Source organism: Allobosea sp. P2_B12, assembly GCF_056404835.1.
Genome location: NZ_JBFUDG010000014.1, coordinates 1 through 115,076, shown reverse-complemented (window position 1 = coordinate 115,076; position 115,076 = coordinate 1). Strand labels below are relative to the sequence as shown.

At 65.8% G+C, this 115,076-nt stretch carries 97 protein-coding genes, 2 tRNA genes and 1 pseudogene (1 of these 100 running past the window's edge); 39 read left to right on the top strand and 61 right to left on the bottom strand.

Annotated features, from left to right (window positions below):
- Positions 1-871, bottom strand: the 5' portion of a protein-coding gene (locus AC1DYU_RS23815) for an ArnT family glycosyltransferase (protein WP_476793794.1). The gene continues 818 nt to the left of window position 1, outside the view; 871 of the gene's 1,689 nt are visible here — the first part of the coding sequence; it begins with the start codon at positions 869-871; its stop codon lies off the left edge, out of view.
- Positions 872-1,119: 248 nt separating this feature from the next.
- On the opposite strand from AC1DYU_RS23815, the gene AC1DYU_RS23810 reads away from it, so the two are divergent.
- Positions 1,120-1,407, top strand: coding sequence for a hypothetical protein (locus tag AC1DYU_RS23810; protein WP_158487265.1), 288 nt, complete (start codon positions 1,120-1,122; stop codon positions 1,405-1,407).
- A 67-nt stretch (positions 1,408-1,474) separates the two neighbouring features.
- Here the strand turns inward: AC1DYU_RS23810 and AC1DYU_RS23805 are convergent.
- From AC1DYU_RS23805 to AC1DYU_RS23760, 10 genes are all read right to left on the bottom strand, one after another.
- Positions 1,475-1,551 (bottom strand) — tRNA-Arg (locus AC1DYU_RS23805).
- A gap of 74 nt (positions 1,552-1,625) precedes the next feature.
- Positions 1,626-1,931, bottom strand: coding sequence for an ETC complex I subunit (locus AC1DYU_RS23800; RefSeq protein ID WP_476793793.1), 306 nt, complete (start codon positions 1,929-1,931; stop codon positions 1,626-1,628).
- Positions 1,932-2,012: 81 nt separating this feature from the next.
- Positions 2,013-2,089: transfer RNA gene (locus AC1DYU_RS23795), tRNA-Pro, on the bottom strand.
- 182 nt (positions 2,090-2,271) lie between these two features.
- A complete protein-coding gene (locus AC1DYU_RS23790; RefSeq protein WP_476793792.1) occupies positions 2,272-2,967 on the bottom strand; it encodes a molybdate ABC transporter substrate-binding protein in 696 nt (231 codons plus the stop codon).
- Between the two features lie 4 nt (positions 2,968-2,971).
- Positions 2,972-5,125, bottom strand: a complete 2,154-nt coding sequence (locus tag AC1DYU_RS23785; RefSeq protein WP_476793791.1) for a xanthine dehydrogenase family protein molybdopterin-binding subunit — start codon at positions 5,123-5,125, stop codon at positions 2,972-2,974.
- On the bottom strand, positions 5,122-5,601 hold the full coding sequence (locus AC1DYU_RS23780) for a (2Fe-2S)-binding protein (protein ID WP_476793790.1): 480 nt from the start codon (positions 5,599-5,601) through the stop codon (positions 5,122-5,124). Before AC1DYU_RS23780 ends, AC1DYU_RS23785 begins: the two co-directional genes overlap by 4 nt.
- Positions 5,602-5,605: 4 nt before the next feature.
- The gene (locus AC1DYU_RS23775; RefSeq protein ID WP_158486830.1) at positions 5,606-6,574 is read right to left on the bottom strand and encodes a tripartite tricarboxylate transporter substrate binding protein; all 969 of its coding nucleotides are present in this window, start codon (positions 6,572-6,574) and stop codon (positions 5,606-5,608) included.
- Between the two features lie 52 nt (positions 6,575-6,626).
- On the bottom strand, positions 6,627-7,517 hold the full coding sequence (locus tag AC1DYU_RS23770) for a fumarylacetoacetate hydrolase family protein (RefSeq protein ID WP_476793789.1): 891 nt from the start codon (positions 7,515-7,517) through the stop codon (positions 6,627-6,629).
- A 137-nt stretch (positions 7,518-7,654) separates the two neighbouring features.
- On the bottom strand, positions 7,655-8,329 hold the full coding sequence (locus tag AC1DYU_RS23765) for an FCD domain-containing protein (RefSeq protein WP_158486828.1): 675 nt from the start codon (positions 8,327-8,329) through the stop codon (positions 7,655-7,657).
- Positions 8,330-8,469: 140 nt separating this feature from the next.
- Entirely contained in the window at positions 8,470-8,985 is a 516-nt protein-coding gene (locus AC1DYU_RS23760) for a DUF192 domain-containing protein (RefSeq protein ID WP_158486858.1), read from the bottom strand.
- 179 nt (positions 8,986-9,164) lie between these two features.
- Here AC1DYU_RS23760 and AC1DYU_RS23755 point away from each other — a divergent pair, with 179 nt between their 5' ends.
- Both AC1DYU_RS23755 and AC1DYU_RS23750 read left to right on the top strand, forming a co-directional pair.
- On the top strand, positions 9,165-10,988 hold the full coding sequence (locus AC1DYU_RS23755; protein WP_476793788.1) for a hypothetical protein: 1,824 nt from the start codon (positions 9,165-9,167) through the stop codon (positions 10,986-10,988).
- Between the two features lie 104 nt (positions 10,989-11,092).
- Positions 11,093-11,704 (top strand): CatB-related O-acetyltransferase, encoded by a 612-nt coding sequence (locus AC1DYU_RS23750; protein ID WP_476793801.1) that lies wholly within the window; start codon positions 11,093-11,095, stop codon positions 11,702-11,704.
- Here the strand turns inward: AC1DYU_RS23750 and AC1DYU_RS23745 are convergent.
- From AC1DYU_RS23745 to aspS, 5 genes are read right to left on the bottom strand one after another with little or no spacing between them, the layout of a single operon-like run.
- A complete protein-coding gene (locus tag AC1DYU_RS23745) occupies positions 11,676-12,731 on the bottom strand; it encodes an acyltransferase family protein (RefSeq protein ID WP_476793787.1) in 1,056 nt (351 codons plus the stop codon). The two genes, AC1DYU_RS23750 and AC1DYU_RS23745, sit on opposite strands and share 29 nt — an antisense overlap.
- The gene (locus AC1DYU_RS23740; RefSeq protein WP_476793786.1) at positions 12,728-13,612 is read right to left on the bottom strand and encodes a glycosyltransferase family 2 protein; all 885 of its coding nucleotides are present in this window, start codon (positions 13,610-13,612) and stop codon (positions 12,728-12,730) included. The genes AC1DYU_RS23745 and AC1DYU_RS23740 overlap by 4 nt, the downstream gene beginning before the upstream one ends.
- A gap of 43 nt (positions 13,613-13,655) precedes the next feature.
- Positions 13,656-13,955 (bottom strand): hypothetical protein, encoded by a 300-nt coding sequence (locus tag AC1DYU_RS23735; protein ID WP_476793785.1) that lies wholly within the window; start codon positions 13,953-13,955, stop codon positions 13,656-13,658.
- Positions 13,956-13,977: 22 nt separating this feature from the next.
- The gene (locus tag AC1DYU_RS23730; RefSeq protein WP_476793784.1) at positions 13,978-14,349 is read right to left on the bottom strand and encodes a hypothetical protein; all 372 of its coding nucleotides are present in this window, start codon (positions 14,347-14,349) and stop codon (positions 13,978-13,980) included.
- Between the two features lie 7 nt (positions 14,350-14,356).
- On the bottom strand, positions 14,357-16,135 hold the full coding sequence (aspS, locus tag AC1DYU_RS23725) for an aspartate--tRNA ligase (RefSeq protein WP_476793800.1): 1,779 nt from the start codon (positions 16,133-16,135) through the stop codon (positions 14,357-14,359).
- A gap of 179 nt (positions 16,136-16,314) precedes the next feature.
- Here aspS and rnd point away from each other — a divergent pair, with 179 nt between their 5' ends.
- Entirely contained in the window at positions 16,315-17,454 is a 1,140-nt protein-coding gene (gene rnd / locus AC1DYU_RS23720) for a ribonuclease D (RefSeq protein WP_476793783.1), read from the top strand.
- 24 nt (positions 17,455-17,478) lie between these two features.
- On the opposite strand, the gene AC1DYU_RS23715 is transcribed toward rnd, so the two are convergent.
- The gene (locus AC1DYU_RS23715; RefSeq protein ID WP_476793782.1) at positions 17,479-18,594 is read right to left on the bottom strand and encodes a CaiB/BaiF CoA transferase family protein; all 1,116 of its coding nucleotides are present in this window, start codon (positions 18,592-18,594) and stop codon (positions 17,479-17,481) included.
- 32 nt (positions 18,595-18,626) lie between these two features.
- Positions 18,627-19,598 carry an AEC family transporter gene (locus AC1DYU_RS23710; protein ID WP_476793781.1) on the bottom strand — a complete coding sequence of 324 codons (972 nt, stop codon included), beginning with the start codon at positions 19,596-19,598 and terminating at the stop codon, positions 18,627-18,629.
- Positions 19,599-19,882: 284 nt separating this feature from the next.
- Here AC1DYU_RS23710 and AC1DYU_RS23705 point away from each other — a divergent pair, with 284 nt between their 5' ends.
- Together AC1DYU_RS23705 and hspQ are read left to right on the top strand one after the other, a co-directional pair.
- Positions 19,883-20,932 carry an HpcH/HpaI aldolase/citrate lyase family protein gene (locus AC1DYU_RS23705; protein ID WP_476793780.1) on the top strand — a complete coding sequence of 350 codons (1,050 nt, stop codon included), beginning with the start codon at positions 19,883-19,885 and terminating at the stop codon, positions 20,930-20,932.
- 119 nt (positions 20,933-21,051) lie between these two features.
- Positions 21,052-21,381 (top strand): heat shock protein HspQ, encoded by a 330-nt coding sequence (gene hspQ / locus AC1DYU_RS23700; RefSeq protein WP_054210639.1) that lies wholly within the window; start codon positions 21,052-21,054, stop codon positions 21,379-21,381.
- Between the two features lies 1 nt (position 21,382).
- Here the strand turns inward: hspQ and AC1DYU_RS23695 are convergent, their stop codons facing one another.
- The 3 genes from AC1DYU_RS23695 to AC1DYU_RS23685 form a co-directional block, all read right to left on the bottom strand.
- On the bottom strand, positions 21,383-22,180 hold the full coding sequence (locus AC1DYU_RS23695) for a hypothetical protein (protein ID WP_476793779.1): 798 nt from the start codon (positions 22,178-22,180) through the stop codon (positions 21,383-21,385).
- Between the two features lie 229 nt (positions 22,181-22,409).
- A complete protein-coding gene (locus AC1DYU_RS23690) occupies positions 22,410-23,207 on the bottom strand; it encodes an invasion associated locus B family protein (protein WP_158486817.1) in 798 nt (265 codons plus the stop codon).
- Between the two features lie 14 nt (positions 23,208-23,221).
- Positions 23,222-23,509: a hypothetical protein gene (locus AC1DYU_RS23685; protein WP_476793778.1), complete on the bottom strand. Its 288-nt coding sequence runs from the start codon at positions 23,507-23,509 to the stop codon at positions 23,222-23,224.
- On the opposite strand from AC1DYU_RS23685, the gene AC1DYU_RS23680 reads away from it, so the two are divergent.
- The gene (locus AC1DYU_RS23680; protein ID WP_476793777.1) at positions 23,508-25,313 is read left to right on the top strand and encodes an extracellular solute-binding protein; all 1,806 of its coding nucleotides are present in this window, start codon (positions 23,508-23,510) and stop codon (positions 25,311-25,313) included. The two genes, AC1DYU_RS23685 and AC1DYU_RS23680, sit on opposite strands and share 2 nt — an antisense overlap.
- A 12-nt stretch (positions 25,314-25,325) precedes the next feature.
- Positions 25,326-26,342 (top strand): AMP-binding protein, encoded by a 1,017-nt coding sequence (locus AC1DYU_RS23675; protein WP_476793776.1) that lies wholly within the window; start codon positions 25,326-25,328, stop codon positions 26,340-26,342.
- A gap of 63 nt (positions 26,343-26,405) precedes the next feature.
- Here the strand turns inward: AC1DYU_RS23675 and mfd are convergent, their stop codons facing one another.
- Positions 26,406-29,954, bottom strand: a complete 3,549-nt coding sequence (mfd, locus tag AC1DYU_RS23670; protein WP_476793775.1) for a transcription-repair coupling factor — start codon at positions 29,952-29,954, stop codon at positions 26,406-26,408.
- Positions 29,955-30,131: 177 nt separating this feature from the next.
- Complete coding sequence (locus AC1DYU_RS23665; RefSeq protein ID WP_158486814.1) at positions 30,132-30,428, bottom strand: FAD assembly factor SdhE; 297 nt, start codon at positions 30,426-30,428, stop codon at positions 30,132-30,134.
- 174 nt (positions 30,429-30,602) lie between these two features.
- Between AC1DYU_RS23665 and recG the strand changes: the two genes are divergently transcribed.
- Positions 30,603-32,705 carry an ATP-dependent DNA helicase RecG gene (gene recG, locus AC1DYU_RS23660; protein WP_476793774.1) on the top strand — a complete coding sequence of 701 codons (2,103 nt, stop codon included), beginning with the start codon at positions 30,603-30,605 and terminating at the stop codon, positions 32,703-32,705.
- 100 nt (positions 32,706-32,805) lie between these two features.
- Positions 32,806-33,639 carry an AraC family transcriptional regulator gene (locus AC1DYU_RS23655; protein ID WP_476793773.1) on the top strand — a complete coding sequence of 278 codons (834 nt, stop codon included), beginning with the start codon at positions 32,806-32,808 and terminating at the stop codon, positions 33,637-33,639.
- Here AC1DYU_RS23655 and AC1DYU_RS23650 read toward each other — a convergent pair whose 3' ends face one another.
- Positions 33,640-34,350, bottom strand: a complete 711-nt coding sequence (locus AC1DYU_RS23650) for a DUF502 domain-containing protein (protein WP_158486811.1) — start codon at positions 34,348-34,350, stop codon at positions 33,640-33,642. It abuts the gene before it with no gap.
- A gap of 186 nt (positions 34,351-34,536) precedes the next feature.
- On the opposite strand from AC1DYU_RS23650, the gene AC1DYU_RS23645 reads away from it, so the two are divergent.
- Entirely contained in the window at positions 34,537-34,914 is a 378-nt protein-coding gene (locus AC1DYU_RS23645; protein WP_476793772.1) for a YbaN family protein, read from the top strand.
- Between the two features lie 47 nt (positions 34,915-34,961).
- Here the strand turns inward: AC1DYU_RS23645 and glmS are convergent, their stop codons facing one another.
- Together glmS and glmU are read right to left on the bottom strand one after the other, a co-directional pair.
- The gene (glmS, locus tag AC1DYU_RS23640; protein ID WP_476793771.1) at positions 34,962-36,788 is read right to left on the bottom strand and encodes a glutamine--fructose-6-phosphate transaminase (isomerizing); all 1,827 of its coding nucleotides are present in this window, start codon (positions 36,786-36,788) and stop codon (positions 34,962-34,964) included.
- 114 nt (positions 36,789-36,902) lie between these two features.
- A complete protein-coding gene (gene glmU, locus AC1DYU_RS23635; protein ID WP_476793799.1) occupies positions 36,903-38,267 on the bottom strand; it encodes a bifunctional UDP-N-acetylglucosamine diphosphorylase/glucosamine-1-phosphate N-acetyltransferase GlmU in 1,365 nt (454 codons plus the stop codon).
- Between the two features lie 308 nt (positions 38,268-38,575).
- On the opposite strand from glmU, the gene AC1DYU_RS23630 reads away from it, so the two are divergent.
- Both AC1DYU_RS23630 and mdoH read left to right on the top strand, forming a co-directional pair.
- Positions 38,576-40,138, top strand: coding sequence for an OpgD/OpgG family glucan biosynthesis protein (locus tag AC1DYU_RS23630; RefSeq protein WP_476793770.1), 1,563 nt, complete (start codon positions 38,576-38,578; stop codon positions 40,136-40,138).
- Positions 40,126-42,306 carry a glucans biosynthesis glucosyltransferase MdoH gene (mdoH, locus tag AC1DYU_RS23625; RefSeq protein ID WP_158486807.1) on the top strand — a complete coding sequence of 727 codons (2,181 nt, stop codon included), beginning with the start codon at positions 40,126-40,128 and terminating at the stop codon, positions 42,304-42,306. Before AC1DYU_RS23630 ends, mdoH begins: the two co-directional genes overlap by 13 nt.
- Before the next feature lie 19 nt (positions 42,307-42,325).
- Here mdoH and AC1DYU_RS23620 read toward each other — a convergent pair whose 3' ends face one another.
- Complete coding sequence (locus tag AC1DYU_RS23620) at positions 42,326-42,730, bottom strand: DUF350 domain-containing protein (RefSeq protein WP_158486806.1); 405 nt, start codon at positions 42,728-42,730, stop codon at positions 42,326-42,328.
- A gap of 43 nt (positions 42,731-42,773) precedes the next feature.
- Complete coding sequence (locus AC1DYU_RS23615) at positions 42,774-43,673, bottom strand: VOC family protein (protein WP_476793769.1); 900 nt, start codon at positions 43,671-43,673, stop codon at positions 42,774-42,776.
- A 164-nt stretch (positions 43,674-43,837) separates the two neighbouring features.
- On the opposite strand from AC1DYU_RS23615, the gene treZ reads away from it, so the two are divergent.
- Together treZ and AC1DYU_RS23605 are read left to right on the top strand one after the other, a co-directional pair.
- Positions 43,838-45,643: a malto-oligosyltrehalose trehalohydrolase gene (treZ, locus tag AC1DYU_RS23610; RefSeq protein WP_476793768.1), complete on the top strand. Its 1,806-nt coding sequence runs from the start codon at positions 43,838-43,840 to the stop codon at positions 45,641-45,643.
- A complete protein-coding gene (locus tag AC1DYU_RS23605) occupies positions 45,640-45,771 on the top strand; it encodes a hypothetical protein (protein WP_476793767.1) in 132 nt (43 codons plus the stop codon). Before treZ ends, AC1DYU_RS23605 begins: the two co-directional genes overlap by 4 nt.
- 53 nt (positions 45,772-45,824) lie before the next feature.
- Here the strand turns inward: AC1DYU_RS23605 and glgB are convergent, their stop codons facing one another.
- From glgB to AC1DYU_RS23585, 4 genes and pseudogenes are all read right to left on the bottom strand, one after another.
- Positions 45,825-48,020 (bottom strand): 1,4-alpha-glucan branching protein GlgB, encoded by a 2,196-nt coding sequence (glgB, locus tag AC1DYU_RS23600; RefSeq protein WP_476793766.1) that lies wholly within the window; start codon positions 48,018-48,020, stop codon positions 45,825-45,827.
- Positions 48,013-51,297 (bottom strand): maltose alpha-D-glucosyltransferase, encoded by a 3,285-nt coding sequence (treS, locus tag AC1DYU_RS23595; protein ID WP_476793765.1) that lies wholly within the window; start codon positions 51,295-51,297, stop codon positions 48,013-48,015. Before treS ends, glgB begins: the two co-directional genes overlap by 8 nt.
- The gene (locus AC1DYU_RS23590; protein WP_476793764.1) at positions 51,294-54,536 is read right to left on the bottom strand and encodes an alpha-1,4-glucan--maltose-1-phosphate maltosyltransferase; all 3,243 of its coding nucleotides are present in this window, start codon (positions 54,534-54,536) and stop codon (positions 51,294-51,296) included. Before AC1DYU_RS23590 ends, treS begins: the two co-directional genes overlap by 4 nt.
- Positions 54,537-54,873: 337 nt before the next feature.
- A pseudogene (locus AC1DYU_RS23585) lies at positions 54,874-55,026 on the bottom strand (SDR family oxidoreductase); the annotation flags it as partial.
- Here AC1DYU_RS23585 and AC1DYU_RS23580 point away from each other — a divergent pair.
- Positions 55,004-55,375 carry a hypothetical protein gene (locus AC1DYU_RS23580; RefSeq protein WP_476793804.1) on the top strand — a complete coding sequence of 124 codons (372 nt, stop codon included), beginning with the start codon at positions 55,004-55,006 and terminating at the stop codon, positions 55,373-55,375. The pseudogene AC1DYU_RS23585 and the gene AC1DYU_RS23580 overlap by 23 nt on opposite strands.
- Before the next feature lie 251 nt (positions 55,376-55,626).
- Positions 55,627-55,959, top strand: a complete 333-nt coding sequence (locus AC1DYU_RS23575) for a DUF6894 family protein (protein WP_158486801.1) — start codon at positions 55,627-55,629, stop codon at positions 55,957-55,959.
- 60 nt (positions 55,960-56,019) lie between these two features.
- On the opposite strand, the gene AC1DYU_RS23570 is transcribed toward AC1DYU_RS23575, so the two are convergent.
- Together AC1DYU_RS23570 and AC1DYU_RS23565 are read right to left on the bottom strand one after the other, a co-directional pair.
- Positions 56,020-56,625, bottom strand: coding sequence for a cysteine hydrolase family protein (locus tag AC1DYU_RS23570; RefSeq protein WP_476793763.1), 606 nt, complete (start codon positions 56,623-56,625; stop codon positions 56,020-56,022).
- Between the two features lie 317 nt (positions 56,626-56,942).
- Positions 56,943-57,836, bottom strand: a complete 894-nt coding sequence (locus AC1DYU_RS23565) for a LysR family transcriptional regulator (RefSeq protein WP_476793762.1) — start codon at positions 57,834-57,836, stop codon at positions 56,943-56,945.
- Between the two features lie 297 nt (positions 57,837-58,133).
- On the opposite strand from AC1DYU_RS23565, the gene AC1DYU_RS23560 reads away from it, so the two are divergent.
- From AC1DYU_RS23560 to AC1DYU_RS23550, 3 genes are all read left to right on the top strand, one after another.
- Entirely contained in the window at positions 58,134-58,604 is a 471-nt protein-coding gene (locus AC1DYU_RS23560; protein ID WP_158486798.1) for a (2Fe-2S)-binding protein, read from the top strand.
- An 11-nt stretch (positions 58,605-58,615) separates the two neighbouring features.
- Positions 58,616-60,853, top strand: coding sequence for a xanthine dehydrogenase family protein molybdopterin-binding subunit (locus AC1DYU_RS23555; RefSeq protein WP_476793761.1), 2,238 nt, complete (start codon positions 58,616-58,618; stop codon positions 60,851-60,853).
- Between the two features lie 149 nt (positions 60,854-61,002).
- Entirely contained in the window at positions 61,003-61,587 is a 585-nt protein-coding gene (locus tag AC1DYU_RS23550) for a hypothetical protein (RefSeq protein WP_476793760.1), read from the top strand.
- Positions 61,588-61,598: 11 nt separating this feature from the next.
- Here the strand turns inward: AC1DYU_RS23550 and AC1DYU_RS23545 are convergent, their stop codons facing one another.
- On the bottom strand, positions 61,599-62,513 hold the full coding sequence (locus AC1DYU_RS23545; protein WP_476793759.1) for a LysR substrate-binding domain-containing protein: 915 nt from the start codon (positions 62,511-62,513) through the stop codon (positions 61,599-61,601).
- 291 nt (positions 62,514-62,804) lie between these two features.
- Between AC1DYU_RS23545 and AC1DYU_RS23540 the strand changes: the two genes are divergently transcribed.
- The 6 genes from AC1DYU_RS23540 to AC1DYU_RS23515 all read left to right on the top strand — a co-directional run bounded on the left by AC1DYU_RS23540 (position 62,805) and on the right by AC1DYU_RS23515 (position 68,766).
- On the top strand, positions 62,805-64,163 hold the full coding sequence (locus tag AC1DYU_RS23540) for an NAD(P)H-dependent oxidoreductase (protein WP_476793758.1): 1,359 nt from the start codon (positions 62,805-62,807) through the stop codon (positions 64,161-64,163).
- 86 nt (positions 64,164-64,249) lie between these two features.
- Complete coding sequence (locus AC1DYU_RS23535) at positions 64,250-65,245, top strand: TRAP transporter substrate-binding protein (RefSeq protein WP_476793757.1); 996 nt, start codon at positions 64,250-64,252, stop codon at positions 65,243-65,245.
- Positions 65,246-65,358: 113 nt separating this feature from the next.
- On the top strand, positions 65,359-65,859 hold the full coding sequence (locus AC1DYU_RS23530) for a TRAP transporter small permease (protein ID WP_476793756.1): 501 nt from the start codon (positions 65,359-65,361) through the stop codon (positions 65,857-65,859).
- 2 nt (positions 65,860-65,861) lie between these two features.
- Positions 65,862-67,154, top strand: a complete 1,293-nt coding sequence (locus AC1DYU_RS23525) for a TRAP transporter large permease (RefSeq protein ID WP_476793755.1) — start codon at positions 65,862-65,864, stop codon at positions 67,152-67,154.
- A 225-nt stretch (positions 67,155-67,379) separates the two neighbouring features.
- The gene (locus AC1DYU_RS23520) at positions 67,380-67,793 is read left to right on the top strand and encodes a cyclophilin-like fold protein (protein WP_476793754.1); all 414 of its coding nucleotides are present in this window, start codon (positions 67,380-67,382) and stop codon (positions 67,791-67,793) included.
- Positions 67,794-67,863: 70 nt separating this feature from the next.
- A complete protein-coding gene (locus AC1DYU_RS23515) occupies positions 67,864-68,766 on the top strand; it encodes a LysR family transcriptional regulator (protein ID WP_476793753.1) in 903 nt (300 codons plus the stop codon).
- Positions 68,767-68,879: 113 nt separating this feature from the next.
- On the opposite strand, the gene AC1DYU_RS23510 is transcribed toward AC1DYU_RS23515, so the two are convergent.
- The 21 genes from AC1DYU_RS23510 to AC1DYU_RS23410 form a co-directional block, all read right to left on the bottom strand.
- The gene (locus AC1DYU_RS23510) at positions 68,880-69,158 is read right to left on the bottom strand and encodes an ATP-binding cassette domain-containing protein (RefSeq protein ID WP_476793752.1); all 279 of its coding nucleotides are present in this window, start codon (positions 69,156-69,158) and stop codon (positions 68,880-68,882) included.
- 200 nt (positions 69,159-69,358) lie between these two features.
- Positions 69,359-70,981, bottom strand: coding sequence for an isochorismatase family protein (locus AC1DYU_RS23505; RefSeq protein WP_476793751.1), 1,623 nt, complete (start codon positions 70,979-70,981; stop codon positions 69,359-69,361).
- A 13-nt stretch (positions 70,982-70,994) separates the two neighbouring features.
- Positions 70,995-71,843 carry an N-acyl homoserine lactonase family protein gene (locus tag AC1DYU_RS23500; protein WP_158486787.1) on the bottom strand — a complete coding sequence of 283 codons (849 nt, stop codon included), beginning with the start codon at positions 71,841-71,843 and terminating at the stop codon, positions 70,995-70,997.
- Positions 71,844-71,856: 13 nt separating this feature from the next.
- Entirely contained in the window at positions 71,857-72,741 is an 885-nt protein-coding gene (locus AC1DYU_RS23495; protein ID WP_476793750.1) for an amidohydrolase family protein, read from the bottom strand.
- Positions 72,738-73,847 (bottom strand): vWA domain-containing protein, encoded by a 1,110-nt coding sequence (locus AC1DYU_RS23490; protein ID WP_476793749.1) that lies wholly within the window; start codon positions 73,845-73,847, stop codon positions 72,738-72,740. The genes AC1DYU_RS23495 and AC1DYU_RS23490 overlap by 4 nt, the downstream gene beginning before the upstream one ends.
- Entirely contained in the window at positions 73,847-74,731 is an 885-nt protein-coding gene (locus AC1DYU_RS23485) for an AAA family ATPase (protein WP_476793748.1), read from the bottom strand. Before AC1DYU_RS23485 ends, AC1DYU_RS23490 begins: the two co-directional genes overlap by 1 nt.
- Positions 74,732-74,735: 4 nt before the next feature.
- Complete coding sequence (locus AC1DYU_RS23480; protein ID WP_158486783.1) at positions 74,736-75,779, bottom strand: molybdopterin cofactor-binding domain-containing protein; 1,044 nt, start codon at positions 75,777-75,779, stop codon at positions 74,736-74,738.
- A gap of 1 nt (position 75,780) precedes the next feature.
- The gene (locus tag AC1DYU_RS23475; protein WP_476793747.1) at positions 75,781-77,535 is read right to left on the bottom strand and encodes a xanthine dehydrogenase family protein molybdopterin-binding subunit; all 1,755 of its coding nucleotides are present in this window, start codon (positions 77,533-77,535) and stop codon (positions 75,781-75,783) included.
- A 10-nt stretch (positions 77,536-77,545) separates the two neighbouring features.
- The gene (locus AC1DYU_RS23470) at positions 77,546-78,028 is read right to left on the bottom strand and encodes a (2Fe-2S)-binding protein (RefSeq protein WP_476793746.1); all 483 of its coding nucleotides are present in this window, start codon (positions 78,026-78,028) and stop codon (positions 77,546-77,548) included.
- 12 nt (positions 78,029-78,040) lie between these two features.
- Complete coding sequence (locus AC1DYU_RS23465; RefSeq protein ID WP_158487605.1) at positions 78,041-78,862, bottom strand: FAD binding domain-containing protein; 822 nt, start codon at positions 78,860-78,862, stop codon at positions 78,041-78,043.
- Between the two features lies 1 nt (position 78,863).
- Positions 78,864-79,310, bottom strand: a complete 447-nt coding sequence (locus AC1DYU_RS23460) for an SRPBCC family protein (RefSeq protein WP_158487606.1) — start codon at positions 79,308-79,310, stop codon at positions 78,864-78,866.
- A gap of 5 nt (positions 79,311-79,315) precedes the next feature.
- Entirely contained in the window at positions 79,316-79,753 is a 438-nt protein-coding gene (locus AC1DYU_RS23455; RefSeq protein WP_158487607.1) for an SRPBCC family protein, read from the bottom strand.
- A gap of 11 nt (positions 79,754-79,764) precedes the next feature.
- Positions 79,765-82,677 (bottom strand): flotillin family protein, encoded by a 2,913-nt coding sequence (locus AC1DYU_RS23450; RefSeq protein WP_476793745.1) that lies wholly within the window; start codon positions 82,675-82,677, stop codon positions 79,765-79,767.
- A 28-nt stretch (positions 82,678-82,705) separates the two neighbouring features.
- Positions 82,706-83,593, bottom strand: coding sequence for a phosphoenolpyruvate hydrolase family protein (locus AC1DYU_RS23445; RefSeq protein ID WP_158486422.1), 888 nt, complete (start codon positions 83,591-83,593; stop codon positions 82,706-82,708).
- Positions 83,594-83,601: 8 nt separating this feature from the next.
- A complete protein-coding gene (locus tag AC1DYU_RS23440) occupies positions 83,602-85,845 on the bottom strand; it encodes a Tm-1-like ATP-binding domain-containing protein (RefSeq protein ID WP_476793744.1) in 2,244 nt (747 codons plus the stop codon).
- The gene (locus tag AC1DYU_RS23435) at positions 85,838-86,626 is read right to left on the bottom strand and encodes an ABC transporter ATP-binding protein (protein ID WP_476793743.1); all 789 of its coding nucleotides are present in this window, start codon (positions 86,624-86,626) and stop codon (positions 85,838-85,840) included. Before AC1DYU_RS23435 ends, AC1DYU_RS23440 begins: the two co-directional genes overlap by 8 nt.
- A complete protein-coding gene (locus AC1DYU_RS23430; protein WP_158486425.1) occupies positions 86,623-87,711 on the bottom strand; it encodes a branched-chain amino acid ABC transporter permease in 1,089 nt (362 codons plus the stop codon). The genes AC1DYU_RS23435 and AC1DYU_RS23430 overlap by 4 nt, the downstream gene beginning before the upstream one ends.
- A gap of 3 nt (positions 87,712-87,714) precedes the next feature.
- A complete protein-coding gene (locus tag AC1DYU_RS23425) occupies positions 87,715-88,725 on the bottom strand; it encodes a branched-chain amino acid ABC transporter permease (protein WP_476793742.1) in 1,011 nt (336 codons plus the stop codon).
- Complete coding sequence (locus tag AC1DYU_RS23420) at positions 88,718-89,572, bottom strand: AraC family transcriptional regulator (protein WP_158486427.1); 855 nt, start codon at positions 89,570-89,572, stop codon at positions 88,718-88,720. Before AC1DYU_RS23420 ends, AC1DYU_RS23425 begins: the two co-directional genes overlap by 8 nt.
- Positions 89,573-89,739: 167 nt before the next feature.
- Complete coding sequence (locus tag AC1DYU_RS23415; protein WP_476793741.1) at positions 89,740-90,990, bottom strand: ABC transporter substrate-binding protein; 1,251 nt, start codon at positions 90,988-90,990, stop codon at positions 89,740-89,742.
- Between the two features lie 330 nt (positions 90,991-91,320).
- Entirely contained in the window at positions 91,321-92,031 is a 711-nt protein-coding gene (locus AC1DYU_RS23410; RefSeq protein ID WP_476793740.1) for a GntR family transcriptional regulator, read from the bottom strand.
- A 324-nt stretch (positions 92,032-92,355) separates the two neighbouring features.
- Here AC1DYU_RS23410 and AC1DYU_RS23405 point away from each other — a divergent pair, with 324 nt between their 5' ends.
- From AC1DYU_RS23405 to AC1DYU_RS23380, 6 genes are read left to right on the top strand one after another with little or no spacing between them, the layout of a single operon-like run.
- Positions 92,356-93,465 (top strand): ABC transporter ATP-binding protein, encoded by a 1,110-nt coding sequence (locus AC1DYU_RS23405; protein ID WP_476793739.1) that lies wholly within the window; start codon positions 92,356-92,358, stop codon positions 93,463-93,465.
- 23 nt (positions 93,466-93,488) lie between these two features.
- Positions 93,489-94,529 carry an extracellular solute-binding protein gene (locus tag AC1DYU_RS23400; RefSeq protein ID WP_476793738.1) on the top strand — a complete coding sequence of 347 codons (1,041 nt, stop codon included), beginning with the start codon at positions 93,489-93,491 and terminating at the stop codon, positions 94,527-94,529.
- Between the two features lie 31 nt (positions 94,530-94,560).
- Positions 94,561-95,391, top strand: a complete 831-nt coding sequence (locus tag AC1DYU_RS23395) for an ABC transporter permease (protein WP_476793737.1) — start codon at positions 94,561-94,563, stop codon at positions 95,389-95,391.
- Positions 95,384-96,199, top strand: coding sequence for an ABC transporter permease (locus AC1DYU_RS23390; RefSeq protein WP_476793736.1), 816 nt, complete (start codon positions 95,384-95,386; stop codon positions 96,197-96,199). Before AC1DYU_RS23395 ends, AC1DYU_RS23390 begins: the two co-directional genes overlap by 8 nt.
- A 52-nt stretch (positions 96,200-96,251) precedes the next feature.
- The gene (locus AC1DYU_RS23385) at positions 96,252-97,664 is read left to right on the top strand and encodes a M24 family metallopeptidase (RefSeq protein WP_476793735.1); all 1,413 of its coding nucleotides are present in this window, start codon (positions 96,252-96,254) and stop codon (positions 97,662-97,664) included.
- 53 nt (positions 97,665-97,717) lie between these two features.
- Positions 97,718-97,867 carry a hypothetical protein gene (locus tag AC1DYU_RS23380; protein ID WP_476793734.1) on the top strand — a complete coding sequence of 50 codons (150 nt, stop codon included), beginning with the start codon at positions 97,718-97,720 and terminating at the stop codon, positions 97,865-97,867.
- A gap of 631 nt (positions 97,868-98,498) precedes the next feature.
- Here the strand turns inward: AC1DYU_RS23380 and AC1DYU_RS23375 are convergent.
- On the bottom strand, positions 98,499-98,915 hold the full coding sequence (locus AC1DYU_RS23375; protein WP_476793733.1) for a hypothetical protein: 417 nt from the start codon (positions 98,913-98,915) through the stop codon (positions 98,499-98,501).
- Between the two features lie 218 nt (positions 98,916-99,133).
- On the opposite strand from AC1DYU_RS23375, the gene AC1DYU_RS23370 reads away from it, so the two are divergent.
- On the top strand, positions 99,134-100,180 hold the full coding sequence (locus tag AC1DYU_RS23370; RefSeq protein WP_476793732.1) for a hypothetical protein: 1,047 nt from the start codon (positions 99,134-99,136) through the stop codon (positions 100,178-100,180).
- Between the two features lie 25 nt (positions 100,181-100,205).
- Here AC1DYU_RS23370 and AC1DYU_RS23365 read toward each other — a convergent pair whose 3' ends face one another.
- On the bottom strand, positions 100,206-101,411 hold the full coding sequence (locus AC1DYU_RS23365; protein WP_476793731.1) for an XRE family transcriptional regulator: 1,206 nt from the start codon (positions 101,409-101,411) through the stop codon (positions 100,206-100,208).
- Positions 101,412-101,465: 54 nt separating this feature from the next.
- Positions 101,466-102,191 carry a hypothetical protein gene (locus tag AC1DYU_RS23360; RefSeq protein WP_476793730.1) on the bottom strand — a complete coding sequence of 242 codons (726 nt, stop codon included), beginning with the start codon at positions 102,189-102,191 and terminating at the stop codon, positions 101,466-101,468.
- Positions 102,192-102,489: 298 nt separating this feature from the next.
- Between AC1DYU_RS23360 and AC1DYU_RS23355 the strand changes: the two genes are divergently transcribed.
- The 4 genes from AC1DYU_RS23355 to AC1DYU_RS23340 all read left to right on the top strand — a co-directional run bounded on the left by AC1DYU_RS23355 (position 102,490) and on the right by AC1DYU_RS23340 (position 112,168).
- Positions 102,490-105,738: an SNF2-related protein gene (locus AC1DYU_RS23355; protein WP_476793729.1), complete on the top strand. Its 3,249-nt coding sequence runs from the start codon at positions 102,490-102,492 to the stop codon at positions 105,736-105,738.
- Positions 105,735-109,778: an Eco57I restriction-modification methylase domain-containing protein gene (locus AC1DYU_RS23350; protein ID WP_476793728.1), complete on the top strand. Its 4,044-nt coding sequence runs from the start codon at positions 105,735-105,737 to the stop codon at positions 109,776-109,778. The genes AC1DYU_RS23355 and AC1DYU_RS23350 overlap by 4 nt, the downstream gene beginning before the upstream one ends.
- Positions 109,775-111,283 carry an ATP-binding protein gene (locus tag AC1DYU_RS23345; RefSeq protein WP_476793727.1) on the top strand — a complete coding sequence of 503 codons (1,509 nt, stop codon included), beginning with the start codon at positions 109,775-109,777 and terminating at the stop codon, positions 111,281-111,283. Before AC1DYU_RS23350 ends, AC1DYU_RS23345 begins: the two co-directional genes overlap by 4 nt.
- Positions 111,284-111,397: 114 nt before the next feature.
- Positions 111,398-112,168, top strand: coding sequence for a hypothetical protein (locus AC1DYU_RS23340; protein WP_476793726.1), 771 nt, complete (start codon positions 111,398-111,400; stop codon positions 112,166-112,168).
- Positions 112,169-112,185: 17 nt separating this feature from the next.
- On the opposite strand, the gene AC1DYU_RS23335 is transcribed toward AC1DYU_RS23340, so the two are convergent.
- Together AC1DYU_RS23335 and AC1DYU_RS23330 are read right to left on the bottom strand one after the other, a co-directional pair.
- Positions 112,186-112,521 carry a hypothetical protein gene (locus AC1DYU_RS23335; protein ID WP_476793725.1) on the bottom strand — a complete coding sequence of 112 codons (336 nt, stop codon included), beginning with the start codon at positions 112,519-112,521 and terminating at the stop codon, positions 112,186-112,188.
- A gap of 68 nt (positions 112,522-112,589) precedes the next feature.
- Positions 112,590-112,922: a hypothetical protein gene (locus AC1DYU_RS23330; protein WP_476793724.1), complete on the bottom strand. Its 333-nt coding sequence runs from the start codon at positions 112,920-112,922 to the stop codon at positions 112,590-112,592.
- 199 nt (positions 112,923-113,121) lie between these two features.
- Here AC1DYU_RS23330 and AC1DYU_RS23325 point away from each other — a divergent pair, with 199 nt between their 5' ends.
- Both AC1DYU_RS23325 and AC1DYU_RS23320 read left to right on the top strand, forming a co-directional pair.
- Entirely contained in the window at positions 113,122-114,831 is a 1,710-nt protein-coding gene (locus AC1DYU_RS23325) for a MobA/MobL family protein (RefSeq protein ID WP_476793723.1), read from the top strand.
- A gap of 77 nt (positions 114,832-114,908) precedes the next feature.
- Positions 114,909-115,076 (top strand): transposase (locus AC1DYU_RS23320; RefSeq protein ID WP_476793798.1); only part of this gene is annotated, 168 nt, incomplete at its 3' end.

Here is a 115,076-nt window from a genome sequence, read left to right as displayed (position 1 = left end):
GCATATAAAGCCCCGGCGGCCCCCAATGCTTCTCCTGGCCCTCGGCGACCTTGCCGAGCATGTCCTGGCCGACGCTTTCGGCAAAGAAGCTGCCGCCGGTCTTCAGCGCGATGGCGACGAACCAGGGCAGCACGACCATGAGGCAGAGCAGCAGACCCCAGCCGAAGCGCAACGGCTTGAGCCAGCGAAAGCTGCGCTCGCGGATGCTCAGGACCAGGATGGCGAGGCCCCAGACCATCGGCACGATCGGGCCCTTCAGCAGCAGGCCGAGCGCCGTCGCGGCCCAGAAGACGAGCCAGTTGCGCGAACTCGGCACGAAGGCGAGCGAGCGCGTCCAATCGAGCCAGGTCCGCGCCAACGCCCCCATGGTGGCAACCGCGCAGGCAGCCAGCATCGCATCGGTCTTGGCGATGCGCGCCTCGACGCCGAGCAGCACGGTGCCAGCCATCAGCGCGGCGCCGAGCAGGGCCAGACGCGGGCCGACAAAGGCCAGCAGCGCCCAGTAGCTCAGAAGCACGGTCGCGACGGCGCCGATCAGCGAGGGGATGCGGTAAAGCCAGATCTGTGTGCGCGCGGCCGGCACTCCGAGCGCCTCGCCCGCGGACACCGTCGCGCTCTGGAGCCAGTAGATCCCGACCGGCTTCTTGTGCCGCGCCTCGTCCTGGAAGCGGATGTCGACGAAATCGCGCGTCTCGAGCATCTGCTTGCTCGCCTGCGCGAAGCGCGGCTCGTCGCGGTCGAGCGGCTGCAGCGTGTGGAAGCCGGGCAGGAAGGCGGCGAGCGACAACAGCAGAAGCAGCGCGCAGGCGCGGGCATGGCTGGCGGAGGCCATGGCCGCAAGACGGTCGAGCGCGGGACTGAGCGACAGCATGGTGCATCCTCGCGACCAGTCAGGTCGCGCCTGTCCAAAAAGGCCGGGAGTGGCGGGACCGGCTATCCCCGAAAGCCTGCGCCGCGATGACGGGCTTTTCGGGCACGATCAAGGCGAAGCCGCTCAAACAAGCGGCCGGCGCGGTTTACGCCGCATGCTGCGTCGCGGCAAGCCGGGCGGGAACGCCGCCGGCGACATGACAGCGGCCCTCCGCGGCGCTAGCCTCGCGGCGGGTTCGGGGAGTGGATATGGGCAGGCTGTTTGTCGAGGCACTGCGCATGGGGCTCTGGGGCCTGCTTCTGGGTCCGCTCCTGGCCGTGCTGGCGGTTTTCGCCGCCATGATCTTCGACCCAAAATGCGGCGTCGGCGATTCCGGCGGCTGCGCCATGGGCGTCGTCACCGCCCCGATCGCGGTCGCGCTGCCGAGCTTCGGGCTGTTCTTCGCGATCGGCCTGCTGCGGGGCCTGTGGCGACGGCGGCCGTCCGATCCCGCCGCCGCGATCAGGAAGCTGCGCAATTGGGGGCGGGAGGAGTGAGCGCCTACCTGATGCTGGCGCCATTGGCGGCTTCCGACATCGCATCGCAGCAGGTAGCGAGGGAATTTGGCGAGCCCGGCTGGATTCGAACCAGCGACCAGCAGCTTAGAAGGCTGCTGCTCTATCCATCTGAGCTACGGGCCCGGAAGCAAGGGCGAAGGCGCCCTCGCCTGTCTCAAAACATCGATACGTCCTAAAAATCAGTGCGTCCCAAGGATTCAGTGCGTCCACTGCCCCAGGCGCGAAAACTTGAAATTGTCGGAATAGGCGATCGCGCGGCGCGAGGGCTCGTTGGGCTGCTCGACGCGGTAGGGAATGCCGTTGCGCGTGGCATAGGCGACGGCTTCCGCTTCGCTGTCGAACCAGAGCTTGAGCTGGCTCTTCATGTCGCCCGACGAGGTCCAGCCCATCAGAGGCTCGATCTGGCGCGGTTGCTCCGGCTCGTATTCAAGAAGCCAGCGCTCGGTCTTGGCGGTGCCGGACTGCATGGCCGTGCGGGCGGGGCGGTAGATGCGTGCGGTCATGGCTCTCGCTCGGCCCTCACCTGATATCCTGGCCAGCGCCAGTGGTCGGCCCGCTCGCGCGGACCGCGTGAAACCCCGGAATGGTCGGGGCACCAGGATTCGAACCTGGGACCCTCTGCTCCCAAAGCAGATGCGCTACCGGGCTGCGCTATACCCCGACGGATCACAAGTGCATCAGATCACTTACGAAACCACCGCAGCAAGCCTTCCGGACCCTGCTGCGACGGCGAACCGAATATCACCGTGCGGTGATTTTGGGAACCGAAACTTCCCGTGATGCTCAAGCGACGTCTGCGGCCGAAGCGGCCCTGAAAACCGACGGCCGGATTCGGTGTTCTCTTCAGAGAAAACCACAGCGCCGCCGCTCGGCTTGGGTCGCTTCGGCCGTCAACAGGGCCAGCAGTTCGCGCGCGGCGGCTTCATGGGCAGAGCCGGCGACGATTCCAGCTGTATAGCGCGTCGCCAGATCGAACCCTTGCGGCAGGGCGCGGACGAGTTCGACTCCCGCTGTCGCCTTGATCTCGGTGACCTGGGTGCAGCCGATCGGCCGGGCTTCGGGAGCTTTGGCCAAGGCCGCCATGGCGGTGGCGCCGTTCGGGAAGGTCTTCAGCCGCGATTCGACCGTTGCAGCGATGCCGAGTTTTTCGAGCACGCCGGCGAAATGGATTCCCGCCGTGGCGAGCCGGGGGTCGGGAAAATAGATCGCGTCGGCGGCCAGCAGCGCGGTGCGAAGCTCGTCTGCGTTGCCGACCGCGGGGACAGGATCGCCGGTACGGATCGCAACGGCGGTCTCGACGAGGCCGAGGTCAGCCACCGTGCTGGCGATGACGGTGCCGCTCGCCGCCAGTTCGGCGAGAATCGCGGCGGTCAGGATGACGAGGTCGGTGGGATGTCCGGCGTCGAGCTTGGCGCGCATCGCGCCGACCGCGCCGAAAGTGCCGTCGATGGCGTAGCCTGACGATGCGGAGAAGCTGGGTTCGAGCGCCTTGACCAGGCCCTGGGCGGCGCCGCCGCTAAGAATGCTGATGCTCGTCATAGGTTCACAACTCCATCGCCGCGATGATGCGGTCTCGCGTGATCGGCATCTGCCGGACCCTGACGCCCAGCGCGGCATGAACGGCATTGGCCAGCGCCGCGGCGGTCGGCCCCTGTGCGGCTTCGCCGGCGCCAAGCGGCGGCAGTTCCGGCCGCGAGATGATCTCGACACTGACCGCAGGCACTTCGCTGAAGCGCAGGATCGGATAGCCCTCCCAGGACCCGCTGGTGACCTCAGTGCGGGTGAAGGTGACCTCTTCCTTCAGCGTCCAGCTCACCGCCTGGATCGCGCCGCCCTCGATCTGGTTGATGACGCCGTCGGGATTGATCGCCTCGCCGACATCGACGGCGATCCAGAGCTGCGTCGCGCGTGGCTCGGCCGACAGATCGATCTCGGCCACGATCGCGCAATAGGCGCTGCTGTTCTTGTAGCGCGCGAAGGCGATGCCGCGTCCCCGCTCCTCGGCGACCGAGGCGCGGCCCCAATCCGCCATCGCGGCGGCGCGCTCCAGCACGGCCCGGGCGCGCTCGTCCGAGAGATGGCGCAGACGGAAGGCGAGCGGATCCTCGCCGAGTTCCGCGGCGATCTCGTCCATCATCGATTCGATCGCGAAGACATTGCCGAAGGCGCCGAGCGCGCGCATCGAGGAGGTCCGCAGCGGCATCGTCAGCAAACGGTTCTTGGTGATGCGCCAGGACGGAAAATCATAGAGCGGCACGGCGTTGCGCTGCGCACCGCCGCCGGTCGCTAGCCCCGGATCCTGGGATATGTAGAGCGGGAACGGCTTTTCGAGATCGAAGCTCGCGAGCAAGGCCGGGCTGGCCGCCCTGCCCGGCCTTGCGACATAGCCATTGCTCCAGATCTCGTGGCTCCAGCCGGTGATGGCGCCGTCCTGCGAAAGATCGGCCGCGATCTCGATCGCCATCGCCGCACCGAAGGGCGAGCGCACCAGCTCGTCAGCCCGCGACCAGCGCAGGCGGACCGGATGGCCGGCGACCGCCCGCGCCAGCAACGCCGCATCGAGCACGGCGTCGTCGGCGCCGTTATGTCCGTAGCAGCCGGCGCCTTCGGCATGCGTCACCGTGATCGCGCTCTCAGGCAGGCCGAAAACCAGCGCCAGATCGGCCCGCAGGTTGAACACGCCCTGGCTGTGGCTCAGGACGCGCAGTGTCTTCCCTTGCTGGTCCTCCTGCCAAGTCGCGATGGCGCAGGAGGGCCCGATCGAGGCATGGGCGAGATAGGGCTTGAGATAATGCCGGATCAGCCGCCGCGGCGCCGAGGGGCCGGGTCCCTCGCCGCGCAGATCGACCACCGAGGCCTCGACCGGCTGGCTCTTCAGCCAGGATGGCATGTCCTGCGCATCGGGCAGGTCGAAGCCGCCGGTCCAGCTCGCAGCGGCGGCAAGCCGGCCGAGCGCGGCGTCGGCCTGGGCTTCGGTCCCGCAGACGACACCGAGAAAGCTGCCGTCCCGCACGAGCGTGACGAGCCCCGCGATCTCGGCAAGCTGCGTCTCGTCGAGGGCTGACAACGTCGCGCCGGGGCGCGGCGGGCGCAGCACGCGGCCATGCAGCATGCCCGGCAGGACGATGTCATGGATGAAGGGGCGCGTGCCGAAGACCTTGCCGGGGATATCGATGCGCGGGGCGGAACGGCCCGCAAGTGCGCGCTGGCCCGGCCGCTTCGGGCGCACCGCCGCGTCGGCCTCGCAGGCCAGCGAGACCCGGCCGGCGAGCTCCCAATAGCTCGTGGAGAGGTTGCCGGGCCCGGATATGACGCCGTCCTCGATCGACAGCGCCTCGGTCGCGACGGAAAACTGCCGTGCCGCCTCGGCGAGAAACAAGCCCCTCGCTTGTGCCGCGACCTGCCGGACGGACAGGCCGCAATCGGACACCGAAAGGCTGCCGGATGTGACACCCTCATTGGGGCTGCTCGCCGTCGCCGCAGGCACGAGCCTGACCCGTTCGAGCGCGATGTCCAGTTCGTCGGCGCAGATCTGGGCGAGCGCGGTCAGGATGCCCTGCCCGATCTCGACCTTGCCGGGCGAGAGCGTGACATGGCCCTCGGCGGAGATGGCGAGCCAGCGGTCGAGCCGCGGCGTCGCCCGCAAGCCTGCCGGCAGGGCCGGAGCGGCGGCGGGATTGGTGGCGGCCGGGTTCATGCTGCGCTGGCCCGCATCTCGGCGGCGGCGCGCTGGACGGCGCGGATGACGCGGTTATGCGCACCGCACCGGCAGAGATTGGGGTCGAGCGCCTCGCGGATGGCGGTGTCGCTGGGCTCTGTCGTCTCGGCCAGCAGGGCGGCGGCGCTGATCATGATGCCGGAGATGCAGTAGCCGCATTGCATGGCCTGCTCGGCGATCAGCGCCGCCTGGATCGGATGAGGAGCGTCCGGCGTGCCGAGCCCTTCCACGGTCGTAATCGCCTTGCCGGAGACCGACCAGAGCGGGGTGTCGCAGGAGGCGACCGGCCGGCCATCGACCAGCACGCGGCAGGCGCCGCAGAGCCCCTCGCCGCAGCCGAAGCGCGCGGCCTTGAGCCCGAGTTCGTTGCGGAGCACGTCGAGCAGTATCGCCTGCGGCACCGACGCGATGCTGTGGGATCGACCGTTGACGGTCAGGCTCGTGCCGCCGCTCATCGCGTCAGTTGACCTTGATATTGGCCGTTTCGATGATCCTGGCCCATTTCGCCACGTCGGCCTTGATGAAGTCGCCGAACTGCGCCGGGCTCATATCCATGCCCACCACGCCCTGCTTGGCCGATTCCGCCTTGACCTCGGGACGGGCCTGCATCTTGCGCATCTCGGCATTGAGCAGGTCGATGACTGGCTGCGGCGTGCCGGCAGGGGCCATGAAGCCGAGCCAGATCGTCGCCTCGTAGTCCTTCAACCCGGTCTCGGCGACCGTCGGGACATCGGGCAGCAGCGCCGAGCGGCTGGCCCCGGTCGTGGCGAGCGCGCGCACCTGGCCGGCAGCGATGCTGGGCGCCATGGTGGTGACGGAATCGATCATCATCTGGACATGGCCGCCGATGACGTTGGTGCGGGCCTCGCCGCTGCCGCGATGGGGCACATGCACGATGTCGGTGCCGCTCAGCGCCTTGAAGCTCTCGCCGGCGAGATGATAGGGCGTGCCGACCCCCGACGAGGCATAATTGAGCTGCTTCGGCTTGGCCTTCGCCAGCGCGATGAACTCCTGCAGCGTCTTGGCCTCGACCGCCGGGTTGACCACGATGACGAGGTCGGCGGCGTTGATCGGCGCGATCGGCACGAGGTCGCGCGTCAGGTTGTAGGCCTTGTTCGGGATCAGCGTCTCGTTGGCCGTGTGCGTGTTCGACATCATCAGCAGCGTGTAGCCATCAGGCGCCGCACGCGCGGCCTCCGTGGTGCCGATCACGGCGCCGGCGCCGGGCTTGTTCTCGATGGTGAAGGGCTGCTTCAGCGCCTCCTGGAGGTACTGGCCGACGGCGCGGGCATAGATATCGGCCGGGCCGCCGGCGCCGAAGGGCACGATCACCCGGACGCCATGGCTGGGATAGGACTGGGCCGCGGCCGGGGCGACGAGCGCCGCTGATGCCGCAAGCGCCAGACACAGCACCTTGATCGAACGCATCGTTTCCTCCTCGTAATGGACTGCTTTTGCAGAGTTCTTTTGATTTGGAGTGTCAGCCGACCGGGTTTTCGAGCACGCCGATTCCGCCGACCTCGATGCGCACGACATCGCCCTTGTTGAGGAATTTCGGCGGCTTGAAGCCAAGGCCGACTCCGACCGGCGTGCCGGTCGCGATCAGGTCGCCCGGCTCGAGCGTGATATAGGCCGAGATCGTGCTGATCAGGGTCGGGATGTCGAAGATCAGATCGGCGAGCGTCACGTCCTGGCGCAGTTCGCCATTGACCCAGGTGCGCAGATGCAGCGTGCGCGGATCGGGCGCCTCGTCGGCCGTCAGCACGGCCGGGCCCATCGGGCAGAAGCCGTCGATGCCCTTGCCGATCACCCATTGCCGGTGCTTGTGCTGGAGCTGGCGCGAGGTCACGTCGTTGATGATGGTGTAGCCGAAGACATGCGCCAGCGCGTCGTTCTTCGAGATGCCGCGCCCGCCCTTGCCGATCACCACCGTCAGCTCGCCCTCGTAATCGACGGACTGGGTCGGATCGAGATAGCCGGGAATGGTTTCGCCGGGACCGATGACGGCCGAAGGCGGCTTGGTGAAGATCACTGGCGCCTCGGGAACGATCTCCTTGGCGCTGCCGTCGAAGCCGCTATTGGCGAATTCCTTGGCGTGCTCGTGATAGTTCTTGCCGACGCAGAAGACGTTGCGTGCCGGGCGCGGAAACGGCGCATGCAGGGTGACGCCGGCAAGCGGCGACTTCGGCGCCGCTTGGGCCAGATTGGTCAACCGATCGACAGCGCCCTCGCCCAGCGCGCAGCACTCGGCCATGGTCGACGGAGCGCCCTCGACACCAGACAGATCAGCGATCATATCGCCCAGAATGACGCCAAGGCGCTTGGTTCCGGCGGACTTGTCGGTGCCTTGGCTGAAGATGGCGAGTTTCATGTCTGGGTCCCGAAAGAAAGCGGCTGAACGGCGCAATTCGCAAGGACTAGATCACGGCGCTCAAAGCTGTCAACCAATCTGCTCGTTTCAGGTCATTTTTCGGATATTGGTCAACCAATATCGATTCCCGCCTCTGCTCACCGTCCGAGCAGATTGCTCCGAACCCGCTCGAGATGCCCCAGCAGCGCCTTTTCAGCCGCGATGGCGTCGCGCGCCTGCAGCGCGGCCACGATCGCATGATGCTCGCGGCGATAATGCTCGCGCCGCTCGGCGCTCAGGCTGCGACGCTTCAGCTCGCCCCAGGCGGTCAGGTCGCGGGCCCGAGTGATCATCGCGTAGAGCTCGATGACGAGCCGGTTATGCGTCGATTTGGCGATGGCCTGGTGCAGGGCTGCGTCCCAGTGCTCGAACGCCTCGAAGCCGTCGGCGGCATCGCCCTGGCGGATACATTCGTCGAACAGCGCGAAATCGGCATGGTCGGCATTGATCGCGGCAAGCTGGGCGAGCTGCGGCTCGACCAGAAGCCGCGCCTCCATGATCTCGGCCGGGCTAGCGGCCTGCGGCACCGGCTCGGGTTGGACCGGCATGGCCTCCGGCTCGCGGACATAGGTGCCGCTGCCGATGATGCGGGTGACGGTGCCGCCACTTTCGAGGACGGCGAGCGCATCGCGGACCGCCGAGCGTGGCACGCCGAGCTGTTCCGACAGCGCCCGCTCGGTCGGCAGCTTGCCGTTGGCACGATAGGCGCCCGACCGGATTCCATCGGTGATGAAGTCGCGCACCCGCAGGTCATGTCGTGTCGTCGTGCTCATGATGCGCGTCTTGATGGCTCGATGATGTTGCTGTTCTTGCGATTGGTGTACCAATTTGGTGACCAATGCAACGCGCTATCCGCTGCCGCAGATGAAGCGGGTCGCGATTTGAGCGACACTCCCAAGCGTGGAAGGCGGTCTCAGCGCTTGAACAGCGTGTGCTCGACCCTGTCGCCCGGCTTGATGCCGAGCGTCTTGCTGACGCCGCCATTGATCTCCAGCACGGACAGCACCGGCTCGCCGGAGGGAATCGTGCGCTGCGACAGCGGCTCGGTGTTCTCGGCAATGCGCGCGATCGTGCCGTCGGCCCGGATGAACAGCATGTCGAGCGGGATGAAGGTGTTCTCCATCCACATCGCCACCGGCTCGACGCGGGCGAAATCGAACAGCATGCCGCGATCGGCCGGCATGTAGCGGCGATGCATCAGGCCCTTCGCCCGCTGCTCGCCGGTCCGCATCACCTCGACCTGGAAGGCGTGGCGCTTCTCGCCGCTGACGATCAAGAGCGTTTCCAGCGAGGCCGCCTGCCCCGCTGGCGCGGCCTGGGCCAGCCGAAGCGGCTGCGAGACCGCGGGCAACGGCGCCACGACGACCGCTGCGAGCGCGATGCCGGCTGCCGCGACGCAGGCGACGAGAGAACAGGTGTTGGCCTGCATCGGTTTCAGCTCCACGGCGTTGCCTCCTTCGAACCTATGATGGCGGGCATGGCTAATCTGCGGCAGATACCAGCCAGGGCGGCGTATCGGTCAAGCTTTTCATCATCATGACCCGCGCTGCCGTCTTTCCTTCACGGCCGGCTTGCGGCAGGGTCGCCGCCACAGAACAGGAGACCGTCATGACCGCTCCGCGCCCCTACCGCCTGCCCCGCAGCGTAAGTGCCGCCTTTGTCCTCGCCGTCCTCGTGCTGGGCAGGCCCGCCTCTGCGGCCGACTTCCAGCTCGACAATGTCCGGCTCGATTTCGGCGTGATGGTGATCACGGCGCCCAAGCTCCTGGTCAAGGGCTCGACGCTAGAGCGCGAGGCCTTCGCCTCGCTGCTCAACAGCAAGACGGGCGAGAGCGCGGTCGCCCGCATCGACCGGCTGAATGCGACGGAGGTCACCGCCCCCGAACTCGTCTTCGAGCACAGCCAGGGCAAGCAGAAGCAGGTCACGATCTATCGCGACGTCCGCTTCGCGGAGCTTCGCGACGGCAAGGTCGCGCGCGGCGAATCGAGCGGCGGCACGCTATCCGGCGAAAGCCCTGCCGCCGGCAAGATGACGGGCACGCTGAAGCGGCTCGGATTCGAGGGCTTCGACCTGCGCCAGACCGCGCGCGTCATGACCGAACGCGCCCAGCCGGGCACGAACGAGCCGACCCGGCCGCTGTTCCGGCGCTTCGAGCAGGACGGTTACACGGTCGATATGGGGCCGGCGGGCAAGATCAGCCTGGGCAAGATGATCGGGCGCGATTTCGCCGCCCGCGTCGGCGAGGAGCCGCTGGGCGAGATCTTCAACCGCGTTATGGCGATGTCCGAGGAGGTCAACGCCCAAGGCGACAAGGCCGACCCGACCAGGAGCGAGAGCGAGAAGCGTCTGGGCCAGTCGCTGCTCGCGCTCTACGACCGGATCGAATATGGCAGCGGCGAAATCCGCGACATGACGATGAACGTCGTCAATCCGAAGCCTGCAGGCAAGCCCGCGGCCAAGGCCGATGCCGTCGAGGTCAAGATCGCGCGCATCGCCTATGGCGAGGATACGCCGGCGAAATCCGGCTTCGCCATCGAGGGCCTGCAATTCTCAGGCAGCGGTGCCAAGGGGCTGATCGATTCGATCAGCTATTCGGGCTTCGCCTTCGGTCCGGTGATCAAGGCGCTGCAGGAGGACTTGGCCAAGCCGGCCGGCGACGCCGACACGATCGACTGGCGCCGCTACATCCCCACCATCGGGACAATCCGGATGGCCGGCTTCTCGGTCGATGCGCCCCCGATGATTCCAGGCAAGGAGCCGATCAAGATCGCGCTGGGCACCTTCGAATTGAAGGCGGGCGAGCAGCTGAACGGTATCCCGACCAGCCTTGCCCTGACCATCGACAAGCTCGTCACGCCGATTACCGAAGGAACCGGCAACCCGGCCGCCCGCGACATGATCGCGATGGGCATCCGCTCGCTCGATCTCTCGGCGAAGCTCGATCTCGCCTGGGAGGCGGCGCGCAACGAACTCGCCATCCGCCAACTCTCCTTCGGCAGCGCCGGCCTCGTTCGGTTCGAGGCCTCGGCCACGCTCGGCAACGTCACCAAGGACCTGTTCGCCAGCGACATCGCGCTCGCGCAGGTGGCGGCGTTGGGGGCAACCGCGCGCGGCCTGAACGCCAAGCTGGAGAATTTCGGCCTGTTCGAGAAGCTGATCGCCAACGAGGCCCGCAAGGCCAACCGCAAGCCCGAGGAGATGCGCCAGCAATTCGCGATGATCGCGAGCCTCGGCCTCGCCTCGATCCTCGGCCCCTCCGACGCCGCCAAGACGCTGACGGCGGCGGTGGCGCGCTTTGCCGCCAAGCCCGGCACGCTGACCGTCGAGGCCAGCGCGAAATCGGCAAGCGGGCTCGGCCTCGCCGACGTCATCGCCATCACCGACCCGACCGAGATCCTCGACAAGATCGATCTCAAGGCCAATGCTCAGTGAGCGGACCGACTGATCCGGCGGGCGCTCTCCCGCCGGAGGACGCGAACTGGCGGCCGGGGCCGCTGGTCACCTGGTGGGCGGGGCTGGCGCCGGTGGCGAACGGCCTGCTGCGGAAGCGCTTCAACCCCTTCAACCAGACGCGGTTGCATCTGGCGAAGCTGATCGCAAGGCGGCCGCAGCAGATCGCGGTGGGCGCCTTTACCTATGGCCGGCCGAAGATACGCTTCCCCGAAAGCGGCGCGAAGCTGACGATCGGCCGCTATGGCTCGATCGCTGACGGCGTCGAGATCCTGCTCGGCGGCAACCATCGCACCGACTGGGCGACGACCTATCCCTTCCCCGCGCTGGGCGATCTCTGGCCTGCGGCTGCCGGCATCGATGGCAGCCACTCGACACGCGGCGATGTCGCGATCGGCCATGATGTCTGGCTCGGCTCGCAATGCATGGTGCTGTCGGGCGTCACGATCGGCACCGGCGCCGTGGTCGCGGCGCGTGCGATCGTGACGCGGGACGTGCCGCCCTACGCCATCGTCGCCGGCAATCCGGCAAAGGTGCTGCGGCTGCGGTTCGACGAGGACAGGATCGCGGCGCTGCTCGCCACGCGCTGGTGGGAGCTTCCGGCCGAGACGGTGACGACGCTGCTGCCGCTGCTGATGTCCGAGCGGGTCGACGAGTTGGTCGCCGCTGTCAGGACCCGCGCAGCAGCCGGCGCTTGAGCGCGAGCGCCGGTTTCTCGACGAGGTACCAGGACAGCGTCGCCACGATCAGCGTCACCAGCAGCGCCGGCCAGAACAACGCGAAGGCGCCCATCGCGGGGACGAGCGCATGGGCCGCCTGCTGCACCGGCCAGCCATAGAGATAGACGCCATAGGAGAGATCGGCCGGCGGCTCGCTGCGCCGACGCGTCAGGGCAGGCGCGAGCGCCAGTACGATCACGCCCCAGGCCGTGACCAGATAGAGCGCGGCCTTGTAGAGCGGCGTCGGCGAGAGTAGCGCGACCACGACGAGCGCAACTGCGAGGGCGGGCAGCGAGAGCTTCACACGGTCGCGCAACAGGTAGATCAGCCCGCCCGCCAGGAAGATCAGCGGCAGGCGCAGCGCGGTCTCGATGCCCTTGGAGCCGTCGGGCGTCACGAACTCGCGCAGGATCGTGGCCAGAAGCAGAATCCCGCCAATTGTCAGGGCCAGACGCGGCCGCCCGAGCAGGCCGGCCAGTCCCGCAGCCAGCACGCCGAGATAGCACAGCGTCTCGTATTTCAGCGTCCAGACCGTACCCATTGGCGAGCGCAGCGGATTGTCCTCGAAGACGCCGGGCAGGAAGGTCGCGCTCTTGAAGGTGGTGAGCGTGCTGGTGACGAAGCGCCAAAGCTGCGGGTCGGCGAGATAGGCGCGCAGATCAAGCCGCGTCATCGCCGAGCCGAGCAGGAGCGCGACGACGAGCGCCGCCGCGATCAGCCCAGGCGCGATCCGCAAGGTGCGGGCGAGCACATAGTCGCGCCAGCCGCGCCGGTCATAGCTCATCGTCACGAGGAAGCCGGAGATCGCGAAGAAGCCGTTGACGGCATGCTCGCCCAGCGTGAAGCCGGTGCTCTGGAACCAGGGCTCGTCCTCGACGCGGCCTGTCGTGACGCTGAAGGCGTGCGAGACCACGACGGCCAGCGCCAGAGCCAAGCGCAGCAGGCCGAAATTGTTGTGGCGGCCGGCCATGGCGGCCGCGACGCTGATCGCGCGCAGGCCACTCACGGAGATGGCTCCAGCCCTTCGCGAGCGAGCGCGTTCCGCCCTTGGCGCCAAGCCAGCGCGCCGGCAGCGGAACCGGCATGGGCGAACATCTTTTCGCGCTTGAGCAGCAGCCCGTAACCGGCTGCCTTGGCAAGGTTTTCAAGGATCTTAAGGAAAGCCGGACGCGGCAGGCCGTATTTGCCGGCGACATAGCCTTCCGACCAGGCGAGGTGCCAGCGCGCCTTGAAGCGTCGCCCCGGCGCGGGCGCGGTCGAGCGGCCGCGGCCGTGCCCGGCTTCCGCCTCATGCACATGGACGAGCGCATGGCCGGCATCGCGCATGCGCCGGCAGAGGTCGTCATCCTCGTAGAACAGGAAGATCGCGGGATCGAAACCGCCGAGCGACGAAAACAGCTCGCGGCGGATCAGCAGGCAGGCGCCCGACAGGAACGGCAGGCAGGCATCGCCCTCGGGGATCGGCATCGCCCCGGAGCGGTTGAGATGCTCAGGCGAGAGCAGCGAGCGCGGCTGCAGGAAGACGCGCCCCGAGGGTTCGACGATGCGGGGCGCCAGCATGCCGGCATCGGGATAAAGCTCGGCTGCGGCCAGCAGCGCGGCAATGGCGCCCGGCCTGATCTCGACATCCGGGTTGACGATCAGGACGTAGGGCGTGGCGGCGGCGGCGGCGCCCTGGTTGTTGGCGCGGCCATAGCCTTCGTTGCGCGTATTGACGATGACGCTGGCGCCATGGGTCCGGGCCGTCTCGCCGCTGCCGTCACCGCTGGCATTGTCGACGACGATGGCGGGCACGCCCTCGGCTGCCAGCGCCGCAAGGCAGGCCGGCAGGACCTCGGCGCTGTCATAGGCGACGACGATGGCGGTGATGGAGCTTTCGGCGGGCATCGGCGCCTTGTGGCCGCGATGATGCCCGCGAGGCAAGCGAAATTCAGCGCCGCGCCAGCGCGGCCAGGTCCCGCTGGACGCTTGCGCGCTCATGGGCATCGCAGGAGCGCGGCGCCTTGTAAGATTTCACGGCGAAGCTGGCATTGGCCGCCATGAAGCGCTGGCGCTCGTCGCGCGGCAGCCCGGCGATCACCCGTCCGCGATCGACCCTCACGCCGCAATCATAGGCGCGCGAGACCTGGGCCGCCGAGAATTCCGGCGTGCCCGGCATGGGGCCGGCCGTCGTGCAGGCGGCAAGGCCTAGCAGGAGCGGCATGGCGAGGTAGCGTTTCGGGACAGGCATCGGAAGAGCAGCCGCTTGACGATCAGAACGCGCCGAAGTCGCCGGCGCGCACCCGCGTCATCTTCTCCTTGACGGCGGCGCGCTCCTCGGGCTCGCAGCCTTTCGGCGCGATGCCCTGATTGATCGTCTCGGCCTCGGAGACCGTGACATAGGTCGAGCGTGCGCTGGCGAGCTGCTCCGGGGTCGCGCCCTGCGCCTTCTCGAATGCAATGAAGCGTTCCAGCGTGCTGGCGCGCGGGGCTCCGGCGCGGCAGGCGACCGAGCGCGAGACCAGGCTGGCAAGCTCGGAGGCACGGCTGGCGCTCGGATTGGCCGGGCCGGAGACGCAGGCGCCCAGCGGCAGCGCGACAAGGCAGGCGAGCGCGAACGGCCGCGCGACGGACAGGGCGGTCATCGTGGGATCAGCCGTTCTTCTCGGGGGCGTTGATGCGCAGATGCGCTTCGCGGAGCTGCTTCGGCGAGGCTTCGGCCGGTGCGCCCATCAGGAGATCGACCGCCTGCTGGTTCATCGGGAAGAGCGCGACCTCGCGCAGGTTCGTCGCCCCGGCGAGCAGCATGACAATGCGATCGACACCCGCCGCCATGCCGCCATGGGGCGGCGCGCCGTACTGGAAGGCGCGATACATGCCGCCGAAGCGCTCGATCACCGTCTCCTCGCCATAGCCGGCGATCTCGAAGGCCTTCACCATCGCTTCGGGCTTGTGGTTGCGGATGCCGCCCGAGGCGAGCTCGAAGCCGTTGCAGGCGATGTCGTACTGGAACGCCTTGAGCGAGAGCGGGTCTTCCTCGGTCAGCGCCTTCAGGCCGCCCTGCGGCATCGAGAAGGGGTTGTGCGAGAAATCGACCTTCTTCTCGTCCTCATTGTACTCGAACATCGGGAAATCGACGATCCAGGCGAACGCGAAGGCGTTCTCGTCGATCAGGCCGAGCTCGGAGCCGACCTTGTTACGGGCCGCGCCGGCAAACTTGTAGAACTTGTCCGGGTTGCCGGCGGCGAAGAAGCAGGCATCGCCGGGCTGAAGCCCCATCTGCGCGACGATCGCGGCGACGCGCTCGGGGCCGATGTTGTTGGCAATCGGCCCCTGCCCTTCGCCGTCTTCCTTGATCATCAGGTAGCCGAGCCCCGGCTGGCCCTCGCCCTGTGCCCAGGAGTTCATCCGGTCGCAGAAGGCGCGTGAGCCGGCCTTCGGACCAGGGATCGCCCAGACGCGGTTCTTCTCATCTTCGAGAATGCGCGAGAACACCTTGAAGCCCGAGCCGCGGAAATGTTCAGAGACGTCCTGCATGATCAGCGGGTTGCGCAAATCCGGCTTGTCGGAGCCGTATTTCGCGATCGCCTCCGCATAGGGGATGCGCGGCCAGGTTTTGGTGACCGACTTGCCGTTGCCGAACTCCTCGAAGATGCCACCGATCACCGGCTCCATCGTCGCGAAGACGTCCTCCTGCTCGACGAAGCTCATCTCGACGTCGAGCTGATAGAACTCGCCCGGCAAGCGATCGGCGCGCGGGTCCTCGTCGCGGAAACAGGGCGCGATCTGGAAATAGCGGTCGAAGCCCGCCATCATCAGGAGCTGCTTGTACTGCTGCGGCGCCTGCGGCAGCGCGTAGAACTTCCCTGGATGCAGCCGGCTCGGCACGAGGAAATCGCGCGCGCCCTCCGGCGAGGAGGCCGTCAGGATCGGGGTCTGGAACTCGTTGAAGCCGGAATTCTTCATGCGGGTGCGCAAGGAGTCGATGACCTTCGCCCGCAGCATGATGTTGTTGTGCAGCTTCTCGCGGCGCAGATCGAGGAAGCGGTATTTCAGCCTGGTATCCTCGGGATATTCGAGATCGCCGAAGACCGGCAGCGGCAGTTCGCCCGAGGCGCCGAGCACCTCGATGCCGGTCGCGAAGACCTCGACGGCGCCGGTCGGCAGGTTGGCGTTCTCGGTGCCGGCGAAGCGCTGCTTGACCTTGCCCTCGATGCGCACGACCCATTCGGAGCGCAGCACCTCGGCCTCGGCGAAGGCCGGCGAATCCGGATCGATCACGACCTGGGTCATGCCGTAATGGTCGCGCAAATCGATGAACAGCACGCCGCCATGGTCGCGGATGCGGTGGCACCAGCCGGAGAGGCGGACCTGGCTGCCGATGTCGCTCTCGCGAAGGGCGCCGCAGGTGTGGGAACGATAGCGATGCAGGGTCACGGAACTGATCTCTTCAGAAGGGCGCGGGTCTGCACCCGCACAAAGGGCGCGCTCAAGACGGGCCGATGCTCAGCGCGTAAGCACACGCAGGGGCGCGGCTTGTCAAGGATTCAGGCATGAATATGCGGCCTGCGGACTCGACGGGCCGCCCCCTGCTCCGGTAAGCCCGAAGCATGAACCTGATCAGCACCACCGCCGACCTCGCCGATGCCTGCGCAAGGCTCAGCCAGCACCCCTTCGTCACGGTCGATACCGAGTTCCTGCGGGAGACGACCTACTACCCCAAGCTCTGCCTGATCCAGCTTGCTTCGCCCGACGAGGCCGTGCTGGTCGATCCGCTGGCGCCCGATCTCGATCTCGCGCCGTTTTTCGCCCTGATGGTCGATGAGGCGGTGGTCAAGGTCTTCCATGCCGCGCGGCAGGATCTGGAAATCGTCTGGATGCTCGGCCGGGTGCTGCCGACGCCGCTGTTCGACACGCAGGTCGCCGCCATGGTCTGCGGCTATGGCGACTCGGTCGGCTACGAGCAGCTCGCCAACGACCTCGCCAAGGCCCGCATCGACAAGTCCTCGCGTTTCACCGACTGGTCGCGCCGTCCCCTCAACGAGGCGCAGCTCGTCTATGCCGAGGCCGACGTCACCCATCTCCGCGATATCTACCTAGCGCTGAAGGCCGATCTCGAATCGACCGGCCGCGCGGGCTGGGTCGCCGAGGAGATGGCGGTGCTGAACTCGCCGGGCACCTATGAGGTCAAGCCCGAGAATGCCTGGCAGCGGCTCAAGGGCCGCATCCGCAAGCCGAAGGAGCTCGCCGTCCTGATCGAGCTCTGCGCCTGGCGCGAGCGCGAGGCGCAGCATCGCGACGTGCCGCGCCAGCGCGTGCTCAAGGACGACGCGCTGATGGACATCGTCCAGCGCGCGCCGCGTTCGGTCGAGGCGCTGGCGGAACTGCGTTCGGTGCCCAACGGCTTCGAGCGCTCGCGCTCGGGAGGCGAAGTGCTGGGCGCCATCGAGCGCGGCCTGGCGCTCGACCCCAAGGGCCTGCCCCGGCTGGAGCGCGAGCGCGGCCGCGGCGGCAACGGCGCTGTGCTCGACCTGCTCAAGGTGCTGCTCAAGGCCGTGGCCGAGGCCGAGCGCGTCGCGCCCAAGATCATCGCCTCCTCCGACGATCTCGAAGCGATCGCCTCGGACGACCAGGCGGATGTGCCGGCGCTCCAGGGCTGGCGGCGTGAGGTTTTCGGCGACAAGGCGCTGGCGCTCAAGAGCGGTGCGCTGGGCCTGCGTGTCGAACGCGGTCGCGTCGTCGTCGGCTGAGCGCAGGCTGGGTCGGTAACGGTCCTACCCCAGCAATTCCTCCGTATCCTCGCCGCTGGCCGCGACGCGTCGCAAGCCGGGCAGCCGGTCGCGGAACACCGGAGCCAAGGGCAGCGGCGTCGAGACGAGGCGGCGGCCGCCGGGCTCCTCGGCCTGCGCGTCGAACAGGCCGCGCGCGGTCAGATGCGGATCGGCCAGCGCCTCGTCGAGCGTCCGCACCACGGTGCAGCAGCAATCGCGCGGTTCGAGCTGTTCGCGCCAATGCGCGGCCGGCTGGCCTGCGATGATCGCGGCGACGGCGGCGCGGGTCGCTTGCGGATCGGGGCGATCGTCGCGCAGGACAGGCTCCAGCGCGATCGTCTCGCAGAATATCTCCCAGAACTTGGGTTCGAGCGCGCCGACGGCGAGGAACCAGCCATCGGCCGTGGCGTAGAGGCCATAACGCGGGCTCGCCCCGGTCAGCAGCCCCTCCCCGCCTTGCGGATAGGTGCCCGACGCCTGGCCCTGCGCCAGCCCGTACCAGGCGAAGGTCGGCATCGCATCGAGCATGGCGATGTCGAGATGGCAGCCTTCGCCGCTGCGCTCGCGCTGGCGCAGCGCCAGCAGGATGTTGAGCAGGGCCGGCATGGTGCCACCGGCGATGTCGGCGGCAAGCGGTGGCGGCAGCGGCGGCGGATCGCCGCGCTTCAGCGACTGGCCGAGCAGGCCGCCGATGGCCTGATAGTTGATGTCGTGCCCGGCCTCGCCGGCACGCGGTCCGGACTGGCCGTAGCCGCTGATCGAGCAATAGATCAGGCGCGGATTGATGCGGGCGAGCGCCTCAAAGCCGAAGCCGAGCCGTTCCATCACGCCCGGCCTGAACTGCTCGATCAGGATATCGGCGCCCGCGATCAGCGGCGTCAGGCGCGCCAGCGCATGCTCCGCTTTCAGGTCGATCTCGATGCTCGCCTTGCCACGGTTGAGCACGGCGTAAGGAGCAGAGGTTTCGCCGAAGCGCGGCGGGAAGCGGCGCATCTCCTCGCCGCCCGGCCGTTCGATCCGGATCACGCGGGCGCCGGCCTCGGCCAGGAACAGGCTGGCGAGCGGCCCCGGCAGCAGCGTCGAGAAATCGAGGACCGTGAGGTCGTCCAGCGGCAGCATCGGCGTCCCGGCTTGGTGCCGGTGTCGCCGGCTCAGGGGAAGAGGTCGGCCGCCATCCTGCCCGTCTTCACCAGCCACAGGAAGCCCGTCAGCGTGACCATCGAGACGATGGTGCCGACGAGGATGCAGGCCGAGGCCCGTTCGATGCCGACCTTGTACTGGGTCGAGATCACGAAGATGTTCAGCGCGGGCGGCAGCGCCGCCATGATCACGGCGGTGAATATCCAGATGTCCGGAAAATTGCCGATTACTGACAGCAGCACCCAGACCAGCAGCGGGTGCAGCACGAGCTTGATCGCGACCAGCACCGGCACCTCGACCGGCAGCCGCTTCATCGGCCGCAGCGCCACGGTGACGCCGAGCAGGAACAGCGCGCAGGGTGCCGCCGCCTGCGAAAGCCAGAGGGTCATCTTGTCGAGCGCGGTCGGCAGCTCGAAATGGGTCGCGGCCGCGAGTACGCCGAGCAGCGTCGCGATGTTGAAGGGATGCGTCGCGACCTGCCAGACGACACGGCGCGCCGTGTCGAGTGGGCTTTTCTTCTCGACGCCGGCCAGCGCCATCAGGAAGGGGATCAGCGAGAACAGCAGCAGGCTGTCGAAGACGAAGACCAGCACCAGCGGAGCGCTCGCCGCCGGGCCGAGCGCCGCCAGCAATAGCGGCGGCCCCATATAGCCGATATTCGAATAGGAGCCGGCCACGCCCTGCATCACCGCCTGGGGTAAATCGCCGCGCGTCGCCCGCATACCCACTGCCAGCGACAGCGCGAAGGCCAGGAAGGTCGAGAGCGTGGTCGCCAGGATGAAGCGGCCATTGGCGAGCTCGGTCACTGGCTTGTCGGCGATCAGCCGGTAGAACAGCGGCGGCAGCGCGACATATATCAGGAAGAACTGCAGCCAGATCAGCCCCGATTCCGGCAGGTGGCTGCGCCGCCCGATGACGAAGCCGAGCAGGATCAGCCCGAAGAAGGGCGCGACGAGATTGGCGATGTTCGCAAGGTCGGCCATGCGGGCGAAAGGTCCTGCGCGTGCGCCGCCCCTGTCAGGGGCCGGAAACGATAGCGATCAGCGCGGTTTAGCTTGTAGGTGGACATCTACAAGCCGCATTGGCGCCGTGGCCGCAAGCACCCTGCCGATGAGCGAGGACAGGATACCTAGGAAAATAAGCATCTTCGAAAAATCGGCATAATTTCCTAGGCATCCTGTCCTTGGCCCCATTCTGCCTCCGAATGGACGATGGACGCCGTCCGCCCGCTCCGTCACATTCGCCGCGATGCAGCATGGAGCGCCCCATGACGACCAAGACGCCGCGCCAGTTCTTCCGTCCGCTCGCGATCGGCGCGCCGGAGCCCTATCGCGAGCTCCCGCTCAAGCTCGAACGCATGATCCATTTCGTGCCGCCGCATCTGGAGAAGGTGCGCGCCAAGGTTGGCGAGCTCGCCGGCCAGGTCGATATCGTGCTGGGGAATCTCGAGGACGCGATCCCCGTGGAGGCCAAGCAGGCGGCGCGCGACGGCTTCATCGCCATGGGCAAGGCCGTCGATTTCGGCGAGACCGGACTGTGGACGCGGGTGAATGCGCTGAACTCGCCCTGGTTCCTCGACGACATCACCGAAATCATGGCGCAGATCGGCGGCAAGCTCGACGTCGTGATGGTGCCGAAGGTCGAGGGACCCTGGGACATCCATTATGTCGACCAGCTGCTGGCGCAGTTCGAGGCGCGCCACCTCCTCCCGAAACCGATCATGATCCACGCCATCCTGGAGACGGCCGAGGGCGTGAAGAATGTCGAGACGATCGCCACCGCTTCTCCGCGCATGCACGGCATGAGCCTGGGGCCGGCCGACCTTGCGGCCTCCCGCGCGATGAAGACGACGCGAGTCGGCGGCGGGCATCCCGAATACAAGGTGATCGCCGATCCCTCGCCAGATGGAGCTCCGCGCGCGGTCGCCCAGCAGGATCTCTGGCACTACACGCTGGCGAAGATGGTCGATGCCTGCGCGGCGGCGGGCATCAAGCCGTTCTACGGGCCGTTCGGCGATTTCTCGGACACCGAGGCCTGCGAGTCGCAGTTCCGCAATGCCTTCCTGCTCGGCTGCGCCGGGGCCTGGACGCTGCACCCTTCGCAGATCGGCATCGCCAAGCGCGTCTTCAGCCCGGACCCGGCCGAGGTCGCCTTCGCCAAGCGCATCATCGAGGCGATGCCGGACGGCTCCGGCGCCGTGATGATCGACGGCAAGATGCAGGACGACGCCACCTGGAAGCAGGCGAAAGTGATCGTCGATCTGGCCCGGCAGGTCGCCGGGCGCGATCCGGCACTGGCCGCGCATTACGGGATGTGATCGCGCTTCGCGTCTAAATGGTTGATTTTGACGTATTTGCGACGCAATTCTCACGCAAGCGCGAGGCTTCACCCTCGCCTGCCATCTATCGCGACTAGTACAGTACGGACCCACCGCCCATGGAAGCACGTTCCGCCAAGTTCAGGATCGGACAGGTCGTCAAGCATCGGGTCTACCCGTTCCGGGGCGTGATCTTCGATGTCGATCCCGTGTTCTCCAACACGGATGAGTGGTGGCTCGCGATCCCCGAGCATTTGCGCCCGTCGAAAGACCAGCCGTTCTACCATCTCTTCGCCGAGAACGAGGAGACGGAGTATGTCGCCTATGTCTCGGAGCAGAACCTGGTGATCGACGAGACGGGCCGGCCGGTGCGTCATCCGCAAGCCAAGGAATTCTTCCGGCGCGACCGCAAGGGCCGCTACCAGATCGACCGCGCCGGCCTGAACTGAATTACGTGCAAAGGCTTTCTATTTCTGGAAGAATTCCAGCGTAGTAATCTCTAAACCATGGATAAAAATCTGGCTGATCAAGGTCGTTGGGGAATTTGTTTTTGTCTTTTGCGCGGAAATCGACTGGAAGCATTCTATAAATCGCGCTGGAGAAAGCATCACTTATTGCCTTGTCGGTTAAAAAGTGCCGAAATCCATCTTCTTTTAGGAAGAATTTTTTTGCATCTTGAACGAATATTATTCTCGATATAGTATCGATTATTTTGTTTGAATTCGCTTTTGGGGACTTGTGGCCATTCATTATACGAAAAATATAGTCTGACTTTGCTACCCGAGATATAGTTTGACGCCTATTACAATTCGGCCTACAATTTTCTTCTAAACTCCTGTAAAGAGCATCTGAGTTGAATATAGGAAAGTCTTTATTATCTCGACGGTATTCGAGTATAGAATACATATCATATTTCTTTCCATGCAACAATAGCTCGCGAAATAAAGGCCCTACTCCAAAAAACGTCAGATCATTGCAATGATAATGCGTGTCATGAATTTTAGATGCGAGATCAAAATCGTTGAGGGGCCGCTGCGAGAATTTTCCAGACCAGCCGGCTCCAGCAAATAAATGGTCACCAGGAACTGCTCCGCCGTCGGTTTGGTCAGGCGAAATCATAGCAATTTCGAGAGGATTTTTTTGAGAGCCTTTTCTGCACCAATCAAATCTTGCATGGTGCAAACGAGACGCAGTCGCCGAAGCGGCTCCTGCTCTCGAAAAATTCTTATCCCTTGGTGGAACTGCCATTGTCCTGCTCCAAAACAATTTGGATATCATAAGACAAGCGTCACGCGACACAATTGGCCTGCGTGTCATTCACTACAGCCTCGCGCCCTTCCAGCCGAATTTGCCAGTGTCCCAGCCGGCGTAAATCAGGCCCCGGAGCGCTGCCGCAACGACATTTCCCGCTTCGGCATGATCTGAAACAAAAAAGGCCGCCCTTTCGGGCGGCCTGAATTTTGAACCGATGGCCGGATCAGGGCCTGGGCGGCAGGGCCGGCGTACCCGGAGCGGGAGCCGTCGGCGCGCCGGGAATGCTCGGCGTGCCCGGGGCTGCATTGGCTCCACCCGCGCCGAGGCGCTGGCGCAGTTCTTCCTGGCGCTTTGCGAGCTCGTCCTGCAGCTGCTTCTGCTGCTCCTCGAGCACCTTCGGGTCAATCGCGGCGCCGTCGAAGCCCTTGGCGAAGTCGGTCAGCGGAATGGCGAAGGAGACTTCGCGGGCACCCTGGTTCTGGACGCTGACGCTGAGCGTCGTGCCCTTCTTCATCGCGTTGATGAAGTCGTCCTTGACCTGCGCCTCGGCGAAGCAGCCGTTCGGGAAGCAGATCGCGTAACGGCCGGGAGTCGGCTGGGCGGTATCGACGCCGAAGCGGATGCCGGGCTGCAGCAAGAGGCCGAGCGGCATCAGGAAGCGCACGATCTTGTTGGGGTCGCCCTTGACGTCATAGATCGCTACCGCCAGCACCGGCTGACCCTGATCCGAGACAAAATCGCGCGTCGTGTAGCAGATTTCCTTGTTGGCGGCCTGGTCCTTGCCGCAGACCTTGGTCCAGGTCGTCTGCGACGGCTCGGGCTTGACCTGCACGACCGTCGGGCCGGTGCCGGCCTGACCGGCAGGAGGCTGGGCCGGCTGCGCGGGCGCTGGCTGGGCCGGGCGCGGCGTTGCGGGGCGCGGCTGGGCCTGCTGGGCGGAAGCCGCCAGCGGGGCAAGGCCGATCGCCGTGCTGAGAGCGATGCTCAGGGCGCGCGTGGACAGGCGAAACGAAGCGGACATCATGTCTTTCCTTATCAGGCGAATTCGGGATCACGACTTCGCAAGCCGCGCGCGTCACCACCGACAGCCCCATCGCATATCCGCGCCGGCCATCGCAAGCCGTGCACATCAGGGGCGATTGAGGCGTTTGAATGACACCTTGGCTCGGCTTTAGCGAGTTCCGTTACGGGATTCCAGCCCGAATAGCTGCGTGACAGCAGCGCCAGCGTGTTATTCTCGCGCCGGGAATCAGGTTGAACGATGGATGTGCTGCAAGGAGCCGGGTCTGTTTCACGCAGGCCGGCCAGACAGATCTTCGCCATGCTGGCGCTCCTCCTCGGGATGGGCGTGCCTTCGCATGCCGAATCGCCGAAGCCCAGTCCGCCTGTCGACCACGCTATTGCGATGCATGGCGAGCCGGCGCTGCCGCGTGGCTTCACGCATCTGCCCTATGCCGACCCGAAAGCCCCCAAGGGCGGGCGCATCGTCTTCGGGCAACAGGGCACATTCGACAGCCTGAACCCGCTGGTCGTGCTCGGCGTCGCGCCCGATGCCGTGCCGCGCTATGTCCAGCAGAGCCTGCTGCTGCGCTCGGCCGACGAGCCCTTCACCGCCTATGGGCTCCTGGCATCGCGCGTCGAGCTCAACGAGGAGCGCACGAAGCTGGCCTTCGAGATCGACGAACGCGCCAGGTTCTCCGACGGCAAGCCGGTGACGGCGCAGGACGTGCTGTTCACCTTCGAGATGCTGAAGACCAAGGGCAAGCCATTCCACCGCTCCAGCCTGGGGCGGGTGACGAAGGCGCAGGCGCCCTCCCCGCGCCGCGTCGAATTCGAACTGGGCGACGGCTCCAACCGCGAATTGCCGCTGGTGATCGGGGCGATGCCGATCTTCGCCAAACATGCCACCAATGCCGAGACCTTCGGCGAGACCAGCTTCAAGGCGGCGTTGGGCTCAGGCCCCTATGTCGTGTCCGACATCGTGCCGGGCGCGACCATCACGCTCAAGCGCCGCAAGGGTTTCTGGGCCGAGGACCACCCGCTGACGCGCGGGCTCTTCAATGCCGACGAGATCCGCTACGATTTCTACCGCGACGCCAACGCTCTGTTCGAGGCCTTCAAGGCCGGACTCTACGATGTCCGCATCGAGCCCGACCCGACGCGCTGGATGACCGGCTATGACGTGCCGGCCGTGCGCGATGGCCGCATCCTGCGCGAGACGCTGCATTTCGACGCGCCCAAGGGCATGACTGGCCTCGTCTTCAACACGCGCCGGCCGTTCTTCGCCGATGTGCGGGTGCGCGAGGCGCTCGGCATCCTGTTCGATTTCGAATGGGTCAACCGCAACCTGTTCCATGGCGTCTATCGCCGGGCCGGCAGTTTCTTCTCCGATTCGGAGCTGTCGGCGCTGGGCGTAGCCGCCGATGCGCGCGAGAAGGCGCTGCTCGCAGCCTTCCCCGGCGCGGTGCGCGACGACATCCTCTCCGGCACCTGGTCGCCTTCGGCGACGGACGGTTCAGGGCGCGATCGCGAGCAGGCGCGCCGGGCGCTCGACCTGCTCAACAAAGCCGGTTTCGGCATGGTCGACGGGGTGCTGCGCAGCATGAAGGGTGGCGACCCGCTGGCCTTCGAGATCACCGTCACCAACCGGCCGCAGGAAAGGCTGGCGCTGAACTATGCCCAGTCGCTCGGCCGGCTCGGCATCACCGTCACGGTCAGGCTGATCGACGACGTGCAGTACTGGCGGCGGCTCTCGGCCTTCGATTTCGACATGATCCAGTGGACCTGGCCGGCTTCCGCCTCGCCGGGCAACGAGCAGATCGGGCGCTGGGGTTCGGCGAACGCGCAGCGCAACGGCGCGCTGAACTATGCCGGCGTGGCCTCGCCCGCTGTCGACGCGACGCTTGCGGCCCTGCTGGGCGCGCGCGAACGCGAGGATTTCGTCGCCGCGGCGCGCACACTCGACCGGCTGCTGTTGTCGGGCTTCTATGTCGTGCCGCTCTACTATCTGCCGGACACCTGGCTGGCGCATGGCCGCGACATCGTCCTGCCGGCACGCAAACCCGCCTATTTCCTCTCCACCGAAGCTCTGGCGCGCCTTCCGGCGGCGCCTGCGCCGGCGAACTGAAAGAGCGTCTCGATGCGGGCCGACCAGGACGAAGCCGCCGCCCTGCTCGATGGCCTGAGTTTCGATACGCTGCTGAAGGCGCTGACGGCCGGCCGTGGCTATGAGGCGGCGCTGCGCGACCCGCCAGGGCGGCAGGGCTGGAGCGATGCGGTCCCGAGCTCGCTGAGCTTCGGCCAGCTCGAGATCAAGGTCGACCAACTCGCCCGGCTGCTGGCGATCAACCGGGCGCAGCCCGGCGCGCGCGTCGCGATCCTGGCACCGATGGGGCCGGAGGCGATCATCTCGGTGCTGGCCTCCCTGCGGGCCGGACTCTCGCCGATGCTGCTGCCGCTGCATGGCAACGAGCTCGAACTGCTGCGGCTGATCGAGGCCTCGGAGGCGGTGATGGCGATCGGTGTCAGCCGCATCGGCACGATGCGGCCGCTGCTGATGCTGCGCGAATTGGCGGTCAGGGCCTTCGGGACCCGCTTCGTCGGCGGCTTTGGCGCCCAGGTTCCCGACGGCATCGCGCCGCTCGACACGCTGATGGCGAGCGCGACGCTGCACCCGCTGCCGGAGGTGACGCAGCGGATGGCGCTTCAGGTCGCCGATGCGGTGACGCTCGCCGGGCCGTTTGCCATTTCCGAGCGCGAGGTGCTCGGCAAGGCGCTCGACATCTCGCGGCTGCTGAAGCCAATGGCCTCGTCGCGGATCGTCACGACGCTGGTCGGCGGCGATCTCGCCGCGCTGGCGAGCGGCCCCGCCATGGCGATGCTGACCGGCGTCGAACTGCTGCCGCTCGGCCTGTTCAGCCTCGGTGACCTGCAGGCCTGCATCGAGGGCGGCCGCAACGTCCATCTCGTCCTTCCCGGCGCGATGGAGCCGGCCCTGGCGCATTCGCGGCTGGCGAGCCACCCGGCGCTGGCGAGCCTCGTCTTCATCCACCGTCCGGCCGCAAGCCGCGCCTTGCCGGCGCTAGGCCGCTCCGACCTCGCGATCGTGGATGTCGATGTGACGAGCGCGGCCGAGATCACGGTGAGCCGGCGGTAATCCCCTCAGCCCTCATCCTGAGACGCCGCTTCGCGGCTCCTCAGGATGAGGGCTGAAAGATGATCACGCGGCCTTCTTGCGCTCGGCGATCCGGGCCAGATCGGTCAGCAGGCGGCGCGTGCCCTTGAGGCGGGCTTCCGCCGTGTCGTAGTCGTCGATGAAGACGACGCGCATGTCGGGGCGGACCTTGGCCAGCGTGCCGATCTTCGCCACGTAGGAGACGAGCCCTTCGGGGTTGGCGAACTCGTTGTCGCGGAAAGCGACGATAATGCCCTTGGGGCCCGCCTCGACCTTCTCGACATTGGCGCGCTTGCACAGCGCCTTGATGGCGACGATTTCCAGAAGCTGCTGGACCTCTTCCGGCAGCGGCCCGAAGCGGTCGACCAGCTCGGCGCCGAAGGACTGGATGTCGCCGTCGTCGTCCAGCGTCGAGAGGCGCTTGTAGAGGGTGAGCCGCAGCGTCAGGTCGGTGACGTAATGCTCGGGGATCATCACCGGCGCGCCGATCTGGATCGTCGGCGACCATTGCGCGTCGGTCTCGAAATCGACGCCCGACTTCAAGGCCGCGACGGCCTCCTCCAACATCTGCTGGTAGAGCTCGTAGCCGACCTCCTTGATATGGCCGGACTGCTCGTCGCCGAGTAGGTTGCCGGCGCCTCGAATGTCGAGATCGTGGCTGGCGAGCTGGAAGCCGGCGCCCAGTGTGTCGAGCGATTGCAGAACCTTGAGCCGGCGCTCGGCCTGGTCCGTCATCTTGCGCTTGGCCGACACGGTGAAGAGCGCATAGGCGCGGACCTTCGAGCGGCCGACGCGGCCCCGGAGCTGGTAGAGCTGGGCCAGGCCGAACATGTCGGCGCGATGCACGATCAGCGTGTTGGCGTTGGGAATGTCGAGGCCGGATTCGACGATCGTCGTCGAGAGCAGGACATCGTACTGGCCCTCGTAGAAGGCGGTCATCACGTCCTCGAGCTGTCCCGCCGCCATCTGGCCATGCGCGATGCCGACCTTGGCCTCGGGCACCTGCTTGTCGAGGAAGTCCTTGACCTCGGCGATGTCCTCGATGCGCGGCACGACATAGAAGCTGCGCCCGCCCCTGTAGCGCTCGCGCAGCAGCGCCTCGCGCACGATCAGTGGATCGAAGGGCGTGACGAAGGTCCGCACCGCCAGGCGATCAACCGGCGGCGTCGCGATGATCGAGAGCTCGCGGACGCCAGTCATGGCGAGTTGCAGCGTGCGCGGGATCGGCGTCGCCGTCAGCGTCAGCATATGGACCTCGGCGCGGAACTCCTTCAGCCGTTCCTTGTGGTTGACGCCGAAATGCTGCTCCTCGTCGACGATGACGAGGCCGAGATCCTTGAACTCGATCGCCTTGCCGAGCAGCGCATGGGTGCCGACGACGATGTCCATCGTGCCGTCCTTGACGCCCGCCTTTACCGCCTTGAGATCCTGCGCGCCGACGAAGCGCGAGGCCTGGCCGACATTCACCGGAAGGCCTTTGAAGCGCTCGGCGAAGTTGCGGTAGTGCTGGCGCGCCAGCAGCGTGGTCGGCACCACGACCGCGACCTGCTTGCCGTTGAGGGCGCAGGCAAAGGCGGCGCGCAGCGCCACCTCGGTCTTGCCGAAGCCGACATCGCCGCAGACAAGCCGGTCCATCGGCCGGCCGGCAGCCATGTCGTCGAGCACGGCGTCGATCGTCGCCTGCTGATCTTCCGTCTCCTCGAAGGGGAAGCGCGCGCAGAACTCGTCATAGAGCCCGTCCTGCGGGATCAGACGCGGCGCTTCCTTCAGGGCGCGGGCTGCGGCGATCGCGATCAGCTTGCCCGCCATCTCGCGGATGCGCTGCTTCAGCTTGGCCTTGCGCGCCTGCCAGCCACCACCGCCGAGCCGGTCGAGCGGAACGTCGGTGTCCTCCGAGCCGTAGCGCGACAGCAGTTCAATGTTCTCGACCGGCAGGAAGAGCTTCGAATCCGCCGCATAGTGGATTTCCAGGCAGTCATGCGGTGCCCCGACCGCCGTGATCGAGCGCAGGCCGATGAAACGGCCGATGCCGTGATCGACATGGACGACGAGATCGCCAGGCGAAAGCGACGACAGCTCCGCGATAAAATCCTGCGGGCGACGCGATTTCTTGCGCGGCCGCACCAGCCGGTCGCCGAGGATGTCCTGCTCGCCGATGACGGCGAGCTTGCCGGCCTCGAAGCCGGTCTCGAAGCCCCAGACCGCCAGCGCCGTCGTGCCGGGCTTGAGATCGAATGCGGCGCGCAGCGAGCCCGTCATCTGGACGGTCTTCAGGCCATGATCGGCCAGGACATGGGCGAGCCGTTCGCGCGAGCCTTCCGACCAGGCGGAGAGAATGACGCGGCGGCCGTCCTTCTCCAGCGCCTTCACATGGGCCACTGCCGCGTCGAAGACGCTGCCGGCATTGTCGGCGCGCTCGGCAGCGAAGCTGCGGCCCTGGCGGGCGCCGAGATCAACGATCAGCTTGCCGTCGCTGTCGGGCAGCTGGAACGGCGTCAGCGCGGCGACGCCGGACTGGTCGATGACGGCGCGCCAGTCGGCCGGCGAGAGATAAAGCGCATCGGGCTTGAGCGGCTTGTAGGGCGCGCCGCCGGCGCTGGGCTGCTCCATCGCCGCCTTGCGGGCGTCGTAATAATCCTTGATCAGGCTGATGCGTTCGCCGACGGCATCCTCGGCCTGATGGTCGAGGACCAGCGGCACGTCCGGCAGATAGGTGAAGAGCGTGTCGAGCCTGTCCGCCAGCAGCGGCAGCCAGTGTTCGAGCCCGGCCGGCCTGCGGCCTTCGCTGACAGCCTCGTAGAGCGTGTCGTCGCGGCCCGGTGTGCCGAAGCTGGTGATGTAGCTCTGGCGAAAACGCTTGATGCTCTCGCTGGTCATCTGCGCCTCGGACATCGGCACGAGGTCAAGGCCCCGCATCTGCCCGGTGGTGCGCTGCGTCTCCGGATCGAAGGTGCGGATCGATTCGAGCGTGTCGCCGAAGAAATCGAGACGGATCGGCGCCGGCATCCCCGGCGGATAGAGGTCGATGATGCCGCCGCGCACGGCGAACTCGCCGGTCTCCCGCACGGTCGAGGTGCGCAGGTAGCCGTTCATGTCGAGCCAGCGCGCCAGCTGGTCGGTGTCGACCATGTTGCCGGGCGCGGCCGAAAAGCTCTCCGAGGCGACCTTGGAGAAGGCCGGGACGCGCTGGAGCGCGGCGTTGACGGTGGTCAGCAGCAGGCGCGGCTTGTCGCCGGATTTGGTCTTGGCGAGACGCGACAGCGTCGTCATGCGGTGGGCGACGATCGAGGGCGCCGGCGAGACGCGGTCATAGGGCTGGCAGTCCCAGGCCGGGAAGGACATCACCTCGAGATCGGGCGCCACGAACTGGAGCGCGTTTTCCAGCACCTGCAGGCGCTGGCCGTCGCGCGCGACGAAGACGAGCATCGCCGCGCCGTCCGCCTTCTTCGCCCGGGCACGGGTCAGGTCGGCGAGGACGACCGCGTCGAAACCATCGGGCACGCTGGCAAGCGTCGGCTTGTCGCCGCGATTCAGCGCATCGAGGATGCGGTCGATCTGCAGCTTGGCGATCTGGGCGGGAGGCGGAATGCTCATATGGTCGACGACTTCAATCTGTAGACTTCACAAGTACCAACCGTGTCATCCCGGGCGCAGCGAAGCGGAGACCCGGGATCCATTCCGGAACGCCTATCGGAAAGGTTCGGGAATGGATCCCGGATCGGCGCGGCTTCGCCGCTTGTCCGGGATGACGGCGCGGATGTTATCTGCGGCTCAGACATGAATCGGCTTGTCGTGGTGGTGGAACGCCTTGAGCCGGCGGAACAGCGGCGTGTCGTAGTTCTCCGGCACATCAGCCTCGCCGGTCATCCAGCTCAACAGGTCGCGGTCGAGCACCTCGATCAGGCGTTCGAACTCGTCGAGTTCGGTCTCGTCGAGATCAGCGATATGCGCATCGGCGAAGCCGCCCATGATCAGATCGTTCTCGCGCATGCCGCGATGCCAGGCGCGGAACAGGATCTTGCGCCGGCGCGGGTCGAGATCGGCACTGGTGCGGGTCGAGCCACTCATGGGAACCTCTGGACGCCTCGGAGGAAGGGAAACCACGGGATGGTGCAATGACAATCGGGCCGGCCCCGTCGCGGAGCCTGCCGTCGCGGGCTATATAGCGTTGACACAGCGCGAAGTCAGCGGGCCTGAGCCCCGAGATTTCGCACTCCTGACAATCCCGTGCCGAGAAGCCGCTTGCGCCCGTCCCTGCTCGATCCGCTCTTTGCTCCCGCGACCACGCTGCCCGGCGTCGGCCCCAAGACGGCCAAGGCGCTCGACAAGCTGCTGGGCGACGAGACCCGGGGCGGCCGCGTCATCGACCTGCTGTTTCGCCTGCCGACCGGTGCGATCGACCGGCGGCCCAGCGCCTCGATCATCGATGCACCCATTGGCGGGATCGCGACCTTCTCCGCCCGCGTGACCGAGCATCGCGCCCCGCCGGAGACCAAGGCCAAGGCGCCGTATCGCATCATCGTCGAGGATGAGACCGGCGACGTCACGCTGGTCTTCTTCCATGCCGATGTCCGCCATCTCCTGCAGACCATGCCGATCGGCGCCTACCGCATCATTTCGGGCAAGCTCGAACTCTGGGACGGCATGCGCCAGATGGTGCATCCCGACCGGCTGCTCGACCCCAAGCTCGCCGCGACGCTGCCGTCGATCGAGCCGGTTTATGGACTGACGGAGGGCGTCGGGCCGCGCGTGATGGCGCGGATCGCTGCCGCGGCGGCCGAGAAATGCCCCGATCTCGCTGAGTGGCAGGATCCGGCCTTCCTGGCCAAGAGCGGTTTCGCGTCCTTCGTGGAGGCGATGCAGGCGCTGCACCATCCGCCCGATCTCAGGGCGGTCGAGGGCGACACAATCGCACGCCGCCGCGTCGCCTATGACGAGTTGCTGGCGAGCCAGATCGCGCTCGCTTTGGTGCGCCGGCAGCAGAAGAAGAGCGCCGGCCGCGCCACCGCCGGCGACGGGCGGCTGCGCCATGCGATCGAGAGCGCCCTGCCCTTCACCCTGACCGACGGCCAGCGCCAGGCGCTGGTCGATATCCATGACGACATGGAGAAGCCCGAGCGCATGCTGCGGCTGCTTCAGGGCGATGTCGGCTCCGGCAAGACGGTCGTCGCGCTGATGGCGATGGCTGCCGCGGCCGAGGCCGGGCGGCAATCCGTGCTGATGGCCCCGACCGAGATCCTGGCGCGCCAGCATGCCGAAAGGCTGGCGCCGCTCGCCCAGAAGGCGGGGCTCAAGCTCGCGCTCCTGACCGGCCGCGAGAAGGGTCCGGGCCGGGCACGGGTGCTGGAGGGCCTCGCGACTGGCGAGATCGCTATTGCCGTGGGCACCCATGCGCTGTTCCAGGAGGGCGTCACCTTCCGCGATCTCGCGCTCGCCATCGTCGACGAGCAGCACCGCTTCGGCGTGCATCAGCGCTTGCTGCTCGGCTCCAAGGGCGAGGCGGTCGACATCCTGGTGATGACGGCGACGCCGATCCCGCGCACGCTGTCGCTGACCTGGTTCGGCGACATGGACATCTCGGTGCTGGCCGAGAAGCCGGCGGGCCGCAAGCCGATCGCGACCAAGGCCCTCTCGCTCGACCGCTATGACGAGGTCGTCGGCGGCATCGGCCGTGCCATCGAGGCCGGCGCGCAGGTCTATTGGGTCTGCCCGCTGGTGCAGGAATCCGACACGCTCGACGTCGCTGCCGCGCAGGAGCGTTACGAGGCCTTGCGAGAGCTCTTCGGTCACAAGGTTGGGCTCTTGCACGGTCAGATGCCCGGACGCGACAAGGACGCGGCGATGGCCGCTTTTATCGCCGGCGAAACCCGCATCCTGATTTCGACGACGGTGATCGAGGTCGGCGTCGACGTGCCCAATGCCAGCGTCATGGTGATCGAGCATGCCGAGCGCTTCGGGCTGGCGCAGCTCCACCAGTTGCGCGGCCGCATCGGGCGCGGCTCGGCGGCATCGACCTGTCTCCTGCTTTACAAGGGGCCGCTCGGCCCCGTGGCCGAGGCGCGGCTGACGATCATGCGCGAAACCGAGGACGGCTTCCGCATTGCCGAGGAGGATCTGCGGCTGCGCGGCGAAGGCGAGGTTCTGGGCACGAAACAATCCGGTTCGCCCGACTGGCGCATCGCCCGGCCGGAAACCGACGGCGACCTTCTGGCGGCGGCGCGCGACGATGCCCGCCTCCTGATCGAGCGCGACCCGCAACTGGAGACGCCACGCGGCGAGGCAGTCCGGACACTGCTCTATCTGTTCGAGCGCGATGTCGCGATCAGGCTGCTGCGGGCGGGGTGAACGCGCTCGCAGCCGCCCCACCTTTGCGAACAGGCAGCAATCCCGATCAAGCGGGAGCGCCGCGCTTCGCCCAGTTTGCGGCTCGCTTCGCGGAGATATCATGGACCCGGTCAAGTCAGCCATCTGGTGTATCGAAAGCCGCTTTGCCTCCGAGCTCTCCCTCGAGGACATCGCGGGCGTCAGCGGTGTCTCGCGCTTCCATCTCTCGCGCGCTTTCGCCGCCTCAACCGGGCGCTCCGTCATGCGCTATGTGCGCGAGCGGCGGCTGAGCGAGGCGGCAAGGCAGCTGGCGAACGGTGCGCCCGACATCCTCTCGGTCGCGCTGAACTGGGGCTATGGCTCGCACGAAGCTTTCACCCGCGCCTTCCGCGAGCAGTTCGGGCTCACGCCCGAGGCTCTGCGCGCGAGTCGCGATCTCGCCAGCATTCGCCTTTTGGAGCCTCTTCCCATGCAAGCCAACACATCCATCACGCTGCCCGAACCGCGGATCGAGAACGGCAAGCCGATGCTGGTCGCCGGCCTCGGTGGTTCGTTCTCGGTCGATAAGGTCGCCGGCATCCCGGCGCTCTGGCAGAATTTTGCGCCGCATATCGGCCATGTACCGGGGCAGATCGGCCATACGACCTATGGGGTCAGCCTGAATTGCGACGACAACGGCAATTTCGACTACATCGCCGGCGTCGAGGTTTCGGATTTCGACAACCTGCCGTCGGACTTCGCCCGGACACGCGTTCCGGCTCAGACCTACGCGATCTTCGAGCATCGCGGCCATGTCACCGCGATCAAGCAGACCTATGAAGCGATCTGGCGCGACTGGCTGCCGAAATCGGGACGCAAGCCCGGCGAAGGGCCGACGCTGGAGCGCATGGACCAGCGCTTCGACGCAGCGACCGGCCAGGGCGTACTGGAAATCTGGCTGCCTCTCAAGGATTGATCATTTCGCCGGGACGGCGCCGGTGCCCAGCTTCGGCGCCGTCTCACCGGGCTGGATCAACCCGGCCGACATGACGAGCTTCGCTCCGTCCTCGACCGAGACCGCCACTTCGACCACCTCCCGACGCGGCAGATAGAAGAAGAAGCCGGTGGTCGGGTTCGGCGTGCAGGGCAGGAAGACGCCGATCTGCTCATCGCCGTCCGGCAGTTTTCCCGCGATCTCGGGGGCCGCTTCCTGGGCGATGAAGACGATCGACCACATGCCGGGCTGCGGGAACTGCACCATGCCGACCTTGCGGAACGACGTGCCCGATTGCGAGAAGATCGTCTCGAAGACCTGCTTCACACCCTTGTAGAGGCCGCGCACCACCGGCATGCGATTGAGGATCGCCTCGCCGGCATCGATCAGCGTGCGGCCGACGAGATTGGCCGTCATGAAGCCGAGCAGCGTCAACCCGATCAGGCCGATGACGAGGCCGAATCCGGGGATCGGATAGGGCAGATAGGCGTCGGGCCAATAGGCCGAGGGAATCAGCGGCTTGACCAGACCGTCGACGAAATTGACGAACCACCAGGTCACCGAGGCGGTGATCGCCAGCGGCGCGGCGATCACCAGCCCGGTGAGGAAATAGCGCCGCAGCCTTGTGCCGAATGTCGGGCGCAACAGGTCCGACTGAATGACGAGGCGTGGATCCGGTGGGCTCGGCGTCATTCACGGGGTCCGATACGGCTGTCCGCGCGCAAGCGGTTTTGACGAGTATGATGCGACAGACGTGCCAGTCGCTTCGGTAGATTTCAAGGATGGCGCGACCGTCTCCAGCTTGCCGCGGCCACGGACATGATGCTTTCGTTTCCGCAGGGGCGAAGGTGAACATGAATCGGCAGGGCAATTGAGGCCATGACGCGCCGCATTCGACCGTTCCAACGCCCCTTGCTCTTCGCGGCCGGCTGGATCTTCACCACCCTCGGCGTGATCGGGCTGATCCTCCCGCTGATGCCGGGGACGATCTTCCTGATCGTGGCGGCGTGGTGCTTCTCGCAATCGTCGCCGCGATTCGAGGCGTGGCTGCTCGGTCACCCGAGGCTGGGGCCGCAGGTGCTGCGCTGGCGCCAGACGGGGTCGATTGCCCGCAAGGTCAAGTACATCGCCTGCGGCTCGATGCTGCTGAGTTTCGCCATCCTGACCTGGACCAGCGCACCGCCGATCGCATTGTGGGTCAGCGGCGCGTGTCTGCTCGCAGCGGGAACCTATGTCGCGAGCCGGCCGGAGGGGTGATCCTGGGTGAGAGCGAGCGCCTTGGCGCTCACTCTACCGTGACGGACTTATTCCACGGTTACAGATTTGGCCAGATTGCGCGGCTGGTCGACATCCTTGCCCATGAAAACCGCCGTCTGGTAGGCGATCATCTGGATCGGTAGCGCATAGACGATCGGAGCGAAGGTCGGATCCATGTCCGGCATGATGATCGTCGTCTCCGGCACGATGCCGCATTCGGCCGCGCCCTTCGCGTCGGTGATCAGGATGATCCGTCCGCCGCGTGCCGCGACCTCCTGCATATTGGAGGCGGTCTTCTCGAACAGCGCGTCATGCGGCGCGACGACGATGACGGGCATCGCTTCGTCGATCAGCGCGATCGGGCCGTGCTTGAGCTCGCCCGCCGGATAGCCTTCGGCGTGGATATAGCTGATTTCCTTCAGTTTCAGCGCGCCTTCCAGCGCCAGCGGGAAGCTCGTGCCACGACCGAGATAGAGCACGTCGCGCGCCTTGGAGAGTTCGCGGGCGAGCTTTTCGATCGCGGGCTCCAGTTCGAGCGCCCTGGCGATCAGCCCCGGCAGCGCGATCAGGCTCTGGACATGGCGGGCCTCTTCTTCAGCCGACAGCGTGCCGCGGGCGCGGCCTGCCGCGAGTGCGAGGCAGGCGAGCGCGGTGAGCTGGCAGGTGAAGGCCTTGGTCGAGGCGACGCCGATCTCGGGACCGGCCAGCGTCGGCGCGACGGCGTCGCTCTCGCGGGCGATCGTCGAGGTCGGCACGTTGACGACGGAGAGCACGGTCTGCTTCTCCTGCTTGGCATAGCGCAGGCAGGCCAGGGTGTCGGCGGTCTCGCCGGATTGCGACACGAAGAGCGCCAGCCCGTTCTCCGGCATCGGCGCCTCACGATAGCGGAACTCGGAGGCGACATCGATCTCGACCGGCAGGCGGGCGAGCTTCTCGAACCAGTATTTCGCCGTCAGCCCGGCATAATAGGCCGTGCCGCAGGCCGAGACCGACAGACGCGACAGCGACTTCCAGTCGATCGTGCCCTTGAATGGCAGGCGCACGCTGCCGGCGGCCATGTCGAGATACTGCGTCAGCGTATGGCCGACGACCTCAGGCTGCTCGTAGATTTCCTTCGCCATGAAGTGGCGGTGATTGCCCTTTTCGACCAGGAAGGCGCCGGCTGCGACGCGCTGGGCCCGCCGCTCCACGACGGCGTTGGTCTTGTCGTAGAAGGTCGCGCCCTTGCGATTGAGGACGACCCAGTCGCCCTCATCGAGATAAGCGATGAGATTGGTGAAGGGGGCGAGCGCCAGCGCATCCGAGCCGAGATACATCTCGCCATCGCCGACGCCGACGGCCAGCGGCGAGCCCTTGCGGGCGCCAATCAGCAGGTCTTCCTGCCCCTCGAACAGGAAGGCGAGTGCGAACGCCCCGCGCAGCCGCGGCAGGCTTGCAGCCACTGCCTCGACGGGCGTCTTGCCATGGTCGAGTTCGCGGGTGACGAGATGGGCGACGATTTCCGTGTCGGTCTCGGTCTCGAAGACATAGCCGTCGGCCTGGAGTTCGGCCCGCAGCTCGCGGAAATTCTCGATGATGCCGTTATGGACGACGGCGAGCTTGGCGGTGGCGTGCGGGTGGGCGTTTGTCTCGTTGGGCTTGCCATGCGTCGCCCAGCGGGTGTGGCCGATGCCGATCAGCCCTTCGAGCGGTTCGTTGGAGAGGCGGACCTCGAGGTTCCTGAGCTTGCCTTCGGCGCGGCGGCGGGTGAGCAGGCCATGTTCGAGCGTGGCGACGCCGGCCGAATCATAGCCGCGATATTCGAGCCGCCGCAGCGCCTCGACGACCTGCGTCGCGACCGCTTCCTTGCCCAGAATCCCGACGATGCCGCACATGCCAAAACCTCTTCAGACGTTGCCGTTGAGTGTCCGCATAGCGGCCCGGCCAGCCCAAGCAAAATCAATCTAAATGTCGAACTATGAACGGCGGCTTGATCAAACGGCCGCGCTTCAGGGCTTTTTCGCCGCGGCCTTGCGCGCCAGAGAGATCTCGCGGAAGGCCTTCGCCCAGCCTTCCCGCGTGACCTGGCGGCCACGACCGACCGCCAGCGCGTCTGGCGCGACGTCGTCGGTCACCACCGAGCCGGAGCCGACGAAGGCTCCCTCTCCGATCGTGACCGGGGCGACCAGAGAGGAGTTCGAGCCGACGAAGGCGCCGGCGCCGATGGTCGTGCGATACTTGAAGAAACCGTCATAATTGCAGGTGATCGTTCCCGCTCCGATGTTGGCGCCCTCGCCCACCGTGGCGTCGCCGACATAGGTGAGATGGCTGATCTTGGCGCCAGCGCCGATCTCAGCCGACTTGATCTCGACGAAATTGCCGATCTTGGCCTTCTCGCCGAGCTTCGCGCCGGGGCGCAGGCGGCCATAGGGTCCGACCGTCGCAGCGGGACCGACTTCGGCGCCTTCCAGATGCGAGAACGCGTGGATCACCGCCCCGTCGGCGACGCGCACGCCGGGGCCGAACACGACATTGGGCTCGATCAGCACATCGCGGCCGATCTGTGTGTCGTGGCTGAAGAAGACGGTGTCGGGCGCCGTCAGCGTCGCGCCCTCGGCCATCACGGAAAGCCGTTTGCGGCGCTGGAACTCTGCCTCCGCGGTCGCCAGCTGGATTCGGTCATTGATCCCCTGAACCTCGCTTTCCGGAGCCGTCAGCGCGCGGGCGGACAAACCGCGCGACCGCGCCACCGCGACCGCGTCGGTGAGGTAGAATTCGGACTGCGCGTTGGCGTTGCCGATCGCCTCCAGCAGGGACAGCGCCTGCTTGCCATCGAGAGCCATCAGCCCGGCATTGCAGAGGGTGATCGCGCGCTGTTCGGGCGTGGCATCCTTGTGCTCGACGATCGCTTCCAGCGCGCCGTCGCGGATCACGAACCTGCCATAGCCCGTGGGATCGCGGGCCTCGAAGCCCAGCGCGACGACGGCCGCGCCGTCCGCGAGCACGGCGCGCAACGCGCCGAAGGTCTCCGGCCGGACCAGCGGCGTATCGGCGAAGGCGACGATGACGTCGTCATAGCCGGCGGCCAGCGCCTCCCTGGCCGCGAGCGCGGCGTGGGCGGTGCCCAGGCGCTGCGCCTGGATCGCGATCTGCACGGCGGGCAGCACTTCTTGCGCCTCGCGCGCGACCTCCGGCCGATCGGGGCCGGTCACGACGACGATCGCATCAGCGCCTGCCTCGGAGAGCGATGCTAGGGCATGACCGAGCAGGGAGCGTCCGCCGATCTCGTGCAGCACCTTGGGACGCGCGGACTTCATCCGCGTGCCCTCGCCAGCAGCCAGGAGAATCGCAAGGCAGGACCGGCCGGACTGCATTTCGGTCATGATTCTCGTCTCCTTTGTCGGCGAAGGCCCGGCCGCGCGGTTTCCGGAACGGGAACGCTTGCGGCCGGGAACATGTGCGGTCGATCTGGCGCATGGTGGCGTTGCAGGCGCCGTGGATAGCCGATCCCATCGGCTTTTGCCAAAGTCGCCATCATCGCCGGGGTCGTCCCGGCGGCGATCACAAGAACGGGGAGACGAGCGATCGGCTACGAATTACCCGGCGAGCCGCTTTTCAGATCCCGGAGAAATGCTCTAGAAGCGCGTGGGGGCGAGGGCGTCGCCCGCGCATGTTGGATATAATGTCGAAACCTTTGAATCGTCGGCAGTTTCTCGAAAGTTCCGGCGCAGCTGCGGCCACCTCGCTGCTCGCGGCGAGCGCGGCCCACTCACAGACGCCGTCCGCCGCGGCCGCCATCACCCAGTCCTTTCTCTTCGAGGGGCAGCGGTTCGATCCGTCGCTCGTGGTCGATGCGGCGCGCATCATCGCGCAGCGCCCGCTCGTGCCGCTCGTTGCGACCGATCTGCCGGAGGGCTACGCCACCCTGCCCTTCGACCAGTATTCGGGAATCAGGGCCCAGCCGGGCAGCCTGATCTGGGCCGGCGAGAACCGTGGCTTCACGGTCGAGCCGCTGCATCGCGGCTACGTCTTCTCGAATCCGGTCAGCCTCTTCACGGTCGAGGACGACACCGTGCGGCGTGTCGCGTTCGACCGCAGCAAGTTCGACTACGGCCGAGTCGCTCCGCCGCCGGCGAATGTCGACCTGCAGTTCTCGGGGATGCGAATCGCGACCGGGCTGGAGCGGCCGTTCGAGGTCGCGATGTTCCAGGGCGCGACCTTCTTCCGCTCGCTGGCGCGGGGCCAGAATTTCGGTGCGCTCGCACGGGCCCTGATCCTGCGGCCCGGCGAAACGCGCGGCGAGGAAATCCCGTTCTTTCGCGCCTTCTGGATCGAGCGGCCGAGCCCGGCTTCCGGCCTTCTGGTGATTCACGCCCTACTCGATTCCGAAAGCCTGACCGGCGCCGTCCGGATGACGCTTCGGCCGGGCGACGTCACGCTGATCGATGTCGAGATGACGCTGTTTGCGCGCCAGACCCTCGACCATATCGGTTTCGGCTGCACCATGGGCACCTTCCTGTCGGGCCCGCAAAGCCGGCGCAGCTTTGACGATGTCAGGCCGGCGGTGCACGAGATCTCCGGCGTGCAGATGCGCTCGGGCACCGGCGAATGGATCTACCGTCCGGTCAGCAATCCCGCGACGCTGCAGGTCTCGTCTTTCATCGACAGCAATCCGAAGGGCTTCGGGCTGGTCCAGCGCGAGCGCGACCCGGCCGCGTTCATGGATGACGACCAGCGCTTCGAGCTTCGTCCGAGCGTCTGGATGGAGCCTCTCGGCGAATGGACCGCGGGTTCGGTCCAGCTGATCGAGATTCCCAGCGAGTCCGACGTCAACGACAACATCATCATGTACTGGCGGCCGCGCCAGGCGTTCGCGGCCGGCAGCGAAACCGTGATCGCCTACCGGCAGGCCTGGTGCTGGCAGCCGCCCGAGCGGCCGCCCCTCGCACTCGCCACCCGCGTCCGCCAGGGGCGTGGCTCGCAAGCGCGTCGGCGGCGTTTCATCGTCGATTTCACCGGTGACAGGCTGGCGGATGCCGGCATCGTCGCCTCCACCCGTGCCAACATCACCACGCAGCCCGGCCAGATCCAGAACCTGCGGCTCTGGCCCTTTCCCGAGCGCAAGCTGATGCGGGTGGGCTTCGAGGTCGATCCTGGCACGGAAAACCTCTGCGAGCTCAGGCTCGTGCTGCAATCCGGCGGTCAGCCGGTTTCGGAAACCTGGTTGAACCGATGGACGTGGTAACCGCGACCCGCCCTGGCGAGGCCGCGACGCAGACGCGCCCCTATCTGGCAAGCCAAGATCCTGCGACGCCGCCAGAGAACCGCCTGGTCATGCCGGTCCAGTCCTTCCGGAGCTGGAAGGCGTCCGACCGCCGGACGCCGGCTGCCCCGCGCGACTGGACGACGCCCTGGCTGAAGCGACTCTTCGTCTTCGGCGGCGGCATGGTGCTGACCGCCTATGGCGCCTGGGAAATGTACCATGTCGTGTCGGTCAGCCGCACGACATCGCTGCAGTACGCCCTGCTCGTGCTGTTCACGGTCAATTTCTCGTGGATCGCTCTCGCCTTCACCAGCGCCGTGCTCGGCTTCTTCGGGCTTCTGTTCAACAAGGGGCCCTCGGGCCGCGTCGAGAGCCTGAAGCATCGCACCGTCGTGGTGATGCCGATCTACAATGAATCGACTGCGCGCACCTTCGCTGCGCTCTGCGCGATCCGCGAATCGGTCGAGGCGACCGGACTGGGCGCGCATTTCGACTATTTCATCGTCTCGGACACGACCAATCCGGATGTCTGGGTCGCCGAGGAGCGGGCTTTCCTGGCGCTGCGCCAGCGGCTTGGGCCCGACGCGCGGGTCTATTACCGCCACCGGCCCAAGAACCATCACCGCAAGGCCGGCAACATCGCCGATTTCGTGACGCGCTGGGGCGGGCATTACGAGCATATGGTCGTGCTCGACGCCGACAGCCTGATGACCGGCACCTGCATCATCAGGCTTGCCGCCGCGATGGAGGCCGACCCGGATGCCGGCATCATCCAGTCGCTGCCGCTGATCATCAACCGCAACACCTTCTTCGCCCGGCTCCAGCAGTTCGCCGCCCGCGTCTACGGACCGGTGATCGCGACGGGATTGGCGATGTGGTCGGGCCGCGACGGGAATTACTGGGGCCATAACGCGATCATCCGGACGAAGGCCTTCGCCGACCATTGCGGCCTGCCCGACCTCAAGGGCAAGCCGCCCTTCGGCGGCCATGTGCTCTCGCATGATTTCGTCGAGGCGGCGTTGATCCGGCGCGCCGGCTGGTCGGTCTACATGCTGCCGGACCTGACGGGGTCCTATGAGGAAAGCCCGCCCTCGCTGATCGACGTCTCGGTGCGCGATCGGCGCTGGTGCCAGGGCAATCTCCAGCATTCGCGCATCATCGGCGCCAAGGGCTTCGTCGTGCCAACGCGGCAGCATTTCGCGACCGGCATCATGGGCTATCTCGCCTCGCCGTTCTGGCTGATGCAGCTCGTGGTCGGTATCCTGATCGTGCTCCAGGTCAGCTATGCCAGGCCTGAATACTTCACGCAGGAGTTCACTCTCTTCCCGGTCTGGCCGCGCTTCGACCCCGAGCGCGCCTTGAACCTGTTCGCGCTGACGATGGCGATCCTGCTCGCGCCGAAGCTGTTCGGTCTGCTGCTGACGCTGTTCAACGGCAAGCTGCGCCGGGCCGGCGGCGGCGCGATCCGGCTGGTGATCTCGGCCCTGATCGAGGTGCTGTTCTCCGCCTTCTTCGCGCCGATCATGATGCTGATCCAGTCGGGCTCGGTCTTCCAGATTCTGCTTGGCCGAGACACGGGCTGGAATCCGCAGCGCCGCGACGACGGCTCGATTCCGCTGAACGACATCATCAGGCGGCACCGCACCCATACGGTGCTTGGCATCGTCACCGGCATCTCGGCCTTCATGATCGCGACCTCGCTGTTTGCCTGGATGTCGCCCACCATCGTCGGCCTCGTGCTGGCGATTCCGCTGTCCTGGGCATCGGGGCAGCTCGCGATCGGGCTCTGGCTCAAGCGGCACAAGCTCCTGGTGACACCGGAGGAAGGCGATCCGCCGGCCGTGGCCTTGCGTGCCAATGCGCTACAGGCGGAGTTCGACGCGGCCGGCTTCGACGATGCCGACGGCCTCAGGGCGCTGCATGCCGACCCGGCGCTGCGCGAGGCGCATGAGGCGATGCTGCCGGAAAGCCCGCCACGTCGCCGCGGGGAGATCGAGCCCGACCGGGCCGTGGCCCAGGCCAAGCTCGTCGACGCCGAAACGATCGACGATGCGGCGATCTGGCTGAAGCCGAAGGAGCGCATGGTCGTGCTGCACGACCGGGCCCTGGTCTCGCTGCTGGCGTCGCTGCCGGAGACGCGTGGGACCTAAGCCCCGAACCGGGTTTTCGTCAGAAGCTCATTGCCGCAGCGTTGATCACGCCGGCTGCCAGCGATGCGGCGCCGAGGAAGAGCGCCGCCGCCAATTCGCCGGCGGCGATGCGGGCCGACAGGTTGGGCAGCACGATCCTGACCAGCATATAGACGATCAACTGCACGACGATGGCGACGATGCCCCAGATCATGAGATCGGGGATGGTGTTGGAATGCACCACGGCGCTCGATAGCGGCAGCGCGAAGCCGGTCAGGCTCAGGCCCAACGACAGCGCCGCCGCGATGTTGTTCTGGCGGATCAGGCCGAATTCGTTATGCGAGGTCGCCAGCGTGTAGACCAGCAGGTAGACGCCGACGAGACCGAGCGACACCGAGAAGAACAGGGCGAAATCCGGAAGCTTCAACAGCGCCTGCGCGATCATGGTGGTTCCGAATCCCCTGTTCCCGTTCCGCCGATCCTGCCCCTCAGGCCTGCTCGAAGGCAATGACGCAGCCCAAAGCCGCCTCGGCCGGGACGGTGATCCGGTCGTCACCCTGCGCGAAAGGCACGCCGGCCGCTTCGAGCCGCTCTGCCACCGCATCGAGATCGGGCACGGCGACGCAGAAGCCGAGAAAGCGGGCCGGCGTCGGATCGGGCTCGACATGGTAGATCGCCTGCGCGGCCTCCGGATCGAGCACGTCGATGCGCCCGCGCGGCAAGTCCAGCACGAGATCGGCATTGCCCTCCAGCACCTCGGGGAAGCCGGCAAAGGCGCTCAGGAACTCGCGATGGGCCGCCGGGTCGTCGGTGACGATGATCGCGGAGGTCAAGGCCGTCGCGCCATTGGCATGCTGCTGGAAGGCCGGGTTCCAGAAGTTCTGCGGCTCATGCTGCTGGCAGACGAAAAAGCCGCATTCCGGCGCCAGCGGGTCCGCCGCGAAGGCCAGCGAGAAGGCGACGCGGACCTCGCTGCCGTCGGGACGCCTGGCCTGGCGCTCGAAGAAGAACGGCTCGTAATCGCCGATGCCCGCCGCCTGGAACGCGACGGCGTCGGCCTTGGCATCGGCACTATCGAGGACGAGCATCGACAGCCCCTCCCCGCGCGCCAGCGCGTCTTGCATGAAGCTGCCGAAGGAGAACACACGCGGAGCCGGCGGGACGATCGCGGCAGCGTCAGCGATCGTCAAAAGCTCGAGGAAGGAGCCCGGAAACTGGACGATGCGGTTTTCGGTGCCCCAGGGATGGCGATTACGCGCGCCGACCTTGAAGCCGAGCGTCTCATAGAAGGCGCCGGCGGCATCGAGATCGCGGACGCCGATGACGAGATGATCGAGGCCGCGTGGGGCGGTGGCGATGGTGGCGTCGGGCATGATGGCGTCAGGCATGGGCTTGGCTCGCTTGCGGCAGGCTCGGGCCTTCATCTCTAGCAGGTCGGCGGGTGCTGGTCATGCCTGGTGGATGCCGCCCAGCCTCGGACGCACCGAGCTATGAAACCACAGCGGCCGCCATTCGTTGTTCGAACCGGACGATGCTGCAGAGGAAGCCATGAATGGGTCGCGCCCACAGAATGCCATTCGGTGCGGAAATTACCGATGGAGGAGTCCGATTTTCGCTGTGGGCGCCCTCGGCCGGGACCGTCACGCTCCATCTCGGCGATCACGAGCGTCCCATGACGCCCGAGGGCGACGGCTGGCACCGGCTGACCTGTCGTGGCGCTGCAGCCGGCGCGCTGTACCGGTTTCGCATCGACGACGAGCTTCAGATTCCAGACCCTGCCTCGCGCTTCCAGCCGAGCGATGTGGAAGGGCCGAGCATGGTGGTCAATCCCGAAGCCTTCGCCTGGGGCGACGGCGACTGGAACGGACGCCCCTGGGAGGAAACGGTCCTCTACGAGGCGCATATCGGCACGGCGACCCCGGAGGGCACATTCGCCGGTTTCATGGGGAAGCTGGATCATCTGCGCGATCTCGGCGTGACGGCGCTCGAACTTCTCCCGATCGCCGATTTCCCCGGCGATCGCGGCTGGGGCTATGACGGCGTGCTGCATTATGCGCCCGACCATGCCTATGGCTCGCCTGATGACCTCAAGACATTGGTCAATGAGGCTCACCGGCGCGGAATCATGGTTTTCCTCGACGTGGTCTACAATCACTTCGGCCCATCGGGGAATTACCTGCCTGTTTATGCCGAGAGCTTCTTCACGCAGCGGCATCAGACGCTCTGGGGCGCCGGCATCGCCTATGACGGCGACGCAGCACATGTCGTGCGGGATTATTTCATCCACAACGCGCTGTACTGGCTCGAGGAGTATCACTTCGACGGGCTGCGCTTCGATGCGGTCCATGCGATCGCCGACGACAGCAGCACGCACTTCATCGCCGATCTGGCCGAGCGCATCCGGACGAGCCTGCCGGAGCGCCGTATCCATCTCGTGCTGGAGAACAACGCCAACCAGGTGCGCTGGCTGGAGCGGGACGACAGCCAGTCGCCGCTGCTCCACACGGCGCAATGGAACGACGACATCCATCACGCCTGGCACCGGCTGCTGACGGGCGAAGACGAAGGGTACTACGCGGACTACGAAGAGCCGGTCCGCCATCTCGGCCGCTGTCTGGCGGAGGGTTTCGCCTATCAGGGCGAAGTGTCGAAACATGACGGCGTCCCGCGTGGCGAGCCTTCCGCGCACCTGCCGCCTTCCGCCTTCGTCGCCTTCCTCCAGAACCACGACCAGGTCGGCAACCGCGCCTTCGGCGAGCGGATCGGCGCTCTGGCCGAGCCTGCGAAACTGGCGCTGGCGAGGGCGGGCCTGCTGCTCTCGCCCCAGATTCCGCTGCTTTTCATGGGTGAGGAATGGAACGCCTCCACCCCGTTCCAGTACTTCGTCGATTTCGCCGACCCGGACTTGTCGAAGGCTGTGCGCGAAGGGCGGCGGCGCGAATTCGCCGGTTTCGGCGCCTTCAGGGACGATGCGGCGCAGGACACCATTCCGGACCCGACCTCGGAGCAGACCTTCGCACAGTCGCGTCTGGACTGGAGCGAAATCGAGCAGCCGCCTCATCGGGAGATTCTGGCGGAGACCCGGGAGATGCTGCGCATCCGGCGCGAGACGATCACGCCGGTCGCCGCCAGCATGTTTCAGGGCGCGAGCTGGAAGCGACCCATGCCCGAGGCGATCGACGTGCACTGGCGGTTCGCGGCCGGCAAGCTGCGCTTCATCGCGAATTTCGGCCAGGATGAGGTGAGGTTTCCGCGCAGCCCTGACGACACGGTGATCTGGGCAAGCAACGACATGGCGGCTTCGGACGAGATCAGCCTCGGTGCCTGGACCGGCGCCATGCTGCTGAGCCGATCATGAACCCGCCGGGAGGCAATGAGGCCGATCTGCACCGGGCACGGATCGCCTATGGCCTGCTGTTCCTCGTCGTCTTCGTGACAGGCCTCGCTCTGGCCGTCGCATGGCCGTTCATCGCGGCCGGCCCGTAAACCCCAGCCGTCCTTTCAATCTCGGCAGAAGCGGCGGCGCAAGCTATGGCGGCTCAGGCGCCCTCATGCCTGAAGACGAGCGTCGACAGAGGCGGCAACACCAACTCCACCGCGTTGGCCTCCCCTCCATATGACCGGGGCTCGGCGTTGACCCCGCCGCCATTGCCGGCCCCCGAGCCGCCGTAATGCGTGGAGTCGCTGTTGAGCACTTCACGCCAGTGCCCGGCATGGGGCACGCCGATGCGATAGCCCTGCCGCGGCACCGGCGCCATGTTGACCACCACTAGCATCGGCGCGTCCCCCTCCATCTGACGGATGAAGGCGAAGACGGCGTTGTCGCGGTCGTTCTCGATCAGCCAGCGAAAGCCCCCGGGGACTGAGTCGGTGGCGTGAAGCGCCCGGCTGTCGCGGTAGATCCGGTTGAGGTCGACGACCAAGGCCTGGACGCCACGATGCAGGGGATCGGCCAGCAGATCCCAGTCGATCTCGCCGTCATGGTTCCACTCGCGCCCCTGCGCGATCTCGCCGCCCATGAACAGCAGCTTCTTGCCGGGATGCGTCCACATGAACGCGAGATAGGCCCGCAGCCCGGCGAATTTCGTCCACGTGTCGCCCGGCATCTTGCCGAGCAGCGAGCCTTTTCCGTGGACGACTTCATCATGCGACAGCGGCAGGATGAAATGCTCGGAATAGGCATAGACCATCCCGAAGGTCATCTCGCCGTGATGGTGGCTGCGATAGAGCGGATCGCGCTGCACATAGTGAAGCGTGTCGTGCATCCAGCCCATGTTCCATTTGAACGCGAAACCCAGCCCGCCTTCGGCGGAATTGCGGGTCACGCCGGGCCAGGCCGTCGATTCCTCTGCGATCATGATCGCGCCGGGGGCTCTCTGGGCAACCACTGCGTTCAGGCCCCGCAGGAAGTCGACCGCTTCGAGATTTTCGCGCCCGCCATAAATATTGGGGCGCCATTCTCCGGGATTGCGGCTGTAGTCCCGGTAGAGCATCGACGCGACGGCATCGACGCGCAGACCATCGACGTGGAAGTGCTCGAGCCAGTACAGCGCGCTCGCGATCAGGAAGTTGGAGACTTCGCGCCGGCCGAAATTGTAGATCAGGGTGTTCCAGTCCTTGTGGAAACCCTCGCGCGGGTCCTCATGCTCATACAGGGCGGTGCCGTCGAAGCGCGCGAGCCCGTGGGCGTCAGACGGGAAATGGGCCGGAACCCAGTCGACGATGACGCCGATGCCCGCCGCATGGCAGGCCTCGACGAAGAGGGCGAAATCCTCGGGCTCGCCGAAGCGTCGCGTCGGCGCGAACAGGCCGAGCGGCTGATAGCCCCATGAGCCGGTGAAGGGATGCTCCGCCACCGGCAGGAGCTCGACATGGGTGAACCCCATCTCCCTGGCATAGGGCACCAACCGGTCGGCGAGGCCGCGCCAGTCGAGCATCTCGCCACCCGGCCCCCGCACCCAGGAGCCCGGATGCAGCTCATAGATCGAGATCGGCGCGGAGGCGCTCTGCTTGTCCGCTCGCGTGCCCATCCAGGCGCCGTCGCCCCAGACATGCGAGGCCTGGCGCGGCACGATCGAGGCCGTTCCGGGCGGCAGCTCGGCTGCCCTGGCCAACGGGTCGGCCTTTTGAGGCAGGAGATGGCCATCGCGATCGATGATCTCGTATTTGTAGAGCTCGCCGCTGCCGAGGCGGGGCACGAACAGCTCCCAGACGCCGCTGTCGCCGCGCCGGTGCATCATGTGCTGCCGGCCGTCCCAGGAATTGAAGGTGCCCACGACGGATACCCGCCGCGCATTGGGCGCCCAGACCGCGAAGCGCACCCCGCGCACGCCGTCGACCGTCGCGAGGTTGGCGCCCAGCGCATGGGACAGCTCGAGATGGCGCCCCTCGCCGATCAGGTAGAGGTCGAGATCCCCCAGGAGCGGCCCGAACGCGTAAGGGTCTTCGGTGACCTGCTCGCCGCCGGGCCAGGTGATCGCCAGCAGATAGGGCCCGTCGGACAGCGCGCCCACGAACAGCCCTGCCGGTTCGGAGGCCTGCAGCTGGACCGGCCCTCGCCCCTCCTGCCGGACCGCCACGGCCAAAGCTCCGGGCAGGAAGACCCTGATATACCGCCCCCCCGGCCCCTGATGCGGCCCCAGCACCGCGAAGGGGTCGCCAAGCTGGCCAGCGGCCAATGCAACGGCCGTGGCGGTGTTCAGCGGCGGGATGCGATCGGTTGTCGTCTCAATCATTCCGCGCCTCTCCGGGCAGCAACTGGTCGAGAAGCTCCGTCAGGCCACGCAAGGGCACGACGAGCCAATCGGGCCGGTTGCTCACCTCGTAATTGACCTCGTAGGCCGCCTTTTCGAGCATGAAGAGTGCGAGAAGGCTGGCTTCGTCGCTCCCGCTCGCCTGGCCCGGTGCGGAGCCCGTCGCCTCGCGATAGGCGTCGAGCAAAGCCTTCGGCATCATCTCCCGGAAGGCCTCCGCCATCTGGTCGTAGCGCGCCTCCTGGCCGATCGCCGCGCCCGTGCGTCGCCCTGCCGCCAGGGCATAGTCGATCGACCGCAGGATGCCAGCGACGTCGCGCCAGCCGCTGTCCTTGGCGCGGCGCTCGGATAGCGGCTGGGCGGGCTCGCCCTCGAAATCGATGATCATCACGTCGCCGCTCGCCACCAGGACCTGCCCAAGATGGAAGTCGCCGTGAATCCGGTGCAGCATTGTGCCCTCGCCTTCGCGGCATAGTTTCTCGATGAGCTGCAGCAATGGCTCCCTGCGCTGCAGCACGCTGTCGGCCAGCGCCCGCTCCGCTTCGGCGAGAGCGTCCCGATGGCTGCTCAGGTTCTCGCAGGCCGCCTCGACCCGGCCGCGGATGCGGTTCAGCCAGCGCCCCACCTGAGAGCTATCGGCTGGAACCGGCTGGAACGCCTCGTCCTCGCTCGGCTGCGCCAGCACGACATGCATCTCGCCCAGACGCTGCCCGAGCATCCGCGAGAAGCTCTCATAGATCGCGAGCAGGTCATGCAGATCGGCATCCTCGCGGGACATCTCGTCGAGAACCCGGCCGATATAGGAGGCGGTCCACTCCCAGGCATCGCCTTCGCCGGGGATGAAGGCCTGGACGACCGCCATGACCTCCTCCTCCCCTTGCGCGGGGACATGGACGATCTCGCCGAGCAGTGCCGGCGCGTTGCGGAAGCCCCGCTCCGTCAGAGCCCGGGACATCTCCGCTTCCGGATGACGGCCCGGCGCCAGCCGCCTGAACAGCTTCAGCATGACCTTGTGATCGACGATCACCGAGGAGTTCGACTGTTCGGCCGAGAGCCAGCGCACAGGATCCTCGGGAACCACATGGACGTCCTCGAAGGCCGGTGTCGGGCGGAAGGAGACTTCGCCCGACGTACTCTTGACGGTTCCACCAGCCTTCAGCAGCGCAAGCAGCTCGTGGACGAAGCCTCCGAGCGCGAAGGCGTCCGTCAGGAATCCGGTGCGCCGGCCCCGCCGGACGCGGGCGAGCGCCAGCTGCTGCGGCAGCGCCGCGGTGGTCTCGTCGTCCCAGCCGATGCCGAGCGGCAGCAGGTAGCGCTCCGTCCCGTCGGCGTGAGAGGCCTCCACCGCGACAAGGGCCGCTTCGCGCCCAGCGCCGACGCGCACCGTGAAGGCAACGCGGGCACCATCGAGCTTCCGGTCCTTGGCGGCGAACCAGCGACGCTTGGCGAGATAGGGCGGCAGGATGCTGGTTTCGAACTCGCGGCGATACTGCGGCGTGATCATCTCGTCTGGGCCGCCGCGCAGCACGAAGGTGGTGAAATCGGGCATGGGCTCGGGCGTCTGCGCGTGCCAGGAAGGCGCCTGCGTGTCCTGAGCCAGCACGAACCAGTAGAACCCGTAGGGCGGCAGCGTCAGCAGATAGGTCAGCTGGCCGATCGCTGGAAAGACCGAGTTGCCGAGCATCTCAATGGGGTGGCGGCCGGCGAATTCCGACAGATCGAGTTCGAAAGCCTGGGCCGAGCGCGACAAGTTCGCCACGCAGAGGATGGTTTCACCGTCATATTCGCGCAGATAGGCGAAGGCCTTGCGGTTCTTCGGATAGAGGAATCGCAGGGTGCCGCGGCCGAAGGCCTTGTGCTCTTTTCGGGCGGCCAGGATTCGCCGCGTCCAGTTGAGCAGCGAATGCGAATCGCGCGTCTGCGCCTCGACATTGACGGCGTCGTAGCCGTAGAGCGCATCCATGATCGGCGGCAGGACGAGCCCTGCGGGATCGGCCTTGGAGAAGCCGCCATTGCGATCGGGCGACCACTGCATCGGCGTGCGCACGCCGTCGCGATCGCCCAGATAGATGTTGTCGCCCATGCCGAGTTCGTCGCCGTAGTAGATCACGGGCGTGCCGGGCATCGAGAGCAGCAGGCTGTTCATCAGCTCGATGCGCCGGCGATCGCGTTCCAGCAGCGGCGCCAGCCGGCGCCTGATGCCGAGATTGATGCGCGCGCGCTTGTCGGTGGCGTAGAAGTTCCAGAGGTAGTCCCGCTCCTTGTCGGTCACCATCTCGAGCGTCAGCTCGTCATGATTGCGCAGGAAGATCGCCCACTGGCACGCCTCGGGGATGTCCGGGGTCTGCCGCATGATGTCGGTGATCGGGAACCGGTCTTCCTGCGCGATCGCCATGTACATCCGCGGCATCAACGGGAAGTGGAAGGCCATGTGGCACTCGTCGCCGTCGCCGAAATAGGCCTGCGTGTCCTCCGGCCACATATTGGCCTCGGCCAGCAGCATCCGGTCGGGAAACGAGGCGTCGAGTTCCGCCCGGATCTTCTTCAGGACGTCGTGGGTCTCGGGCAGGTTTTCATTCGAGGTCCCGTCCCGCTCGATCAGGTAGGGCACCGCGTCGAGCCGGAGCCCATCAACGCCGAGATCGAGCCAGAAGCGCATGACGCCGAGCACGGCTTTCAGCACGGCGGGATTGTCGAAGTTGAGGTCTGGCTGGTGCGAGTAGAACCGGTGCCAGAAATACGCGCCGGCGGTCTCGTCCCAGGTCCAGTTCGAGCGTTCGGTGTCGAGGAAGATGATGCGCGTGCCGGAATAGAGCTGGTTGTTGTCGGACCAGACATAGAAGTTGCGATGCGGCGAGCCGGGCTTCGCCAGCCGCGCGCGCTGGAACCAGGGGTGCTGGTCCGAGGTGTGATTGATGACGAGTTCGGTGATCACGCGCAGACCGCGCTCATGGGCGGCCCGGATGAAGCGCTTGACGTCGGCGGCCGTGCCGTAGTCCGGGTGGACGCCCTTGTATTCCGAGATGTCGTAGCCGTCGTCGAGCCGCGGCGACGGATAGAACGGCAGCAGCCAGATCACGTTGACGCCAAGGCCGACGATGTAGTCGAGCTTGGCGATCAGGCCTGGAAAGTCGCCGATGCCGTCGCCATTCGCGTCGAAGAACGACTTCACGTGCAGCTGATAGATGATGGCGTCCTTGTACCAGAGCGGGTCCCCCGCCTGTGCTTCGGATGCGACGATGCCTTCGGTCGTTGTCATGTGGAGGAACCGTCCGGGGCGCCGATGCGCCAGATCGAGAAGGGGAGCTCGTGCGGGTCGAGATGGATCGTCTGCATCTTGCCGTGCCAGCGGAAGCGATGGCCCCGCATCAGGTCCTCGACCTCGACGGCGGCATCGTCGGGCAATCCGAATTCCCAGAGCGGCACCTCGACCGCCGCGCTTTGAGCGCCGAAGGGATCGAGATTGACGGCGACGAGGATGATCTCGCCGCCCCCCTGCGCCTGCTTGCCGAAATAGAGAATGTTGTCATTGAAGGCGTTGTAGAAAGTCAGGCCGAGATGGCACTGCAGCGCTGGATGGCTGCGCCGGATCAGGTTCAGCCGGGTGATCTCGGCGATGATGTTGCCGGGCGCCTGCCAGTCGCGCGGCCTGATCTCGTATTTCTCGCTGTCGAGATACTCTTCCTTGCCGGGGATGGCCGCGGCCTCGCAGAGCTCGAAGCCGGAATAGACGCCCCACAGGCCGGACAGCGTCGCCGCCAGCGCGGCGCGGATCAGGAAGCCCGGCCGCCCGGAGCGCTGCAGGAAGACCGGGTTGATGTCGGGCGTGTTGACGAAGAAGTGCGGACGGAAGACGTCGCGCGCCGGCGCCTCGTTCAGTTCCGTCAGATATTCCGTCAGTTCCGCCTTGGTGTTGCGCCAGGTGAAGTAGGTATAGGACTGCGAGAAGCCGACCTTGCCCAGCCGGTACATCACCTTGGGCCGGGTGAACGCCTCGGCCAGGAAGAGCACGCCGGGATCGCGCAAGCGGATATCCGCGATCAGCCACTCCCAGAACGGGAAGGGCTTCGTGTGCGGGTTGTCGACGCGGAAGGTCCGCACGCCCTCATCGACCCAGCCCTGGACGACGTCGCGCAAGGCGATCCAAAGCTCCGGGACCGCGTCGCCGGCGTAGAAGTCGACATTGACGATGTCCTGGTACTTCTTCGGCGGGTTCTCGGCGTATCGCATCGAGCCGTCCGGCCGCCACTGGAACCAGCCCGGATGCTGCGTGAGCCAGGGATGGTCGGGGGAACACTGGATGGCGAAGTCGAGCGCGATCTCCAGGCCGTGTCGCGCCGCCTCCCGGACCAGAGCGCGGAAATCCTCGCGGCTGCCCAGTTCGGGATGGATCGCGTCGTGCCCGCCATCGCTGGAGCCGATCGCATAGGGGCTGCCCGGATCGGTGGGCGCGGGCGTCAGGGTGTTGTTGCGGCCCTTGCGGTTGGTCTTGCCGATCGGGTGGATCGGCGGGAAATACAGGACGTCGAAGCCCATCGCCCTGATCGCAGGCAGACGACCGAGGACGTCACGGAAGGTGCCGTGCCGCGTCGGGCTGTCGGTGATGGAGCGCGGAAACAGCTCGTACCAGCTCGAAAACGCGGCGGCCTCGCGGTCGGCCTCGACCGGGAATGTCGTGTCGGCACCGGTCGCATGCGGCTTGGGATCGGCTCGCGTTATTGCGGCATCAAGCGTCTCGGCCAGCAGCACCGACGCGTCCTCGGACTGCGACGAGCCCAGGCGCGCGAGGTGATCCTCGATCACCGCCCGATCCGCCGTTCCGGCACTGCCCGCGAATTTTTCCAGGATGAGGCGGCCTTCCTGGACCTCCAGCGCGATATCCAGCCCCGCATCGCGCTTCTTGACCAGATCGCGACGGAAGGTGCCGAACTCGCTCCACCACGCCTCGACGGCGAAGCGATGCCGCCCCACCCGCAACAGCGGAAAGCGGGCCTGCCAGCGATCGTTCGCAATGAGGCTCATCGGGACGCGCGACCATGTCGCCTCGTCCTCCGCACGCCAAAGAAGTTCAGCTGCCAGCACGTCGTGGCCGTCGCTGAAGATGTCGGCGGTCACCTCGACCAGATCGCCGACGCCGCGCTTCACCGGGAAGCGGCCGTCATCGACGGCGGGACTGACGGCCTCGATCGCAATGCGCTGCGCCTCCAGCGTCCCCCTGTCGCCCAGTACGGCCGGCACGGCGCCCGTGATCGCCTGACGGCCCTTCAGAGGAATCACCCTCCCCTCGGCCGGAGGCAGGTCGTGCGTCCCCTGCTCTGCCGGCTCTGCCCCGAACCGGGCGGCCTCCAGATCGACATCGGGGGAAGTGCTGTTGACGAGGTCGCGGTTCAACAGGACCAGTTGCCGGGATGAAGCTTTGCTTCGCAGGATGATGTCGAGGTCCTGCCCAAGTGCGAGCGCCCGCATCGATCCGCCCGCGCCGGCGGGAATGGCGGCGGCCGCCCGGTTGGCCGCCATCACGGCCGCCTGGAGATCCGTGCTCCCCCGCGAAGCCGCCAGAAAGTCCTCGGCCTCGGCATGAAGGAAGGGCACCTCCATGCCGAATTCGTAGCCCATCGGCATGAGCCAGCCATCCGCCAGCAGGGCAGCGTCCATCAAGGCGCGCTGGCTGCTCCTGGCGGGGCTCACGGGCGAGATGGCCGGGCGGCGCGCGGAGAACGGATCCTCGGGAAAGCCGATGAGCCCCGCTTGCGGCGCCACCGCATTGTACTCCTCGATGAGCCAGGGCTCGCGCCCGCCCCACCAGCAGATCGACGAAGGCACGAAATCGAAGACGCGGCCCGCCGCGATCCGCTCCTGGCGCGGCGCGGCCGGCATCCAAGCCCATGCCTGGAACCGCGGGTCGGCCTCCCGCGCAGGTGCCAGTATCTCTTGCCAGATCTCCGGGGATACCGCCTGCGCCTCGTGACAGCGGACGCCGGAGATGCCAAGTCGCTGCCATTCGAGGAGCTGACCCTGCCAGAACTGGATCAGGCGCCGGCGAGCTTCGCCGTCGCCGAACGCGGCCTCGACCTCGTTGGTGGCGAGGCTTTTGCGTGGGTCGAGTGCTTCGCGTCTCGGCTCGACCCAGCAACCCGGCAACCCCGCGGCGAACGGGCCGCCGGCATCGGCCCGCCCGACCGCGAGATCGATCCAGAGCTGCAGGCCGGCGCTGTCACAGATATCCGCCAGGCTCCGAAGGGTTGGCGCGGCTTCCTGTTCGCCGAACCCGGCGAGGTCGTGGGTGAGGAACAGGTCGCTGCCGGCCGAGAACGGCCAGGCGAGCAGGATATGCGTGAAGCCGAGCCGTAGCGCGTGGCGAGCATGATCCTCCCAAGGATAGCCCGCACCGACCAGGCGCGGGTGCAGGTAGTAAATATTCGGGCCAGATCGCGACGCAGCGGTTTCGGTGCGCTCCGCCTCTGCGATGCCGGACGGCTGCTCCTTGTATTTGGCCACTTGGATTCCGCCCTGGATGCTGAAGCTCTGATAGGAACGGTCAGACGGCCGGGCAGTTCCACGCAAAGGGCGCCGGACAGCATTCCTGGGGGCGCCGTCGGTTCTCCAACGGGGCTGGAGGCAGCCTTGGCCCACATCGTTTGGCATCGCCCCAACGCCAGCCGAGTGGGTCTCAGGAGGTCTGACCGAACGTCGCCGGCCGCACAGGTTTCAGCCAGGGCGGCCTGATGGATCATGATGATTTGCCGGCTTTAGATCGGCTAATGCGGGGCCGCCACGGCTCGGACCTGAGGCGCTCGGGCCATGCCCGCCTGCTCCTGAGCGCGCGCAAACGCTCCTACAGGATCGGCTTTCCGCCGGTGACGGCGATCGTCGCTCCCGAGACATAGCTGGAGAGCGGATCGGCCAGCATGACATAGGTGGTCGCAAGCTCTGCAGGCTGGCCGGGCCGCTTCATCGGCACCTGCTTGCCGAAATTCGAAACCCTGTCGCCCGGCATACCGTGGTACGAGCCGGAGGATTTCCTGCACCTGCGCCAGATGAAGGGCGGCGCCGATCTGCCGTCGAACTACGATAACTGGCTCAATCAGGCCGTTGCTCAGGCAAAGCAGCTGACAGCAAGCGGCGCGGTCGCCCAGATCGTCCGTTTGAATATCGAAATCTATTTTCAGTGGCTTGGCGATCAGGGGGGGCGATACGCACAGGGCGCCTGGATTACCTCTACGTCCTGTCCGGTCAGGCCGGCGGCGAAGCGCGGGACATGTGCTGGCCCGAGCCGCCGACCCGCCAGTGACCTCCGGTTCGGATGCCATTCGGCATCGACACGACATGGTTCATGACCGCTGCCTTGGCTGGTCGCAGCCTGACATCCGGCTCTTCGCGTTGATGGCTGGCCAGCCTCGGGCTTGAAGCCCGGACCGCACGGTCCACCCCTCCCATTCGCGGCGCTGGCGCGGGGCCTCATCATCGATCGGCAAGCCGGCAAGCATGATGGCGCGCACCTCGGCGCCTTGGTCTCGTCTGCTTTCAACTGGCGAGCGGAACTGCCGTTTTGACGGTGCGTTGATGGTGGTGCCTTTGGAGACCGCCTATGCCCAAGTTCTTCATCACGAGCGATGATGGAAACGGTCCGTTGCATCATGACGGACCCATCGAATTCCCCGATCAGAAGACCGCCACCCAGGATGCTCAATCGTCGCTGGCGGACGTCGCCCGTGAGAAACTGCCCGACGGAAAGCATTTCAAGTCTTCGGTGAAGGTCGATGACGAGGCGGGCGACGAAGTCTACCGGGCCTCTCTCGAATTCAATGGGCAGACCGCGGCTGAAAGCCGGACGGCGGCAAACGAGGTTGCGGACGATGCGGAGAAGGCTGCAGACGACGTCGCCGCCATCCTGCGGTCGAAGCCGTCATCGAAACGATGATGCTCCAGGATAGCGAAGACGCCGCGATAGCGTCCCGGCCTGGAGGGGATGTGGCGCGCTCTAGGCACGCCAGCTTGAGAGGACTTCAGCTGCTGTCGTCACTTCCAGTTGCTCGCTGAAGCGCTCCCGGTAGAGGTTCATCAAGGCATCGTGCTGGTCGTCGGTCGAACTGCAGAGCGCGTCCGAGACGAGGATCATCCGGTAGCCCCGGTCGACGCCGCCCATGACCGTTGCCAGGACGCAGACATCGGTCTCCCCGCCGGTCACGACCAGCGTGTCGATCGGCGATCCCTGGAGCGCCGCGTCCAGCTTGCCTTCCGTCCAGGGTGAATAGACGTGCTTGTCGAGCACCCGTGCCGGCGGCACGAGTTCGGCCAGCGGCGGCAACAGATCTATGAGCTCCGCCCCGCCTCGATCGAGGGTGAGTTGCTGCCAGCGCTCATAATATCGGGCCCATACCCCAGGCGCGTCGGCCGCTCTGCGGGCAGGGATGAAGCGGGTGAAAAGGGTGCGCGCGGCATGCCGCCCCGCGATTTCAGCAACCGCCGGCAGAATGGCCCCGCTCCAGGGAATCATCCAGGGCGAACCGGCGCCGAACAGCTTCTGCATGTCGACGCAGACATGCAGGCAGTTCGGCCCGAGATCGTCGCGAAGCCCGATCCCCATCACTCTGCGCCGGAACCCACGACCTGCCGATCACCCTCGCTCTGCTCAGCGAATGTCATGACCCCTCGCGTCCTCGATCGGCCGCCCCTGCTATGGCGCCCAACGTCGAAGCAGGATGAAGGTTCAACCTCATGCGTCGGTCTGAGCATGAGGCGCATTGACCGGTTTTGCTTCCGGCGAGCCGCGCAGACCGGGCGGGCCGGCATTGCTGCCGCCATGAACGAGCGCGACTCGATGGGACGCGGCGACCATCGCCCGCTTGCCCGCATCTCCCGCAGACCCTCGAGAGATGCGGAAGTCGGCGCATCACGACCCGCTCAGATGCGGTAACGCAATGCCTCCACGAGCGCAGCCAGGGCCGGCGGCGTCTGCCTGCGGGTCGGATAGTACAGGAAGTATCCGGGATAGGGCTGGCACCAGTCGTCGAGAACGCTGATCAGGCGCCCGGCGGCGACATGCTCCGCAACCTGCGTGGCGAAGGCGGGCGCAAGGCCCCGGCCGTCGAGGGCCGCCTGAACCACGAGATCGGATTCGTTGAAGACCAGAGAGCCTTCCACGCGAACAGTCAGTTCCCGTCCGTCCTTCTCGAACTCCCACGCATACAGGCCCCCCGACGTCCTCTGGCGATAATTGATACAGTCGTGCTTGCTCAACTCGTGAGGGGTGGTCGGCACAGGATGGCTGGCGAAATATGCCGGCGAGCCCACGATGGCCAATCGCATATCGGGGCTGATCCGAACGGCGATCATGTCATGATCCACCTGCTCCCCGAGGCGGACGCCGGCATCGAAATTTCCAGCGACGATGTCGATGAGCCCCTCATCGACGGACAGTTCGACTTTTACGTCGACGTATTCGGCCATGAAGGTGCGCAATTTCGGCCATAGGACGGCGATCGCTGCATGCTTGGCGGCAGTGATACGAAGTGTTCCCGCCGGCTTGTCCCTGAACTCGCTGAGTCTGGAAATTCCCGTGGCGATGTCCGCGAGCGCGGGCCGCAGCGTCTGCAGCAAGCGCCGCCCCGCTTCGGTTGGCGAGACGCTGCGGGTGGTTCTCGCCAGAAGCCGGATACCGTGCCTCTCCTCCAGCTGCCGAATGGCATGGCTCAGAGCAGATTGCGACATGTGAAGCTGAGCTGCCGCCCGCGTGAAGCTTCCGGCATCCGCAACCGCGACGAAGGCGGCCAGGTCGTTGAGTTCGTCACGTTTCATCGATGCACAAAATCGATGAAACGGCCTCCCCTGGCAAATCACGTCACACGAGACGATCCAAACGATGCGGTGATCACGTCCGACGTCCCGGTGTCGGCCTGCCGGCGAGAGCGAATTTATCAGGCTGGCTCATAAGCCTCATCAAAAACCCTCGGCTAGTCGCCAGATTACCGAGGTTCTAAAAATCAGGGGAGCCATCGAGACAGGTGCGGGATCGCGCTCCGCCGCTCCGTGCCGGGATCAGAGATGATCCCGGTTCACCAGCGCCGATGCGAGCAATCATGAAGGATCGAGACAATGCAGCTTGTTGTAAACGGCCGCGAGCACACGGTAGACGTCGATCCCGCCATGCCCATCCTCTGGGCTCTGCGCGACACGCTTGGCCTCACCGGCACCAAGTTCGGCTGCGGCGCGGCGTTGTGTGGTGCCTGCACGGTGCATCTCGATGGCGAGGCGGTCCGGTCCTGCAGCACGCCTGTCTCCGAAGCCGTCGGCAAGAAAATCGCAACGATCGAGGCGGTGACCGCCGGTGCAGATCGCGTCGGTGCGGCAGTGCAGGCGGCCTGGATCAAGCATGACGTCGCCCAATGCGGCTACTGCCAAAGCGGGCAGATCATGAGCGCGACGGCCTTCATCAAGGCCCTGCCGCGCGGCAAGCAGCCCACGCCCGAAGAGATCGACACCGCCATGGCAGGCAATATCTGCCGCTGCGGCACCTATGCCCGCATCCGCGCCGCGATCGCGGACGCCTCGCGCAGCCTCGTCTGAAGGACGCCGTCATGTTGCACAACATCGACCCCGCCGACCTGCCGCGCGCGCTTCAGCGCCTTGTGACTCACGCCCGGGGCACGCCCGCCACGCTGCCGCGCCGCAGCTTCCTCAAGCTCGCCGGCGCGAGCGGGCTGGCCCTCGGCGCCTTCCCGCACGTTGCGCTGGGCCAAACGGCCGGAGCAGCCGCGACGATGCTCAAGCCGACGCAGCAGCCTTCCGCCTTCGTGCAGATCGCCCGCAATGGCGAGGTCATGGTGACCATCAACCGGCTCGAGTTCGGTCAGGGCGTCAACACCGGCCTGCCGATGATCCTGGCGGAGGAACTCGATGCCGACTGGAGCCTGGTGCGCAGCCGGCACGGCACCAACGACATGGCCTACGCCGATCCGCTCTTCGGCATTCACCTGACCGGCGGCTCCCACACGATCAAGAACAGCTACACGCAGTACCGTGAGCTCGGCGCACGCGCTCGGGCGATGCTGCTGAACGCGGCGGCGGCACAATGGAAGGTCGACGTCGCGACCCTGCGCACCCGGGCCGGGACGGTGCTGGGACCCCGGGGTCTCAAGGCGGGCTATGGCGAGCTGGCGGAGGCCGCGATGGCGCTGCCCGTACCCGAAAAGGTCACGCTGAAGGACCCGAAGGACTTCCGCATCATCGGTCGTCCGACGCAGCGCCTGGATGCGCAGGCCAAGACGAGCGGCAAGCAGGACTTCGGCATCGACGTCCACCTGCCTGGCCAGCTCACGGCCGTCGTGGCTCGCCCCCCCGTGTTCGGCAGCAGCCTGGCTTTGGTCGACGACAGTGCCGCGCGCGCCGTCAAGGGCGTGAAGGCTGTCCTGCGGGTGCCATTGGACGGCGGCGGCGAGGGCGTGGCCGTCGTGGCGGAGGGCTACTGGCAGGCGACGCAGGGGCGCGACGCCCTGAAGCTGGAATGGGACGCCTCCAAGGTCGAGAAGGTCGACAGCGAAAAGCAGCTCGCCCAGTACCGCGAGCTCGCCGGCCAGCCCGGCCCCCGCAAGCTGGACGCCGACATGGCGCCGCTGGCGACGGCGCCCCAGCAGATCGAGGCCGAGTTCATCTTCCCCTATCTCGCGCATGCCGCGATGGAGCCGCTGAACTGCACCGTCCGGCTCGGCGACAACCGGGCTGAGATCTGGATGGGCAGCCAGAGCGCCGGGCTTGATGCCGCCGCGGCTGCGAAGGTTCTCGGCTTCACCCCCGAACAGGTGGTCGTCAACGTGCTGATGGCGGGCGGCGGTTTCGGCCGGCGCTTCTCCAGCACCAGCGATGTCGTTGTCGAAGCCTGCGCGATCGCCAAGGCGGCGCGCACCGCCGGGCTCGACGTGCCGGTACGCACGGTCTGGAGCCGCGAGGACGACATGAAGGGCGGCTATTACCGCCCCATGCACCTGCACCGGGCCAAGATCGGCTTCGACGACAAGGGCAAGGTGCTGGCCTGGGATCACGTCATCGTCGCCCAGTCCATCCTGACCGGGACCGTGTTCGCCGCTTTCCAGGTCAAGGATGGCATCGACGCCTCGGCGACCGAGGGCATGCTAACGCCCTACCCACTGCCAATGCGCCTGACCGTGCATCACCCGAAGCTGAACGTGCCCGTGCTCTGGTGGCGCAGCGTCGGCTCGACACACACCGCCTTCGTGATGGAGACGCTGCTCGACGACATCGCCCGGGCGACGAAGCAGGACCCGGTCGCCTACCGCATGGCGCTGTTCGGCGACAGCCACCCGCGCCACCGCGCTGCGCTGCAGCTGGCGGTCGACAGGAGCGGCTATGGCAAGGCGAAGCTCTCCGCCGGTCGCGCCTGGGGCGTTGCGGTACATGAGTCCTTCGACTCCGTCGTGGCCTATGTGGTGGAAGCCTCGATCAAGGACGGCCAGCCGGTCCTGCACAGGGTCACGTCCGGCGTTCACTGCAATCTTGCTGTGAACCCGCGCAGCATCGAAGCGCAGGTTCAGGGCGCGGCCGTCATGGGCTTGTCGACCTGCCTGCCCGGTTCGGCGATCACGCTGAAGGACGGCATCGTCGAGCAGAGCAATTTCGGAGACTTCACGGTGGCCCGGATCACCGACATGCCGGAGTTCGCCGTCCACATCGTGCCCAGCGCCGATCCGCCGACCGGCATCGGCGAGCCCGGGCTGCCGCCTCTGGCGCCGGCCTTTGCCAACGCGATCGCGCAGCTAACCGGCAAGCCGCTACGTCAGCTGCCATTCAATCTCGCCTGAGACGCAACGACACCGCAGGCTGGGGGCGCTTTGCAGCGCTCCCGGCCGTCGCATTTCGGGAATGAGAAAGTCCCAGTCGCCCCTGCCGGCGCCCTTGCAGTCCGACGTGTGGGCGCGCCATGCTGTGACGATTGCGGAGCACGGAGCGGATGACGATCCACGTCTCGATCCTGATGCTGACCACAGCTGCGGCGACCATCGCAGCCAGCTTCGGAATCGGTTGGCCGCAGCCTCGCGCGCAGACCAACACGCCGCCAGAAACTCATATTTTCATGGAGATAGCGCCGGTTTTTCAACACCGTCGATGCATGAACTGTCACGTCCTGTCCCCGTTTCCGCGACAAGGGGAGAATGGGCGAAGGCATATGATGAGCATCGCGGCCGGTGACGGCGGGCGCGGGTCACCCGGATTGCCTTGCACCACATGCCATCGTGGCAGCAATTCGCCGTCCGGCGTTCCTGGAGCGGAAGGCTGGCATCTCGCTCCATTGAAGATGGGTTGGGAGGGCCTGAGCGCAGGTGAGATCTGTCGTGCGCTACGCGACCCCGCCAGGAGCGGTATGACGCCGCACCAACTCATCCAGCATCTGACCCATGACAAGCTGGTATTGTGGGCCTGGCAGGGCAGCCGCGACCTCGCGGGCAAGGCGCGCTCGACTCCACCTTTGTCCCATGCAGCCTTCCTGGACGGCATCAGGCGCTGGCTGGCAGCCGGCGGCGGGTGCCCCCGCTAGACCCCGCGCCGTCACAGGACGTTGGCGCTGACCCACAGGCGTTCATGCGCCAGCAAGCCCGTGATCCAGGCGACGAAGGCGATGATGTCGGGATTGGCGCGATCCTCCCGACGATAGAGCAGGCGATGGGCGATCGCCGAAATCCCCAGCGGCCCGAACGGCATCACCAGCGTGCCGCGACGCAGATGGTCGTGCGCCTGCAAGGTCGATTCGAGCGCGAGGCCTAGACCGTCCGCGGCGACCGTGAGTGCGAGATGGGCGCGGTCGAAGTGCAGGCCGCGCGGATTGAGCGGCACCAGCGGCGCATGCCGCGCCGACCACTGGTCCCACGGCACCACACAGCGCAGCGAATGGATCAGCGGCACGCGGGCGATGTCGGCGGGCGTCGTCAGTCGGTGCTCGGCGATGAAGCTTGTGCACGCCAGCGGCACGATCAGTTCCTCGGCCAGCGGCACCGCCTCGCAGGATTCCGGCACCGGCCGCGCATACTGGATGTCGACGAGGATACCGTCCTGACCGAGCCGCGCCGGCTCATGACTGACGTAGAGGGCGATGTCGATCTCCGGGTGCTCGCGCAGGAACTGTCCGAGCCGAGGCACCAGCCACAATGTCGCGAAGCTGGGCGAGGCGTGGATCGGCAGACGGCGCACGCCGGCGCCCGACGCGACGCGGCTGGTGGCGGTCACGAGCCGGGCAAAGCTCTCGCCGATCGAGGCGCTGTAGGTCAGCGCTTCCTCGGTCGGAACGACGCTGCGCTTGACGCGCAGGAAGAGCTGGCGGCCGAGCATGCCTTCCAGCGCGCGCATCTGGTGGCTGATCGCCGAAGGGGTCAGGCTCAACAGCCTGGCCGCGCCGGCAAAGCTGCCGGCCTCCATCACGGCGCGGAAGGTCGAGAGCCATTGCAGGGGCGGCAGTCCGCCGATCATCGACGAATTCCGCTCATCGATAGAGGCATCCTTATTCGTTTTCGGGACGGCGTTTTGCCATGCTAGCACTGACAAATGAGGAATGCAGCTCATCAAAAGAAGCTGCTGATGATCGGGAGGAGGCGTCGCCCGCAATCGCGGGAGGCGGAGGCGGCAGGGCGTTCGATCCAGCCTTTGACCTCGTGGCCGGCTGCCGACGCGGCGCCGCGCTCGCTTTTCCCGCTTATCGGTTCCTCGCTCGATGAGGCTGGCCCGATCCCGATCGGCCCAAGGCGGAAGGCTTAAGACGACATGAACCTGCATCGCATGCTGCTTGAACGGAAGGCGGCCGGAAAGCCCGTCACGGTCGCCATCATCGGCGCCGGAAAGTTCGGAACGATGTTCCTCTCGCAGGCCCGCAACACCGACGGCATGCATATCGTGGGGGTCGCCGACCTCAACACCAACAGGGCCCGGTCCCAGCTCAAGCTCGCCTGCTGGCCCGACGAGCAATACGCGGCTGCGACGATTGACGACGCCCTCAAGAACGGCGCGACGATCATCACCGATAATGCCGACAGCCTGATCACCCATCCCGGAGTCGAGGTGGTGATCGAGGCGACGGGCGATCCCGGCGCCGGCATCGCCTTCGCGTTGAAGGCGATCGAGCACGGCAAGCACATCATCATGGTCAATGTCGAGGCCGATGCGGTCGCCGGCCCGATCCTGGCGCGCAAGGCCAAGGCTGCCGGCGTGGTCTATTCGCTGGCCTGGGGCGACCAGCCGGCCCTGATCGCCGACCATGTCGACTGGGCCCGCGCGGCTGGCTTCAAGGTGGTCTGCGCCGGCAAGGGCACGCGCTACCACCCGACCTACCACCAGTCGACGCCCGACACGGTCTGGGACATCCTCGACAAGTACATGAAGATCAAGGATCGCAATTCGATCAATCCCAAGATGTTCAACTCCTTCGTCGACGGCACGAAGTCGGGCATCGAGATGACCGCGGTCTGCAATGCGACGGGTCTGCACGCGCAGGCCGAAGGCCTGTCCTTCCCGCCCGCGACGCGCTTCGAGCATGCCGAGATCTGCAAGCCGAAGGCCGATGGCGGCGTGCTCGAACGGGCTGGCGTCACCGAGGTGACGTCCTCGGTCTATCGCGATGGAACCGACGTGCCGCATTCGCTGGTGATGGGCACCTATGTCGTCTTCGAGAGCGACAGCGCCTACAGCGAAGAGTGCTTCCGCGAGTATTCGATGCTGCCGGATGTGTCCGGCAAATATGCCTGTCTCTACCGGCCGATCCATATGATCGGGCTCGAACTCGGCATCTCCGTCGCCTCCGCCGCTTTGCGCAAGGAGCCGACCGGCGCGCCCGTCACGTTCAACTCCGACGTCGTCGCCACGGCCAAGCGCGCATTGAAAGCCGGCGAGATGCTCGACGGCGAAGGCGGCTTCTGCGTCTGGGGCAAGCAGACCCCGGCGTCGGCCTCACTCGACCAGGGCTATCTGCCGCTCGGCCTCGCCCACAACGTCAAGCTGAAGATCGACGTCGCCGAGGGCCAGCGCCTGAAATGGAGCGATGTCGCCTACGACCCGGCCAACATCGCCGTGAAGGTCCGGCGCGAAATGGAGGCAGCCTTCGCCCGCCCCAACACACAGGCGGCGTGAGCAAGACATGACGGCACGCGCGAGCGCGCCGTCATCGCATCCCGAGCCCGAAAACGGGCCGTTTCATAACCGAGGAGGAGACAATCATGACGAACAAGGGACGAAGCTTTCCCACCCGCCGCGCAGCGCTTGGCGGATTTGCGGCTGGAGCGGCGCTTGTCGCCATGCCAGGCGTGCTCAGGGCGCAGAAGATCAGCTGGATCGGGGCCAATGCTGCCTCCCAGCAGGACTTCATCGGCATCAGCCTCGACTTCTTCGGCAAGCGCCTGGCTGAGCTCAGCAAGGGCCAGATCGACGTTGCCAGCCATCATGGCGGCGCGCTCGGCGGCGAACGCGAGCATGTCGAGGCCCTTCTGCAGGGCGCGGTGCAGATCGCAACGCCGGGCCAGGGCGTGGTCGCCGGCTGGTATCGCCCGGCCGAGGTCTGGACCCACCCCTATCTGTTCAAGGACGTCGCCCATAAGGACCGCGTCTGGGACACGATGCGCGCCGAATACCAGGACGACATCGCCAAGGCCGCGAAACTCCGGCCGCTCGGCGCGATTCCGCGCATGCCGCGCATGCTGTCCTGCAACCGGGTGGTGAAAGTCCCGGCCGACATGAAGGGGCTGAAGATCCGCGTGCCTGAGACCGCCCTGTGGCGGCGCACCTTCGAACTGTTCGGGGCCTCGCCGACGCCCCTGCCCTTCCCGGAGGTGTTCCAGGCGCTGAAGTCGAGCGTCATCGACGGCCAGGAAAACCCGATGGGCCTGACCTTCAACTCCGGCATCTTCGACGCCAACACCCATCTCTCGCTGACCGAGCACATGATGCAGGACAACTGCATCCTGATGGGCGACCAAGCCTATCAGAAGCTGACGCCGGAACTCCGTCAGGCGGTGGATCAGGCAGCGCGCGACATGGAGGCCGAGATGCGGCCGAAAGTGATCGCCGATGATGTCCGCATTCTCGAGCTGATCAAGGCCAAGAAGATCGTGATTTCCGAGGTCGACAAGGCTGCCTTCACGGCCACGGTGAAAAGCCTGACGACCGAATTCCCCGCGGGGAAGAAATGGGCCGAACGCATCGGCCAGATCGCCTGACGCGCTCGTCCCTGCCGCGCCTGCGCACTGCTTCGGTCTCGGGCCGGAGTGGTGCGTGAGCGCGTCGGACAATCCCCGGCAAGAAATTTCCCGAAAAGACAGCGGAGCTTCGCATGAAGGCGCTCATCGGCAGGCTATCCGACATCGTCACCGAGATCGCCAAATTCGCGCTCGGCCTCTGCGTCGCGGCGATCGTGCTGATCACGCTGGCGGCGGTGTGGTGGCGCTATGTCGTCGATGCGCCCATCGCCTGGATCGAGCAGGTCTCCAACATCCTGTTCATCTGGATCACCTTCGTCGGCGCCGCCGTGCTCTATCGCCAGAAGCTGCATATCGGCGTCGACATGTTCATCGGCATGCTCAAGGGGCGCGCCCAGCAGGTGATATTCTGGGCGATCGAGATCGCGAACCTGACCTTCATCATCGTGCTGTTCGTCTACAGCGTGAAGCTCTCGATCGACGTCCTGCCGAATACCTATGGCGCGCTCGATATCACTCCGGCCTGGTTCTACGTCTCCGCGCCTGTCGCCTGCGCGATGATGATGCTCTATTTCGTCGAGAAGATCGTCGATCCCTCGAAAAGGCAGCCGGAAGGCTTCGCGGGGGAATTCTGACGATGAGCACGATTCTGATCGGCAGCTTCTTCCTGCTGCTGGCGCTCTCGGTCCCGATCGCGTTTGCGATGGGGCTCGCCACAATCGCCGCGATCATGGCCCATGGCTCGCTGCCGATGTCGATCCTGGCGCAGCGCACATTGGTCGGCGCCGATTCCTATGCGCTGCTGGCGATCCCGTTCTTCATCCTGGCCGGGAACCTGATGAATGGCGGCGGTATCACCCACCAGATCATCAAGCTCGCCAACGCGATGGTCGGCCGGTTCCGCGGCGGCCTGGCGCTGACCTCGGTGACGGCGGCGATGATCTTCTCCGGCCTGTCAGGCTCGGCCGCGGCCGACGCCTCGGCGCTCGGAAAGGTCCTGATCCCGGCGATGAAGAAGCAGGGCTATGGCGGCGGCTTCGCCGCTGCCCTGATGGCGTCCGCCTGCGTCAACGGGCCGATCATCCCGCCCTCGATCCCGCTCGTCATCTATGGGCTGTCGGCTGGCAAGGGCGTCTCGATCATCGCGCTGTTCCTCGGCGGCATCGTTCCGGGCGTGCTGCTGGCGCTCTCGCTGATGATCGCGGCCTACTGGATTTCGGTGAGGCGCAATTACCCGGTCTCGGAAGCCGTGCCGATCCGCCAGATTCCCCGGCTGATCCTGCCGGCGAGCTGGGCCCTGATGATGCCGGTCATCATTCTGATCGGCGTCACCGGCGGCGTCGTCACGGTCACCGAAAGCGCGACCATCGCCGTGGTCTACGCCGCCTTCATCGGCTTCTTCGTCTACAAGGAACTCAGCCTGAAGACGATCTGGCCGATCCTGATCCAGACCGCGCTCGACACCGCGCTGGTGATGTTCATCATCGCCCTGTCGTCGGGCTTCGGCTGGCTTCTGGCGGTCTCGGGCACGCCGCGCGCCATCGCGAGTTGGATCGCCTCGGTCTCCTCGGATCCGACGATCATCCTGATGATGATCAACGTCTTTCTGCTGGTCATCGGCATCTTCATGGAGCCGCTGCCGGCGATGTTCATCCTGATCCCGGTGCTGGTCCCCGTCGTACAGGCCGTCGGCATCGACCTTGTCCATTTCGGGCTGGTCATGGTGTTCAACCTTTGTCTGGGGCTGATCACACCGCCGGTCGGCATCCTGCTCTACATCTGCGCCAACTTCGCCGGCGTGACACTCGAGGAGGAGAGCCGGGAACTGGGCCCCTTCCTCGGCGCCGGCTTCGTCGTGCTGGTGATCATTTCGCTGTTCCCCGCGACGGTCCTCTGGCTGCCGAGGTTGCTGGTCGGCTACGGCCAGTAGGAAACGTCGCGCCGTAAATCATGAAGCCGCCATCAGCCGGTGGACGGCCGCGCAATTGATCAGCTTATTTTTTGATGACGAGCAAATTGACCCGACTAATTCATCGCCGCTTGGTCGCTTAGTTTGGGGGCGGTCTGAGTCTGGGCCAAGGACGCGATCGGGACACGGTCGCATCGACAGTCCCGGCGGGTCGGGCTGTCGATCGTCATTGCGGAGCCATCGAACATGCTGCGCAGAGCCATCCAGATCGCAGGCGTCGTCACAGTGGGGATGATCGGAACCGCCATGGCCCAGGAACGCATCACGATCTCGTCGGAGTGGGGCTCGATCACTGCGGAACTCGCCGACAACGCCGCGACGAAGGCACTTGTGCCGATGCTGCCCCTGACCATCGCCATGAGCGATCATCTGCGGCAGGAGAAGACCGGCAGCCTGCCGTCACCTCTCCCCATCGCCCCGCGACAGCGGGAGTTCAAGAACGGGACGATCGGTCTGTGGGGGCCCGACCACTTCGTCGTCTATTATCGCGACGGACAGGTTCCGCAGCCTGGCATCGTCATCCTGGGCGAGGTGAAGGACGGCGCGTCGATCTTCGACCGCCCGGGCAAGGTTTCGATCCGGGTCGAGCGTGCCAGGTAGCTTGAGGGCGCGCGTTGCCAATCGCTGCCAGGCGCGTCAATCTGGCCCCGACCATGAGAGGGTTTCATGAGTGCCGCGTGACAATGTGAATGAGCTGGTCGCATTCGTCGCGGTCGCGCGCGAGCGCAGCTTCACCAAGGCCGCGGCCAAATTCGGCCTGTCGCAGTCGGCCATGAGCTACACGGTCCGGCAGTTGGAAGCGCGCCTCGGCGTTCGCCTCCTGACGCGCACGACGCGGGCCGTGTCCCTGACCGATGCCGGCGAACGGCTGCTGGACGGGATCGGTCCGCATTTCGACGAGATCGAAGCGCAGGTCGAGTCCCTCGGCGAGTTGCGGGACAAGCCAGCCGGCACGATCCGGATCGTCGCGGCCGACTATGCGATCAAATTCGTGCTCTGGCCAAAGGTCAGGACGTTCCTGCCGCGATACCCCGACATCAAGGTCGAACTGATCCTCGACAACGGCCTCACCGACATCGTCAACGAACGCTACGACGCGGGCGTCCGGATGGGCGAGCACCTCGCCAAGGACATGATCTCGGCACGGATCGGGCCGGATTTCTGCCTCGCGGTCGTCGGGTCGCCGGCCTATTTCGCCGGTCGCGCGAAGCCCATGCACCCCAAGGATCTCGTCGGCCACAGCTGCATCAACTTCCGCCTGCCCAGCTCGGGCGGTCTCTACGCCTGGGAGTTCGAGGAGGACGGGCGCGAGATCAGGATCCGTGTCGACGGCCAACTCGCCTTCAACAACACCTTCGAGTCTCTCGAGGCGACGCTCGACGGCTTCGGCCTGGCCTACATCCCCGAGGAAATCATCCTTCCCTATGTCGCCGACGGCCGCCTGATCCGTGTCCTCCAAGAGTTTTCGCCGCCATGGGATGGGTACCACCTCTATTATCCCAGCCGCCGGCAATCCTCTCCCGCCTTCGTCGCGCTGCTGGATGCGCTGAGACATCGAACATCAAGCGCCTGACGCGGACCACTGAACATCACATCGGTATGCGCGATGTCATGATTGGCGATCGCGACCGTTTCTCGTCATGGCCCTCAACCGTCCTGCACCGGCGCGAACTCAGGCATGCACCGCTAGCCGAGCTTCAAGATGCGGTGCGCGACCGTCTCTGCAAGCGCGGTTTCATGCGTCACCATGACAAGTCCGAGGCTGCGCTCGCGGACGGCCTCGATCAGGATGGCGAAAACATCCTTCTGACTGACCGGATCCAGACGCGAGGTCGCTTCGTCAGCGAAGAGGAACACCGGGTCGAGCAGCAGCGCGCGCAGGATCGCGAAGCGCTGCAATTCGCTACCGGACACCTCGCTCGGGCGACGATCGAGCAGCTCCCGCCCAAGGCCGAAACGCTCCATGCTCGCCTCGGCTCCCAGGCGAGCCCATACAGCTTCAGCAGGTCACCAAGGCTCTGGCCGCAGCGTCTGGTGCGGTGCGAATGCGGCCGGTGGATCCTGGTAGAGCTTCTGGAAGCGGGTTGGCGCCATGCCGGCGGTACGTTCCACCTCTCCCCGATCGGGTGCGACGAGGCCGAGGAGGATGTTGCCGACCGTCGTCTTCAGCCCTTTATCGCTTCTATCACCGCGTTGACGTCCGACACCACGGCCACGTTCTGCAGGGCGTAATTGACCGAGGCAATGTGCCATTCGGCGTTCATCGTCGAGCAGGCATCCTCCGGCACGACCATGAAATAGCCCTTGTCGGCGCCGGTGCGGGCCGTGTGCTCGATCGACATGTTGGTCCATGCGCCGGTCACGATCACGACATCGCGGCCGAGCGCCTTCAGCACCGTCTCCAATCGCGTGCCCTCCCACGCGCTCATGCGGCACTTCTCGACGACATGGTCGCCCGCCTGCGGCTCCAGCCCCGGCGCAGGCGCCGCGCCCCAGCTGCCCCGCACCAGCGCCTTGGCATCGGCCAGCCCCTCGAACAAGGGCGCGTTCATCGTGACGCCAGGCGCGCCGGGCTCGACCACGAACCAGACATGGATGACCGGAATGCCGCTTCTGCGGGCGGCCTCCGCCAACCGGGCAGCATTGCCGATGGCGTTCTGCGTCTTGCAATGCTCCGGCGAGCCCGAGGCGGCGAAGGCGCCTCCTTCCATCACGACGTCGTTCTGCATGTCCTGGACGATGAGCGCGCACCGCGACGCATCGAGCCCGAAACCCGCGGCGGCCTTCTTCACGCCGCTGGCGGAGACAGAGCCCGCCGCATCGACGCGCGAAACCGGCCGGCCGCTGCCCGCACTTTCGGCGCCGCGGGCGGTCGTCGCGGACGCCTTCATATAAGGTTCGCGCCGCGGTCCGATCTTGGTCTCGACCGCATAGAGCGAATGGGTCGCGGTCAGGAACAGGGTGCGCCAGTCCGGTCCGCCCCAGGTCAGATTGCCGACGAGTTCGGGGACCCGCAGCTTGCCGATCAGCTCGCCCTTGATCGTATAGACCCAAACACCCCCCGGCCCGCAAACCCAGACATTGCCCTGCGCATCGCACTTCATGCCGTCGGGCACGCCGGGCTCAGGGCCAACGATACCCGAAGCGAAGACGCGGCCCGGACCGAGCCGCCCGTCCGGGAGCATCGGGAAGACGCGTATGTTGTGCTGGACCGTGTCGTTGACGAACAGCCGGTCCTCTGTCGGGCAAAAGCAAAGTCCGTTCGGCTGGTCGAAGAGGTAGCGGTCGACCAGAAGCTCGGGCCGCCCACCACCCGGCGGGATGCGGTAGACGCCCTGGAATCCGAGCTGGCGCGGCCGCTCGACGCCGAAGATCGGCATGCGCCCATACCAGGGGTCCGAGAAGTAGATCGCGCCGTCCGACTTCACCACGACATCGTTGGGGCTGTTCAGCTCCATGCCCTCGAAATGCGAGGCCAGCACCTCGCGCCCCCCGTCGGGCTGCTCGCGGACCACGGACGAGGTCGCGTGTTCGCAGACGATCAGGTTGAGCTCGCCGTCATAGGTCATGCCGTTGCATTTGTTGGCGGGACGCATGACCTCGCTGACCCCGCTCTTGTTCCAGCGCCGGCGGACATCGCCCGGCATGTCGGAGAACAGCAGATGCTGCTCGCGCGGATGCCAGATCGGGCCTTCGGTGAACTGGAACCCGGTGCCGAGCTGTCGCACCGGTGCCCAGAGGTCGATGCATTCGGCGAATTGCGGCCGGACGGCGATGTGCGTGGTCATGATGCGCGGCTCCTCAGGCCGCGAACCAGTTGCGCGCGGGCAATGACTGCACCACCGGGCCAGGCACCGACATGTCCATCCGGCCGACGACCTGGCCATGGGCGATCTTGGCCGGCTTGTCGTGCACCGGCAGCAGGAAGGCGCCGGCCGAGAGCAGCTTCTTGATCGCGGCCTTCTCTTGTCGCTTGGAGACGCCGTGGTTGCCGGTGGTCCGCGGCTCGTTGGCGCTGATCTCGTGGAACGGCGTGACGATCTGGTCGTTGAAGTCGTAGATCACGTCGCCGCACAGGATCGCCCTGCCCTCGGCCGTGTCGACATGGACATTCATCGATCCCTCGGTGTGGGCTCCCGCTGCCTCCAGATAGCAGCCCGGGAAGAGTTCGATCATGCCCGACAGTTCGAGATCTTCGAATCGCAGCGCGTCTCGCGTGTGCAGCCGGTCGATCAGGTGCTTGATATCGGGCGCCGGATATTGCGGATGCATCAGCCCCGAGACCGAATATTCGAGCTCGCGCCGGTTGACGAGCACCGTCGTGTTCATCGGGAAGAGCTCGTCCTTCCCGGCGTGGTCGATGTGGAGGTGGGTGTGCATGACGTAACGCACATCGCCCATCCGCACCCCGTGCTTGGCGAGCTGGTTCTCGATCATGTTCTCGTGGAACTGCAGGCCCCGCATGCCCAGGCTTTCCATGATCTGGTTGTGGCGATAGCCGGTGTCGACGACGACCGGCCAGGGACCGCCCAGGATCAGGAAGCCATAGGTCGGCACCCGGCGCGTCCGGCCGCAGTCGCGCCCAAGCACGAGGAAGCTCGATTCCAGCTCGATGTCGCCGTAGTCGAGAATCTTGATTTCTAGCGCCATTAGGGGTCCTCCGTCAGATGTCTTGCAGGCGGTAGACCCGCCTTGCGGTGTCGCTGAAAATGGCATCGTGGACGTCGGCGGGAACCGCCGCGCGGTGGGCTTCGATCAGCCCGGAATAGGAGGTCCAGAGCTTCTCGATCGGAAAGTTGGAGCCGAACAGGCAGCGCTCCGCGCCGAACAGCGCCAGCGTCTGCGCGACGACGAGGCGGATATGATCGCTGTCGTTGGCGCGCAGGAAGGTGCCGAGCCCCGAGAGCTTGCTGACGATGTTGGGCTGCGTTGCCAGCAGCGCCATCCCATCACGCCAGGCGGACATGCCTTCGGGGGAAAGGTCCTCCAGCATGCCGGCATGCTGGAGGACAAAGGTCACCTTCGGACAGGCAGCGGCAAGCTCGGCTGCTCCAGCCATCTGGCCTGCGAAGACCTGGAGGTCGAAGCTGAAAGTGTAGTCGGCAAGGTGGCCGACATTGGCCTGCAGCCGCGGATCGCGCGCCAGATCGGGAGCGCTGGCGAAACGGTAGAGCGCGTTTTCGTGCCAGTGCAGTTGCATCCGCACGCCACGGATCCGTGGATTGCGCGCAAGCGCGTCGAGCTGGGGACGGGCATCCCCAGCGAGCAGGTCGGCATAGGCGACGATCGCGATCGGAAAGCCGCTCTCCTCCGAGGCCTGCGACACGAAATCGACCTCGTCGAGATAACGCTCCGGCGCCCAGTTGGCCTGGACATAGACGGCCTGCGTCATGCCCTCGGGCCGGCAATCAGCCAGATATTCCGCGATCGGATAGTCGCGCCGGATCGGCTCATAGGGTCCAAAGATGCGCGGCTGCATCGGGCCGAGCAGCCAGGGCAGATCCGCCTGCCGCCAGATGTGGAAATGGGAATCGATGATGCCCGTCATGCCGCTCGCGCGCCCCCGAGTGAAAGGATGTGCCCGCAGATCCGCGCCGTACTCGCGCCGTTGGCGAGGCTGGCGAGGTTGGGCAGGATCAGCCGCAGCGCCTCGGTCTCGGGACGATAGCCCGGATCGGCGGCCAGCGGCGTCAGCCAGTCGATGCGGTGCGCCCGCGCCGCGAGCCGGGCCACGGCCGAGACGAGTGCTGCCTGGTCGCCGCGCTCCAGCCCGTCGGACAGCACCACGACGACCGCGCCGCGCGCATAAGCCGCAAAGCGCGGCACGGCGAGGAAGGCCAGCAGCGCATCGCCGATCCGCGTGCCGCCGTCCCAGTCGGCGACGAGGCCGGACGCCTCGATCAGCGCCTGCTCGCGCCGGCGGCGGCGTAGCGCCCGCGTTACCCGCGTCAGCCTCGTTCCGAAGGTGAAGGCCTCGGCGCGGGGCGCAGCCTGGATCACGGCATGGGCCAAGGCCAGATTGGCGTCGCTGCGCTGCTTCATCGAGCCGGAGACATCGATCAGCACCAGGATCGGGCGCGGCCGGGTGACGCGACGCAGCTTCTTCAGGCTCATCACCTCGCCGTCATGGCGAATGGCGTCCCGGAGACTGCGGGCGAGATCGACCACCGGACCACGGCGCGCGCCGCGATGGCGATAGCCGCGCCGGCGCGGCAATGCCGCCGGCAGCGCTCTGGCAAAGCGGCGCAGCACCTCGTTGTCATCGAGAGGCTGCAGGCGGCGCACCGACAGCGCTTCAGCGCCCGTGGCCGCCTGCCCGGTCTCGTTGATCTCCTCGCCGAGCAACACCTCGCGCGAACCGGCATCCTCCTGCACCGACATCTCCTCGTCGGGCACGAAGTCCTCATCACCCGGCTCAGTGATGGCGCCAAGGAAGAGCAAGTCGAACAAGGCGTCGAAACGTGGGCGTTGCTCGGGATGGGGAGCGAACGTCGCAAGTGCCGCCTTGCGGACGTGCTCGATGCTGCGCGGGCCCAGCAGTTCGACCGCCATCAGGAAGGAGGTCGTCTGTTCCGGAGCCACGGCAAAACCGTTCTCGCGGAGCAGGGCCGGAAAAGCCAGGAGGACACGTGTGGCGGCGGGAACGGGCGCCATCACGCCGCCAGCCCCGGAATGAACAATGGCAGCCGCGGGCGCAGATGCGCCATGTCCTCTTCGTCCTTGATGGCGGTGCCGAGCGAGCGACGAAAGGCTTCGGGCCAGGTTGCGCCGGTCTGCGCCAGTGCGGTCGCGGCTTCGGCCCAGTCGACAGCCTCCGCGACACCGGGGGGCTTGGCGAGCGGCTCCTGCCGCAGCAGTCCGACGGCATGGACGACGGCGCGCGCAGTGCCCTCGGCCACGGCGGAGGAGCGCAGCATGATGATCTGCGCTTCGCGCTCAGCCTCGGGATAGGCGATGTAGTGGTAGACGCAGCGGCGGCGCAGCGCCTCGTGCAACTCCCGGGTGCGGTTCGAGGTCAGCACGACGACCGGCCGTTCTGCCGCGCGCAACGTGCCGCGTTCGGGAATCGAGATCGAGAAGTCGGACAGGAATTCGAGCAGGAAGGCCTCGAATTCATGGTCGGAGCGGTCGATCTCGTCGATCAGCAGCACGGTGGAATCCGGCCGGCGCAGGGCCGCCAGCATCGGCCGTTCGATCAGGAAGTCATCGCGGTAGATATCGGGCGTCTCGCCTTCGCGGGCCTGCCGGATCGCCAGCATCTGGCGGGGATAGTTCCATTCGTAGAGCGCGCCGGACGCATCGATGCCCTCGAAGCATTGCAGCCGGATGAGCTGCCGGCCGAGGATGCCGGCGAGCGCCTTGGCAGCCTCCGTCTTGCCGACGCCCGGCGCGCCCTCCAGCAGCAGCGGCTTGCCGAGCGCGAGCGCGAGATAGCCGGCGGTCGCGATACCGTCATCGGCGAGATACATCGCCGCGCGCAGCACTTCGGCCAGCGCTTCGGGGCTCGATATGCCGGCAACGGTGGTTCTCAGCGCCATGCCGTCACCGCCAGTTCACCGGGCCGCCACGGCGGGCCTGCGGCTTGACGCCGCCATTGGCCTTGATGCCGCGCAGGATCTTCTCGGGCGTGATCGGCAATTCGTCTACGCGCACGCCAATGGCGTTGTAGACGGCGTTGGCGATCGCCGGCAGCACCGGATTGGCGCACATCTCGCCGGGCCCCTTGCCGCCGAACGGCCCATCCGGCGCCGGCCGCTCCAGCACCGTGACGTGATAGGGCGCGATGTCGCCCGGCCCCGGCATCAGATATTCGTTGAAGTCGCGCGGCCCGTGCTCGGGGTTGGGATAATAGGGCTCGGGCGTCTCGTAGAGCGCGTGGCTCATGCCCATCCATGCCCCGCCGACGAGCTGTTGCTCGACCATGCGCGGATTGATCACCCGGCCGAGCTCATAGGCGCTGGTCATCCTCTGGACCTCGACCTCGCCGGTCTCGTCGTCGACGGAGACGTCGGCGACCAGGCAGGCATGGGCGAAGGCCGTATTGGGGTTCATTTCACCGGTCTCGGCGTCGACCGCCGAGAGCGGGATCAGGAAGATGCCGCGCCCTGCGATGGTCTTGCCCTGCTTGAACTGCGCCGCCTGCGCGGTGGCCTTCACGGTGATCGTCTTCGAGGGCGCACCGCGAACATGGATGTTGCCGCGCCCGTCGGTGACGAGGTCGGCGGCGTTGACCTCGAGTTCCTCGGCAGCGGCCTCCAGCAGCACGCCGCGCGCCTCCCGGGCGGCGACGATGATGGCGTTGCCCATGCGATGCGTGCCGCGCGACGCGAAGGAGCCCATGTCGTGCGGGCCGGTGTCGCTGTCGGCGGTATCGACATGGACGTCCTCGATCGGCACGCCCAGCGTCTCGGCCGCGATCTGCCGCGAGACCTGCTTCATGCCCTGGCCCAGATCGATCGCCGAGAGCGCGACCGTGAACTTGCCATCGGGGTTGGAATGGATCAGCGCCTGGCTCGGATCGCCGCCAAGATTCATGCCGATCGGATAATTCACCGAGGCCATGCCCCTGCCTTCATGACGGGCCATCTCAGCGCCTCCTCGTACCGAAGACCGACGAGAACCGCACTGCCCCATGTGACGTTTGCGCCGGCGGCTGCGGTGGGGGTGGCGGTGGCGGTGCCGCCATGGGCGGGGGCGGATAGCCGGGCGGGATGCCCGGCGGCTGATAATGCGGTGGCAGCGGAGGGGCCGGTATGGCGGATGCGACCGGCCGGGCGGGCTCGTAGCGCGGAACCTGCGTCGGCGCGGGACGGCCGTCGCGCTCACCGTCCATGATCGGCTGCTTGCTGAGCGGAATCCGCGCCGTCCCCGCAGGCAGGATTTCGCCGGCTGGCCCGTTGCGTGTATCCGGCCGGCCGATCTGGCCGCGCTGGTCCAGCATCGTCGCCGGAATCTGTGCCCGCTCGCCTGTGCCGCCGCCGACCAGCGAGGATTGCCGCTTCGCTTCGTCGGGCAGCGGCCAGTTCGCCTTCTCGGCCGCGACCTGGACGCATTCGATCAACGCCGTGTTCTTGGCGACGCGACGATGTGGCTTCATGTCCCCGTCGCGATAGGCGTTGAGGATGCGGAACGTCATCGGATCGATGTTCGCCGCCTCCGCCAGGCGGTCCATCTGGACCTCCAGCGCGAAATCGACGGCGGTGATGCCGAAGCCGCGCATCGCGGTCGAGGGGCAGCGATTGGTGTAGGCGACATGGACGTCGGAGGCGACGTTCGGGATCCAGTACGGCCCCGGCAGATGGGCCGTGCATTTGATCGCGGCGTAGCTCGAAAGCCGCGTATAGGCGCCAGCGTCGAAATAGCTGCGGACGTAACGGGCAACGATGCGCCCGTCCCGCATCAGCCCATCCTTGATGTAGATGCGCTCGGCGCCGCGCGGCGAGCCGTAGAGCATCTCCTCCTCGCGATCGAGCACGAAGCGCACCGGCTTCCCGGTCAGCATGGCACCGAGGACGGCCAGCGGCTCGGTCAATGCATCGACCTTGCCGCCGAAGCCGCCGCCGACCGTGCCGCCGATGAAATGCAGCCGGTTGGATTCGAGATCGACGATCTTGGCGGCCGTGCCGAGGGCGAAGAACAGGCCCTGGGCGCAGGAATGCACGACATAGCGGCCGTTCTGCTCGGGGGCTGCGATCGAGCCGTTGGTTTCCGTCGGCGCATGCTCGATCGGCGACATCTGGTAGCGGGCTTCGACGATGTGGTCGGCCTGGGCGAAGGCCCGCTCGACATCGCCGAAGCGCAGCTTCTGGTGGTCGAAGCGCTGGTGATATTCGAAGTAATTCCCGGGATAGGTGTCGTTGACCACCGGCGCGCCGGGCTTCAGCGCCTCCTCGACATCGAAGACCGCCGGGATGGGCTCGTAGTCGATGCGCACGAGCTGGCGCGCGGCAAGCGCCGCCGCCTCGCTCTCGGCGATGATCGCGACCACCGGCTCGCCCTTGTAGCGGACCTTGTCGACGGCAAGCGAGGGCTCGTCGTCCTTTCCGAAGTTGATCAGGCTGAGCAGCGTGTTCTTGTTCACCGGCACGTCGCCGGCGCGCAGCACGCGCTTCACACCCGGAGCGCGCTCGGCGGCCGATACGTCGATCGAGCGGATGCGGGCATGGGCGTGCGGACTGCGAACCGCCTTCAGATGCAGCATGCCGTCGAAGGCGTGATCATCGAAGAACTTCGTCCGGCCCGTGACATGGCCAGGCATGTCCTGACGCTGCAGGCCCTTACCGATGACGTTGAGATTGTCATCGCGCTCGTCGGCGAAGAGGTCCTTGCGCATTTCAAGCATGGCTGGCTCCTCAGGCGCGTCGCGCCGCTGGCGAGCCAGCAGCGGTCAGGATCGCGGCGATGATCGGTTCGTAGCCGGTGCAACGGCAGATATTGCCGCTGATCGCCTCAACGACCTCGTCGCGGGTCGGGTTCGGGTTCCTGCTCAGCAGAGCCCTGGCGACGGTCAGCATGCCCGGCGTGCAGAAGCCGCACTGGGCGGCAAAATGGTCCATGAAGGCAGCCTGGAGCGGATGCAGCTCCGGCCCGTTCGCCATGCCTGACGCCGTCTCGATCTGACGGCCCTCGCAGGAGATCGACAGCGTCAGGCAGGAGAGCTGCGGTTCGCCATCGACCAGCACGGTGCAGACACCGCAGGCGCCCTGCCCGCAGCCATACTTCGGAGCGAAATCGCCGAGACCGCGCCGCAAGGTCTCGAGCAGCGTTTCGGGCGCATCCACGAAAGCCGCGCGGTCTGAACCGTTGAGCCTGAACTGGACCGGAACCTTGGCCATGTGCGTCGCTCCTCAGCGCTCTTCGCCGGCGAGGAGCCGGCCGAGATGGACGGGCAGCACCTCGCGGCGATACCACTCGCTGGCGATCGCGTCGGTCGCAGGCCTGCAGCCTTCCAGCGCCGCCTGCCTCGCGGCATGGATCGCGCCTGCATCCAGCGTCTTGCCCTCCAGCGCGCGCTCGACGCCGCGCGCCCTGACCGGCGTCGGCGCCATGGCGCCATAGGCGATGCGCGGCTGCGATATCCGGCCGCCGGCCGCCGGCAGGAGGGCTGCGATCGACATCAGCGAAATGCCCTTCGGCTTGACCCGGCTGATCTTTCGGAAGCGGAAGTCGCCGGCGTTCTGAGGACGGGCGAACTGCACAGCCGTGACCAAGCCCTGCCCGCCACGCTCGCGCGCGGCGAGGAACTCCTCGATCGGGATGCCGCGCCCGGAACTGTAGCCCGCCTGCACCACGATCTGCGCGTCGAGCGCCAGCAGAGCGACCGTGAAATCGCCATAGGGGGTTTGGGCGAAGAGATTGCCGCCGACGGTGGCCATCGTTCTGACGGCCGGGCCGCCGATGGCGCGCGCCGCCGGATGGAGGAAAGCGAGGTCGCGGTTGGCCAGCACCATCGCCATGGTCACACCCGCGCCGATTTCGATGCGCGCGCCGCCGGCGCTCATCTGGCGGAAGGCGGGGTCGGTCACGCGCACCAGGGTGCCGCTCGTCAGCCTGCCCTCGTTGACCTCGCGCATGACGAGCGTTCCACCGCCGATAAGGTGGGCCTGCCGGTCTCCGGAGAGAATGCCGGCGGCTTCGGACAGGCTGGCGCAGCTTCTCACATCGAGCATGTCAGGCGTCCTCTCGCACGAGCAGATCCCGCACCGCTTCGATACCGTTGGTGTAGACCTCGTCACCGACGATCCGGGCCAGTTCCGCCTCGCGCCCCAACGGCGTGGTGAACCGGCTTTCCCAGTGCCAGAAACTGCGATTGCCATCGGTCACGGGCAGCAGCCGGACATGGGCGACGTAGTTGAACAGCGGTATGGGCGTGTCGAGCAGGCAGTAGCTGAAGGTCATCTCCAGATCCGACAGCGTTAGCAGTTGCTCGCGCAATTCGCTGCCATCCTGCAGCGTGAAGCGGCGCACGCAGCCGACGCGATCGGACGGATGGCCGCGTTCGATCTCGCTTTTCGCCACGATCGGGTGCCAGCGGTCGTGGCCGTTGAAGTCGCGCAGAACCGACCAGAGCCGATCGACCGGCGCATCGATGATCGTGCTGCGGACGACATGCGGCATGGCCCCTAGCCTCCGAAAGCGCGCTTCAGCGCGTCGAAACCGCCCTGAAAGACGTTGCCGCCGATGCCCGCGACGAGCTCGGCCTCAAGTTCGGGCGCGCAGTCGAAATCCGCCGACCATTCCGCAAACGTCCGGTCCTGGTCGGTGATCGGCGTCAGCCTGAGCGTCGCGACATAGTTCGTCAGCGGCATCGGCGATTCCAGGATCGAATAGGTGCAGAACATGTCGTAGTCCGAGAGGCCGAGAAGCTGCTCGCGCAACCGGTCGCCGCTGCGCAGCGAGAAGGCACGGATGCAGCCGACCTTGTCGGACGGCTCGCCGTTCTCGATGCGGCTTTCGGCGATCCGGGGATGCCAGTTCGGCAGGCCGTTGAAGTCGCGGACCCGGGCCCAGACCCGGGCGGCCGGTGCGGCGATGACGCTGGAGACGTAGACGCGGGCCATCGATCAGCGCCTCACGACTTCTTGCGGGAGCGGGAGCCCCCGCCGGGCCCTGCCCCGGGAGGGGCGGCTGCCTCGGCTGCTTCACCGCCTTCGCGTGGCTTTGAGGCCTGCGCGTCCTTGGCGACGCGCTGCATGTCGGAGGCCTCGCGCATCAGGCCGCCCATCTTGGCGAGATTTCCGCCCTCGATGCCGATCTCCTTCAACACCTGGTCGATCATCGGAGCCTGCACGCGGTAGCGCAGCGCCGATTCGATGACCTCGTCCGTCGGCGAGCGTGCCGCCCCGCCCGCCCCCGACGAGCCGCCTCCCCCAGCCAAGCCGTCGACATGCAGGATGCGGATGCCCTCGATCTTCTCCAGCGGCTTGACGCTCTCGCGCACGATCCCCTCGATCTTGTCGAGCAAGCGGCGGCGGAAGAGGCCATAGCGGGAGCCGTCGCTGAGAACGTTCTCGGCCTCGTAGAGCAACTTCTGCGCCTCGGCCTCGACGGTGCGGCGGACCTTTTCGGCCTCCGCAGCGATCCGCGTTTCCTGGGCCGCCTTCTCCGCGAGCAGGATTTCGACGGTCTTGCGCCGTTGCGCGCCCTCGCTCTCGCGAATGGTCTGGACCTTCTCCTCGGCCTCGACCGCCTTGCCGCGTGCGATCTCCGCACTGGCATGCGCCGCCGATTGCTCCAGCGACTTGGTGTAGATGGCAATGGCCTTGTCCATCGCCGCACTCTCGACCTCGCGCTCGCGCTCGATCTCGAGCTTGCGCAGCTCGCGCTGGCGGCCGACCCTCGCCTCGTCGAGACCGCGGTCCGACGAGATGCGGGCGCGCTCGACCTCCTCGTTGGAGGCGATCTGCGCTTCCTGAAGCGCTTGCGTTCGGCCGATCTCGAGCTGCTCCAGCGCGCGCCGGCGCTCGATGCGCGCCGCCTCCAGCGCCTGCTCGCGGGCGATGTCGACCGTGTCGACCTGCTGGCGCGCCGTGATCTCGGCCTGCCGCAGCGTCTTGTCGGCGTCCGTGCGCTCGACCTTCTTGGCGGCGAGCACGATGGCGCGCTGCTCTTCCGCGATCTCGATCGCCTCTTTCTGGGCAATCTGGGCAATTTCGCGGGTCTTGGTCGAGCTGATGCGCTCCTGATCGAGCTTCAGCTCGGTCGTGATGCGCTGCCGCTCGACGGTGTCGCGGCGCTTGAGTTCGGCGGTGTCGAGTTCGGCCGCACGCTGGATCTCCAGCTCCTTCGTCGCGAGTTCCGCGGCGATGCGTTCGGCCGCGTTGATCCGCTCCTGCGCGATCCTGGCGGCCTCGGTCGCCTCGCGTGCCGCGATCTCGGCGGTTTCGATCGCCTGGTCGCGGGCGATCTCGAGGCCGCGCAGATCCTCGTCGCGGCGGATGCGCGCGCTCGAAATCGTCTGCTCCTGGGTGATGCGTGCCGTCTCGGTTGCCTCGCGGGCAGCGATTTCGGCGGCTTCGACCTTTTCCGTGCGCGCGATCTCCAGCAGCCGCGTCCGCTGGTCGAGCGCGATGCGGTCGGCGGCGATCGCGTTCTCCTGCGCGATCCGCGCCTTCTCGATGGCTTCGCGAGCAGCGATCTCGGCTTCGTCGAGTGCCCGGTTGCGCGCGATCTGCAGGGCGCGGACACGCTCCTCCTGCCCGATACGGGCGGATTCGACTGTCTCGCGGGCGGCAATATCCTCCTGCTCCAGGACGCGGGTCCGCTCGATCTCGCGGTAGCGGACCTCCTGCTCGCGGGCGATGCGCTCGGCGTTGATCGCACTCTCCTGGACGATGCGGGCTCTTTCCGTGGCCTCGCGCGCTGCGATCTCGGCCGCTTCCAGCACCTTGGTGCGCTCGATTTCCTTCTGGCGGATGTCGCGGTCGGACGCGATGCGAGCGACGTTGATCGCCTGCTCGTTCGTGATGCGCGCCTTCTCGACTCTTTCGTGGGCGACGATTTCGGCCTCCTCGACCGCGAGCGTGCGGGCGATCTCTTGCTGGCGGATGTCGCGGTCGGACGCGATACGGGCCTCGCTGATCGCGCGCTCATTGGCGATGCGGAATTTCTCGATCTCCTCGCGCGACAGGATCTGCGCCTGCTCGGCCTCCGTGTCGCGGGCAGCGCGCTCGCGAGCAATCTCGGCGCGCTGCACGGCGCGCTTGATCTCGATCTCGCGCTGCTGTTCGAGCCGCGCGCCTTCGCTCTCGCGCTCGATATCGAGCGCCTGGCGCTCGGCTTCGAGGTTGCGGGTGCGGATGCGGATCATCGCATCCTGCTCGATGTCGTTGCGCTGCTTCCGCTTGTCCTCGATCTCCTCGATGATGCGGGTCAGACCTTCGGCGTCGAACCGGTTGGACGGATTGAAATATTGCAGGTCGGTCTGGTCGAGGTCGGTCAACGCGACCGATTCCAGCACGAGGCCGTTCTGGGCGAGCGCTTCGGCAGCCGCATCCTTGACCCGCTGGACATAGGCACCACGCTTCTCGTGCATCTCCTCCATCGTCATCTCGGACGCCACGGTGCGCAGCGCCGAGATGAACTTGCCGGAGAGCAGCGCATTGAGCTGGTCGGGCTGCAGCGTGCGCCGGCCGAGCGTGGCGGCCGCGACGGCGACCGAGTCGCGTTCCGGCTTCACCCTGACGTAAAACTCCGCGTCGATATCGACGCGCATCCGGTCGCGCGTGATCAGCGCATCGTTGCTGGCGCGCGTCACGGCGAGCTGCAGCACGTTCATGTTGACGGGCGTGACGTCGTGAATGATCGGCAGCACGAAGGCGCCGCCATTGATCACCACCCTTTCCCCGAACAGGCCCGTGCGCACGAAGGAGACCTCCTTCGACGAGCGCCGATAGAGCCAGTTCACCAGATAGACGACGATGGCGATGATGATCACCGCCACGATCAGCCAGAGGATCAGCGATCCGATCAGCTGTCCCGTCATGTCTTCATCCTCCCGCCCGAAACCCGGGTCACTTCGTTTTGCCGGCTTTTGGCGCCGGTCTCTTGTTTGCGTCGTGAGCGGCCTTGCCACGGCCGATGCGCTTGAAGGCGCGCGTCTGGTCGCGGATCGCAACCTCGACCGGCAGGCGCTCCATCGAGGACGCGCCATAGAAGCCGTGGCAGTGCTTGGTGTTCTTCATGATGAAGTCGGCATCGGCCGGCTCCGCGACGGGCCCGCCATGGACGAGGATGAACGCGTCCTTCTTCACCTTGAGAGCCGCCGCCGCCCAGCGATCGACCAGCGCCGGGCAATCGGCGAGCGTGAGGGCGGTTTCCGCGCCGATCGCGCCGCCGGTGGTGAGGCCGAGATGGCAGACGATGATGTCGGCGCCCGCCTTCGCCATGGCCCGCGCATCGTCCTCGCAGAAGACGTAAGGCGTGGTCAGGAGACCCTTCGCGTTGGCGAGCGCGATCATCTCGACCTCGAGCCCGTAGCCCATGCCGGTCTCTTCGAGATTCCTGCGAAAGACACCGTCGATCAGCCCGACGGTCGGAAAGTTCTGCACGCCGGAAAAGCCGACGCGCCTGACCTCGTCGAGGAAGACATCCATGCTGCGGAACGGATCCGTGCCGCAGATGCCGGCGACCACAGGCGTGGTCTTGACCACCGGCAGCACCTCGCCCGCCATCTCCATGACGATCGCGTTGGCATCGCCATAGGGCATCATTCCCGATAGCGAGCCACGGCCTGCCATGCGGTAGCGGCCCGAATTGTAGATCACGATAAGATCGATGCCGCCGGCCTCCTCGCATTTGGCCGAGAGCCCCGTGCCGGCGCCGCCGCCGACGATCGGCTCGCCGGCAGCGACCATCGCGCGGAAGCGCTTGAGCAGGGTCTTCTTGTCGAAGCGTGTCATGGCGGCGATCATCTCTGCACTGCCCGTTCGCGCCGGCGCCCGGCGTGCAGCGCCTTGAAGTGCTGTACGAGCGCGGCCGCGAAGGCAGGGTCGTTGATGTGGTGGGGCAATCGGACGAGCTGCCGGTTGGGGCTCGGGCGCACCGTCTGCTCCAGCGCCTGGAACAGCGCCGCGTCGGCCATCGGATCGTGGAAGGGCTGTCCAGGCGCATCGAGCGCGGAAATGCCGAGTTCCGGGATCAGGAAGCGCACCGGGCCTTCCATCTGGTTCAAGCGCTCGCCGATCCAGCGGCCCATGCGGGAGTTCTCCTCCGCCGTGGTGCGCATCAGCGTGATTTGCGGGTTGTGCGGATAGAGCGTGCGGGTCCGATAGCGCTCCGGCACCGTGTCCGGCGCGAAGAAATTGACCATGTCGAGTGCGCCGACCGAGCCGACATAGGGGATGCGCGTCCGGATCACCGCACCAAATCGGTCCTCCGTCGCCGGCAGGAAGCCGCCCATCATCATGTCGCAGATCTCGGTGGTGGAAACGTCGATCACGGCCCCGAGCAGGCCGGAATCGATCAGCTTCTCCATCGCCTGCCCGCCCGTGCCGGTGGCGTGGAAGACCAGCGGCTCCCATTCGGCCGCGACAAGCTTCGAGACGTGCTGGACGCAAGGCGTGGTGACGCCGAACATGGTCATTCCAACCAGCGGCTTCTGTGCAGCTTCGGCACGCCGCTGCGGTGCTGCGGTACGAAGTTCGGCAAGCCGCGCCCTGGCCATGGCGGCGATGGCGCGCGCACCGTTCCCCAGCACGAGGCGCGAGACGCGGTTCAGGCCCTGCACGTCGGTGACGGAGTGCATCATGGTGATGTCGGAGGCGCCGACATAGGCGCGCACATCGCCTGAGGCCATGGTCGAGATCATCACCTTGGGCAGGCCGACGGGCAGCGCCTGCATCGCGGGCGTGACCATCGCCGTCGCACCGGAGCCGCCGGCCGAGATGATCCCGAGCAGGCCTTCCTGCTTCGGCAGCCAGGCCTGGAACGCCTCGGTCATCGCCGCCACCGCCGTGCCCCGATCGCCCGACGAGATGCCGGCGGAGCCCCGCGGATGGGCAAGCGCGACAGCCTGCGGCGTGACGTCACCGCCGACGCTGCGGCCTGAGGTCGAAAGATCGACAAGCCGCGTGCGCAGGCCGTCGGCGCGGATCAGGTCGCGGATGAAGCGCAGTTCCTCGCCCTTGGTGTCGAGCGTACCGGCGATGACGACATAGGGCTCCCCGGCCGCGGCCGCCGCGAGCGGGCGCACCTCGCCGACGGGCCGGCCATCGCGTGTCGCCAGCGTCGGGCGCGAGATGGTGCGGGCCTGCGCCTCGATCTTCGCCGCCGGCACGGGCTGCGACCAGCGCGTCGGTTGCACCGGGTTGGCGATGTAGACCTTCGTCGGTCCGGCGGGCGCGGCGGATGGCGCGTTTGCCGGGGCGGTTCCGGCCGGGGCCTCAAGCGCGCCGTCGGTCTCGTCATGACCGTGGCGTCCGACCCCGAGCAGGCGCTGCTGCAGCTCGCGGTCTCCGGCGAGCGTCGCGGATGCGATGATGCGGTTGACCCGGCCGTTGACCATGATCGCGACCGGGTCGGACATCTGCGTCGCGACACCGATATTCTGCTCGATGACCAGGATCGCGACGTCGCCCGCCTCGGCGAGCCTGATCAGCATCTCCTCGACATGGGCGACGATGACAGGCGCGAGGCCCTCGGTCGGCTCATCCATGAGCAGGAGGCGCGGATTCATCAGGAGCGCCCGGCCAATCGCCAGCATCTGCTGCTCGCCGCCCGACAGCTGCGCCCCACCATTGTTGCGGCGTTCCGCCAGGCGCGGAAAGACCTCGTAGATGCGCTCGATCGTCCAGGCTCCGCGCTTGCCGCGCTGCATCACGCGCAGATGCTCGTCGACCGTCAGCGAGCGCCAGAGCCTGCGGCCCTGCGGGACATAGCCGACGCCCAGCCGCGCCACCTCGGCCGGCCCGCGCCCGGCGATCTCCTCGCCGAAGAAGCGGATCGAGCCGGAGCTGATCGGCACCAGCCCCATGATCGCCTTGCACAGCGTCGTCTTGCCCATGCCGTTGCGACCGACCACCGAGAGCACGCCGTGCTGCAGCGTCAGGTCGACGCCCTGCAGCGCATGCGAGCGGCCGTAAAAGACGTTGAGCCCGGCAACCTGGAGGATCGGGACGCCCGCGCCGGCCGGCGCTTTCAGCCGCTCAGCCATGGCCACCCCCGAGGTAGAGTTCCTGCACCTCGGGATCGGATTCGATCTCCTCGGGCCGGCCTTCCTTGAAGATGCGGCCATTGTGCATCATCGTCACGCTCTCGACGACGCGCAGCGCCACGTCCATGTCGTGCTCGATGATGATGTAGCCGATATGGCCCGGCAGCCCGGTGAGGATATGGACGAGGTCGCGCCGCTCGGTCGGCGACAACCCCGCGGCCGGCTCGTCGAACAGGATGAAGCGCGGCGCCCCCGAGAGCGCCAGGGCGATTTCGAGCTGGCGCTGCTGGCCATAGGCGAGTTCGCCGACGAGCCGATCCTTGACCGCCGTCAGGTGGACGGCATCGACCAGGCTCTCGGCGGCATAGGTCAGCGCATCGTCGCGGCGGGGGCGCAGCAGCGAGAAGCGGTTTCGGGAGACGCCGCGGCAGGCGAGATAGACATTGTCGATCACCGAGAGCCCCGCGAAGAGCGATGAGATCTGGTAGGTCCGGCGCAGGCCACGGCGGATGCGCTCCTGCGGCGGGAATGCGGTGACATCCTCGCCGAAGAAGCGGATCACGCCGGAACTCGGACCGAAATCGCCGGTGATGCAGTTGAACAGCGTGGTCTTGCCGGCCCCGTTGGAGCCGAGCACGGCGCGACGCTCGCCCGGCCGGACCGAGAGGGTGACGTCCGACAGCGCCGCCAGGGCACCGAACAGCCGCGATACGCCGCGCAGCTCCAGCGCATTGGCGGAGCCGGCCGCGTTCATCGGTTCGCGCTGCGGCACGGCGCTCATGGCGCGCCTCCGCCGACGCGCATCGCCGAAGCGCGCGCGTCGCTGTTGCGCCGATAACGCTCGCGCAGGCGTTCCCAGATGCCGATGAGCCCGTTCGGCGAGAACAGCACGATGATCAGGAAGCCGAGCCCGATCACAAGCTGGTAGCGCTTGCCGTCGAGGCCGAGCCCTTCGAGCACATCCAGCGAGAAGGTGCGCAGCAGCACATAGATCAGCGCGCCGATGAACGGGCCGATCGGCCGGCTCAAGCCGCCGACCACCGCGATGATCAGCATGTCGACAACCGGTCCGACGCCAGCCGTCCCGGGAGAGATTTGCCGCTGGAACCAGACCAGCAGCACACCTGCGAAGCCGGCGATCACAGAGGCGAAGGCATAGGCTGCGACGCGGTGGGCGACGACATCGAAGCCGAGCGCGGCCATGCGTCTTGGATTGTCGCGGGTGCCCTGCAGAGCGAGGCCGAAGGGTGCGCGCGAGACATAGATCACCACGCCATAGGCGAGCGCGGCGCAGCCCAGGCAAAGATAGTAGAACGCCACCGTGCCGCCCCAGTCGATGCCAAGGAAGACCGGCGGAACGATTCCGTTAAAGCCGCTAAACCCATTGAAGATCGAGTAGTTCTGCAGCGTCAGGTAATAGAATGCCGAGGCGATCGCGAGCGTGATCATGATGGTGTAGATGCCCTCGGTCCTGACCGAGAGAGCCCCGCTCAGCGTGCCGAACGCCGCCGCGATGAAGACTGCGACCGGCACCACGGCCCACCATGGCCACTTCAGGCTGATCTGCGTGATGGCGCTGTCGCCGAGGATGGCGACGAGGTAGCCGGCGAGCGCCGCCACGGTCATCTGCACGAGGCTGACGACACCGCCATAACCGGCAAGGAACATCAGGCTCAGCGCGATCAGTCCCAGGATCATCGAATAGGCGAAGATCTGGCCCAGCCAGAACGGGCTCGCCAGCAGCGGCATCACCAGCAGCAGAGTGGAGACGATCCAGAAGGCGACGCCGCGCCGCGCGACCCAGTCGGCGAGGCCTTCGCTGGCCGGAACGCGCTCACCGGTGGTGCGGGTGTCGATCACCGCCATCGCTCAGCGCCTCGCCGCCAGGCCTTGCGGCCGGATCGCCAGCACCGCGACCATGATCAGGAAGGTCAGCATCACCGCATAGGTCGGCATGTAGACGGAGCCGAACTGCTCGGCGAGGCCCACGATCAGTGCGCCCATGGCCGCACCGGGAATCGAGCCCATCCCGCCGACGATGACGACGACCAGCGAGGACAGGAGGATCTTGGTATCCTCGCCCGGCTGCAGCGACTGGAAGGTGCCGCCGACGACGCCGGCCAACCCGGCGAGTCCGGCGCCGAAGGCGAAGATCAGGATGAAGATCAGCTGCACCCGCACGCCGGTCGCCGCCAGCATGTCGCGGTCATCGACGCCGGCGCGCACCAGCATGCCGATGCGCGTGCGGTTGAGCGCCAGCCACATCAGCACCCCGAGGAGGATCGCACCTGCCAGGATCGCGATGCGCACGAAAGGATAGGTCATCATCACGGCCTCGCCATTGCTGCGCAGCGCAACGACGAAGGGCAGTTGAACCGGCCCCGATAGCCAATCGGGCGTCGTGACCTGGAAAGTGTCGCCGCCGTAACTCCAGAGAAGCAGATCGGCGAAGATGATCGAAAGGCCGATCGTCACCAGCGTCTGGCGCAGATCCTGGCCTTCCATCCAGCGGAACAGCAGGACCTGCATGAGGATGCCGACGAGCGCGGCCGCCAGGAAGGCGACCACGAGCGCAATGAGCCAGGAGTCGGTGAGGTTGCCGACACTGTAGCCGACATAACCGCCGAACAGATAAAGCGAGCCATGGGCAAGGTTGACGTTGCGCATCAGCCCGAAGATCAGCGTGAAGCCGCTGGCGACGAGGAAATAGAGCGCACCGAGCGTGATGCCATTGAACAGGGCGCTGAGGAAAACCCGCTTGCGCCCGAAGCTCGCTTCCATGCCCGGCGTCCAGACGGCGAAGACGAGCCACAGCATCAGCGCGATCGCGATCGCGATCAGCAGCGACCAGAATGGGCGTCGGGCGACGAAATCAGCCATGGCCGGCTTTCAGCGGTGCGAGGCCGACGGTCCGCAAAACCCGCCGATAGTCCCGTGGCGCCATGCCCATATGGGCGGTGAAGAAGCGGGTGAAGACGCTCTGGCAGGAAAAGCCGAGCCCGTTGCTGATCCGCGTGACCGGGTCCTCCGAGAGAGCGATCCGGTCGAGAGCGGCGTCGAGGCGCATGGTGTTGGCGAAGACCGTCGGCGTGACGCCGACCTGCTCGCGGAAGAGCTTGAAGAAATGCGCCCGCGACAGCCCGGCTTCGCGCGCCACGCTCGCCAGCACGCCACCGGAATTGCGGCACTGGGCGAGAAGCCCCCTTGCGCGCTGCACGCGTCGGTCCAGCTCCAGCGCCGGCGTGACGTGAAGCAGCGACGACGCAAGGTCGCAGCCAATCGGCTCGCTCGATGCTTGCGCGAGGGCCATCAGCACGGGTGCGAGGTTGGGTTCGGCCTGCGACGACAACAGCATGCCGACCGCTTCGTCGCGCCAGGCAGCAAGCTCGCGCGTCACGACAAGCTCCGATGACGGGAAGGCAAGCGACCCGGACGGCGTCATGGTCTGGGCGGCCAGCCATTCGGGCTTGAGGTAGACGACGAGAAACAGGCCGAAAGCCCCTTGGCGTTCGGGCTGGAAATTGTGCGGCTCCCAGGGATTGATCGCGACCGCCATGAAGGGATCGACCAGAACGGACCGGTTGTCGACCCTGACGAGGCCACGCTTGCCCTCGATATGGAAGATCAGGTGAGCTTCGCGGTGCGCGTGAAGCACCAGTGGACGGTCAAGGTCGTAGATCGAAGCTCGGCCGAAGGGGCCGTGGCACACCGCGACTGCGCGACTCATGTTCGCTCTCTCGAAGTAGTCCGCCGCTCTGTGCACGGCCTCATCAGGCAAGCCTCCCCGTGGCCGCCAGGTTCTGGCGGCGGACGAACGCGTCAACCGAGGCGTAAAACGGGCGGAAGGGGACGCGCATGTCGCCGTCTCCCTTCCGAGCGTTGTCGTTCAGCCCGTCACGGCTTGCACTCGGGATTGGTCCGCGAGGGCAGGCCTACGGCTTTGAAGGCCTCGGCCGAAAGTCCCATCGTCTGCGAGACGTTGGGCACCGTCTTGATGAACTTGTTGGTCAGATCGCCGTTCGGGAGCTCCGCGACCTCGGTGATGAAGGTCGTTGCGATCGCCTGACGGTTCTCATCGAGCTTGACCTTGCCGTTGGGAGCGTCGAGCTCGGTCCTGGCAAGCTCGGCTCGCAGCTTGGCACCGCCATCCGACAGGTCGCCGTTGATCTTGCCCATCGCGATCGCCAGGGCATTGAAGGCGTTGTAGTAGTTCGTCGCGAAGAGCGACGGGCTGGCGAAGCGCTTGTCGGCCGGAAATGCCTCCTGATAGGTCTTCACCCAGGCCTGCCACTTCGGATCGTCCCATGCATCGGCAACGCCGCTGGACGTGGGCGTTCCCACGAGCAGGCGCTTGGCGGCACCGCGCGAGGACAGCACGGTCTGGTCGGCCATGATCGAGCCGCCGATGAACTTCGCCTTGCCGCCCGTCTGGCCGTATTGATTGAGGAAGTTGACGGCGTCGCCGCCGCCAAGCCCCAGGAAAACCGCATCGACGTCGTCAGGAATATTGGCGATGACCGAGCCGAAATCCTTCGTGCCCAGCGGCACCCATTGACGCTGAGCAATCTGGCCGCCGACCTTGCAGTAGCCAAGCGCGAAGCCGAAGACCTGAGTATAGGGGAAGGAATAGTCTTCCGCGATCACGGAGATCTTCTTGTAGCCCTTGTCCTTGAAGACATACTCGCCCAGCCCGGCCATCCACTGCGCGCCGTCGCTGTTGAAACGGAAGAAGTTCGGCGAGGGATTGACATAGGTCGTCTCGAGCGCGCCCGAGGAGCCGTTGATCATCACGAGATTGGGCACGGTCTTGCTGTAGTCGCGCATGGCGATGCCTTCGGAACCCGACAGGGGGCCGATGATGAGCTGGACCTTGTCCTGCTCGACAAGCTTCCGCGCAGCGCGAAGCGCCGAGTCGGGGCTGGCGTCAGTTGCGACGGTGATGATTTCGATCTCGCGCCCGGCGATCTTGTTGCCGGCCTGCTTGGCGGCGATCTGGACGCCGCGCACGCCATCCTCGCCCCCCGAGGTCAGCGCGCCCGACAGGGTTGCCATGACGCCGATCTTGAGTTTGTCCTGGGCGTTGGCGGCTCCGGCCGCCATGACGAGAGTAGATGCCGCTACAGCGGCCAACAGCGCCTTGCGCATTCCCATATCCTCCCTGAAAGCAGCAACGCCGAAGGGATCAACGGCGCAGCCGATGGCGGATTTTTCCGCTCTAACGGAAGGTTACCACAGCGCGCCCGGCTGCCAAGACGGCTGACATTGCACACGGTCTGCTTTTGCGGCCGTCGACTGGGACGATGTCTGAAGATCGGCAAGGTTGGCAGTCTCGTCTGCGCGTCCATTGGAGGTTCTGAAAAACCACCCTCCGCCGCTCAGGTTGAAACGCGCCAGTAGCGACATAGAGGCATCACCCAAAACCCGACATTTGTGGTCGGAGCGGAGCTGGCCAGCGGATCAACCCGTTTGTCCTGATCAGGCGCGCGCCGAGAAGCGCTCCAGCACCGCGGTCAGGTTATGGCTTTCACCCTGGGCCTCATCGAGGACCAGCCGGCTTTCGAGATCGTCGAGATGCTCACTCATCAGCGCGATCGCACGAGGTTTGTCGCCGCGCCCGACGGCTTCGATGATCTGGCGGTGGTGGTCGGCGCCGCACTGATCGCCATTCTTCCGCCTGTATAGGGCATCGACCAGCGAAATCCGGGCGAGGACCTTCTCCAGCAGTTCGAGCAGAACCGGATTGTCGCCGAGCCGAGCCAGTTCGACGTGGAAGCGGCCCGCGAGCCTGGACTTCGCCGCAGCGTCGGGGGCAGCGTGAATGCGCTCCTCCTCGATCGTGAGTTCTTCCAGCGCGGCGATGCGGTCCGGCGCGGCGCGTTCGCAGACACGTTCCAGCATCAGCAACTCGATGCTGCGGCGGGCCTCCAGCAGGGCGCGCGCCTCCTCGATGCCGGGCTCCGCGACGAAGGCGCCGCGATTGCGCTTGCGCTCGACGATATGATCGCGCTGCAGCACGGCGATGGCACCGCGGACGACGGTTCGGCTGACTCCGAAATGTGCGCCGATGACATCCTCGGGCAGCTTCATGCCGGGACGAAGCGCACCCTCCGCGATCGCTTCCGAGAGCGTATCGCAGATGCGGACGACGACGTCGTCCCCGGATATGTCGCTGACACGCTCGTTCATTGGGTGTTCCGGCTGCCGTTTGTGTGCCGATACCGATAGCCCCTGCCGCCATCGGGATACAGCCCATTTTGCGGGCACAGCGTCTAAATTTGTGCAACCAGATATGTTTTCATATCTGAAACCAGAAATAAATCCTCACTGAAAATCAGATCAGAAATCAATAATATTTGATATATATCAGTGTATTAGCAGAATCACCCAGGTTCGTCGCGACCGCTTGGCATGAGCTTTGCCAGAAGCTCCCCATCAGTTGCAGAGAGACGCGCGTCGGCGGACCCCGTCCAGAGCCGAGGCATTCCCTCTCGAACGCCCGGATGGTGCAGCATGTCGATGGCGGCCGAAGTGAACCCGGAGACTTCCGCCCCGCGACTTGGGCAGCGCCTGACCGTCACAGGCGTCAACCACGCCTATGCCGGAGCGGCCGCGATCGAGGATGTCGGCTTCGAGGTTCCCGCGGGGACCATCGCCGCGATCCTGGGACCGAGCGGCTGCGGCAAGTCGACGATGCTTCGGGTCATCGCCGGGTTGTTGCGGCCCGATGCCGGCTCCGTGCGGATCGGCGAGCGTGACGTCACGGACATCCCGGCGCGCGAGCGCAGCGTCGGCATGGTCTTCCAGAACTATGCGCTGTTTCCGCATCTCACCGTTGCCGAGAACGTCGCCTACGGGATTTCGCGCCTCCCGCGCGCGGAGCGCCGCGAGCGCGTCGACGAGATGCTCAGGCTGGTTCGGCTCACCGCCTTCGCGGATCGCCTGCCGCGGCAGATGTCGGGCGGCCAGCAGCAGCGGGTCGCGGTGGCGCGGGCCCTGGCGCCGAGCCCGGCCATTATGCTGCTCGACGAACCTTTTGCAGCGCTCGACCGTGGCCTGCGCGCCGATCTGCAGTTCGAGTTCGTCCGGCTCCAGCGCAGCCTCGGCATCACCGCGATCATCGTCACGCATGACCAGGACGAGGCGCAGTCGGTCGCCGACCGGCTGATCGTCATGAACAAGGGCCGCGTCGAGCAGTCGGGCCAGCCAGCGGAGCTCTACGATTCTCCGGCGAGTCTCTTCGTCAACGGCTTCGTGGGCCATGCCTCGCTGCTCGAGGCCAAGGTCGAGAAAGGTGCCACCGGCGCCGGCCTGCGGCTGAGTTCGGGCGCCTTGCTGCCGATGCCGGCTCCGGTCGCCTTCGTGCCGGGCTCGCCTGTCGTCCTCGCGGTCAGGCCCGAGCACGTGATGCTTCAGGCCGAGGCATCCGCAGGTGCCCTGCCGGCAAAGCGGATGCTCTCCGTCCCGCAGGGGCCGCTGATGATGCACGACCTTCTCGTCGCCGGCACGCACCCCGTCCGCGCCGCGGAAAGCCGCGTGCCGGGCTCGCCGACCGACAACCTGCCGGAAGACGTCTTCGTGACCTTCGCTCTCGATCGCTGCCGCCTGTTTCCTGCCCCCTGACCGCCATCAGAAGGATCGCCGCCATGACCAGCCATCCGCTCAGCCGTCGCCATTTCACCGCCGGCCTCGCCAGCCTCGCAGGCCTGGGACTGCTCTCGCCGCAGTCCGCTCGTGCCGCAGGCTCGGTCGTCGCCGCATCCTTCCCCAACGCCTGGGAGGACGCCTATCGCAGGATCGTGGCCCCGCTGGTCAAGGCGCAGGGCACCGAGCTGGTTGTCGCGCCGGCGCTGGCGCAGGATCAGCTCGCCAAGCTGCTGGCCAACCCGTCCAAGCCACCTTTCGACGCCCTGCTGATGTCGCCCGGCCAGACGGCGGAAGCCGCGTCGCGCGGGCTGATCGAGAAGATCGACCCGTCGAAGCTGAAGAACTGGAGCAAGCTCGATGCTGCCGCCCGCACCGAATACGGGCCCAATGTCACCGTCGAGATCAATGGCATCGCCTATAATCCGAGCCTGGTGCCCAAGCCCGCCGGCTACAAGGACCTCTTCGAGAACAAGGCCTATGACGGCAAGGTCGCCTGGATCGGCTTCGGCTCGAACACCGCGACGATGGCCTGGGTCGAGATCGCCAAGCTTTATGGCGGCAGCGAAGACGACATGGCGCCCGTCTTCAAGCTGCTTGCCTCGCATCTGCCGAAGATCGGCGCGATCGCCAACAACGGCAGCCAGCAGATGACGATGTTCCAGCAGGGTGAGATCGGCGTCTTCATGGCCAGCACCGGCAATGTCGCGCGGCTGAAATCGCTCGGCGTGCCCTGCGAGTTCGTCCATCCGGTCAGCGGCTCGCCGAGCGTCCCGGTGACGATCCACCTCGCCAAGGGCGCCGCCAACCCCGAGGGCGTCTACCAGTACATGGATGCGGCGATCTCGGCGGATGCGCAGTCCAAGCTCGCCTTGCCGCCGACCGAGATGGTTCCCACCAACACCGAGGTGCCGCTGCCGCCCGGCATCAAGGCCTTCGTCTCCGACGAGCAGATGAAGACGCTGGTCTATCCCGACTGGGCGAAGATCAACGCCAAGCGCGCCGCCTGGACGGCAGAGTTCGACCGCGTCGTGCGCAAGTGAACGAGGGCCAGGCAACGCGGGAGCGCGCGGGATGAACCGCAACGGACTGCCATTTCTGCTGCCCATGCTGGCGCTGTCGCTGGCAGGCTTCCTCGTGCCGCTCGCCCTGCTCGGGGTGTTCAGCCTCGTCGACACAGCCGGCTCGCCGACCCTGGATAACTATCGGCGCCTGTTCGCCGATCCGTTCATCCTCAGCGTCCTCGTCGATACACTGGGCCTGGGCGCCAAGGTCGTCGCGCTGACGACGCTGATCGCCCTGCCGATCGTACTGCTCTACTGGCATGCCGGCCCGAAGATGCGCCGCGTCATCGTCTTCCTGACGCTGCTGCCGATGCTGACCAGCAATGTCGTGCGCACCTTCGCCTGGATCGTCATTCTCGGGAGGTTGGGTCCGGTCAGCCAGGCGATGGTCGAACTCGGCTTTTTCCCGGCGCCGCGCAGCCTGCTCTTCAACGAGACCGCGCTGGTCGTCGTGCTCGCGCAGATCGAACTGCCGCTGCTGGTCTTGCCGGTGATCGCGGTGATGACGCGCAGCGACGGCAGTCTGGCGGCGGCCGCCGCCACGCTCGGCGCCGGCCCTTGGCGCGTCCTGTCGACGATCCTGCTGCCGATGATGGCCCCCGGCATCCTCGCGGGCTGGGTGCTGGTCTTCGCCGGGGCGACGACCTCCTACGTCACGCAGTCGGTCATCGGCGGGGCGCGGCTGATCTACCTGCCCCAGTTCGTCTACCGCGAGGTCGGCGTGCTGTTCAATTGGCCGTCGGCGGCCGCCGCCGCCTTCGTGCTGCTGGCTGCGACCAGCATCGTCATGCTGGCGATGACGGCCGCCTCCCGCCATCCGAGGCTCGCCGGTCATGCTTGACGGAAACCGCCCGCTCGACTGGGCCTACCGGCTCTTCGTCTATGGCCTCGGCGGGCTCGCCATCGCCTTCATGGTCGCGCCCGTCGTGGTCGGCCTGGCGATGTCGTTCACCGCCGGCCAGACCCTGAAGTTTCCGCCGGACGGGCTGTCGCTGCGCTGGTACTCAGCCTTGCTCGACCCGGAGCAGTCAGGCCCGATCCACACGGCGATCCTGCACTCCGCGCAGATCGCCGTGCTGACGGTGCTCGGCGCCGTGCTGGTCGCGGCGCCCGCCGCCTATGGCGTGACGCGGCTGAAGCCTGCGGCGTCGGCAGCCGTCGAGCCGCTGATGCTCGCCCCGCTCGTGCTGCCGAGCCTCGTCTACGGCCTGGCGGCGCTGATCGCCTCGGGCCGCGTCGGACTGAGCCCGTCCTTCGGCCTCGTCGTCTTCGGCCATATCGTCGTGTTCGGGCCGCTGATGTACCGCTCCTGCGCAGCGATCACCCAGCGGCTCGACCCAAGCCTCGAGGAGGCGTCAGCCCTGCTCGGCATGGGACCCTTCCGCACCTTCCTGCGCGTGACGCTGCCGCTGATGCTGCCGGGCATTCTGGCGGGCATGTTCCTCGTCTTCATGCAGTCGCTCGACAATGTCTCCGTGACGCTCTTCCTCGCCGATGCGCGCACCACGGTGCTGCCGCTGCGGATGTTCCAGATGATCGAGGAATCGCTCGATGTCCGGGTCGCGGCCATCTCCGGCGTGCTGATCGGCGCGGTGCTGCTCTGCCTCATCGTCTCCTGGAAAGCGCTTGAGCCCAAGCGCCAGGGCTAGGCGTCACTCCCGATTCCATATCGCCAGATTCCATCTCGCAAGGATCACTCTCGTGACATCACCGTCGCCTGCCGGCCGCCGCATCGAAGCCCTGCTGGCCGATTTCGAGCCCGACTTCCAGTTCGACGCGCCGCTGCCGTTGCCGCTCGAGGAGTTCGAGGAGCGGCTGCGCAAGGTTCGTCGCGAATGCGTCGTGGCCGGGCATGACGTGCTGATCGTTCACACCGACATGATCGGCTGGTTCCATACCTCAAACGCCTATCTGCGCTATCTCTGCGACTGGATGCGCGAGGGCGTGCTGATCGTCCCGATGGACGAGGACAAGCCGCTGACGCTGCTCTCCTTCTTCACGCAAGCCGTCATCCTCCCCCCCGGCGGCGAGCCGGTGCTGGTCGAGGATATCTGGCAGATCGGCGCGATCGGGCGCGAGTATGCCGACCGGCCGGGCTCCTCTGTGGTCAAGACGGCGGAAGCCTGTGCCAAGCTCCTGGCCGACATCGTTCCTGCCCGCCCGCAGATCGGCTGGATGGGCGACAGCCGCTCGGGAGAGTTCATCGGCCTGATAAAGGAGCTGGTGCGGGGCGCGAGCTTCACCGACGAAAGCGCCATCATCGACCGGATGCAGCGGGTGCGTTCGCCGCGCGAGGTCGGCATGTTCCGCGCCGCCTGCCAACTGATCGATATCGGCATCCAGGCGGCCTATCACGTCGCAAAGCCCGGCGTGACCGATCACGAGATTTTTGCGGCCTTCACCTATGCGCAACTGGCGCGCGGCGGTGAATCGGCCGATGGCTACCAGATCGGCGCCAACGCCTTCGGCACCCATTGCGGCAAGCCCTATGGCCACGTCATGCGGCCGGGCGACATCGCCAATCTCTACATCTCCAACGTGACCTTCCGAGGGTACAACGCCCAGACCTCCCGGATGATCGCCTTCGGCGACATCACCGCGCGGCAGGAACTGGTGCTGTCGGCCTGCGAGGAGGGCGTGAAGCGCGCCGAAAAGCTGATCAGGCCCGGCGCGCTGATGCGCGACATCAACAACGCCGCCTTCGAGCCGATGATCGAGAAGGGCATGCTGTCCTCAGCCGAAACGCGGACCATGCCCTATAACTGGAGCACAGCCGAGGATGGCGGCCCGCGGCTAATCAAGCGGCAGCAGGTCAGCGCGCCCGACTGGGAGGCGCAAGGGCGCAAGCTGATGCATGTCTATCCGGCGACGCACGGGCCCCATAACCCGAATATCGGCCACGCCGTCGGCATGGCCAGCGCCGGAAACGCCTTCAACCTTGCCTCGCACAACTACGATCGCCTGGAGGAAGGCATGGTCTTCGTCCTGCACGCGCAATGGCTGGAGCCGCTCTCGGCCGGCGCCAATCTCGGCGACTTCTACGTCGTGACATCAGACGGGTTCGAGAACCTCAGCTGCCATACGCCGCTCGCGACGCATCGCATTCCAGCTTGAAATCCGGTGTCCGCGAGGTCTCAGCGCCCCGCGCCATCAGCGAAAGATCGACCGTGACCGACACGAGTTCAACCGACTCGCCCGCCGGCGACATCGTCACCTTCGATTTCGCCAAGCTGACGCCGCGCGAGCGCTACAAGCTGCTGATCGGCGCGGTGGGGGGCGCCGGCGCTATCAGCAGCATTATTGTCGCTACTCGCTGACGCATTTTCCTTCCACAAACGTTACGCATGGAGCGTTGAGTGCTCGGCGAGCCTTGCAGGCCTCGGCCGCGCCGCGCCCCCATGCTGCAGGTTCGGACACCAGCGATCTTGGCCAGCAAACGATGGCCTGAGACTGGCCGGCGACTTGCCGATGCACTTCAAGAATCGCTGATTAGCCAAATGGACGGCTTTGGACAGCTGACTCCCAACCTTTAAGTCATTGAATTGTTTATGATGTGGACGGCTTGAACGGCTCTCTTTCTTTTTCTGAAAAGAGATCAAGAGACAGCGCACGCATGGACGGAACATCCATCGACTGGCCCGAGGGGTGCGGGGCAGCAGCATCGTTCAGCTGCTTACCCAGTGCTTACCTGAAGCAATTCATGAAACCACCCGAAGGTGTCAGCCGTTCCAGAAATCCCGGTCTTTACAGCGGGTTAGGAGTGGCTGGGGGACTAGGATGCGCAGCCAATTGGCCGGACCCTTTAAGTCATTGAAAATACTGACTACACGAGTGTGACACTATGGTTCTGTGCTACACCAGCATGTCAGACGCCGCAACACCATTATGGTCGAGCGGATCCGTCGGGGTAAGCCCCTCCGGCGTCAACTTGCCAGGCCTTGGTCGTTCCTAGTGGCACGTGATGGGCGCGGTGAAGCTGCCCTCGATGGTCAACAGCGTGTTGACGCGCACTTCGTGGCCGCGGTGCAGCTGCCAGACCCGGCCCTGGGGCGCCTCGGCGTCCGCGCCGAGCAGGACGCGGTAGGCGATGGCGTCGAGCTGGTTGCGGCACGGAATGGCAGCGATCGTCGGCGCCGGCAGGTCGAACCCGGTGCGCGGATCGACATACTCGTCGCCGATGACGACGTAACTGAACAGGCCGGTCTTGTCCGGCTCGTTCCACACGCCGAAGACCAGATCGGCCTCGGCGATCTCCTTGCGCACAACCTCAAGGTAATGCCGCGGCGAACCCTTGACCTTCATCATGATGCCCCGGGCGCTGCGGTACAGCCGCTCGCCCCTCTTTTCGCAGATCTCACAGCTCATAGTTCGTCTCCCGTGGCTTGAATGCGCGATGATTCGACGCCAGTAGATTCTGAATGCATGGGTTCGATTCGCTAAGTCGATGAGTGCGCTGGGGGCATGAGCGCGGCGCTTGTCCACAAATCGGCGAGCAGTCATTTCGTCGGTAGTCTGGCTGTCCGACTACCTTGCCAAGACCGATAGACGGGCAACGCAGTCGCTTTCGACGGGTCCAGAAAACCATGAAGCTTGTTCGCGATGCTCGCACTCTCAAGGCGAAGGCCATTAGCTCGCTGCGCAGTGGGATGACCGCCTTCAATAGCTTCGACGACGAAGGCAGAGTTACGGTCGTGCTGCTGCACCTCCAGCACGCGTGCGAGATGCTCCTGAAGGCGGTGCTCGTTCAGAACAAGGTCGGCGTGTTCGACAAGGCGACGGGCAAGTCGCTCGGTTTCGAAAAATGCCTTCGCATCTGCTGCGGCGGCCACGGCCTCACCCAGGAGGAGGCCGGCGTCATGAGGGCCATCGACAGCCTGCGAGACGCCGCTCAGCACTGGTACGTCTTCGTGGCGGAGGACCTGCTCTATCTGAACACCAAGGCCCTGGTGACCGCATTCGATGGGTATCTGAAGCGCACGCTGGATGACGACCTCGCGAGCCATATTCCGCCACGTGTCCTACCGGTCTCGACGCTTCCTCCCGGCGATTTCGAGTTCCTGGTCGATAGGGAGTACAACCTGATCGCGGATCTGCTCCAGCCCGGTCGGCGCCAGCGCGACGAAGCCCGGGCCCGCATAAGGTCAATGCTGGCAATGGAAAGCATCGTTGTCGACGAGGTCGAAATTTCGGAACGCGACATCGACCGCATCGAAAAGGCCGTGAAATCAGGAAGGCCGTTCGTCGACGTATTCCCTCGCCTGTCCACCGTTGGCACGCAAACCGATGGGGACGGCATCAATCTCACCGTGCATTTCACCAAAAAGCAGGGAGCCCCGGTGCGGTACATCGGCGGTGACGACCCAGCCGACGCAGCCGCCGTTCGAGAGCTGGATCTGCAGAAGAAATTCCACACACGGGCCGCCGATCTCGCTTCGAAAATCGGCCTGACGGTTCCGAAGGCCAACGCCCTAAGGGCTCACCTCGGCATAGATGACGATCCGACCTGCCGCCACGTCTTCGAGTTCGGGTCGCAAAAGATCGCTTGTTTCTCCGACAACGCGATCCGTCGAATGACAGAGGCGCTGCCTGCAGTGGATATGGGCGAAATATGGCGAACTCGGAGACGCTGAGCCTATCGATTAAGCCAGTCCCGTCTCAAAAGCGTGCCCTGGGAGCAAAAGGCAAAATGGAAGCCTCACCCCCACTATCGGCCTCCTTGAGGCCCTGAGCCGGCTTCAAGCGCACCACCTCAGCGCGTTCTCGCGAAAACCATCCATGTGGGAGGCTGGCCAAATTCTCGACATCTCCAGCCGGGATAGCGAACTCCAGAGCCAGCAAATCCGCTTTCGTCCGCCCGCCCTCTTCGGTGATGAGATGCAACGCATCCGACAGCAGGCGTGGCTCGACCGGAACCCACTGTCGATCGAACGGCTCTTCGCGCGACCATCCTTTCGCAGAGTGCAACTTGTAGAGGTGGGTCGCAAAGTCCGGCGGTATCACCTCCAAATCTGACAGGCGCTTGATCTGGGCCTTGACCGACACGCGCCAACGCTCTTTCAGGCTGACAAGGCCGGCAAGGGACGGCGAGCGGACCTCTATCGGATACGTCGTTGAGGGCAGGAGGAACGCGCTCGCAAGCCTGAATGCCTGCGCCTCAATCAGCTTCAGGTTCGCCTTCAGTTCCTCGCCTCCGACGTCCCGGTGAAGGACGCCGTGCGCCATCTCATGCGCCGCATCCATCTGCCGCCTCGCGAACGACATCTTATCGGTAGAGAGCAGAACGTGAGGCCGACCCGTGATGGGAGACCAGCTGCAAAGGCCGTCAAGCTTGGCGGTTCCCATTTCTATGGCGCCCACGACGAAGCCGACGCGCTCCATCAGCCCGACGACATCGGCACAAGGACCCTCCCCAAGACGCCAGTGACGGCGAAGGTCGAGTGCGATCTGCTCGAGATCCTCATCGCGCAGCTGCCGGTAGGTTGCACCGGCAAGCATGTCGGGGACGTCGATCTGCGGCAGATCGACATAATGCTCGACTACGGCACTGACTTCCTGAAGCCACCGCATCTGCGAACGCTGATAGTCGAGATCGCGCACCAGCGTTGTCGAGAGGGAGCGCAAGAAGACGGGGCGACCGTCGTCGTAGACCGGCCGCAGAAAATATTCCGGGCGCACGCCAAACTGTTCCGCAAGCCGGATCAACGCCTCGGTGTCGGGCGCGGATGATCCGTCTTCCCAGCGCGACACTGTGCTGGGATTAATGCCCATCACCCGCGCCAACGCCGACATGCTTGAAATGCGGCGCGCCCTTCTGGCCTCCGTTAGGCGGCCAGGGACGAACCCTGGTGTACCGACGCGCATTCGCTTTATCCTACTGGCCGACCATCATTCTAACGTCGAATGATTCTTAAGGCCTTAAGCTGAACCGTCAGCCGATCCCTCGTCGTCCCTGTCGTCGGACGCCTCCGGCGGCTTGAACGTCTTTCGGCCCGGCTTGAGCTTGATCAGGCTAGGCAGTGCCGCCGGCGCGTCGCTACCTGTCTCCGGAGCCGGTGGCGCGGCCGAGACATAGTTCGAGATGAACGCCTCGATCGTCTCGTAAAACAGGTAACTCTCGTACTTAGAGTCGATGGCACCGATGGCGATCTCATCAATCTTGCCCGAACGGGCGGGGTCGCGCGCCACGAGGAAGAGGACAAAAACGTCGCCGGGCTGGGGATCGGAAGCATCGAGGCTAAGGCGCGGCGTCAAATGGAAATTCAGCGTGACGCCGGTCATCCGGGACTGGTTCTTGTTCGGCAGTTCTCGCCGCGCAGGCATCGAGGCAAGACCAAGGATCACGCCGCCCTTGCTCCCTTCGAAACGCATGAACGGCTGGAAAAAGCGCAGTTCTGTTCCGGGCAACAGCCCCCCGCCCAGCGCGACCGCGCCGTGTTGCTCACAGATGTCCTGAAACCCCTTTTCCATCAAACGGAAGCGCACTTGTCCCTCGGCGCCGCGGGCGCTGCGGCCATCCAGGTCCGTGTGATCGCGAATGAGCTCATGCGCCTTCAAGGCGCGCGCGACCCCCATATCGATCAGGTCCAACAGAAGATCCCGGGGCAACGCGGCCACCAGTCGTCGCATAAAATCATCCGTCATAGCCTCGCTCCCAAACCATGCACTACCGCTGATTTATGATCGATAATTTTGCGTAATGCAAGTCCGTTGTCATATTCTGTGCGGAATGATCTGTACCGCCTGGTGGCGAGATCGCTGTGTCGTCCGTTTGCGAACCTCTGTCTCGACTTGCTCAAGAGGCCAGAACCTACCGTGTATGCAAAGTCACAGTTAATCGGCGGCTGGTGTCTTGCGCCAGCTTGAGGTCCGCCGAGCAGCCGCATAGGACTGGAGATATGATTTGAGTCTGGCGCCTTGCGCGCAGCGGAGACGATTGCCAGTGCCGAGGCCCATCACCAGCATCCGGGACAATCGTCAGCGCGGTTCAGCTTCTGATTTCATCAAGGATCGCGTTCTCGCCGACAGCAGGCTTAGCATCGTCTCCGCATACTTCACGAGCTCCGCATATGGCTGCTTAAAGCCAATTTTGGACAAAGCTGGCGCGGTCCGTCTGCTCTTTGGTGAGCCTCGCTTCCTATCGAGCGTTGAGGCTCAATCGCTCGTCCCGCCTGCCTTCGCCTTGACCGAGAACGGGCTAGCACTAGTGGATCAGCTCCGGCAGCGCGCCACAGCACAACAATGTGCGGAATGGATCCGACGGTGCGGCGAGGTGCGTTCGATCCGCCGAGCTGGCTTGATGCACGGGAAAATGATCCATGTGCATGATGGAGCCCGCGAGCACGCCCTAGTTGGAAGTTCCAACTTCACAGTGAAAGGGCTGGGCTTCACCGAGCGGCCCAACATCGAACTGAACTTGGTGGTCGACAGCGACCGTGATCGCCACGATTTACTGATCTGGTTCGACGAGCTATGGGGCGACGACACGCTGACCGTCGATGTGAAGAACGAGGTTCTTCAACGTCTGGAACAGCTTGGAGCCCATAACAGCCCTGAGTTCATCTACCATAAAACTCTGTTTCACCTATTCCAGGATTACCTTTCGGATCAGACCGCCCAGGAAGATCGGCTCGGCCAATCGGCCTTCGCGGACACGGCTGTATGGAAAATGCTGTACGCGTTTCAGCGGGATGGCGTCCGAGCCGTTCTCGGCAAGCTGAACCGCTACGGCGGATGCGTCTTGGCGGACTCGGTGGGCCTGGGCAAGACACTAACCGCGCTGGCCGTAATCAAGTGGTATGAGCTGCGCAACCAGCGGGTCTTGGTGCTGTGCCCTAAGAAGCTTCGGGAAAACTGGACCGAATACCTCGCGGGGAATAACTCGGACCTCAACCCTCTTCGAAGCGACCGCCTCGCCTATACCGTCCTGTCGCATACGGACCTAGGCCGGGAAGCGGGTCGGGTCGGTGACATCGACCTGTCGCGCATCAACTGGGGCAGCTTCGATCTCGTGGTGATCGACGAGTCGCATGCTTTCCGGAACGCTGCAGGAGGACGCTACCAACGACTGCTCGACGATGTGATCAGGGCGGGAAATCCTACCAAGGTTCTGATGCTGTCCGCGACGCCTGTGAACAATGACCTGGTTGACCTCAAGGCTCAGCTTGACCTGATTGCCAAAGACCGGCCCGATGCCTTCCAATCGCTTGGAGCTCCAAACTTGGCCGCGCTGATCGGTCAGGCACGGCAGCGATTTAAGGCCTGGAGCAAGGCGGGCGGGCGGAACACCGCGGCGCTGATGGCATCGCTTCCTCCCGCATTCACCAGCCTGCTCGATGGCGTATCAATCGCGCGGTCCCGCCGCCATATCGAACGGCACTATGCCGATGCGTTGGACGCGATCGGCCGTTTCCCGGCACGCGAGCGTCCGATGTCGCTCGCGCCTGGCATCGACCTTGCCAGCAAGTTTCCGTCGTTTGAAGCCATCGACGCGGAAATCAGCGGGTTGAACCTCGCTCTCTACAATCCTTTCGCGTTCGTGCGCCTCGAGCACCGCGCACGATACGACGAACGGGATCGGCGCACTGTCGGTTTCGACCAAGCTAATCGCGAACGGTACCTCATCGCCATGATGAAGGTTGGTTTCCTTAAGCGGCTGGAGAGTTCGGTCAATTCGTTTGGGTTGACGATGGGCCGAATGGTCGACCGCATCGACGCTCGGCTAGCCGAATTGACCGCCTTTCAAGCCAACCACGCCTCCGTGGCAGCCACGGCGAGCGTTTCGCTCGGCGACGAAGTCGACGGCGATGATGACCTCGCGGCAGCATTCGAGGTTGGCGGCCGACTGAAATATGATCTGCGCCACGTGGACGTCGGGGCGTGGGAGACCGCCCTGCGCCGGGACCGCGATCGCGTGGCGGGCCTGGCCGCCGCCGCCGCCGCCGTGATCCCGGCGCGCGACGCGAAGCTTGAGCGCATCAAGGCGCTTGTGCTGGAAAAAGCGGGATCACCTTCTCGTAACCGCGACGGCTCTCCCAACCGCAAAATCATCTTGTTCACCGCCTTTTCCGACACAGCCCGTTATCTGCACCGCGAGCTGGAGCCTGTGGCGCGGGCCGAGGGCCTGCATGTTGGACTGGTCACCGGCGATAGCAGCGCTGCTTCGATCGGCCGGGCCCGCTTTCAAGACGTGCTCGCCAACTTCGCGCCGCGATCGAAGAAGCGGGCGGCAATGCGAGGCATGCCAGGCGAGGAGATCGATTTGCTGATCGCCACTGACTGCATCTCGGAGGGCCAGAACCTGCAGGACGCCGACATGCTCGTGAATGTCGACATCCACTGGAATCCGGTGCGACTAATCCAACGCTTCGGGCGCATTGACCGGATCGGCGCGCAGGCCGAGACGGTACGGATGGTCAACTTCTGGCCCACCGACGACCTGAATCGATATCTGAACCTCAAAGATCGCGTGGAATCGCGCATGGCGTTGGTCGACCTCTCGGCCACTGGCGACGATAACCTGCTTGCCGAGGCACGTGACGCAGCAGAGGGCGAGACGCACTGGCGAGACGAGCAGCTTCGTCGGCTTCAGACCGAGGTCTTCGACCTCGAAGAGGTTCGCGAAGGCGTCGGCTTGGCAGAGTTCACACTCGACGAATTCCGCGCCGATCTGCTGAACTTCGCCCGCGCCAACGCCGACGCCTTGCGCGACGCCCCGCTGGGCTTGCATGCGATAGCGCCCTCTGTGACCGCGTCGGGTACACTCGATCCCGGCGTCATCTTCTGCCTGCGTCGCAAAGGGCCGCCGGCCGCGTCGATGGTCAACCCGTTAGAGCCCTTCTACCTCGTCTACCTCGGCGACGACGGTGTCGTGCGGCACGGCTTCTCCCAGCCGAAGTCGGTACTGAGAGCAATGGCGGCGTTATGCGCCGGTCGAGCCGAGCCGTTTGAGCAGCTATGCCATTCGTTCGACGCCGAGACGCGATACGGCGAAGCGATGGAGCGCTACAACGCCTTGGTGGCCGCCGCCGTTGCCGACATCGGACGCGCCTACGCGGTCCGGGCAGCTGCGGGCCTGGCGGCCGGACGTGGCGCGAGGCTGGCGGATGGCGCGGCTCAGGCGCGTACTGACTCGGAGTACGAGCTGATCACGTGGTTGATCGTACGGCCGGGCGATGGGAGCGCCGTATGAGCCACACTGTCCAACGGCTCGACCGGATCGGCGTCGCCCTGTCCACTCTGACGACCTCTGGCTACGTGGATGGCGCCCGCGAGCTGCTGCGCGCGCTCGGCTACGACAGTCCCAAGACGCTGGACACCGGCGGCGCGCCAGCCGCGCTGCTGGAAGCGGTCGGCCTCGATCCAGCCCGGTTCACCTCGTTCGGTGGCGTCGCAGCGTGGCGCGCTCTGGACATCGTCTTCCAGTTGACAGGCGACGAGTTGCCGGCGCTGGCACGGGGCAGCGTGCCGGCGACGTCCGGCGAATACCGCCACCGCGACATTGACAGCTTCGTCTTCCTCGCTCTCGACCTTCAGGACCGCACTTGGACGCGGCGCGAGCTGGTCGGGATCACACGCGAGCTGAACCGCGGCTTCGCGATGCCCGCGATCATCCTATTCCGCCATGGCGACCACGCGACGCTGGCGGTCATTGACAGGCGGCTCAACCGGCGCGACGCGTCGCGCGACGTGGTCGGCGGGCGGATCAGCCTGGTCAAGGACATCGACCTCGCGAGCCCGCATCGCGCCCATCTCGATATCCTCGCCGATCTGACGCTGGCAGGCCTGCGCCCAGCTCCCGCCGACTTCCGCAGCCTATATGACCGCTGGCTGACGGTGCTGTCGGCCTCGGAGCTGAACAAACGCTTCTATCGGGATCTGGCCGACTGGTTCGCCTGGGCCAGCGGCGAAGGCGTGGTTATGTTCCCGCCTGGCCAGGGAAATGGCGACGGCGAGCGGCAGATCGGCCTCATCCGCCTGCTGACCCGGCTGATGTTCGTCTGGTTCGTCAAGCAGAAGGACCTCGTCCCGGCTGAGCTGTTCGAAGAACAGGCGCTTCGTGACCTCCTGGTCGAGTCGCCGCATGCCCACCCTGACGCCAACGGCTATTACCTCGCCGTCCTCCAGAACCTGTTCTTCGCCTGTCTGAACACCGAGATGGACGAACGCGGCTGGCTTCCGCGAGACGGCTCGGGCGGGACCACCGCCTACCTCGTCCACAGCAAGCTGCGGCAGCGCATCATGTTCGCCGACGCCGATGCGGCGCTGGCGCAGTTCGCCCGTGTGCCTTTCCTAAACGGGGGCCTGTTCGACTGCCTGGACGTGGAGATCAAGCCCGGTGACCCACGCGCCGACCGCGCCACGACTGAGGGGCGCCGTCGGGTGCTACGCGTCGACGGCTTCTCAGAGGAGGCAGAGCGCCAGCCACGCTTGCCCAACCGGCTGTTCTTCGGCGGCCAGCCAGATGCCGATTTGTCGGGTTATTACGGCAAGCGCACGACCCGCAGCGTCCCTGGACTGATCGACCTGTTCGAGCGCTACAAATTCACTGTCGAGGAGAACACACCTCTCGAGGAGGAAGCGGCGCTCGATCCGGAGCTGTTGGGCAAGGTCTTCGAGAACCTGCTCGCCTCCTACAATGAGGACACCAAGACGACGGCGCGCAACAAGTCGGGCAGCTTCTACACTCCGCGCGAAGTGGTCGATTTCATGGTCGACGAGGCGCTGGTCGGCTATCTCGCTCCAGTGTTGAAGCCTTTGCTGGCGGGCGGCATGCGCCCTCGCACTCCGGGCCTTGATTTCGGTCCCTCTCCCGGCGAACTGACGCTGGAACGTCCCACGTCGTCGATCTCGGATGCGACCAGCGAGAGCTCGACGGACCAGCGGCTACGTGACCTGCTGAGCTATGCGGCGGCGGCACCCACCTTCAGCGACGGCGAGGCCGACGCCCTGGTGGCGGCGATCGAGCGCTGCCGCGCCATCGACCCGGCGGTTGGCTCCGGCGCGTTCCCGCTCGGGCTGCTGCAGAAGCTGGTCCACGTACTGAGCCGGCTGGACCCAAGCGGCGGCAAATGGCGTGCTCGCAACCGGGAACCTCTGGAGCAGGCGTTGGCGGCCGCCGAGCGCACGCCCGCGCTGCACGAGCGGCAAGACCGGGTGCGTGACGCCCGTGAGAAGCTCGCCTCCTTCGATGCGAGCTTCGACACCGGCGCCGCCGACTATGCCCGCAAGCTCTACCTGATCGAGGGGTGCCTGCACGGCGTCGATATCCAACCCATCGCCGTCCAAATAGCCAAGCTGCGCTGCTTCATCGCGCTGGCGGTGGAGCAGGCGGTCGACGACGCCAAGCCCAACCGCGGCATCACGCCCTTGCCTAACCTGGAAATGAAGTTCGTCGCCGCCAATGCTCTGGGGCTGGTCGCCTCCGGCCAGGGCCAACTACGCGACCCCGCGATCGTCGGGCTGGAGGCCCAACGGCGCGACGTCAATGCCACCTTCTTCTCCGCCCGCAACCGCCGCGCCAAGTCGGCGGCGCGGAGGCGGATCCTTGAGATCCGCGATGAATTGGGCGACTTGCTAGAGAAGTCGGGCTTTCCGGCCGAGGACGCCCGGGCGCTGGCAGCCTGGGACCCGTTCGACGCCAACGCCGCCGCGCGCTTCTTCGACCCGGAATGGATGTTCGGACTGGGCGACCATGGCCAGGCCGGCGAGGACGTCGGCTGCTTCGACATCGTGTTCGCCAATCCGCCCTATGTTCGGCAGGAGAAGATCGAGAGCTATCTGGTCGAGGGGCATCCCGCGAACCCGAAGAGTAAGTTGCGCGCTGACTATACCACCTTTGTTGGTACCGCCGACCTTTATGTCTACTTTTATGAGCGCAGCGTACGCTTACTTAAACCAGGCGGCGTCATCGCGTTCGTCACGTCGAACAAATGGTATCGTGCTGCGTATGGCGCGAAGCTGCGGGCGTGGATTATAGCACAAACAAAATTGCGGGCGGTAATCGACTTCGGCGACGCCGAGGTGTTTGAGGCTATCGCCTACCCCACTATTGTGGTGGCACAAAAGCGCTCGGGGCGGCCTGCAGTCGCCAGCGAGACGTTCCGTGCACTGAATTGGACACCGGGACAGCCTCCTGACGGTTTCTCGGAGCGTTTCGCGGCTGAGGCCTTCTCTATGCCGCAGACCGCACTGCCGTCGGGCGGCTGGCAACTAGAACCGCAGGGCAAACGCGATTTGCTAGGGCGCCTGCGAGCCGGCGGTCGGCCGCTCACCGAATGGTGCGGCGGGCGCTTCTATTATGGCATCAAAACAGGACTTAACGAGGCCTTCGTCATCAACGAGGATCAACGCGCTGAGCTGATCTCCGCCGATGGAAAAAATGCCGATATCATCAAGCCATTCATTGGGGGGCGAGACGTAAAGCGCTGGCAGGTGACTCCTCGCCCTCAATGGCTTCTGTTCGTGCCTTGGCACTTTCCATTGACTGAGGACCTCAGTATCACCGGACCGTCCTCTCGCGCCGAACAACTATTTCTAGAACGGTTTCCGGCAATCTATAAGCACCTGGAATCTCATAAACGGAAGCTGGAACAACGGGATAAAGCCGAAATTGGAATCCGATATGAGTGGTATGCACTACAACGTTATCGCGTTTATTGGCGCGAGTTCCTGGAACCCAAGATATTCGTGCCAGCCATCGAGAAAGCATGTGCATACGCTCCTGACGGAAGCGGGCTTTTTGGAAACGACAAGACTAGTATAATTGTAAGTCCCCGCTGGAGGTATCTGCTTTCTATACTGAATTCGTCCGTATCTTGGTGGCTTACAAGGCAGGAATTCTCATCTAAGCAAGGGGGATTTTATGAATTTAAGCCTATGTACGTAGGAAAGCTGCCAATACCCGATCCAACCCCCGAGCAAGAGGCGCTTATATCGGTTGCCGTTGATGCCATTCTCGCCGGAGCGCAGCCGCGCGCGACGCTGGAGTCCCTCCTCAACGCCTTCGTCTACGAGTTGTTCTTCCCCGTGGAGGTTGCCGGCGCCGGCTCTCCCTTCACGGCAGCCCGGGATGCCGGATTGCCCGCCCTTGCCGGTCTAACAGGGCCTGCCCTAGCTCGCGCCGCCGAAGCCTGGTCTCGGGTCATCTCGGATCCTGAAAGTGCGCTTCACCGCACCCTCTTCGCTCTTCAGTCGCTCGCTCCCGTTCGCATTATCGAAGGACGCACATGACCGAGCCCGCCGCGCCGCCTGCCGCGCCGCGCCTGAAGCGGATCGAGGTTACCGATTTCCGCGCTTTCCCAAAAGGCCATCCCGGCGTGCTCGACCTCGGCGCCGAGGGTGCCAGCCTGCTGTTGTTCGGCGAGAACGGCGCGGGCAAGTCGTCGCTCTATCGGGCGCTGCGCGACCTGTTCTCGGTGTCGCCGCCGCCGATCGCCGATCTTCACAACGTCTTCTCCGACCTGCCTTCGCCAAGTGTCCGCGTGACGTTGACCGACGGCACACAGTTGACCTGGTCGGGCGTCGGCCATCCGACTGCCGATGTGACCGACATCGCCCGCCGCTCAGCCTTCCTGACGCACACGGCGCTGCGCGAGTTGGTCTACAACCCAGGCAAGCGCGACGAGCCACTGGACCTGTTCCAAACCATGCTGGAGAGCCTGATCGGCGACTTCGACGCGACCCTGGACGGAGGCATCCGGCGCTCGGTCGGCGAGCTTTGGGCAGACGTCGATACCGCGATCACCACGCGTGTAGCGACGGCAAACGGCCCGCGACGTCCACGGGCCCACGTCGAAATGGTCGAAGCGGCGTGCGCGCGGTTCAACAGTGGGATGCGTCAAGCCCTGGAGCGGCTCGAGCCCCAGGTTCAGACGCTGCTTCGCCGCCTGCTCAATGTGCTCGGCGTCGATCCTATGGAATTTGTGGGCTTCGTATTCACGCCTGTAACCTACAACAATGTGCAGAAGGGTAAGATCGAGCGCCAGCCACTGACCGCCTCCGTCCGCATCCGCAGCCACCAACCGCGGGCGCCCCAAAATTTCTTAAACGAAGGCCGCCAGACGGCGCTGGCCATCGCCGTCTACCTGGCGGCGCGTCTGATCTGCGTGCCGCCGGGACGCGACAGGCTGAAGCTCTTGGTCATGGACGACCTGCTGATCAGCTTGGACGCAACCCACCGACGCCCGGTGCTGGACTTGGTCCTGGACCTGTTCGCCGACTGGCAAATCTTATTGCTTACCCACGACCGCTACTGGTTCCAACTTGCACGCGAGCAGCTCACAGATGGCTGGAAATCGGCAGAGATCTACGAGCGCTTTGACGGCGACGGCCTGATGACGCCCTACATTCGCAATGTGTGCATCGACATGGGTGAGGCAACGCTGCTTCAGGCGGAAGCCTTCATCGCGGACAACCATCCGGCGGCCGCCTGCAACTACGCCCGTTCCGCCTGCGAGCTGATCTTGAAAAAATTCTGTGCGAAGAGGTCCGTCAAATTCCCATACTTCGAAGACGATAAGCGACCTGATCTGAACGCTCTGCTCACCGCCGCAAGGGCTCATGTGGCGAACGATGTTCCAAGACTGAAGGCGCTGACGGACTTGGAGCCGCATAAGCGCTTCGTCCTGAACCCGCTCTCGCATGATCCGGCGAACCCCATACCGGCCGCGGACGTTCGCGCGGCGATCGAGGCGGTCCGGGAAGTCGCGCGAGCTTGCAGCAGGACCTATCAATAATCGTTAACCCTGATCGATCGCCACCACGCGCTAAATCGCCCAGCATTGGCGAAACGTTGACGAATTATTTCAGAATAGATAATTTGATCTGCTTAGAAATGCAGAGGTCAAGCGATGATGGACTCCGATGCGGAAGCGAAAACTCACGACTGGGTTCAGATCGCTAGCGCATCTCGGGATGCCGTGGGCCGGGCGCCGCATGGTGACAAGGTCGATGTGTTGCGGGAAGCGGCCAGCGAACACGGGCTAAGCGACAGTCATGTTCGTAGAATGATCCGCGCACTCACATTCGTAGACGCACAACACGGCAAAGACCCGACATTTGCTCAAGCGTTGCGCGGCGCGAGCTTCCGAGTCGCAGAGCTGGTCGATCGCTGGTCGCAATATGCCCCACAAGAGGCGAAAGCGGCGGCGCAGCGTTATTTCGATAGCAAGGTCAATTTCAAAGGCCTCCAGGCTCTATACGAGCAGGCCAGCGACAAAGCGGAACATCGGGTCGCGCCCGGCGGCTCGCAAATGCCAGATGACTATATTGCTGTGGCCCTGCAACGCGCCAAGGAGCTTGCGGACGTCGCTACGCAAGAGGTCACGGTCGATAGCGAGGCACGACTCGCGGGTGGAGTTGATCGGCTTCTCAAGGCACGAGATGGAACATTCTTCGCCGTGATCATCACCCCTCCGGGGCTGACGCCGCTGGCATATGGCGTAAGGCGCAAGCTAGATGCAGGGCGGATCGCACTCCACAATCTTGTCGGCATACGGACAGTCGTCATCCTTCCTGAGGAGGCGGCACCGTCTGAATTCACCGCCGTTCTCCAGATGTACAAGCTGCAGGACACGCCTGTCGGTGTGATAAAGGTGAAGCCACAGTTCTACGCGGAGTAGGTTGCGCGGCGGCGTTGCTATGCCTTCGCCCTCTCGATCGACGCGTCGATCAAGGCGATCTCCTTGGCCTTCGCCTCAGCCTCATCGCGCAGCCGCTGCTCCTCGTCCTGGCGCACCTCGTTGGCCAACGCAGTCATGGCAACTTCAGGATTTTCGATCGCTTTATCCCAGACGTTTTTGAAATCATCCGAGTAAATCAAAGCAGCTGCCGTGATCGCCTTGTTCATGGCAACCTTATCGCGCATGCGCGGCGTGCCGAGATGGAAGCTTGCGACGACCATCTCGTGAGCATGGGCGTGAACGCGCTTGCGCAGTTCGGCCACTTCGATCTCGTCCAATTGTTCGAACTTCATTGTCTGTATCCTTTCAGTTGCGCAGACGGACGAAGCTGCTTCGTCCGTCTTGGTCTTTCAGCTAGCGCCTAACTGACCGACCGATCGAGCGGGGCATCACCGCCATCGCCCGCGTTCTTCTTCCGCGTCTTCGGCATGCGCTCGGTGGCGACCCATTCTCCGAACTGGGTGCCAGTGTCGATCGGATAATCGGTGCGCGCGAAGGCCCGAACCAGCGGCTTGAGGTCTGCGGTCGTGCAATTCGCCCGCGCTGCCGCGTGCGTTGCCGCAACGATGGCTTCGCTCACCTCGTCATACTTCTCGAGGAAGCGGCGAAGGGCGACGAAGAAGGCGTCTCGCGTGGCCGTCTGCGCGGCGCGCGCTTGGAAGAACTTGTCGGCGTAGTCCGGCTTGCTGCCCATGCGGGCCTCCATCACGTCATAGCGACCCGATCGGCCGCGGCGCAAAAGTGCCGATATCAAACTGATTTGTCAAATTGCGTATTTCACTGGATCAGAAATGGTGATAGGAAAGCCGTATCCCCGAAGGGGCCCAATTATTCAACTTCGCCGCAGAGCGACTGAAGTTGATTGGTCCCGGCAGGGGCCTGAGGAGTGCCGCATGGCGTCATCATCGCCGTTGTTCGACAAGACGATGCATTTGCGCGCTCGGTGGGTGCGTGCTGACTACAGCGCTGGCGCCTTCGCTGTTGGCGCGGTGTCCGCCTATGTCGCTGGTCGATCATCGTTCGCAGGGCGGGCGATCACGAGCCCACACGGAGCCGCAGATATCGCGTTCACGGGCATCGCGGTGCCGCAGAGCGTCACACTCGACCGTGAAGAAATCTGGCTCCTAGCCGATCGTCTCGAGCGCAAACCCGATGGCGATTATCGCCGCAATGCAGGCCATATGCCGCGCATCGCCACGCATCTGGATGCAGCGCTGCCATGGGGCGTAGGCGACGAAGCCGCGCGCCGCATCGTCGAAGGATTTTCTCGCTGGGTGGTCGATACCTACGGCGTCGCGGTCGAGTACGCGGCTCACAACAAGGAGAAGCCGCTCGATCACGCTCATTTCCTGATCGGCACGCGCGTGCTCGCCGAAAATGGCTTTGGAAGGAAGGTTCGGGCGTTGAACGGGATCGCCCAACAGCACGCCGACCGCGCGGCCGGCAAGGAGATCGCGCATGCGCGCGGGGACGGCACGATCAAGCGCGTGTCGTCGGCCATGGACGAGATCCGCGCTCGGTGGGCCGAGTTGGTCGCCGCCGAAATCGGACACTCTGTCGATCATCGTAGCTACGAACGGCGCGGCGTCGACATCGTGCCGGTGCCGCGCGTCCGCCGGGGGGAGATCGAGTTTCAGAAACGAGTCGAGCGCCGCACCGGCGCAGCTCCTGAGTGGCGCAAGGATCGCGCTCGGCGAATGGCGGCTCGGTCCGGAACTCCGCTTGTGGCAAACGGCGTTGCCAAAGTGGCGACGCTTAATCTGAAGACCAACAGCATCACGCTGGCTGCGCGCCGTCAGCCGAAGCGCGTAAAGTCCGCCTGCGCTCCGACAGCATCAGCCGAGGTCGCCGCTCGTCATCTCTCGAGCCTTCGTCAGGACATCGCTCACCGAGAACTCGCCCCGATCGGCGATCTGCTTGAGACCGGACGACGGTTGGATGCAGAGGAAGCCACCAAAGGCCACAAGGCGATCGGCGAAATGGCCACGGCTCGTACGGGAAGCGGAGCTCATCCCAAGACGGACACCATCCAAAGCCGCTGGCGTGAGCGGGCGATAGATGTGAGCGACAACAACCTCTCGTGCCGTGTGTCGCTGATCAAGCAGCAGCGGCACTCCAAGGACGCGCTCGGCCACAAACAGCGACTCGTTCTGGTGCTTGTAGAGAAGCTGACCGGCGTCGATGCGCTCGTCGCTCTGCACCGCCTTGCTGAATGCGCTCGCCGCTTCGCCCAGGATTGGAAGAAGCTGACGTCCGTGCATGACGAGCAGTGGTTGAACCTGTTCGCCGCCCAGCGCGCGGCTTGGCGAGCGGCTATGCAAGAAGAGATCGTCCCCGCACATGCGGCAGAGCGCGAGACGGATCGGCCATCACGGGCCTCGGTCATGAGCACCGGCGACGCCGCCGGCCGCCGCCCGCGCAAACGCCGCGAGATGGGCACGGCTGCGCCCACCACGCAGGTTGTCGCGACCGCATACCTCGTGTCGTTGAGACATCAGTTCTTAGAAACATTCGCAAATCAGCGTGCATCATGGCGGATTCGGGCGAACGCCGAAGATGCCGATCGCGTTGCCCGCGGGCGTGTTGAGATCAGATCCAGGTGACGTGCTCCCCGAAAACTCGGCCAGTCCGAACTGGAATTTTCCACTTATGATCCCGGGATCGGGACGAGGAGAGTTCCATGAAGGCATCGAAGTTCACCGAGGCGCAGATCGCGTTCGTTTTGAAGCAGGCTGAGAGTGGCGTGCCGATCGCAGAGGTCTGTCGGAAAGCCGGGATTTCGGACGCGACGTTCTATAACTGGCGTAAGAAGTATGCGGGCCTGATGCCGTCGGAGATGAAGCGGTTG

Bases quoted from the DNA above. Each gene is read 5' to 3' on its own strand.
- AC1DYU_RS23405 (WP_476793739.1), top strand. From the start codon at position 92,356: ATGTCGATGGCGGCCGAAGTGAACCCGGAGACTTCCGCCCCGCGACTT.
- mfd (WP_476793775.1), bottom strand. From the start codon at position 29,954: ATGAGCATTCCGCCTCCCGCCCAGATCGCCAAGCTGCAGATCGACCGC.
- AC1DYU_RS23440 (WP_476793744.1), bottom strand. From the start codon at position 85,845: ATGGCTGAGCGGCTGAAAGCGCCGGCCGGCGCGGGCGTCCCGATCCTC.
- AC1DYU_RS23740 (WP_476793786.1), bottom strand. From the start codon at position 13,612: ATGCCCGCCGAAAGCTCCATCACCGCCATCGTCGTCGCCTATGACAGC.
- AC1DYU_RS23630 (WP_476793770.1), top strand. From the start codon at position 38,576: ATGTCGAAACCTTTGAATCGTCGGCAGTTTCTCGAAAGTTCCGGCGCA.
- AC1DYU_RS23345 (WP_476793727.1), top strand. From the start codon at position 109,775: ATGACCGAGCCCGCCGCGCCGCCTGCCGCGCCGCGCCTGAAGCGGATC.
- AC1DYU_RS23485 (WP_476793748.1), bottom strand. From the start codon at position 74,731: ATGGCGCTGAGAACCACCGTTGCCGGCATATCGAGCCCCGAAGCGCTG.
- AC1DYU_RS23510 (WP_476793752.1), bottom strand. From the start codon at position 69,158: ATGGAGCGTTTCGGCCTTGGGCGGGAGCTGCTCGATCGTCGCCCGAGC.
- AC1DYU_RS23500 (WP_158486787.1), bottom strand. From the start codon at position 71,843: ATGGCGCTAGAAATCAAGATTCTCGACTACGGCGACATCGAGCTGGAA.
- AC1DYU_RS23780 (WP_476793790.1), bottom strand. From the start codon at position 5,601: ATGAGCGGCGGCACGAGCCTGACCGTCAACGGTCGATCCCACAGCATC.
- AC1DYU_RS23550 (WP_476793760.1), top strand. From the start codon at position 61,003: ATGACGATCCACGTCTCGATCCTGATGCTGACCACAGCTGCGGCGACC.
- AC1DYU_RS23755 (WP_476793788.1), top strand. From the start codon at position 9,165: ATGACCGCTCCGCGCCCCTACCGCCTGCCCCGCAGCGTAAGTGCCGCC.
- AC1DYU_RS23525 (WP_476793755.1), top strand. From the start codon at position 65,862: ATGAGCACGATTCTGATCGGCAGCTTCTTCCTGCTGCTGGCGCTCTCG.
- AC1DYU_RS23420 (WP_158486427.1), bottom strand. From the start codon at position 89,572: ATGAGTCGCGCAGTCGCGGTGTGCCACGGCCCCTTCGGCCGAGCTTCG.
- AC1DYU_RS23445 (WP_158486422.1), bottom strand. From the start codon at position 83,593: ATGACACGCTTCGACAAGAAGACCCTGCTCAAGCGCTTCCGCGCGATG.
- AC1DYU_RS23760 (WP_158486858.1), bottom strand. From the start codon at position 8,985: ATGCAGGCCAACACCTGTTCTCTCGTCGCCTGCGTCGCGGCAGCCGGC.
- AC1DYU_RS23410 (WP_476793740.1), bottom strand. From the start codon at position 92,031: ATGAACGAGCGTGTCAGCGACATATCCGGGGACGACGTCGTCGTCCGC.
- AC1DYU_RS23560 (WP_158486798.1), top strand. From the start codon at position 58,134: ATGCAGCTTGTTGTAAACGGCCGCGAGCACACGGTAGACGTCGATCCC.
- AC1DYU_RS23540 (WP_476793758.1), top strand. From the start codon at position 62,805: ATGAACCTGCATCGCATGCTGCTTGAACGGAAGGCGGCCGGAAAGCCC.
- AC1DYU_RS23730 (WP_476793784.1), bottom strand. From the start codon at position 14,349: ATGACCGCCCTGTCCGTCGCGCGGCCGTTCGCGCTCGCCTGCCTTGTC.
- AC1DYU_RS23335 (WP_476793725.1), bottom strand. From the start codon at position 112,521: ATGAAGTTCGAACAATTGGACGAGATCGAAGTGGCCGAACTGCGCAAG.
- glgB (WP_476793766.1), bottom strand. From the start codon at position 48,020: ATGATTGAGACGACAACCGATCGCATCCCGCCGCTGAACACCGCCACG.
- AC1DYU_RS23395 (WP_476793737.1), top strand. From the start codon at position 94,561: ATGAACCGCAACGGACTGCCATTTCTGCTGCCCATGCTGGCGCTGTCG.
- AC1DYU_RS23710 (WP_476793781.1), bottom strand. From the start codon at position 19,598: ATGGCCGACCTTGCGAACATCGCCAATCTCGTCGCGCCCTTCTTCGGG.
- AC1DYU_RS23435 (WP_476793743.1), bottom strand. From the start codon at position 86,626: ATGAGCGCCGTGCCGCAGCGCGAACCGATGAACGCGGCCGGCTCCGCC.
- AC1DYU_RS23765 (WP_158486828.1), bottom strand. From the start codon at position 8,329: ATGAGCACGACGACACGACATGACCTGCGGGTGCGCGACTTCATCACC.
- treS (WP_476793765.1), bottom strand. From the start codon at position 51,297: ATGACAACGACCGAAGGCATCGTCGCATCCGAAGCACAGGCGGGGGAC.
- AC1DYU_RS23655 (WP_476793773.1), top strand. From the start codon at position 32,806: ATGGACCCGGTCAAGTCAGCCATCTGGTGTATCGAAAGCCGCTTTGCC.
- AC1DYU_RS23520 (WP_476793754.1), top strand. From the start codon at position 67,380: ATGCTGCGCAGAGCCATCCAGATCGCAGGCGTCGTCACAGTGGGGATG.
- AC1DYU_RS23325 (WP_476793723.1), top strand. From the start codon at position 113,122: ATGGCGTCATCATCGCCGTTGTTCGACAAGACGATGCATTTGCGCGCT.
- AC1DYU_RS23690 (WP_158486817.1), bottom strand. From the start codon at position 23,207: ATGTCCGCTTCGTTTCGCCTGTCCACGCGCGCCCTGAGCATCGCTCTC.
- AC1DYU_RS23575 (WP_158486801.1), top strand. From the start codon at position 55,627: ATGCCCAAGTTCTTCATCACGAGCGATGATGGAAACGGTCCGTTGCAT.
- AC1DYU_RS23570 (WP_476793763.1), bottom strand. From the start codon at position 56,625: ATGGGGATCGGGCTTCGCGACGATCTCGGGCCGAACTGCCTGCATGTC.
- AC1DYU_RS23605 (WP_476793767.1), top strand. From the start codon at position 45,640: ATGAACCCGCCGGGAGGCAATGAGGCCGATCTGCACCGGGCACGGATC.
- AC1DYU_RS23545 (WP_476793759.1), bottom strand. From the start codon at position 62,513: ATGATCGGCGGACTGCCGCCCCTGCAATGGCTCTCGACCTTCCGCGCC.
- AC1DYU_RS23735 (WP_476793785.1), bottom strand. From the start codon at position 13,955: ATGCCTGTCCCGAAACGCTACCTCGCCATGCCGCTCCTGCTAGGCCTT.
- AC1DYU_RS23400 (WP_476793738.1), top strand. From the start codon at position 93,489: ATGACCAGCCATCCGCTCAGCCGTCGCCATTTCACCGCCGGCCTCGCC.
- AC1DYU_RS23450 (WP_476793745.1), bottom strand. From the start codon at position 82,677: ATGACGGGACAGCTGATCGGATCGCTGATCCTCTGGCTGATCGTGGCG.
- AC1DYU_RS23680 (WP_476793777.1), top strand. From the start codon at position 23,508: ATGCTGGCGCTCCTCCTCGGGATGGGCGTGCCTTCGCATGCCGAATCG.
- AC1DYU_RS23425 (WP_476793742.1), bottom strand. From the start codon at position 88,725: ATGGCTGATTTCGTCGCCCGACGCCCATTCTGGTCGCTGCTGATCGCG.
- AC1DYU_RS23650 (WP_158486811.1), bottom strand. From the start codon at position 34,350: ATGACGCCGAGCCCACCGGATCCACGCCTCGTCATTCAGTCGGACCTG.
- AC1DYU_RS23465 (WP_158487605.1), bottom strand. From the start codon at position 78,862: ATGCTCGATGTGAGAAGCTGCGCCAGCCTGTCCGAAGCCGCCGGCATT.
- AC1DYU_RS23460 (WP_158487606.1), bottom strand. From the start codon at position 79,310: ATGCCGCATGTCGTCCGCAGCACGATCATCGATGCGCCGGTCGATCGG.
- AC1DYU_RS23470 (WP_476793746.1), bottom strand. From the start codon at position 78,028: ATGGCCAAGGTTCCGGTCCAGTTCAGGCTCAACGGTTCAGACCGCGCG.
- AC1DYU_RS23695 (WP_476793779.1), bottom strand. From the start codon at position 22,180: ATGGCAGTTCCACCAAGGGATAAGAATTTTTCGAGAGCAGGAGCCGCT.
- AC1DYU_RS23785 (WP_476793791.1), bottom strand. From the start codon at position 5,125: ATGAACCCGGCCGCCACCAATCCCGCCGCCGCTCCGGCCCTGCCGGCA.
- AC1DYU_RS23530 (WP_476793756.1), top strand. From the start codon at position 65,359: ATGAAGGCGCTCATCGGCAGGCTATCCGACATCGTCACCGAGATCGCC.
- AC1DYU_RS23685 (WP_476793778.1), bottom strand. From the start codon at position 23,509: ATGGCGAAGATCTGTCTGGCCGGCCTGCGTGAAACAGACCCGGCTCCT.
- treZ (WP_476793768.1), top strand. From the start codon at position 43,838: ATGGGTCGCGCCCACAGAATGCCATTCGGTGCGGAAATTACCGATGGA.
- AC1DYU_RS23775 (WP_158486830.1), bottom strand. From the start codon at position 6,574: ATGCGTTCGATCAAGGTGCTGTGTCTGGCGCTTGCGGCATCAGCGGCG.
- rnd (WP_476793783.1), top strand. From the start codon at position 16,315: ATGAACCTGATCAGCACCACCGCCGACCTCGCCGATGCCTGCGCAAGG.
- AC1DYU_RS23770 (WP_476793789.1), bottom strand. From the start codon at position 7,517: ATGAAACTCGCCATCTTCAGCCAAGGCACCGACAAGTCCGCCGGAACC.
- AC1DYU_RS23810 (WP_158487265.1), top strand. From the start codon at position 1,120: ATGGGCAGGCTGTTTGTCGAGGCACTGCGCATGGGGCTCTGGGGCCTG.
- glmU (WP_476793799.1), bottom strand. From the start codon at position 38,267: ATGCAGTCCGGCCGGTCCTGCCTTGCGATTCTCCTGGCTGCTGGCGAG.
- AC1DYU_RS23415 (WP_476793741.1), bottom strand. From the start codon at position 90,990: ATGCGCAAGGCGCTGTTGGCCGCTGTAGCGGCATCTACTCTCGTCATG.
- glmS (WP_476793771.1), bottom strand. From the start codon at position 36,788: ATGTGCGGCATCGTCGGGATTCTGGGCAAGGAAGCGGTCGCGACGCAG.
- AC1DYU_RS23790 (WP_476793792.1), bottom strand. From the start codon at position 2,967: ATGACGAGCATCAGCATTCTTAGCGGCGGCGCCGCCCAGGGCCTGGTC.
- AC1DYU_RS23480 (WP_158486783.1), bottom strand. From the start codon at position 75,779: ATGGCCCGTCATGAAGGCAGGGGCATGGCCTCGGTGAATTATCCGATC.
- AC1DYU_RS23505 (WP_476793751.1), bottom strand. From the start codon at position 70,981: ATGACCACGCACATCGCCGTCCGGCCGCAATTCGCCGAATGCATCGAC.
- AC1DYU_RS23705 (WP_476793780.1), top strand. From the start codon at position 19,883: ATGACGACCAAGACGCCGCGCCAGTTCTTCCGTCCGCTCGCGATCGGC.
- AC1DYU_RS23495 (WP_476793750.1), bottom strand. From the start codon at position 72,741: ATGACGGGCATCATCGATTCCCATTTCCACATCTGGCGGCAGGCGGAT.
- AC1DYU_RS23365 (WP_476793731.1), bottom strand. From the start codon at position 101,411: ATGCGCGTCGGTACACCAGGGTTCGTCCCTGGCCGCCTAACGGAGGCC.
- mdoH (WP_158486807.1), top strand. From the start codon at position 40,126: ATGGACGTGGTAACCGCGACCCGCCCTGGCGAGGCCGCGACGCAGACG.
- AC1DYU_RS23390 (WP_476793736.1), top strand. From the start codon at position 95,384: ATGCTTGACGGAAACCGCCCGCTCGACTGGGCCTACCGGCTCTTCGTC.
- AC1DYU_RS23645 (WP_476793772.1), top strand. From the start codon at position 34,537: ATGACGCGCCGCATTCGACCGTTCCAACGCCCCTTGCTCTTCGCGGCC.
- AC1DYU_RS23715 (WP_476793782.1), bottom strand. From the start codon at position 18,594: ATGCTGCCGCTGGACGACCTCACGGTCCTCGATTTCTCGACGCTGCTG.
- AC1DYU_RS23330 (WP_476793724.1), bottom strand. From the start codon at position 112,922: ATGGGCAGCAAGCCGGACTACGCCGACAAGTTCTTCCAAGCGCGCGCC.
- AC1DYU_RS23675 (WP_476793776.1), top strand. From the start codon at position 25,326: ATGCGGGCCGACCAGGACGAAGCCGCCGCCCTGCTCGATGGCCTGAGT.
- AC1DYU_RS23615 (WP_476793769.1), bottom strand. From the start codon at position 43,673: ATGCCTGACGCCATCATGCCCGACGCCACCATCGCCACCGCCCCACGC.
- AC1DYU_RS23475 (WP_476793747.1), bottom strand. From the start codon at position 77,535: ATGCTTGAAATGCGCAAGGACCTCTTCGCCGACGAGCGCGATGACAAT.
- AC1DYU_RS23455 (WP_158487607.1), bottom strand. From the start codon at position 79,753: ATGGCCCGCGTCTACGTCTCCAGCGTCATCGCCGCACCGGCCGCCCGG.
- AC1DYU_RS23620 (WP_158486806.1), bottom strand. From the start codon at position 42,730: ATGATCGCGCAGGCGCTGTTGAAGCTTCCGGATTTCGCCCTGTTCTTC.
- AC1DYU_RS23665 (WP_158486814.1), bottom strand. From the start codon at position 30,428: ATGAGTGGCTCGACCCGCACCAGTGCCGATCTCGACCCGCGCCGGCGC.
- AC1DYU_RS23340 (WP_476793726.1), top strand. From the start codon at position 111,398: ATGATGGACTCCGATGCGGAAGCGAAAACTCACGACTGGGTTCAGATC.
- AC1DYU_RS23535 (WP_476793757.1), top strand. From the start codon at position 64,250: ATGACGAACAAGGGACGAAGCTTTCCCACCCGCCGCGCAGCGCTTGGC.
- AC1DYU_RS23360 (WP_476793730.1), bottom strand. From the start codon at position 102,191: ATGACGGATGATTTTATGCGACGACTGGTGGCCGCGTTGCCCCGGGAT.
- AC1DYU_RS23375 (WP_476793733.1), bottom strand. From the start codon at position 98,915: ATGAGCTGTGAGATCTGCGAAAAGAGGGGCGAGCGGCTGTACCGCAGC.
- AC1DYU_RS23350 (WP_476793728.1), top strand. From the start codon at position 105,735: ATGAGCCACACTGTCCAACGGCTCGACCGGATCGGCGTCGCCCTGTCC.
- AC1DYU_RS23370 (WP_476793732.1), top strand. From the start codon at position 99,134: ATGAAGCTTGTTCGCGATGCTCGCACTCTCAAGGCGAAGGCCATTAGC.
- hspQ (WP_054210639.1), top strand. From the start codon at position 21,052: ATGGAAGCACGTTCCGCCAAGTTCAGGATCGGACAGGTCGTCAAGCAT.
- AC1DYU_RS23555 (WP_476793761.1), top strand. From the start codon at position 58,616: ATGTTGCACAACATCGACCCCGCCGACCTGCCGCGCGCGCTTCAGCGC.
- AC1DYU_RS23430 (WP_158486425.1), bottom strand. From the start codon at position 87,711: ATGGCGGTGATCGACACCCGCACCACCGGTGAGCGCGTTCCGGCCAGC.
- AC1DYU_RS23490 (WP_476793749.1), bottom strand. From the start codon at position 73,847: ATGGCGCCCGTTCCCGCCGCCACACGTGTCCTCCTGGCTTTTCCGGCC.
- AC1DYU_RS23800 (WP_476793793.1), bottom strand. From the start codon at position 1,931: ATGACCGCACGCATCTACCGCCCCGCCCGCACGGCCATGCAGTCCGGC.
- AC1DYU_RS23565 (WP_476793762.1), bottom strand. From the start codon at position 57,836: ATGAAACGTGACGAACTCAACGACCTGGCCGCCTTCGTCGCGGTTGCG.